General features: G+C 62.3%; 92 protein-coding genes and 3 tRNA genes (1 of these 95 only partly in view). 56 read left to right on the top strand and 39 right to left on the bottom strand.

What is annotated here, in order from left to right; genetic code table 11:
- Positions 1-117: 117 nt before the first annotated feature.
- The 6 genes from AC1Q61_RS19805 to rpmH form a co-directional block, all read right to left on the bottom strand.
- Complete coding sequence (locus AC1Q61_RS19805; protein ID WP_042453666.1) at positions 118-993, bottom strand: GNAT family N-acetyltransferase; 876 nt, start codon at positions 991-993, stop codon at positions 118-120.
- Positions 994-1,227: 234 nt separating this feature from the next.
- Entirely contained in the window at positions 1,228-1,791 is a 564-nt protein-coding gene (locus AC1Q61_RS19810; protein WP_003942504.1) for a Jag family protein, read from the bottom strand.
- 20 nt (positions 1,792-1,811) lie between these two features.
- Complete coding sequence (gene yidC, locus AC1Q61_RS19815; RefSeq protein ID WP_003942570.1) at positions 1,812-2,918, bottom strand: membrane protein insertase YidC; 1,107 nt, start codon at positions 2,916-2,918, stop codon at positions 1,812-1,814.
- A 4-nt stretch (positions 2,919-2,922) separates the two neighbouring features.
- A complete protein-coding gene (gene yidD / locus AC1Q61_RS19820; protein ID WP_007729147.1) occupies positions 2,923-3,303 on the bottom strand; it encodes a membrane protein insertion efficiency factor YidD in 381 nt (126 codons plus the stop codon).
- Positions 3,300-3,680: a ribonuclease P protein component gene (gene rnpA, locus AC1Q61_RS19825; RefSeq protein ID WP_003942450.1), complete on the bottom strand. Its 381-nt coding sequence runs from the start codon at positions 3,678-3,680 to the stop codon at positions 3,300-3,302. The genes yidD and rnpA overlap by 4 nt, the downstream gene beginning before the upstream one ends.
- Before the next feature lie 26 nt (positions 3,681-3,706).
- Positions 3,707-3,850: a 50S ribosomal protein L34 gene (gene rpmH, locus AC1Q61_RS19830; protein ID WP_003942540.1), complete on the bottom strand. Its 144-nt coding sequence runs from the start codon at positions 3,848-3,850 to the stop codon at positions 3,707-3,709.
- A 780-nt stretch (positions 3,851-4,630) separates the two neighbouring features.
- Between rpmH and dnaA the strand changes: the two genes are divergently transcribed.
- The 16 genes from dnaA to AC1Q61_RS19910 all read left to right on the top strand — a co-directional run bounded on the left by dnaA (position 4,631) and on the right by AC1Q61_RS19910 (position 24,965).
- The gene (dnaA, locus tag AC1Q61_RS19835) at positions 4,631-6,193 is read left to right on the top strand and encodes a chromosomal replication initiator protein DnaA (protein ID WP_003942491.1); all 1,563 of its coding nucleotides are present in this window, start codon (positions 4,631-4,633) and stop codon (positions 6,191-6,193) included.
- Between the two features lie 584 nt (positions 6,194-6,777).
- Positions 6,778-7,962: a DNA polymerase III subunit beta gene (gene dnaN / locus AC1Q61_RS19840; protein ID WP_007729165.1), complete on the top strand. Its 1,185-nt coding sequence runs from the start codon at positions 6,778-6,780 to the stop codon at positions 7,960-7,962.
- A 44-nt stretch (positions 7,963-8,006) separates the two neighbouring features.
- Positions 8,007-8,915, top strand: coding sequence for a phosphogluconate dehydrogenase (NAD(+)-dependent, decarboxylating) (gnd, locus tag AC1Q61_RS19845; protein ID WP_042920749.1), 909 nt, complete (start codon positions 8,007-8,009; stop codon positions 8,913-8,915).
- Positions 8,916-10,145: a DNA replication/repair protein RecF gene (recF, locus tag AC1Q61_RS19850; protein ID WP_030536718.1), complete on the top strand. Its 1,230-nt coding sequence runs from the start codon at positions 8,916-8,918 to the stop codon at positions 10,143-10,145.
- Entirely contained in the window at positions 10,138-10,683 is a 546-nt protein-coding gene (locus AC1Q61_RS19855) for a DUF721 family protein (RefSeq protein ID WP_003942471.1), read from the top strand. Before recF ends, AC1Q61_RS19855 begins: the two co-directional genes overlap by 8 nt.
- 124 nt (positions 10,684-10,807) lie before the next feature.
- The gene (locus AC1Q61_RS19860; RefSeq protein ID WP_042920746.1) at positions 10,808-11,719 is read left to right on the top strand and encodes a metal-dependent hydrolase; all 912 of its coding nucleotides are present in this window, start codon (positions 10,808-10,810) and stop codon (positions 11,717-11,719) included.
- The gene (locus tag AC1Q61_RS19865) at positions 11,719-12,840 is read left to right on the top strand and encodes a PDR/VanB family oxidoreductase (protein WP_042920803.1); all 1,122 of its coding nucleotides are present in this window, start codon (positions 11,719-11,721) and stop codon (positions 12,838-12,840) included. Before AC1Q61_RS19860 ends, AC1Q61_RS19865 begins: the two co-directional genes overlap by 1 nt.
- 28 nt (positions 12,841-12,868) lie before the next feature.
- Complete coding sequence (locus AC1Q61_RS19870; RefSeq protein WP_007729179.1) at positions 12,869-13,792, top strand: alpha/beta fold hydrolase; 924 nt, start codon at positions 12,869-12,871, stop codon at positions 13,790-13,792.
- A 197-nt stretch (positions 13,793-13,989) separates the two neighbouring features.
- Positions 13,990-16,026: a DNA topoisomerase (ATP-hydrolyzing) subunit B gene (gyrB, locus tag AC1Q61_RS19875; RefSeq protein WP_003942515.1), complete on the top strand. Its 2,037-nt coding sequence runs from the start codon at positions 13,990-13,992 to the stop codon at positions 16,024-16,026.
- Between the two features lie 86 nt (positions 16,027-16,112).
- Positions 16,113-18,644, top strand: coding sequence for a DNA gyrase subunit A (gene gyrA / locus AC1Q61_RS19880; protein ID WP_047272672.1), 2,532 nt, complete (start codon positions 16,113-16,115; stop codon positions 18,642-18,644).
- Entirely contained in the window at positions 18,644-20,038 is a 1,395-nt protein-coding gene (locus AC1Q61_RS19885; protein ID WP_215516220.1) for a DUF3566 domain-containing protein, read from the top strand. Before gyrA ends, AC1Q61_RS19885 begins: the two co-directional genes overlap by 1 nt.
- A gap of 75 nt (positions 20,039-20,113) precedes the next feature.
- A tRNA-Ile gene (locus AC1Q61_RS19890) sits at positions 20,114-20,187 on the top strand.
- Between the two features lie 176 nt (positions 20,188-20,363).
- Positions 20,364-20,436: transfer RNA gene (locus tag AC1Q61_RS19895), tRNA-Ala, on the top strand.
- A gap of 287 nt (positions 20,437-20,723) precedes the next feature.
- The gene (locus AC1Q61_RS19900) at positions 20,724-21,833 is read left to right on the top strand and encodes a baeRF11 domain-containing protein (protein ID WP_054828211.1); all 1,110 of its coding nucleotides are present in this window, start codon (positions 20,724-20,726) and stop codon (positions 21,831-21,833) included.
- 62 nt (positions 21,834-21,895) lie between these two features.
- Positions 21,896-23,560, top strand: a complete 1,665-nt coding sequence (locus AC1Q61_RS19905; protein ID WP_007729186.1) for an alpha/beta hydrolase — start codon at positions 21,896-21,898, stop codon at positions 23,558-23,560.
- A 127-nt stretch (positions 23,561-23,687) separates the two neighbouring features.
- The gene (locus AC1Q61_RS19910) at positions 23,688-24,965 is read left to right on the top strand and encodes a lipase family protein (protein WP_215516221.1); all 1,278 of its coding nucleotides are present in this window, start codon (positions 23,688-23,690) and stop codon (positions 24,963-24,965) included.
- Between the two features lie 57 nt (positions 24,966-25,022).
- Here the strand turns inward: AC1Q61_RS19910 and AC1Q61_RS19915 are convergent, their stop codons facing one another.
- Complete coding sequence (locus AC1Q61_RS19915; protein WP_019746221.1) at positions 25,023-25,475, bottom strand: hypothetical protein; 453 nt, start codon at positions 25,473-25,475, stop codon at positions 25,023-25,025.
- A 90-nt stretch (positions 25,476-25,565) separates the two neighbouring features.
- Between AC1Q61_RS19915 and AC1Q61_RS19920 the strand changes: the two genes are divergently transcribed.
- Entirely contained in the window at positions 25,566-26,093 is a 528-nt protein-coding gene (locus AC1Q61_RS19920; protein ID WP_007729190.1) for a peptidylprolyl isomerase, read from the top strand.
- Positions 26,094-26,110: 17 nt separating this feature from the next.
- Positions 26,111-27,055: a rhomboid family intramembrane serine protease gene (locus AC1Q61_RS19925; protein ID WP_042453365.1), complete on the top strand. Its 945-nt coding sequence runs from the start codon at positions 26,111-26,113 to the stop codon at positions 27,053-27,055.
- Positions 27,056-27,086: 31 nt separating this feature from the next.
- Here the strand turns inward: AC1Q61_RS19925 and AC1Q61_RS19930 are convergent, their stop codons facing one another.
- Positions 27,087-27,614 (bottom strand): lipoprotein LpqH, encoded by a 528-nt coding sequence (locus AC1Q61_RS19930; RefSeq protein ID WP_042920742.1) that lies wholly within the window; start codon positions 27,612-27,614, stop codon positions 27,087-27,089.
- Positions 27,615-27,918: 304 nt separating this feature from the next.
- Between AC1Q61_RS19930 and AC1Q61_RS19935 the strand changes: the two genes are divergently transcribed.
- Entirely contained in the window at positions 27,919-29,262 is a 1,344-nt protein-coding gene (locus AC1Q61_RS19935) for an MFS transporter (protein WP_042920739.1), read from the top strand.
- Here AC1Q61_RS19935 and AC1Q61_RS19940 read toward each other — a convergent pair.
- A complete protein-coding gene (locus AC1Q61_RS19940; RefSeq protein WP_050656770.1) occupies positions 29,253-31,118 on the bottom strand; it encodes a helix-turn-helix domain-containing protein in 1,866 nt (621 codons plus the stop codon). The two genes, AC1Q61_RS19935 and AC1Q61_RS19940, sit on opposite strands and share 10 nt — an antisense overlap.
- 126 nt (positions 31,119-31,244) lie before the next feature.
- Here AC1Q61_RS19940 and AC1Q61_RS19945 point away from each other — a divergent pair, with 126 nt between their 5' ends.
- Entirely contained in the window at positions 31,245-32,612 is a 1,368-nt protein-coding gene (locus AC1Q61_RS19945) for an FAD-binding oxidoreductase (RefSeq protein ID WP_252194697.1), read from the top strand.
- A gap of 106 nt (positions 32,613-32,718) precedes the next feature.
- Positions 32,719-33,567, top strand: coding sequence for a TauD/TfdA family dioxygenase (locus AC1Q61_RS19950; RefSeq protein ID WP_042920736.1), 849 nt, complete (start codon positions 32,719-32,721; stop codon positions 33,565-33,567).
- Positions 33,568-33,575: 8 nt separating this feature from the next.
- Here AC1Q61_RS19950 and AC1Q61_RS19955 read toward each other — a convergent pair whose 3' ends face one another.
- Both AC1Q61_RS19955 and crgA read right to left on the bottom strand, forming a co-directional pair.
- Complete coding sequence (locus AC1Q61_RS19955; RefSeq protein ID WP_051649510.1) at positions 33,576-34,067, bottom strand: PH domain-containing protein; 492 nt, start codon at positions 34,065-34,067, stop codon at positions 33,576-33,578.
- Between the two features lie 107 nt (positions 34,068-34,174).
- Positions 34,175-34,438 (bottom strand): cell division protein CrgA, encoded by a 264-nt coding sequence (crgA, locus tag AC1Q61_RS19960; RefSeq protein ID WP_003942576.1) that lies wholly within the window; start codon positions 34,436-34,438, stop codon positions 34,175-34,177.
- 102 nt (positions 34,439-34,540) lie between these two features.
- Here crgA and AC1Q61_RS19965 point away from each other — a divergent pair, with 102 nt between their 5' ends.
- Positions 34,541-35,254, top strand: coding sequence for a DUF881 domain-containing protein (locus AC1Q61_RS19965; RefSeq protein WP_003942461.1), 714 nt, complete (start codon positions 34,541-34,543; stop codon positions 35,252-35,254).
- A gap of 22 nt (positions 35,255-35,276) precedes the next feature.
- Complete coding sequence (locus AC1Q61_RS19970) at positions 35,277-35,942, top strand: aminodeoxychorismate/anthranilate synthase component II (protein ID WP_003942537.1); 666 nt, start codon at positions 35,277-35,279, stop codon at positions 35,940-35,942.
- A 57-nt stretch (positions 35,943-35,999) separates the two neighbouring features.
- On the opposite strand, the gene pknB is transcribed toward AC1Q61_RS19970, so the two are convergent.
- The 7 genes from pknB to AC1Q61_RS20005 form a co-directional block, all read right to left on the bottom strand.
- A complete protein-coding gene (gene pknB, locus AC1Q61_RS19975) occupies positions 36,000-37,925 on the bottom strand; it encodes a Stk1 family PASTA domain-containing Ser/Thr kinase (protein ID WP_404650083.1) in 1,926 nt (641 codons plus the stop codon).
- Entirely contained in the window at positions 37,922-39,280 is a 1,359-nt protein-coding gene (locus tag AC1Q61_RS19980) for a protein kinase domain-containing protein (protein ID WP_283551461.1), read from the bottom strand. The genes pknB and AC1Q61_RS19980 overlap by 4 nt, the downstream gene beginning before the upstream one ends.
- A gap of 3 nt (positions 39,281-39,283) precedes the next feature.
- Positions 39,284-40,750, bottom strand: coding sequence for a peptidoglycan D,D-transpeptidase FtsI family protein (locus tag AC1Q61_RS19985; RefSeq protein ID WP_007735774.1), 1,467 nt, complete (start codon positions 40,748-40,750; stop codon positions 39,284-39,286).
- Complete coding sequence (locus tag AC1Q61_RS19990; protein WP_003943414.1) at positions 40,747-42,198, bottom strand: FtsW/RodA/SpoVE family cell cycle protein; 1,452 nt, start codon at positions 42,196-42,198, stop codon at positions 40,747-40,749. The genes AC1Q61_RS19985 and AC1Q61_RS19990 overlap by 4 nt, the downstream gene beginning before the upstream one ends.
- Entirely contained in the window at positions 42,198-43,622 is a 1,425-nt protein-coding gene (locus AC1Q61_RS19995; protein WP_492651039.1) for a PP2C family protein-serine/threonine phosphatase, read from the bottom strand. The genes AC1Q61_RS19990 and AC1Q61_RS19995 overlap by 1 nt, the downstream gene beginning before the upstream one ends.
- Complete coding sequence (locus AC1Q61_RS20000) at positions 43,619-44,083, bottom strand: FHA domain-containing protein FhaB/FipA (RefSeq protein ID WP_003943418.1); 465 nt, start codon at positions 44,081-44,083, stop codon at positions 43,619-43,621. The genes AC1Q61_RS19995 and AC1Q61_RS20000 overlap by 4 nt, the downstream gene beginning before the upstream one ends.
- Before the next feature lie 186 nt (positions 44,084-44,269).
- On the bottom strand, positions 44,270-45,688 hold the full coding sequence (locus AC1Q61_RS20005) for an FHA domain-containing protein (protein ID WP_020905627.1): 1,419 nt from the start codon (positions 45,686-45,688) through the stop codon (positions 44,270-44,272).
- A 254-nt stretch (positions 45,689-45,942) separates the two neighbouring features.
- Between AC1Q61_RS20005 and AC1Q61_RS20010 the strand changes: the two genes are divergently transcribed.
- From AC1Q61_RS20010 to AC1Q61_RS20055, 10 genes are all read left to right on the top strand, one after another.
- Positions 45,943-46,028: transfer RNA gene (locus AC1Q61_RS20010), tRNA-Leu, on the top strand.
- A gap of 1,123 nt (positions 46,029-47,151) precedes the next feature.
- A complete protein-coding gene (gene grpE / locus AC1Q61_RS20015; RefSeq protein ID WP_198531527.1) occupies positions 47,152-47,715 on the top strand; it encodes a nucleotide exchange factor GrpE in 564 nt (187 codons plus the stop codon).
- Entirely contained in the window at positions 47,715-49,325 is a 1,611-nt protein-coding gene (locus tag AC1Q61_RS20020) for an Hsp70 family protein (RefSeq protein ID WP_215515542.1), read from the top strand. Before grpE ends, AC1Q61_RS20020 begins: the two co-directional genes overlap by 1 nt.
- Positions 49,322-52,018 (top strand): fibronectin type III domain-containing protein, encoded by a 2,697-nt coding sequence (locus AC1Q61_RS20025; RefSeq protein WP_042920717.1) that lies wholly within the window; start codon positions 49,322-49,324, stop codon positions 52,016-52,018. Before AC1Q61_RS20020 ends, AC1Q61_RS20025 begins: the two co-directional genes overlap by 4 nt.
- 2 nt (positions 52,019-52,020) lie before the next feature.
- Positions 52,021-53,220 carry a hypothetical protein gene (locus tag AC1Q61_RS20030; protein ID WP_042920716.1) on the top strand — a complete coding sequence of 400 codons (1,200 nt, stop codon included), beginning with the start codon at positions 52,021-52,023 and terminating at the stop codon, positions 53,218-53,220.
- A gap of 3 nt (positions 53,221-53,223) precedes the next feature.
- Positions 53,224-55,620, top strand: a complete 2,397-nt coding sequence (locus tag AC1Q61_RS20035; RefSeq protein ID WP_492651040.1) for a GAP1-N2 domain-containing protein — start codon at positions 53,224-53,226, stop codon at positions 55,618-55,620.
- A 3-nt stretch (positions 55,621-55,623) separates the two neighbouring features.
- The gene (locus AC1Q61_RS20040) at positions 55,624-57,327 is read left to right on the top strand and encodes a TRAFAC clade GTPase domain-containing protein (RefSeq protein WP_042920708.1); all 1,704 of its coding nucleotides are present in this window, start codon (positions 55,624-55,626) and stop codon (positions 57,325-57,327) included.
- A gap of 14 nt (positions 57,328-57,341) precedes the next feature.
- Positions 57,342-57,548: a hypothetical protein gene (locus AC1Q61_RS20045; RefSeq protein ID WP_042920705.1), complete on the top strand. Its 207-nt coding sequence runs from the start codon at positions 57,342-57,344 to the stop codon at positions 57,546-57,548.
- Positions 57,549-57,551: 3 nt separating this feature from the next.
- Positions 57,552-59,090, top strand: a complete 1,539-nt coding sequence (locus AC1Q61_RS20050) for an Hsp70 family protein (RefSeq protein ID WP_042920703.1) — start codon at positions 57,552-57,554, stop codon at positions 59,088-59,090.
- Positions 59,091-59,104: 14 nt separating this feature from the next.
- Positions 59,105-59,719, top strand: coding sequence for a vWA domain-containing protein (locus AC1Q61_RS20055; RefSeq protein ID WP_042920700.1), 615 nt, complete (start codon positions 59,105-59,107; stop codon positions 59,717-59,719).
- 23 nt (positions 59,720-59,742) lie between these two features.
- On the opposite strand, the gene AC1Q61_RS20060 is transcribed toward AC1Q61_RS20055, so the two are convergent.
- Both AC1Q61_RS20060 and AC1Q61_RS20065 read right to left on the bottom strand, forming a co-directional pair.
- Positions 59,743-62,190, bottom strand: a complete 2,448-nt coding sequence (locus AC1Q61_RS20060; RefSeq protein WP_215515545.1) for a tetratricopeptide repeat protein — start codon at positions 62,188-62,190, stop codon at positions 59,743-59,745.
- A gap of 2 nt (positions 62,191-62,192) precedes the next feature.
- Entirely contained in the window at positions 62,193-63,005 is an 813-nt protein-coding gene (locus AC1Q61_RS20065) for a hypothetical protein (RefSeq protein ID WP_128637863.1), read from the bottom strand.
- A 188-nt stretch (positions 63,006-63,193) separates the two neighbouring features.
- Here AC1Q61_RS20065 and AC1Q61_RS20070 point away from each other — a divergent pair, with 188 nt between their 5' ends.
- The 3 genes from AC1Q61_RS20070 to AC1Q61_RS20080 all read left to right on the top strand — a co-directional run bounded on the left by AC1Q61_RS20070 (position 63,194) and on the right by AC1Q61_RS20080 (position 67,592).
- Entirely contained in the window at positions 63,194-64,735 is a 1,542-nt protein-coding gene (locus tag AC1Q61_RS20070; protein WP_042920693.1) for a hypothetical protein, read from the top strand.
- Positions 64,732-66,171, top strand: coding sequence for a hypothetical protein (locus AC1Q61_RS20075; protein WP_492651041.1), 1,440 nt, complete (start codon positions 64,732-64,734; stop codon positions 66,169-66,171). Before AC1Q61_RS20070 ends, AC1Q61_RS20075 begins: the two co-directional genes overlap by 4 nt.
- A gap of 77 nt (positions 66,172-66,248) precedes the next feature.
- Positions 66,249-67,592, top strand: coding sequence for a CHAT domain-containing protein (locus AC1Q61_RS20080; RefSeq protein ID WP_215515546.1), 1,344 nt, complete (start codon positions 66,249-66,251; stop codon positions 67,590-67,592).
- Here the strand turns inward: AC1Q61_RS20080 and AC1Q61_RS20085 are convergent.
- From AC1Q61_RS20085 to AC1Q61_RS20100, 4 genes are all read right to left on the bottom strand, one after another.
- A complete protein-coding gene (locus tag AC1Q61_RS20085; protein ID WP_042920685.1) occupies positions 67,584-67,973 on the bottom strand; it encodes a hypothetical protein in 390 nt (129 codons plus the stop codon). The two genes, AC1Q61_RS20080 and AC1Q61_RS20085, sit on opposite strands and share 9 nt — an antisense overlap.
- 118 nt (positions 67,974-68,091) lie before the next feature.
- The gene (locus AC1Q61_RS20090; protein ID WP_051649509.1) at positions 68,092-68,370 is read right to left on the bottom strand and encodes a LuxR C-terminal-related transcriptional regulator; all 279 of its coding nucleotides are present in this window, start codon (positions 68,368-68,370) and stop codon (positions 68,092-68,094) included.
- Positions 68,371-68,583: 213 nt separating this feature from the next.
- Complete coding sequence (locus AC1Q61_RS20095; protein ID WP_308251802.1) at positions 68,584-69,636, bottom strand: ThiF family adenylyltransferase; 1,053 nt, start codon at positions 69,634-69,636, stop codon at positions 68,584-68,586.
- A 50-nt stretch (positions 69,637-69,686) separates the two neighbouring features.
- Positions 69,687-71,129, bottom strand: a complete 1,443-nt coding sequence (locus AC1Q61_RS20100; RefSeq protein WP_215515547.1) for a phenylacetate--CoA ligase family protein — start codon at positions 71,127-71,129, stop codon at positions 69,687-69,689.
- Positions 71,130-71,490: 361 nt separating this feature from the next.
- Here AC1Q61_RS20100 and AC1Q61_RS20105 point away from each other — a divergent pair, with 361 nt between their 5' ends.
- Both AC1Q61_RS20105 and AC1Q61_RS20110 read left to right on the top strand, forming a co-directional pair.
- On the top strand, positions 71,491-71,973 hold the full coding sequence (locus AC1Q61_RS20105; protein WP_051649508.1) for a hypothetical protein: 483 nt from the start codon (positions 71,491-71,493) through the stop codon (positions 71,971-71,973).
- Positions 71,974-72,107: 134 nt separating this feature from the next.
- Positions 72,108-73,811, top strand: coding sequence for a TerD family protein (locus tag AC1Q61_RS20110; RefSeq protein WP_215515548.1), 1,704 nt, complete (start codon positions 72,108-72,110; stop codon positions 73,809-73,811).
- Here AC1Q61_RS20110 and AC1Q61_RS20115 read toward each other — a convergent pair.
- Positions 73,790-75,235 (bottom strand): phytoene desaturase family protein, encoded by a 1,446-nt coding sequence (locus tag AC1Q61_RS20115; protein ID WP_042920677.1) that lies wholly within the window; start codon positions 75,233-75,235, stop codon positions 73,790-73,792. The genes AC1Q61_RS20110 and AC1Q61_RS20115 overlap by 22 nt on opposite strands.
- Before the next feature lie 556 nt (positions 75,236-75,791).
- Here AC1Q61_RS20115 and gltB point away from each other — a divergent pair.
- From gltB to AC1Q61_RS20130, 3 genes are all read left to right on the top strand, one after another.
- A complete protein-coding gene (gene gltB, locus AC1Q61_RS20120) occupies positions 75,792-80,390 on the top strand; it encodes a glutamate synthase large subunit (RefSeq protein WP_215515549.1) in 4,599 nt (1,532 codons plus the stop codon).
- Positions 80,383-81,834, top strand: coding sequence for a glutamate synthase subunit beta (locus tag AC1Q61_RS20125; RefSeq protein WP_215515550.1), 1,452 nt, complete (start codon positions 80,383-80,385; stop codon positions 81,832-81,834). Before gltB ends, AC1Q61_RS20125 begins: the two co-directional genes overlap by 8 nt.
- Before the next feature lie 184 nt (positions 81,835-82,018).
- Complete coding sequence (locus AC1Q61_RS20130; RefSeq protein WP_007735797.1) at positions 82,019-82,915, top strand: cutinase family protein; 897 nt, start codon at positions 82,019-82,021, stop codon at positions 82,913-82,915.
- Here the strand turns inward: AC1Q61_RS20130 and AC1Q61_RS20135 are convergent, their stop codons facing one another.
- Positions 82,916-83,467: a DUF732 domain-containing protein gene (locus AC1Q61_RS20135; protein WP_042920675.1), complete on the bottom strand. Its 552-nt coding sequence runs from the start codon at positions 83,465-83,467 to the stop codon at positions 82,916-82,918.
- Between the two features lie 213 nt (positions 83,468-83,680).
- On the opposite strand from AC1Q61_RS20135, the gene AC1Q61_RS20140 reads away from it, so the two are divergent.
- Positions 83,681-84,553: a hypothetical protein gene (locus AC1Q61_RS20140; protein WP_215515551.1), complete on the top strand. Its 873-nt coding sequence runs from the start codon at positions 83,681-83,683 to the stop codon at positions 84,551-84,553.
- Positions 84,554-84,703: 150 nt separating this feature from the next.
- Complete coding sequence (locus AC1Q61_RS20145) at positions 84,704-85,429, top strand: single stranded DNA-binding domain-containing protein (RefSeq protein ID WP_042920673.1); 726 nt, start codon at positions 84,704-84,706, stop codon at positions 85,427-85,429.
- A 1-nt stretch (position 85,430) separates the two neighbouring features.
- Here AC1Q61_RS20145 and AC1Q61_RS20150 read toward each other — a convergent pair whose 3' ends face one another.
- Positions 85,431-86,333 carry an SDR family NAD(P)-dependent oxidoreductase gene (locus AC1Q61_RS20150; RefSeq protein ID WP_003943614.1) on the bottom strand — a complete coding sequence of 301 codons (903 nt, stop codon included), beginning with the start codon at positions 86,331-86,333 and terminating at the stop codon, positions 85,431-85,433.
- Between the two features lie 71 nt (positions 86,334-86,404).
- Here AC1Q61_RS20150 and AC1Q61_RS20155 point away from each other — a divergent pair, with 71 nt between their 5' ends.
- Together AC1Q61_RS20155 and AC1Q61_RS20160 are read left to right on the top strand one after the other, a co-directional pair.
- The gene (locus AC1Q61_RS20155; RefSeq protein ID WP_003943546.1) at positions 86,405-86,695 is read left to right on the top strand and encodes a putative quinol monooxygenase; all 291 of its coding nucleotides are present in this window, start codon (positions 86,405-86,407) and stop codon (positions 86,693-86,695) included.
- Between the two features lie 174 nt (positions 86,696-86,869).
- Complete coding sequence (locus tag AC1Q61_RS20160; protein ID WP_215515552.1) at positions 86,870-88,489, top strand: ABC transporter substrate-binding protein; 1,620 nt, start codon at positions 86,870-86,872, stop codon at positions 88,487-88,489.
- Between the two features lie 74 nt (positions 88,490-88,563).
- On the opposite strand, the gene AC1Q61_RS20165 is transcribed toward AC1Q61_RS20160, so the two are convergent.
- On the bottom strand, positions 88,564-90,876 hold the full coding sequence (locus tag AC1Q61_RS20165) for a thiamine pyrophosphate-binding protein (protein WP_215515553.1): 2,313 nt from the start codon (positions 90,874-90,876) through the stop codon (positions 88,564-88,566).
- A gap of 292 nt (positions 90,877-91,168) precedes the next feature.
- Positions 91,169-91,489: a UBP-type zinc finger domain-containing protein gene (locus tag AC1Q61_RS20170; RefSeq protein ID WP_003943615.1), complete on the bottom strand. Its 321-nt coding sequence runs from the start codon at positions 91,487-91,489 to the stop codon at positions 91,169-91,171.
- 26 nt (positions 91,490-91,515) lie between these two features.
- On the opposite strand from AC1Q61_RS20170, the gene AC1Q61_RS20175 reads away from it, so the two are divergent.
- From AC1Q61_RS20175 to AC1Q61_RS20200, 6 genes are all read left to right on the top strand, one after another.
- Positions 91,516-93,111, top strand: a complete 1,596-nt coding sequence (locus tag AC1Q61_RS20175; RefSeq protein WP_215515554.1) for a Na+/H+ antiporter — start codon at positions 91,516-91,518, stop codon at positions 93,109-93,111.
- 182 nt (positions 93,112-93,293) lie between these two features.
- Positions 93,294-94,913 carry an ABC transporter substrate-binding protein gene (locus AC1Q61_RS20180; protein ID WP_003943605.1) on the top strand — a complete coding sequence of 540 codons (1,620 nt, stop codon included), beginning with the start codon at positions 93,294-93,296 and terminating at the stop codon, positions 94,911-94,913.
- 127 nt (positions 94,914-95,040) lie between these two features.
- Positions 95,041-95,997, top strand: coding sequence for an ABC transporter permease (locus AC1Q61_RS20185; protein WP_003943571.1), 957 nt, complete (start codon positions 95,041-95,043; stop codon positions 95,995-95,997).
- Positions 95,990-97,084, top strand: a complete 1,095-nt coding sequence (locus AC1Q61_RS20190) for an ABC transporter permease (protein ID WP_007735813.1) — start codon at positions 95,990-95,992, stop codon at positions 97,082-97,084. The genes AC1Q61_RS20185 and AC1Q61_RS20190 overlap by 8 nt, the downstream gene beginning before the upstream one ends.
- Positions 97,081-98,178: an ABC transporter ATP-binding protein gene (locus AC1Q61_RS20195; RefSeq protein WP_042920669.1), complete on the top strand. Its 1,098-nt coding sequence runs from the start codon at positions 97,081-97,083 to the stop codon at positions 98,176-98,178. Before AC1Q61_RS20190 ends, AC1Q61_RS20195 begins: the two co-directional genes overlap by 4 nt.
- On the top strand, positions 98,178-99,167 hold the full coding sequence (locus tag AC1Q61_RS20200) for an ABC transporter ATP-binding protein (RefSeq protein WP_042920668.1): 990 nt from the start codon (positions 98,178-98,180) through the stop codon (positions 99,165-99,167). Before AC1Q61_RS20195 ends, AC1Q61_RS20200 begins: the two co-directional genes overlap by 1 nt.
- Here the strand turns inward: AC1Q61_RS20200 and AC1Q61_RS20205 are convergent, their stop codons facing one another.
- The 4 genes from AC1Q61_RS20205 to lysX all read right to left on the bottom strand — a co-directional run bounded on the left by AC1Q61_RS20205 (position 99,168) and on the right by lysX (position 105,521).
- Positions 99,168-99,767 (bottom strand): histidine phosphatase family protein, encoded by a 600-nt coding sequence (locus tag AC1Q61_RS20205; RefSeq protein WP_003943544.1) that lies wholly within the window; start codon positions 99,765-99,767, stop codon positions 99,168-99,170.
- 5 nt (positions 99,768-99,772) lie between these two features.
- Positions 99,773-101,182, bottom strand: coding sequence for a GGDEF domain-containing protein (locus AC1Q61_RS20210; RefSeq protein ID WP_042920666.1), 1,410 nt, complete (start codon positions 101,180-101,182; stop codon positions 99,773-99,775).
- 78 nt (positions 101,183-101,260) lie between these two features.
- Entirely contained in the window at positions 101,261-102,151 is an 891-nt protein-coding gene (locus AC1Q61_RS20215; RefSeq protein ID WP_007735816.1) for an alpha/beta fold hydrolase, read from the bottom strand.
- Positions 102,152-102,164: 13 nt separating this feature from the next.
- Entirely contained in the window at positions 102,165-105,521 is a 3,357-nt protein-coding gene (gene lysX, locus AC1Q61_RS20220; RefSeq protein WP_042453336.1) for a bifunctional lysylphosphatidylglycerol synthetase/lysine--tRNA ligase LysX, read from the bottom strand.
- 88 nt (positions 105,522-105,609) lie between these two features.
- On the opposite strand from lysX, the gene AC1Q61_RS20225 reads away from it, so the two are divergent.
- Positions 105,610-105,837: an RNA-binding S4 domain-containing protein gene (locus AC1Q61_RS20225; RefSeq protein WP_003943569.1), complete on the top strand. Its 228-nt coding sequence runs from the start codon at positions 105,610-105,612 to the stop codon at positions 105,835-105,837.
- A 15-nt stretch (positions 105,838-105,852) separates the two neighbouring features.
- On the opposite strand, the gene rraA is transcribed toward AC1Q61_RS20225, so the two are convergent.
- Positions 105,853-106,329 (bottom strand): ribonuclease E activity regulator RraA, encoded by a 477-nt coding sequence (gene rraA / locus AC1Q61_RS20230; RefSeq protein ID WP_003943552.1) that lies wholly within the window; start codon positions 106,327-106,329, stop codon positions 105,853-105,855.
- A 150-nt stretch (positions 106,330-106,479) separates the two neighbouring features.
- On the opposite strand from rraA, the gene AC1Q61_RS20235 reads away from it, so the two are divergent.
- On the top strand, positions 106,480-107,466 hold the full coding sequence (locus tag AC1Q61_RS20235; protein ID WP_165638684.1) for a DUF2332 domain-containing protein: 987 nt from the start codon (positions 106,480-106,482) through the stop codon (positions 107,464-107,466).
- Here AC1Q61_RS20235 and AC1Q61_RS20240 read toward each other — a convergent pair.
- Positions 107,463-108,083 carry a TetR/AcrR family transcriptional regulator gene (locus AC1Q61_RS20240; protein ID WP_042920665.1) on the bottom strand — a complete coding sequence of 207 codons (621 nt, stop codon included), beginning with the start codon at positions 108,081-108,083 and terminating at the stop codon, positions 107,463-107,465. The two genes, AC1Q61_RS20235 and AC1Q61_RS20240, sit on opposite strands and share 4 nt — an antisense overlap.
- Positions 108,084-108,207: 124 nt before the next feature.
- On the opposite strand from AC1Q61_RS20240, the gene AC1Q61_RS20245 reads away from it, so the two are divergent.
- Genes AC1Q61_RS20245 through AC1Q61_RS20255 form a run of 3 tightly spaced genes read left to right on the top strand, consistent with a single transcriptional unit; the run spans position 108,208 to position 111,572 of the window.
- Positions 108,208-109,416, top strand: coding sequence for a phosphotransferase family protein (locus AC1Q61_RS20245; protein ID WP_215515555.1), 1,209 nt, complete (start codon positions 108,208-108,210; stop codon positions 109,414-109,416).
- Positions 109,413-110,576, top strand: coding sequence for an Rv3169 family protein (locus AC1Q61_RS20250; protein ID WP_215515556.1), 1,164 nt, complete (start codon positions 109,413-109,415; stop codon positions 110,574-110,576). Before AC1Q61_RS20245 ends, AC1Q61_RS20250 begins: the two co-directional genes overlap by 4 nt.
- Positions 110,577-110,627: 51 nt before the next feature.
- Positions 110,628-111,572, top strand: a complete 945-nt coding sequence (locus tag AC1Q61_RS20255) for a tyrosine-protein phosphatase (RefSeq protein ID WP_051649506.1) — start codon at positions 110,628-110,630, stop codon at positions 111,570-111,572.
- Positions 111,573-111,582: 10 nt separating this feature from the next.
- Here AC1Q61_RS20255 and AC1Q61_RS20260 read toward each other — a convergent pair whose 3' ends face one another.
- The 4 genes from AC1Q61_RS20260 to AC1Q61_RS20275 all read right to left on the bottom strand — a co-directional run.
- A complete protein-coding gene (locus AC1Q61_RS20260) occupies positions 111,583-112,158 on the bottom strand; it encodes a hypothetical protein (protein WP_042920663.1) in 576 nt (191 codons plus the stop codon).
- An 82-nt stretch (positions 112,159-112,240) separates the two neighbouring features.
- A complete protein-coding gene (locus tag AC1Q61_RS20265) occupies positions 112,241-113,917 on the bottom strand; it encodes a restriction system modified-DNA reader domain-containing protein (protein ID WP_187781779.1) in 1,677 nt (558 codons plus the stop codon).
- The gene (locus AC1Q61_RS20270; protein ID WP_050656389.1) at positions 113,914-114,564 is read right to left on the bottom strand and encodes a uracil-DNA glycosylase; all 651 of its coding nucleotides are present in this window, start codon (positions 114,562-114,564) and stop codon (positions 113,914-113,916) included. Before AC1Q61_RS20270 ends, AC1Q61_RS20265 begins: the two co-directional genes overlap by 4 nt.
- Before the next feature lie 324 nt (positions 114,565-114,888).
- Positions 114,889-115,343, bottom strand: the 3' portion of a protein-coding gene (locus AC1Q61_RS20275) for a DUF8548 family protein (protein WP_042920659.1). The gene runs 250 nt beyond the window's last position; the window shows 455 of its 705 coding nt (coding positions 251-705); the start codon falls outside the window, past its right edge; its stop codon occupies positions 114,889-114,891.

The following is a 115,343-nucleotide window of genomic DNA, read 5'->3' on the forward strand; positions in this document are numbered from 1 at the left end:
GCCACCTTTACCCCCTGGTACACGGCGGTCTCCGCGTCACCCCGTACACCGTCGGACAAGCTGGACAGAAAGGCCCGCGCCGGCACGACGGCAGCGAACCTCCGGTTGAGGCCCGGATCAGCCCGCCGGGGCCTCGAACACCATCCTGACCTCGGTCACTTGGTAGTTCGCCCGCTTGAACGCCGCGGCCATGGGTGTGTTGGGTACGTCCGTGGTCGCGGTGATGCGATTGGCGCCATCGGCTGCGTGAAAGCGGGTGATCTCGCAGAGGATGTCGTCCACGTAGCGGCACCCGCGTAGCTCGGGCACTACTCCGAGGTATCCGACGTTGCGGTGGTAGGGCGTCGCGGACGGGATCGCGAAGCCGACCAGCGTCCCGTCCATGGTCTCCGCCAGCCGCCACCACGATCGTTCGCCGGGGCACGACCGGTAGAACTCGAGATCGTCCCGGGCCTGGCTGACGATGTCCGTAGCCGCGATGCCTCGTTGCGTGGCGACGTCCAGGCTGCCGACAGCGACCCGCTGGAACACCGCGAGGAACTCCTCATCGGTGGCGGGACGGAAAGTCAGACGCTCGGAGGGGGCGGGCACACCGGCCGCAGGCGTCCACTCGAAACGCAGCCGCTCGATGATCTCGGTCAGTCCGGCCGCCTGGGCCGCCTCACGACGCCAGGACACGGCGTCTGCGACGGCGGAATTCGCGTCCTGCCCGGCGGTCGGCACGACCAGCACATACTCAGGTTTCGCATGGAACTCGGTGTGCGCCCGCGACATGAGTTCGGCGGCAAGCGCAGCACGATCCGGCACGTCAGCCAGCACGTGCAGGAAATCAAGGGCGAGCGGACGCTCACTGTCCTCACGCCCCCACCACAGGGCACGCGCGACGATCCTGGAGCCGTCAACGGCGAACCAACTCCATTCCGGACGAAGCCGTCCGGCCGCCACCTCTTCCCGGAGCGAGTCAGTGTCGACGAACTCGACCGGATCGTTCATCGCGAACCCCACGGGCTCTTCCAGCTCGGCCCGTGTCGCGGGTCGTATCAGCAAGATTGCTTCCCTTCACGACGCTTCATTGACGACAGGTTCCGAAATAGAGATAGGCCGTGTCGACAACGATAGGCACCTGACCTTCACCGTGCCGCCGGATTCGGTTTCACGTGAAACACTCTCGGACACAAAAGCGGGCCCCGGAAAATCCGGGGCCCGCATTCGATCAAGGGGGGAGTGTCAGTCCTTGAGGACAACTACTCGGCGAGACGGCTCAGCGCCTTCGCTCTCGCTGGAAACACCGGCGACCTTGGCGACGGCGTCGTGCACGATCTTGCGTTCGAACGGCGTCATCGGAGCAAGCTCTTCGCGTTCGCCGGTCTCGAGAACACGCTGTGCAGCTTCCGCACCGAGAGCACTGAGTGCCTCGCGGCGGCCCGCCCGCCATCCGGCGATGTCGAGCATCAAGCGGCTGCGCTCGCCGGTCGACTGTTGAACAGCCAGACGAGTCAGCTCTTGGAGAGCATCCAGAACCTCACCCTTACGTCCCACAAGCTTGGTCAGGTCGTCGCCGCCGTCGATGCTGACGATCGCCCGATCGCCCTCGACGTCAAGGTCGATGTCTCCGTCGAAATCGAGAACGTCGAGCAACTGCTCGAGGTAGTCGCCGGCGATCTCGCCCTCTTCGATCAGGTCGTCATCGGAATCGTCGATGTCTACATCCACATCGGTAACCGGCGCAGTGGTCTCGGTGCTCACGTCTGCGTTCTCTCCATCCACAACGATGTCAGCTTCACTGGACATTGGTCGTTCTCTTTCCTGGATCAGCGCCGTTTATTGCGCTTGGGGGAGTTGCCGCGGTTGCTCTGTGGCCGGTTCTGTTTCGGTTTCGACGTGGAACCACCACTGGAACCCGAGGGCTTCGGCTGTGGCTTCTTGAGCGAAACTTCCGGGGCGTCACCGTCGTCGTCGGCTGAATCCGCGGTCTTCAGCGCAGCCGGAGATCCCTTCTTCTTGCTGGGATCGGGACGGGCACCGGGCTTGGGCGCATTGTCGTTGCGGCGAGTGATCGCTTCCTGCTTCTTGGCTTCTTCTTCCGCGTCGATCTTGCGGAAGACGAGGTGCTGCTGACCGTAGGTCCAGATGTTGTTCGACACCCAGTACAGGAGGATCGCGATCGGAAGGAACGGTCCACCGACCAGAACACCGAGCGGGAAGACGTACAGGGCGAGCTTGTTCATGATCGCGGACTGCGGGTTCGCGGCAGCTGCTTCGCTCTGACGGGCAACAGAAGCGCGTGAGTTGAAGTGCGTCGCGATGCTGGCGATGATCATCAGCGGAGCGGCCACGAGAATGATGTTCAGCCGTGACGGAAGCTCGGGAACGTTCTCGGTGACGTAGGCCTGAAGCTGCGCAACCGGCGTCGTGATCGCGGCCGAGATGGGCGCGCCGAACAGACGAGCATCCAGGAACGACTGGACGTCAGTGGCCGAGAAGACGTAGTTCGGGGTGTTGAGGTTGTCTTCGGCGCTCATGCCCAGCTGGCCCATGCCGGTGCCGGTGCGGTTGAACGAGCGCAGGACGTGGAACAGACCGATGAACACCGGAGCCTGAGCCAAGACCGGGAGACAGCCCATGATCGGGTTGAATCCGTGCTCCTTCTGGAGCTTCTGCATCTCGACGGCCTGGCGCTGACGGTCGCCCGAATACTTCTTCTGCAATGCCTTGATCTGTGGCTGCAGTTCCTGCATCTGACGCGTCGTGCGGACCTGCTTCACGAACGGCTTGTACAGAACCGCACGCAAGGTGAACACCAGGAACACCACGGAAAGCGCCCAGGCTATTCCGTTGTCCGGGCCGAGAATGAACCCGAAGACCTTGTGCCAGACCCACAGAATCGCGGATACCGGATAGTAGATGAAATTGAGCACGGCTCTAAGTACTCCTCTGTTCGTCCGTCGGACTGTGACACGCTGCGCGTGCTTCCGGACAGCTATGGCGGCTACCCGCATCACGGTCACGACGGGCAGGGACAGGGTCCCACCCTCCAGAATGCCAGGGGGCACACTTCGCCAACCGCACCACAGTCAAGAAAAGGCCTTTGATCGCCCCGTGAGTGCGCAGCGCTTCGACTGCGTATTCACTGCAGGTGGGGGTGAACCGGCAGGTCGGCATCCTCAAGGGCGACACATACGTCCGGTACAACTCGATACAGAAGATGAGAACAGTGGCGGGAGCGCGACGCACAGCCTTCAACACCGTGATGACACGGGAGGCTCTGGGAGTCTCGATCTGCTCAGAGAGCGGAGTACTCATGGCTCTTCACTTACCGACACCAATAGGTTCATTTTGGTCAGGCCCCCGCGCAACTGCTTGGCCAGTTCGGCTGAACTGGCGGTAGCTGCACCCGGAAGTGCGCGGATAACCACGTCTGTCTCCGGTGAAACCTGTCCGACGAAATCTGCACAGATATGACGAAGCCGGCGTGCGACTCGATGTCGAATCACCGCCGGCCCGACAGCCTTGCTCACGATCAGCCCGAACCGGGGACCGTGATTTGTTACTACCAGCGCCTCTACTTGCTCGCGATCGAACGCGTGCACGACAAGGTCGCGTCTTCCCATACGACGTCCACGTCGCACCGCCACGGAGAAATCCGCGTGGCGACGCAACCGGAACGGCTCAGGCAACACCCCGAGCTCCTGAACTCGAAATCAGATCAGGCGGTGAGGGAATCGCGGCCCTTACGGCGACGCGCCGAAACGATTGCACGACCCGCACGGGTACGCATACGAAGACGGAAGCCGTGAACACGCGCGCGGCGGCGATTATTCGGCTGGAACGTCCGCTTGCCCTTGGCCACGGTCAACACTCCTCGAAGTTCATTGACGCCTCCCGGCGTCATTCAGTGATCGACGCCTTACGGCGCCTTTGGATACAACAGGTACAGAACAATCAGCTTCACTCGTTGTGGCTTGGAAGACCGTTCCGACCTGACATATGTAGCCAGCACGAAGCGATCACCACCAGCGGGTGACCGTTCGAGGTTACTTACCACCGTTGCCAAGGTCAAACCAGCCCGATTCAGGGCCCTCCCGCGGCAACTGCGGCGACACGCCGACACTTCCATTATTCCGAAGATTCCGTTCGCGGTGTGCATACGGCCGTGACCTCGAGCGGGCCGGCAAGTGTGACCTTGGCAACAGTTCCGCTACGGAACGCAGGTGACCCGAAGGCAACCCGGACAGTTCCACCCGCGCACGCTCTCGACAAGGCCTCATCAGCACATACGGGCACGAGCACCGGACGCGACCCCGAATCCCGAGTTTCCACATTCATCCACAGGGCTGTGAGTGTTGACGCATCCCCGACACCAAGTGGCGAACGCCTCGAGTTCCGACAAAGTTGCAGGTAGATCAATTTCTCGATCACTTTGACGAATTTGGTTGACGAAAAAACCGACTCAGTGCAGGTTTGTCCACATCTGTGGATAATTGTGTGGAAACACAGCCCAGGTGGCATATTCGTAGCCTGTTACGGGGTTCTCACCCCGGGTGGTAATCCACCGAATCATTCGACGCCGCAGCCATACGCTCGGCAGCTGCAGCACACCCACTGTCGGCGAAACACGGGAAGGAACCACGTGAACGACGATCCCAACGCGCTCGCACGGGTCTGGGTCGACGTGGTTGCAGAACTCACGAGTGATGACCCCGGAAGTAATCTTCCGGCTTTGAGCAGCAAGCAGAAGGCATTTGTCCGTCTGGTGAGGCCTCTCACACTTGCTCAGGGTTTTGCACTCCTCTCGGTTCCATCGCCATTTGCTCAAGAGACGATCGAGCGCGATCTACGCGAGCCGATCCTGCAGGCACTCGGACGCCACCTCGGCGGCCAGGTCGAGGGACTCGGTGTCCGCATCGCACTCGAAGACGATGCCGACGCACCCGCCGAACCGGTCGAGGAGCGCACGGGCAGCCGTCAGTTCGAGTCGGTCAACTCATCGGGCGCATACCGTCGGCGCAGATTCACCGAAGGCGACGGCGAACCTTCGGACTCCGAGACTGCCGAGACCGAAGAAGTCGACGACGACCGCGAAGCACTCGCGAGCGTTCACGAATCGTGGCCGTCGTACTTCACGAAGCCGCCCGCTACTCCTTCTGCTTCGGGGTCCGGCGCCAACAGCCTCAACGCGAAGTACACCTTCGACACTTTTGTGATCGGATCGTCCAACCGATTCGCTCATGCCGCTGCCGTCGCGATCGCGGAGGCGCCGGCGCGTGCCTACAACCCCTTGTTCATCTGGGGAGCTTCGGGCCTGGGCAAGACGCACCTTCTTCACGCCGCCGGCCACTACGCACAGCGACTGTTCCCCGGCATGCGGGTCAAGTACGTCTCGACCGAAGAATTCACCAACGACTTCATCAACAGTCTTCGTGACGACCGCAAGGTCGCGTTCAAGCGTCGCTACCGGGAAACGGATGTCCTGCTGGTCGACGACATCCAGTTCATCGAAGGCAAGGAAGGTATTCAGGAGGAGTTCTTCCATACCTTCAACACCTTGCACAACGCGAACAAGCAGATCGTCGTTTCCTCGGACCGTCCGCCCAAACAGTTGGCAACCCTCGAGGAGCGTCTGCGGACGCGCTTCGAATGGGGCCTGATCACCGACGTTCAGCCGCCTGAGCTCGAGACGCGTATCGCGATTCTGAGCAAGAAGGCGAGGATGGATCGCCTCGAGGTCCCGCACGACGTCCTCGAGTTGATCGCCAGCCGCATCGAGCGCAACATTCGTGAACTCGAGGGCGCGTTGATCCGCGTCACCGCTTTTGCCTCGCTCAACCGCCAGCCGTTGGATCTGACGTTGGCCGAGGTGGTCCTGCGCGATCTGATGCCCGATTCGTCGAGCCTCGAGATCAACGCGGCGACGATCATGGCGGTGACGGCCGAATACTTCAACATGTCGATCGACGACCTGTGTGGGCCGGGTAAGGCCCGGCCACTCGCTCAGGCCCGCCAGATCTCGATGTATTTGTGCCGTGAGCTCACTGATTTGTCCTTGCCGAAGATCGGTCAGACGTTCGGCCGTGACCACACGACGGTCATGTACGCCGACAAGAAGATCCGTAAGGAAATGACGGAACGCCGCAAGGTGTACGACCAGGTTCAGGAGTTGACCGCAAGGATCAAGCAGCGCTCCAAGCGTTGACCTGCACTTATTTCGATCGATGCCGCTCGAGGCAGAGGTTCCCTCGAGCGGCATCGGTGTATTCGAAGGGTTCCACGTGCGGTCCCCTCGAGGGCGGTTGTCCACCTCGAGGGACGACACGCCGGAGTCAGACACGCCGATGAGAACAAACTCTTCGTTTCTTGTGAAAAGTATTCACATCTGTGGATAAGTGTGTTGATAACTCCGAAAGTCTGTGGAGTTCTCGAGGAGGAATCCGAAAACTTTCAGAGAGTGCACAGAGGGGGTCGATTGGTCCTCGAGTCTGTCCTCGAGAAGTGCACAGGCCCTCGAGGGGACCTACCAGCGTCGACAACCGTTGCTCCACAGATTGCACAGGACTTATTACTACTACTGAGAATTTCCTAGGAAAAGCTCTTTGAAAATAGTTCTGGGGACAACTCCTGTTGAGAACCTCGCCTCAGGCTGCGCTCGCCGCGGCTTCGGCTTTCCACTTGCGCCCTCGAGGGCATACGGTGGGCATCGCTTGGTCTGTGTCAGACTTCAAGTGAGCTGATGCAGATCCGCAGCAGACGAACATGCCTACCGAGAGGAATAACCCGGCGATGGAGCTTGGAAGCCTGAAGTTTCGCGTTTCCCGGGAAGAGTTCGCTGATTCAGTAGCGTGGGTTGCTCGTAGCCTGCCCTCGAGGCCGCCCGTGCCGGTTCTCGGCGGAGTTCTTCTCGACGCAACCGAAGCCGGCCTCACCGTTTCCGGGTTCGACTACGAGGTATCCGCGCAGGTCCGCGTCTCGGCAGATGTCACAACTGCAGGTCAGGCACTCGTCTCCGGTCGCCTCCTCGCAGATATCACCAAGTCGCTTCCCAACAAGCCGGTCGATGTGACCCTCGAGGGCACTCGCGTGCTCATCTCGTGCGGAAGCGCCAAGTTCTCCCTGCCCACGATGCCGGTCGAGGACTACCCCCAGCTTCCGACGCTTCCGCAGCAGTCCGGGTCCATTCCCGTCGACCTGTTCTCCGAAGCCATCAGCCAGGTAGCTGTTGCAGCCGGCAAGGACGACACCCTTCCGATGCTCACGGGTATCCGTGTCGAGATCGAACAGAATTCGATCGTCCTCGCCGCTACCGACCGCTTCCGTCTCGCCGTACGTGAACTCGAGTGGACTCCGGCCAATCCCGACGTCCAGGCTGCTGTTCTCATCCCGGCCAAGACTTTGTCCGAGTCCGCGAAAACGCTTGCCGGCAATGCAAATTCGCCGGTCGAGTTGGCTCTCGGCTCCGGTACGACCATCGGAAACGACGGACTCCTCGGCATCGTCAACGACGGACGCCGCACCACGACGCGCCTCCTCGACGCCGAGTTCCCGAAGTTCCGTCAGTTGCTGCCTGCTCAGCACACCGCGATGGCAACGGTCGAGGTCACGCCTCTCATCGAAGCCATCAAGCGTGTAGCACTCGTCGCCGAGCGTGGCGCACAGGTTCGCATGCAGTTCTCCGCTGACGGCCTGCTCCTCTCTGCGGGTGGCGACGACGCCGGCCGCGCGGAAGAGACGCTCAACGCGTCGTTCCAGGGCGAAGCACTCACCATTGCGTTCAACCCCGGTTACCTGATCGACGGGTTGAACTCGCTTCACAGCGAAAACGTTCTGTTCGGCTTCACCACTCCCAGCCGTCCGGCTGTTCTTCGCCCCGCGGCCGAGGAAGAGCCCACGGCAGACGAGTCCGGTAACTTCGCTGCGCCCTCGAGCGAGTACACGTACCTGCTGATGCCGGTTCGCCTTCCGGGCTGAGTGGAACCCCGCACTTCAGTTCGCGCCTGACCAGGGAGAACAGTATGAAGATCGGACTCGTAGGTCTCGGCAAGATGGGCTTCAACATGCGTGAGCGCTTGCGCGCGCATGGCCTCGAGGTGATCGGATACGACCCTCGACCGGAAGTCACCGATGTCGGGTCACTTGCCGAACTCGCTGCTTCCCTCGAGGGACCTCGAGTCGTCTGGGTGATGGTTCCGGCCGGTGACATCACCCAGAGCACCATTGCCGAGCTGGCGGATGCCCTCGAGGGTGGCGATCTGGTCATCGACGGTGGGAACTCGCGTTACACCGACGATGCTGTCCATGCCGAGCTTCTGGGCGCCCGTGGGATCGGTTTCCTCGACTGCGGTGTCTCCGGTGGCATCTGGGGCCGTGAGAACGGCTACGGCCTGATGGTGGGCGGATCCGAGCCCGACGTGGCGAAGGCAATGCCGATCTTCGACGCCCTTCGCCCCGACGGCGACGCTGCAGACGGCTTTGTCCACGCCGGCCCCGTCGGTGCTGGTCATTACGCGAAGATGGTCCACAACGGCATCGAATACGGCCTGATGCAGGCGTATGCCGAGGGGTACGAGCTCCTCGAGGCGGAAAGCCTGATCGCGGACGTTCCGGGCGTGCTCCGAGCTTGGTCGAAGGGAACCGTCGTACGTTCGTGGTTGCTCGATCTGCTTGTCGACGCCCTCGAGGAGGATCCGGAGCTTGCGCAGATCACGGGCTATACCGAGGATTCCGGCGAGGGCCGCTGGACGGTCGAGGAAGCCATCAAGCACGCTGTCCCCGCTCCCGTCATCTCCGCTGCTCTGTTCGCGAGATTTGCTTCACGACAGGATGATTCACCGGCCATGAAGGCGGTGTCGGCCTTGCGCAATCAGTTCGGTGGTCACGCCGTCAAGAGCGCCTCGCCCAAGAATTCGGCTTCTGGAAGCTAAGTGTTCGTTCGTAGATTTTCGCTGCGTGACTTCCGATCCTGGGATTCGCTGACGCTTGACCTCACGCCGGGAACAACCGTGTTCCTCGGTTCCAACGGGCACGGTAAAACCAACGTGCTCGAGTCGCTCGGGTATCTGTCGACGCTGTCGTCACATCGAGTGTCCGCGGATGCACCGATGATCCGCAGCGGTTCCGCCAGTGCCTTTGCCGGTGCAACGGTGGTCAACAATGGGCGCGAACTGACCATCGATGTCGAACTGATCGAGGGAAAGTCCAACCGCGCCAGGATAAATCAGTCTCCGACGCGTCGTCCGCGGGAAGTGCTGGGGATTCTGCAGTCGGTGATGTTCGCGCCGGAAGATCTGTCGTTGGTTCGCGGAGATCCTGGTGATCGTCGACGCTATCTCGACGAGTTGTTGACGTCCCGGATACCCCGAATGGCTGCTGTCCGTGCGGATTACGACAAAGTTCTGCGTCAGCGCTCAGCCCTACTCAAAACTGCCGGTGCGGCTTTGCGTCGCGGTTCTCGTGGTGGCGAGTCCGACAACGTCCTCTCCACCCTCGAGGTGTGGGACGGGCATCTGGCCGCTCACGGCGCACAATTGTTGGCCGGGCGCCTCGAGTTGGTCCATGATCTGGCGCCGCATCTGGCGGAGTCGTATCGTTCCATCGCACCCGAATCCCGGCCGGCGTCGATTCGATACAAGAGCAGTCTGGGGTCCTCGTTGGATCCCGAATTCACCGATCCTGCAAGGATTTCCGGTATCGACGACGTTGCGTACCTCGAGGAGAGATTCCACCTCGAGTTGGCGCAGATGAGGTCGAAGGAAATCGATCGCGGAGTGTGTCTGGTCGGTCCGCATCGGGACGATCTGGAGCTGATTCTCGGTGACAGCCCGGCGAAAGGCTTTGCAAGCCATGGTGAATCGTGGTCTTTCGCGCTTTCGCTGCGGCTGGCAGGTTTTGCCCTGTTGCGCGCCGACGGCAGCGACCCGGTCCTGATGCTCGACGATGTCTTCGCGGAATTGGACCGTCGTCGGCGTCGTGCGCTCGCCACCGTTGCAGCCACCGCCGAACAGGTGCTGATCACGGCCGCCGTTCCCGAGGACGTACCGGACGAACTCGAGGCGGCCAAGTTCGGCGTCGAAGCCTCCGATACCGGAGACGGTCGGATATCCCGGATAGTGCCCGTAGGCTCGACAGATCAGGAGGTCGAGTTCGATGACTGAAGACAGCAGCGCGGCTCCGGAGCCCGAGCTCAAAGGGATCGATCTGGCGCGCCGTGCCCTCGAGGAGGCACGCGCGACGGCAAAGGCCAACGGCAAGGCCGTCGGGCAGGGGCGATCGTCGCCCAAATACGGAAGTGGCCGACCGCGTCGACGCAGCGGTTGGTCCGGCCCCGGCCCGGATGCGCGGGACCCTCAGCCGTTCGGCGCTCTCACCAGCGCTATCTCCAAATCGCGTGGGTGGTCCCCCAAGGTGTCCGAGGGCACGGTCCTCGGTCGGTGGCCGCAGGTCGTCGGAGAAGACATCTCCGCGCACGCCGAGCCGATCTCTCTGAAAGAAGGTGTTCTCAGCATCTCCGCCGAGTCGACGGCGTGGGCTACCCAGTTGCGCATGATGCAGTCCCAGATTCTGGCCAAGATCGCTGCTGCCGTCGGTGACGGCGTCGTGAAGACACTGCGGATCACCGGTCCGAGTGCGCCTAGCTGGCGCAAGGGAGAAAGGCATGTGAAAGGCCGCGGACCTCGCGATACGTACGGCTGAGGAAAACTCAACCAGGCCCTGGTTCTACCTATTACTTCGTGTTACAGTTAAAACTCGCTAGTGAGTGAACTGTGTCACAAGGCTGTCGTTCCCCACCGATCGGCAGGCATGAAGGAGTAGCTAGATGTCGCAGAAGATATCGACACCCGCTTCGTCGTTCGCCGAGCCGGATCACATCCTGTTGCAGGCTCGCAATGTCGAGTTCGACTGGTCCGATCTGCCCATGCACTGGATTCCGGGCGATCCGTTCAGCACACACGTTCTCAACGTGCTTCACCTTCTCCTCCCCGCCGGTGAGGAATGGTTTGTCGAGACCTTCAAGGAAGCTCTTCCTCTGATCGAGGACGAGAAACTCCGTGAGGACGTCGTCGGATTCATCGGCCAAGAGGCGATGCACTCCAACGCGCACTCGGGTGTCCTCGTCCATCTCAAGGAAAACGGCCTCGATCCGACGCCGTACACCCAGCAGATGGAGTGGGCATTCTCGAAGCTGCTCGGACCGCGTCCGATGACGGGTCTGCGTGCCGAGAATCACCTGGTGGAGCGCTTGGCGATCATCGCGGCCATCGAACACATCACTGCTTTCCTCGGCGACTGGGTGCTCAACGCCAAGGGACTGGACAAAGCCGGCATGCACCCGACCATGCTTGATCTCCTTCGCTGGCACGGCGCCGAAGAAGTCGAACACCGAGCCGTCGCGTACGACGTCATGCGCTACTTCGACAAGCGTGAGACCCGCCGGATCCGTACCCAGATCCTCGTCACGCCCGCAATCGTGTGGCTGTGGATTCGCGGTACCCGGTTCTTGATGCGCAACGATCCCGAGCTTGCCGCTCAGGCTCCCAGCCGTCGACGCCCCCACCTGTCCGATTTCATCGCGGCCGGAAAGCGTGGCACAGTTCCCACGTCGTTCGAGCTGGTCAAGCGGATGTCGACGTACTTCAGCAAGTCGTACCACCCCAGCAAAGAGGGCTCGACCGCCCAGGCGGTGCAGTACCTCGCGTCATCACCCGCAGCACAGGCGGCTGCACGGTGATTTCACTCTCGAGGGTCAAGGACGTCATTTCCGGTCACGACGGGTTGCCACGGTTTCCGGCGCCACCCGATCTGTCCGGTAAGAACCGCCCCGACCGCGCCATGCGCATCACGGAGTTGTTGGCGGACAAGTACCTTCGGGTGTTGACGGCCTACGACTACAACCCCGAGATCGCGGGCCACAACCCCGACACGGCCATGAACATGGTGGTCAGCACACGTGAGGTGGTGGCGACTGACGAGAACGTCGTTCGCCTGCGCTTCGAATCCGCGGACGGCTCACCGATTCCGCCGTGGCATCCGGGTTCGCACCTGGACTTCCATCTACCTTCGGGTCTGCGGCGTCAGTATTCGCTGTGCGGCGACCCTGCCGATCGCACGGGGTACAGCGTCGCGGTGCGCCGGATCCCCGACGGCGGTGGCGGTTCCATCGAGATGCACGCTCTCCAGCCCGGTGAGCACGTCACGGTACGCGGACCACGCAACGGCTTCCCGTTTGTCGGAGAAGGCAGCGCGTTGTTCGTCGCCGGCGGCATCGGTATCACGCCGATCATCGCAATGGTCCGTGCGGCAAGAGAATTGGGGATGGACTGGTACTTCATGTACTCGGGCCGCTCCCGTGAATCCATGCCGTTCCTCGACGAGATCGCAACCTGGGATCCCGAGCGTGTCTTCGTGCGCCCGGACGACGAGTTCGGATTGCCCACCACCACAGACCTTCTCGGACGAGCGCCGGTCGGCGGCGCCGTGTACTGCTGTGGCCCGACGCCGATGCTCGATGCCGTCCGCCGCGGTTTCCGCGATACACCCTCCACCGCTTTGCATTTCGAGCGGTTCGGGGCTCCGCCGGTGATCGACGGCAAGGAATTCGAAGTGCAGCTTGTCAATTCGGGACAGGTGCTCACCGTGCCCGCCGACGAGTCCGCGCTCGACGTCATCAAGAAGACATTGCCCGGTGTCGGGTACTCGTGTCAGCAGGGTTTCTGCGGAACCTGTCGTGTGAAGGTGCTCGCGGGTAAACCCGATCACCGCGAAAGGCGTCTGACCGACACCGAACAGGAAACGGAGATGCTCATCTGCGTATCCCGTTCCGACGGTGGACGTCTCGTTCTCGATCTCTAGATATTTCCCGACTCCGAAGGGTTCGACAATGTCGAAGCACTCTCCTGTCCATGCCGTGACCGCGCGTCGCGTGACCAACGGTTCCGTCAGCCTGGCCGTGTTCGAGCAGGGCAAGGCAGACGGCGAGACCATCGTCCTGGTGCATGGTTGGCCCGACACCCATGAATTGTGGAACCGCATCGTGCCTTTGCTGGCAGACGACTTCCGCGTCGTCAGCTACGACAGCCGCGGGGCCGGTGAGAGCACGATCCCCTCGAGGGTGCAGGACTACCAACTGAGCGCACTGGCCGGCGATCTTTTTGCCGTCATCGACGCGGTCAGCCCGGGCAAGCCGGTGCACGTCCTCGCGCACGACTGGGGATCCGTCGAAACGTGGGAAGCGGTCTGCGAGCCGGGTGCCGAAGAGAAGATCGCGTCGTTCTCATCCATCTCGGGTCCGAATCTCGATCATCTCGGCAAGTGGATCCGGGCGAGCGCGTCCAAGCGTCGTTTCCTCGGCCCGGCGGCGCAGGGAATTGCGTCGGCCTACACCGTTCTGTTCCAGATTCCCGGCCTGTGCACCCTTCCGTTGCGTCTGTGGTTCTCCAAGCACTGGCCGGCGTTTCTGGGCTTCTTCGACGGTCTGGACCCCCGTGTGGTCAACACCGCGCCCACCATCGCCGACGACATGGTGAACGGACTCAAGCTTTATCGCGCGAACATCCGGCCGTCTCTCGGCAAGCCGCGGGATCGGTACACGGACGTGCCTGTTCAGCTCATTCTGAACAAGTACGACAAAGCCGTTCGTCCGGTGGGATACGAAGACACCGAAAAATGGGTCTCCGACCTGCAGCGACGTGAAATTGCCGCGGGACACTGGTCGCCGTTTTCACATCCGGGCGAGGTTGCCGAACATGCGCGGGCATTTATCGCGAGCCTGAGAGAGCGTCGCTCGGAGAAGCAAAGTTCCTAGCGTTTCACCTTCCGGGGATCGTAAAAATTCGTCTGCGGCGCAGCCAGGGGTGTCATTGGCCGCTTCTAGTCGGTGCTTACCAGTAAGATGGTCAACGGTAACTAGCGGCAACATTCTCGAACCCGCTCCGACGACACCCGCAAGGGCTTGCTGACGGCTGCGCTCGAGTATTGACGGAGAAGGAGAGCTACCCACCCGTGGCTGCCCAGAAGTCAGATACAAGCACTTCCAGCAAGGACTACAACGCGTCGTCCATCACCGTCCTCGAAGGACTCGAGGCGGTACGTAAGCGTCCAGGCATGTACATCGGTTCCACCGGTGAACGCGGTCTGCACCACCTCATTTGGGAGGTCGTCGACAACTCGGTCGACGAGGCGATGGCCGGACACGCCACCAAGGTCGAGGTCACCCTCCTCGAAGACGGCGGAATCCGCGTCATCGACGACGGCCGTGGCATCCCGGTCGGCATGCACGCCTCCGGAGTTCCCACCGTCGAGGTCGTGCTTACCCAGCTGCACGCCGGCGGCAAGTTCGACTCCGACTCCTACGCCGTCTCCGGTGGTCTGCACGGCGTCGGCATCTCGGTGGTCAACGCGCTCTCCACCAGGCTCGACGTCGACATCAAGGTCGACGGCTACCGGTGGCAGCAGACGTACACCGATTCCAAGCCGGGAGAGCTCGTACAGGGCGACCCGACGAAGGAGACCGGCACCACCGTCAGTTTCTGGGCCGATCCCGAGATCTTCGAGACCACCCGCTACAACTTCGAGACCGTTGCGCGTCGTCTGCAGGAAATGGCCTTCCTCAACAAGGGCCTGACCATCACGCTGACCGACGAGCGCGCCGAGGTCATCGACGACGAAGCCGCCGAGGTGGCCGAGGCTCCCAAGTCTGCTGCCGAAGAAGCCGAAGAAGCTGCTCAGGCAGCGCCGCGTAAGTCCAAGACCCGTATCTACCACTACCCCGGTGGACTCGAGGACTACGTCCGGCACATCAACAAGAGCAAGACCCCGATCCACAACTCGGTCGTCGGATTCACCGCCAAGGGCACCGGCCACGAGCTCGAGGTCGCAATGCAGTGGAACTCCGGCTACTCGGAGTCCGTGCACACCTTCGCCAACACGATCAACACCCACGAGGGTGGTACCCACGAAGAGGGCTTCCGCGCCGCACTGACCGCAACGGTCAACAAGTACGCGCTCGAAAAGAAGCTGCTCAAGGACAAAGATCCCAAGCTCACCGGTGACGACATCCGTGAAGGACTCGCGGCCATCATCTCGGTGAAGGTCGGTGAACCCCAGTTCGAGGGTCAGACCAAGACCAAGCTCGGCAATACCGAGGTCAAGTCCTTCGTGCAGAAGGCGTGCAACGAGCACCTCGCGCACTGGTTCGAGGCGAACCCCGCCGACGCGAAAACCATTGTGAACAAGGCTGTTTCGTCGGCGCAGGCCCGCGTCGCCGCACGTAAGGCGCGTGAGCTGGTCCGTCGTAAGAGTGCGACCGACCTCGGTGGCCTGCCAGGCAAGCTCGCCGATTGCCGCTCCAACGATCCGGAGAAGTCCGAGATCTACATCGTGGAGGGCGACTCCGCAGGCGGCTCGGCCAAGTCCGGCCGAGACTCGATGTACCAGGCGATCCTCCCGCTTCGCGGAAAGATCATCAACGTCGAGAAGGCGCGTATCGATCGCGTCCTCAAGAACACCGAAGTCCAGTCGATCATCACCGCGTTCGGCACGGGCATCCACGACGAGTTCGACATCGCCAAGCTGCGCTATCACAAGATCGTGCTCATGGCCGACGCCGACGTCGACGGTCAGCACATCGCAACGCTGCTGCTCACGCTGCTGTTCCGCTTCATGCGGCCGCTCGTCGAGCACGGCAAGGTCTACCTCGCGCAGCCGCCGCTGTACAAGCTCAAGTGGCAGAAGGGTGCGCAGCCGGAATTCGCGTACTCCGACCGCGAGCGCGACGCGATGGTCAAGGCCGGCCTCGAGTCCGGCAAGAAGATCAACAAGGACGACGGCATCCAGCGCTACAAAGGCCTCGGCGAGATGAACGCCAAGGAGCTGTGGGAAACCACGATGGACCCGACGGTGCGCGTTCTGCGTCTCGTCACGCTCGACGACGCGGCTGCTGCCGACGAGCTGTTCAGCGTGCTGATGGGCGAAGACGTCGAAGCACGACGCAGCTTCATCACCCGCAATGCCCGGGACGTTCGTTTCCTCGACGTGTAGGCCTGCGGCCCTGTGAGCGGTTGAGGAGTCCCCGGACTCCTTTTCCGCGCACAGGGGCTTGCCCCCTCTTTTAAGAAAGTGAGCTCATGACCGACACCACGTTGCCACCGGACGGTCCGCAACACGACCGGATCGAACCGGTCGACATCCAGCAGGAAATGCAGAACAGCTACATCGACTACGCCATGAGCGTCATCGTCGGTCGCGCTCTGCCGGATGTCCGCGACGGACTCAAGCCGGTGCACCGCCGCGTGCTCTACGCGATGTACGACAACGGATATCGCCCCGACCGCGGATACGTGAAGTCTGCCCGACCGGTCGCCGAGACCATGGGTAACTACCACCCCCACGGCGACTCCTCGATCTACGACACGTTGGTTCGTATGGCCCAGCCGTGGTCGCTGCGTTACCCGCTAGTCGACGGTCAGGGAAACTTCGGCTCCCGCGGCAACGACGGCGCAGCCGCCATGCGTTACACCGAGTGCAGGCTCACGCCGCTCGCGATGGAAATGCTGCGCGAAATCGACCACGAGACAGTCGATTTCACCCCGAACTACGACGGCAAGACGCAGGAACCGACGGTTCTGCCCAGCCGTATCCCGAACCTGCTGATCAACGGTTCCAACGGCATCGCCGTCGGTATGGCCACCAACATTCCGCCGCACAACCTGCGTGAAGTTGCCGAGGCCATCTACTGGGCGCTCGACAACTTCGAAGCGGACGAGGAAGCCACCCTCGCGGCCGTCATGGAGCGCATCAAGGGACCCGACTTCCCCACGCACGGGCTCATCGTCGGTGGACAGGGCATCCAGGACGCCTACACCACCGGCCGTGGCTCCGTTCGTATGCGCGGCGTCGTCGAGATCGAAGAAGATGCCAAGGGCCGCACCACAATCGTCATCACCGAGCTGCCCTACCAGGTCAACCCGGACAACCTGATCACCTCCATCGCGGAGCAGGTTCGTGACGCCAAGATCGGTGGCATCTCCGACATCCACGACGAGTCCTCGGACCGCGTCGGCATGCGCATCGTCGTCACCGTCAAGCGTGACGCCGTTGCCAAGGTCGTGCTGAACAACCTTTACAAGCACACCCAGCTGCAGACCAGCTTCGGCTGCAACATGCTCTCCATCGTCGACGGAGTGCCGCGCACGCTGCGCCTCGACCAGATGATCCGTCTGTACACGGCGCATCAGCTCGAGGTCATCGTTCGTCGTACCAGGTACCTGCTTCGCAAGGCACAGGAGCGCGCCCACATCCTGCGCGGTCTGGTCAAGGCCCTCGACGCTCTGGACGAGGTCATCGCCTTGATCCGTGCGTCGCAGACCGTCGACATCGCTCGCGCCGGATTGATGGAACTCCTCGACGTCGACGAGATCCAGGCCGACGCCATCCTCGGCATGCAGCTGCGTCGTCTGGCCGCCCTCGAGCGTCAGAAGATCGTCGACGAGTTGGCCGAGATCGAACTCGAAATCGCGGACCTCGAAGACATTCTGGCTCGCCCGGAGCGTCAGCGCGCGATCGTTCGTGACGAGCTCAAGGAAATCGTCGACAAGTACGGCGACGACCGTCGTACCCGCATCATCGCCGCCGACGGAGACGTCAACGACGAGGATCTGATCGCCCGCGAAGACGTCGTCGTCACGATCACCGAGACCGGTTACGCCAAGCGCACCAAAACCGACCTGTACCGCTCGCAGAAGCGCGGCGGCAAGGGTGTTCAGGGTGCCGGCCTCAAGCAGGACGACATCGTCTCGCACTTCTTCGTCACGTCGACGCACGACTGGCTGCTGTTCTTCACCACGAAGGGCCGCGTCTACCGCGCCAAGGCTTACGAACTGCCCGAGGCGAGCCGTACCGCTCGCGGTCAGCACGTTGCCAACCTGCTGGCCTTCCAGCCGGACGAGCGCATTCAGTCCGTCATCCAGATCAAGACGTACGAAGACGCGCCCTACCTGGTGCTCGCCACTCGCAACGGTCTGGTCAAGAAGTCCAAGCTCACCGACTTCGACTCCAACCGCAGCGGTGGCATCGTCGCCATCAACCTGCGCGGTGAAGACGAACTGGTCGGCGCTGTCCTCTGCTCCGCCGAAGACGACCTCCTTCTCGTCTCGGCACAGGGCCAGTCGATCCGCTTCTCGGCCACCGACGAGGCACTGCGTCCGATGGGCCGCGCCACTTCCGGTGTCCAGGGCATGCGTTTCAACGGTGACGACGAGCTGCTCTCGCTCAACGTCGTTCGTGAAGGAACGTTCCTCCTGGTCGCCACGTCGGGCGGTTACTCCAAGCGAACTGGCATGGAGGACTACCCGGTGCAGGGTCGCGGCGGCAAGGGCGTGCTCACGATTCAGTACGACAAGAAACGTGGCACTCTGGTCGGTGCGCTCATCGTCGACGACGACGACGAGCTGTACGCGATCACCTCGGGCGGCGGCGTCATCAGGACGGCTGCCAAGCAGGTTCGTAAGGCGGGACGCCAGACCAAGGGCGTGCGTCTGATGAACCTCGGCGAAGGCGACACACTGCTCGCGATTGCGCGCAACGCCGACGAGCCCGAAGAGCTCGCTGCAGAGACCACCGACAACGCAGACAATGCCGATGGAGCTAAGGAGTCCTAGTGAGCACTCCCAACCAGCCGGGCAGTGACCAGAAGAGCGAAAGCACTTCAGGTTCGACGCCACCGAAGCCGGAGCAGGCAACTGCTCCGGCGGGGCCGCAGACCTCGAAACCTGCAGCTCCAGCGGACGGCGGACCCAAAGCTTCCGAGGCAGCTCCGGCGCCCAAGGCACCGGAGCCGCCTCGCGGCCCGTCGGCTCAGAAGCCGGCGGGTGGGGCTTCCGACGCCGCGGGTGCGGCCAAGGGTCAAGCTCCTTCCGCTCCTTCTGTGGCTCCGGCTGCGCCGGTAACTCCGGCAAAGGGTGACGGTCAGGCTCCGCCGCAACCGGTTGCCAATCAGGCTCGTGGCAGCCAGGCGCCGCCGTGGCAACGCGGACCCCAGCCGTCGGGTCAGCCGCAGGGGCAGCCAGCTCAGAACCCCGCTGCTCAGAACCCGGCGTCCAAAGCCCCGGCGTCGAAGACTCAGCCACCGCAGAATCAGGCTCCGCAAAGTCAGCCGCAGACCAACATCACGCGCCCAGCCGGCGCTGGTGCTCCTGCGGGTCGACCGGCAGCTCCTGCCGGGGGTAAGCCGCCTGCGGGTCCGCAGCGTCCTGCAGCGGCAGGCCCTGCGCAGGGTGGTCCGGTGCAGGGTGGTCCGGCCAAAAACCCCGCGCAGGGTGGTGCGCCGAAGGGACAGCCACAGGCGGGTCGCCCCGCTGCCGGTGCACAGACGGGTCGTCCTGCCGGCAACGCGTCGGCACGTCCCGTCGTGACGGGAACGGCGGCTGCCGCAGCTACCGGTGGCGTCGCCGGCGCGGCAGCAGCCAAGGCTGTTACACCCTCGGGCACAAATCCCAAGGCTGCAAACGCCACGGTCGCCAATCCCACGGTCGCTAATCCGAAAGCAAAAGCCGCCGCGATCGACGGGCCGACTCGGCACATCGATCGCAAGGATCTACCCAAGGACATGCCTGACCTCTCCGAGGCCAAGCATCCGTTGCCTGCTGCGGTGAAGGGTGAGAAAACTCACGCCGTATCGGCTTCGGTCGTGGACGGTGCGCCGCTGCGCGCAACGGTCCAGATCCGTCGTATCGACCCGTGGTCCACGCTCAAGATCACATCCGTGATCTCGGTGTCGCTGTTCTTCGTGTGGATGGTGGCCGTCGGACTGCTCTACGTGGTTCTCGACGGCATGGGCGTCTGGGATCGCCTGAACAACGCGTTCACCGACATCGTTGCCGACGGCGGCTCCGACGGTCTGGTGACGGCCGGCCAGGTGTTCGGCTACGCCGCGCTGATCGGCATCGCGAACATGGTGCTTTTCACGGCACTCGTCACGATCGGATCGTTCATCTACAACCTCTGCAGCGACCTGGTTGGCGGCGTAGAGGTAACTCTCGCCGACCGCGACTGACCTGCGAAAACATTGCTCCGCCGGGCCCGTTTTGGTGTCAGCGGCCCGGTGGGGTAATCTTTGGAATCGGTTCAGGGGCCTATAGCTCAGGTGGTTAGAGCGCTTTACTGATAATGAAGAGGTCGGAGGTTCAAGTCCTCCTAGGCCCACTCCCATGTGCCGAAGAAGGGTTGCTGGAATGAAGGTTTTCCTGCTTGTCGGGGCCGGAATTCTGGTAGCTCTCGGGGTCACCAAGCTGATCAAAAGTCAGCGCGGAGACAAGGTTTGGCACGATTTGGAAACAGGATAGAACCTAGGTACTCTGACTCCGGTCAGAAAACCGAACGGGGCCTTAGCTCAGTTGGTAGAGCGCTGCCTTTGCAAGGCAGATGTCAGGAGTTCGAATCTCCTAGGCTCCACAGTAAGAAAACACCCTCCCGGGATCCGGGAGGGTGTTTTTGTATGCCGATGTACCCGATCTCTGCTCGCCCCGGCCGGTGCCCGACTTGTGTGGTTCCACCCCACCCCTTCTTGAGCGAACGGCACTTTCGGCGCACTGAAGGCGATGAACATGCCGTTCGCTCGGAGTGGGGTGGCCAGAACCGCGCCCACTTTATGGACCGTTCGTCCCGAATTCTCCGGAAAGTCTAGTGGTCATAACCAGCCGGGCGTAGCGTGAGGAGAACCCAATTTCAGGAGGTTCGTAGTGCTTCACAACGACATTCCCAGCCACGGTGAAATTGCCGCACTCGCGGAGGTGGAGGGGCCCACCTGCATCACCATCGTGACTCCGACTGAAGATGCGCCGCAGGATTACGACAAAGCGCGCATAGCCTTCAAGGACCAGGTCCGCTCGGCACTCGCATCGGTGGAGGATCCGGCCGAGCGCAAGCAGTTCGAGGCCGAATACGCAGAGCTCGACGACGACGACGATTTCTGGCGCTTCCAGTCGCGCTCATTGGTCACGTACGCGACGCCGGACCGTCTGGTGACCTTCCGCCTCCCCAACCGTCTGCAGGCGCTCGAAACGGTCAGCGATCGGTTTCATCTCAAGCCACTACTCCGTTCGGTGACCTTCCCCCAGACGGCGTTTGTTCTCGCTCTCGCCGAAGGTTCGGTGCGATTGATCGAGATCGCCGCCGATCAACCGGCCGACGAGGTTCGTGTTCAGGGAATGCCGAAGAACGCTGCGGATCACGCGGGCAAGTCGTCGATCAACAGTCGCACCGAGGCGGGTCGGCTCTCGGGTTCGGACAGCCGAAAGCTGCGCGTCAATCAGTACGCCCGCGCAGTCGATCACGAGGTCCGCGGTGTGCTCGCCGGCCGTGACGTCCCCTTGATTCTGGCCGCTGCGGAACCCATCGCGTCGGTGTATCGCTCCGTGAATTCGTACCGCCACCTGGTCGACAAAACCGTCGAGGGAAACCCCGAAGCCTTGTCGACGCAGGAAGTGGCGGACGGTTCGCGTCCGGCGCTCGACGACTTCCATGCCGAGCAGCTGGCGGCGGTGCGGGACACCTTCAATGTGCGCACGGAACAAGGTCGCACTCAAACCGACGTCGCCGACGTGGCAACAGCCGCGACGTACGGACAGGTCGACACCGTTTTCATCGACATCGATTCCGTCGTACCCGGAAGTCTCGATCCCCAGACGGGCGCTCTCACGACCGGCGAGTCGACCAACGGAAGCACCTACGGGGTCGTCGACGAGATCGCTCGTCGTGCGCTCCTGACGGGTGCGCGGGTGCTCGCTGTTCGCGCGGAGGACATTCCGGGCGGCGGCGCAGTTGCCGCGATTTTGCGCTTCGCCCCGTAAACAGACTGGACGCGTGTGCGCTCCGTGACCTGATTCGGGCACGGGGCGCATACGATTCCGGCATGAAACGTGTGTGGGAACGGCTGCGCCTCTATTGCAAGACGCTGCACCCGGTCGGGCTTGCCTTTGCTCTGGTCTTCTTCACCTGGTCGATGAGTCCGTCCCTGTTGCCGCGCGCGTGGTACTTGCAGGGCGTTGCGACGGGCATCTCGCTCGCGATGGGATACGGCGTCGGCGTGACGGTTGCCTGGATGATCCGCAAGTGCGGCGTCGAACCGCAGTGGTCGGATCGCACCAAGAAGATCGGCTGGCGAATCCTGTTGGTCGCGGCCGTCATTCTGGTGCCGACGTTCTTGGTCCTCGGTTCGTGGTGGCAGCAGATCGTTCGCGATCTCGTGGAAGCTCCACGCACCAATCAAGCGAATTATCTTCTGGTGCTGATGATTTCGCTCGGAATCTGGTTCATCCTGCTCGAGGCAGGCCGTGGTCTTCGGTTCACCACCAACAAGCTCACCGCCGTCGCACTACGGTTCGTTCCCCTCGAGGCGGCGAAGGTCGGCAGCTTGATCGTCATCTTCGCCCTCGGCATCTTCATCGTGAACGGTGCGCTGTACAACGGGCTGATCGCCTTCGCGAACTGGAGTTTCTCCGGTGCGGATCATGAAACACCGGACGGCATCGAACAGCCCATGATTGCAGAGCGCAGCGGTTCGCCGATGTCCGCCGAGGCTTGGGATTCTCTCGGCCAGGAGGGGCGCACCTTCATGGGTAGCGGTCCCACTGCAGCCGAGATCTCTGCATTGACCGGACGTGAAGCGAAGCAACCGATCCGGGTGTATGCCGGACGTGAATCCTCGGACTCGATCAACGGTGTCGCACAGCGGGTCGTCGACGAGTTGGAGCGCACCGGCGGATTCGACCGCGGAACCCTCGCAGTTGTCACGACCACCGGCCGCGGTTGGGTGAACGAGGACGTCGCGTCGGCGTTCGAGTACGTCGAGGGCGGGGACACGGCGATCGCGTCGATGCAGTACTCGTTCCTTCCGAGTCCGTTGGCCTTCATCGCCGACCGTGAGACGCCGATGATCGCCGGCCGCGCGCTGTTCAACGCGGTCTACGCCAAGTGGATCGACTTGCCCGTTGAGACGCGACCCGAACTGGTTGTCTTCGGTGAGAGCCTCGGCTCCTACGGTGGCCAGGCGGCATTTGCCGGCGCTCAGGACATGATGACGCGCGTCGACGGCGCACTGTGGGTCGGAACCCCCAACTTCACTGCTCAGTGGCAGGAAATCACGGACAGTCGTGACTCGGGCTCACCGGAGATCCTGCCGGTGATCGACGGCGGCCAGGCAATTCGGTTTGCCGGTGATCCGGAAGATCTGGAGCTGAAGTCGGACTGGGACGACGATCGCATCGTGTACTGGCAGCACGCCAGCGACCCGATCACGTGGTGGTCCTTCGACCTGCTGCTCAACAAGCCGGATTGGCTCAAGGAACCGCTGGGGCGCGACGTGGATCCGGGAATGACATGGGTGCCTCTCGTGACCTTCTGGCAGGTCACCCTCGACATGGTCTTCTCGGCTGACGTCCCGTCCGGGCACGGTCACAATTACGGCGAGGATGCAGCGGACATGTGGGCCAAGATCCTGCACCCCGAGGCCTGGACCTCTGCCGATACCGACAAGCTTCGTGCGCTACTGACCACCAATCTGGAGCCCACGAAGTAGTCGTAAACGGTTGTAATTCAGCCTGTTAAGGCGAAAACCTCACGAAAAAGTGTTACGTGAGGTATGTGTTACTCTGCGTTCGCTGTGTGCCAAGCCACAGCGCAGGCGAACGTGGGGAGATCGAAACGTGAAGAGCAGAGCATGGTGGGCGGCCGGGGTCTCCGTCGCGGCACTGGTCATGGGTGCTGTGACGGCCCCTGCCGCAACGGCGGAGCCGGCGGATTTCTACACGCCGCCGTCGGAGCTTCCGGCAGGTGCCAACGGAGATCTCATCAAGAGTGAGCCGTCACCACTGCTGCTGAGCGTGCCCGGATCGAACGGTGCGTGGCCGGCAACCGCCACCAAGATCATGTATCGAAGCGAGGACGCCAAGGGCGCCCCCGTTGCCGTGACGGGCACCTATCTCGAACCGTCGAACCCGTGGACCGGGCAGGGGGCGCGTCCACTGGTTGCCGCAGCGGTAGGAACGCATGGGCAGGGCGATCAATGCGCACCGTCCAAGCTGTTCAACACCGGTATCGAGTACCAGTTCCCGACGGACGTCATGGTCGGCTACGAGTCCATCTGGGTGAACACGTTGCTGCTCAACGGCATTGCCGTCGTTGTCACCGATTACGAGGGTCTCGGAACTCCGGGCGATCACACCTACGTCAACCGTGAAGCCGAAGCGCACGCGGTTCTGGACTCGGTGCGAGCCGCTCAGCAACTCCCGAACGCGAGCATTCCCGCCGACGGCCCCGTCGGACTGTGGGGTTACTCGCAAGGTGGTGGAGCTGCCGCTGCCGCAACGGAATTGAAGCCGTCGTATGCTCCTGAGCTTGATCTCAAGGGCACGTACGCAGGTGCACCGCCCGCCGATCTGGCGGCGACGCTGCAGCAGGTCGACGGCACGTTCCTCACCGGAGTGATCGGATACGCGCTCAACGGGATCCTTGCGCAGTACCCCGAGGTTCAGCCGCTGCTCGACGCCGAGATCAACGATCGCGGCCGACAGATGTTGGCCGCCACCAAGAACCAGTGTGTCGCCGAAAGTGGATTGCAGTTCGGCTTCCAGCAGTCGTCGAGCTTCACCAATTCCGGTGAATCACTCTCCGCAGTTCTGGCGCGTCTGCCCATGGCGCAGGCAATCCTCGACGAGCAGAAGATCGGCAAGCTGACGCCGGAGTCGCCCGTGCTCATTCAGCATGGCCGCTCCGACGACATCGTTCCGTTCGGCCAGGGACAGCAACTGGCGCGAGACTGGTGCGGCAAGGGCGCGACGGTGCAGTTCTCCGTCAACGAACTGCCCCCGATCATTCCGGGACTGGCAATCAATCACGCGACGCCGTACCTGGTGGGTACCCCGGAATCCGTCGGATACATGATCGATCGCTTCAACAACGTCCCGGCACCGTCCAACTGCTGAACGTGAACATCGAAAAGCCCCGGAACACAATCTGTTCCGGGGCTTTTCGTATCTCGACTAAGCGGTCTTCTCGGCCGAGTTCTCCTCGAGGCGAGGGGGTGCGGAAGCGACCGGCGGATGCTCGCGTCGGCGGCTCTTGAAGAACACCGCGCCACCGATCACCGCAACACCGGCGATGACGAACACGGCGACGCGCTTGCGGCCGCGAGGCTTCTCGGTGCGTTCCGCGGACTTCGTGGGGATAGCCTTTGCGCGCTCTACGCCCTTCTTGGCGAGGACTTTGCCCTGACGACCCAGGAACAACCCGACCTGCCCGGCGCCGCGAGCGACCGATGTGGCGACCACCGCAGCGATGCGGCGAGCGTTGTCGGCTGCCTCGGACTCCTTGATGCGAGCCGCTGTCTCTTCGAGGTAGGCGGCAGTCTCGTCGAAGGTGTCCTCGACGCGGGCGCGCGCGTGATCGAAGGTGTCGGGCAACTGCGTGCTGAGGGACTCGGTCACTCGTGTCATGACTTCACTGTGCCATAACAGTGGGGCGAGGACAGGGAGACTTTTGCGGGGCGACATCCACGAGAACGCCGGCAATGGCACGATGGTGGTGTGACTTCAACTCATCAGACCGCAACCGCAACGCTGCACACGAACCGCGGCGACATCAAGATCGCTCTGTTCGGCAACCATGCGCCGAAGACCGTCGAAAACTTCGTCGGCCTCGCCGACGGCTCGAAGGAGTACACCACCGCAAACGCCGCCGGCACCAAGACCGGCCCGTTCTACGACGGTGCCATCTTCCACCGCGTCATCGACGGCTTCATGATCCAGGGTGGCGACCCCACCGGAACCGGCACCGGCGGCCCGGGCTACAAGTTCGGTGACGAGTTCCACCCGGAACTGCAGTTCGACCGTTCCTACCTGCTGGCCATGGCCAACGCAGGCCCGGGAACCAACGGCTCGCAGTTCTTCATCACCACCGGCCCGACGCCGCACCTGAACCGTCGCCACACCATCTTCGGTGAGGTTCTCGACGACGATTCCAAGAAGGTTGTCGACGCTATCTCCTCCACCGCCGTCGATCGTGGCGATCGTCCGGTCGAGCCCGTCGTGATCAACAGCATCACCATCTCCTGAACAGGTAAAACAAGCAGATGACGAACCCCGGTTGGGGCGGCGGTGCGAGTGAGGGCATCCCGCCCCAACCGCGGTGCGTCCGCCATCCAGATCGACCTACCGCACTTTCCTGCAATCGTTGTGGACGACCGGCGTGCCCGGACTGCCTCCGCGAGGCGGCGGTGGGATACCAATGTGTTGACTGTGTAGCTGCCGGTCAGCGTGATGTCCGTCCCGTTCGGGGCGTCGCCGGAAACACCGTGAGCCCCACCCGTGCGGTCCCGGTCGTGACGTACACCTTGATGGGGCTCAACGTCCTGGCGTTCCTCGCCACCTTCGCACAGTCGCGAAGCATCATGAACAATCAGGTCGGCTCGTCGATCTTCGCGAACTGGGCACTCAATCCGGGGCTCGTCGCCAGCGGTGACTGGTTCCGGCTCATCGGCTCCGGGTTCCTGCACTTCGGCATCTTGCACCTCGCGGTCAACATGTACGCCCTCTACATCCTCGGACGCGACACCGAAATCGTGATGGGCCGCTCGAGGTACATCGGCATCTACCTGGTTTCGCTTCTCGGCGGTTCCGCCTCGGTGATGGCATTCCAGCCGGTGTTCTCTTCGCTCACGGCCCTGTCCTGGACTGCTGGGGCGTCGGGAGCGATCTTCGGCATCATGGGCGCACAGGCAGTCCTTCTATTGCGTTTGCGTCGAAGCCCGGTCCCGATCATCTCGGTGATCGCGATCAATGTGATCATCAGCATTTCGCTGCCCGGGATCTCGTTCTGGGGTCACGCGGGAGGTCTGGTGGCAGGTGCCGCAACGGCCGCTGCATTCCTGTACGCCCCGCAGTGGTTGGGCGCCGGTGAGAACCGCGTGAAAGCAGTGCGGATCGGCTGGATCGCTTTTGGTGCCGTCACAGTGGTGACAATCGGAGTCATCGTGCTCCGCGTCGTTCAACTGCGCGAACAGCTGGGAATCAGCTAGCAAGAATCCTAGGGCCCAGCCGTTCTATGGCTCAGCCGCCGATGATGGACTCACAGGCGAACGTGATCTCGAAGCTCGACGTCGCCGTCGGGTTGCCCTTGTCCCGGGCGCCGATTCCCTCGCCCGTCACCACGAAGGTATCGCCGTCCTGCTTGGCACTGGCAGATCCGCCGGGCAGTCCCGGTGCGAATCCGGCGGTGTACGGCAGACCGTTCGATCCACCCTCGCTTCCGGCGATTCCGGCAGTCTGAACCGTGCCGGATTCATCGACGATGGCCGAGACGGTCAACATGCCGTAGGTGGGATTTTCCGCGTCGAGCAGTGTCATAACTGTCGTGCCGCCGTCCTTTGCGCACTTCGTCTCGAATTTGGCGTCGAGCGTCTTCCCGCCGACGGTGGCCGAGGATGTAGCGGACGAGGCGCCGGCAGCGCTCTTGTCGGAGTTGGTCTTGTCGGAGTCGCTGCCGCAGGCGGAGGCGAATATAGCGACCGCCGCGAGGGTGGCAGCGACTGCGGTGGAGGACCGGCGGGTCATCGTGGTCCGAACCAACTTCGTCATGTTCTGTCCTTCAAGTCACGCGGTGCGTCCGCACTTGCTCTGGCTGTTTCGCCGACAACACTAGCCAGTGACTCGGTGCTCGTAGCTCTAAACCCCCAGCTCAGACGGGTTTGTCGCCTTCGACTGTTCAGGGACGTTCGTCGGGCTGCCCGGGATCATCTGCCGGATCTTTGGGAGCAATCGCACATGCAGAGACGGCTTCTGTAGAGATTGTCCACATAGGTTGGGCTCGGTCGTGCTTCTACTGTGGCTTGAGTCACTTCGTAGATAGCAACGCTGACCTTTTCCGAGGAGTACCCCTGCCATGACCTCCACCGATAGCACCACCACTGACGGTGGGGTTGCGCCGAGCGAGATCGAATCTCGCGTGGTGAAGAAGGTAGCGCGCCGGCTGATTCCCTTCCTGATCCTGCTCTATTTCGTGAACTATCTGGATCGTACGAACATCGCTTTCGCCAAGCTCACCATGAGCGCCGACCTCGGTATGACCGAGACGATGTTCGGGCTCGCATCCGGTCTCTTCTTCGTCGGCTATCTGCTGTTCGAGGTGCCGAGCAACCTGGCCCTGCACCGCTTCGGCGCTCGGCTGTGGATCGCGCGGATCATGCTCACCTGGGGCATCCTCGCCGCTGCGCTGGCATTCGTGCCGAATGTCGGCAGCCTCTATTTCCTCCGCATACTGCTGGGCATCGCCGAGGCCGGCTTCTTCCCCGGAGTTCTTCTCTACCTGACCTTCTGGTTCCCGAAGAAGTACCGCGTGCGCCTGATGGGTCTGTTCCTGCTGACGCTTCCGCTCTCGTCGGCGCTCGGTGCCCCGCTTTCGGCGGCCATCATCCAGTACGGCGACGGACTGTTCGGCCTCGCCGGATGGCGCGTGATGTACCTGATCGAGGGTCTGCCCGCCGTGATCTTGGCGTTTGTCGTCTGGTTCTACCTCACCGATCGTCCCGCCGACGCAAAGTGGTTGACCCTCGAGGAGCGCACCTGGCTGATGAAGTCCATGGCCGACGAGGAGAAAGAACTCGGCGACGCCGGTCACCAGTCCGCCGGCAAGACCCTGCGCGATCCCCGCGTCATCGGTTTCGGTCTGGTCTACTTCGGAATCACGTACGGCCTTTACGCTTTGAGCTTCTTCCTGCCCAGCATCGTCGCGGGATTCAAGCAGACGTTCGACACCGATTTCTCGCTCGTCGAGACAGGCCTGATCGTGGCCGTCCCCTACGCGATCGGCGCTGTCGCGATGGTGCTGTGGAGCCGCCATTCCGACAAGACCGGTGAACGAATGTGGCACGTTGCAGCCCCGACGCTCCTGGGCGCGGTATCAATTCCGATTGCGCTGTACCTGGATTCACCGTTCACCGTCATGATCGCGGTCTCGCTCACCGCCGTCGGCGTGCTGTGTGCACTCCCCGTATTCTGGTACCTTCCCACCACGTTCCTGACGGGTGCCAGCGCGGCCGCGGGCATCGCCATGATCAACTCGATCGGCAACGCGTCGGGCTTCGGTGCTCCGTACATCACCGGCTGGCTCACCGATGTGACCGGAAATGCCAAGGCAGGACTGTGGGTGGTGGGCGCCGTGATGCTCTGTGCCGCAATCCTTGTGGTGGCACTGGCAAAGCGATCGAGCAAGCCCGCTCAGATCTGACCGAGTTTCCCGGCACTGGCACGCAGCCGGATCAGGAGCGCAAGATCGAGCGCCTGGTCCGGCTGACGCCACTGTGTACCGATCAACCTGTCGATCGACTCGAGCCGTTGGTACAGAGTGTTGGCGTGAATCGCGAGCGCGGCGGCGGTCGCGGAGTGCTTGCAATTGTGTGACAGGTACGACGCGAGGGTGTCCAATAGCGGAACGCCGCGTCGTTGCTCCTCCTCGAGGAGAGGACCGAGGGAACGCTCTGTCAGGGCTTCCAGTTCTTCGCGGCCGGTGCGGCTGAGGAGAATTCGGTAGATGCCGAGTGAACTTGCCGGTTCCACGTGGGAGGCCCGCCCGAGAGTCTCGAGGACGTCGACGGTGTGCTGCGCCTCGACATACGCTCGCGCCAGACCTTCCGCTCCCACCGCCGGATCGGCGATTCCGACGGTCGGGTTCTCCGCCGGCTGCACCCACGCCGCCGCAACTGCTGCCGGTGACATTCCGGGAATCAGTGTGATGACTCGTGAACCATGTTCGGCAACAACGGTTCCTGACGGGAATGCAATTTCCTCGATACTGCGACGCGTACGGTCGACGGCGTCGGCCGGGCGGGCCACCACGACGGTGTACGAGCGGTCAGGATTGAGCCCGGCCAGGCGGAACTGACCGGTGACCTCGGCTGGCGTCGGCGCAGGCCTGGTGATCAGATCGACCAGAAATGCGTCGCGTGCCCGACGGGTAGCTTCCCTGGCCGCCCGTTCGCCGACCAGTGCCAGCGCAATGGCGGGAGCTGACCTTTCGAGTGCCAATCTCATGGCGGCGGTGGGTTCCTGGCGCGAGAGTAGGAACAGAACTCCGAGTTGGTCACCGGCACTGCGTACTTCGGTGGCGAACAGGAACTGCTCACCGACGATCAGCGTCACCTCCTGCTCGCGTCGGTCGGCGGCAAAGATGTCGAAGACCCGATGCACGCTCTCGCTCACCCGTTGCAGTCCCGGTGGAATCTCGGATGTTCCGGTCACGAAGAACACCGGCGAACCCGTCGACGCCGAGGTTTCCTCCACGAGTTCACGGACTCCACCGCCGCGCAGGACAACTTGTGTGAGCGAACGATCCCAAGTCAGTGTCTGTTCGAGAAGTGCTGTGCGCTTAGCAAGTTCGGTGTTCGCTGCATTCACTTCTGCAACCGTCGCGCGATAGCGTTCGAGAGAGCGGGCATTCTCGATCGCCACCGAGGCATGAGCTGCGAGGGCGGACAGCAACGCAACTTCCTCGTTGCCGAATCGGCGCTCCTGACGTTTGCACGCGCACAGCGCACCCAGGATCTTGCCGTTCAAGGTCAGCGGCACGGCCAACAGGCCGCGCATGTTCTCCGCTCGCGCTGCGTCGTCGGCGGGCCCGATGTGTGCAAACGAGGGGTCGTTTCGATAGTCGGAAGACCAAGCGGGAGAAGAGTTCTCGACTACGCGACCGATCAGACCTTCGCGGAACGGAACCGTGAGGCCGAGCAGTTGGGAGGTGTACGCACCGCTCGTGACTTCGATGATCAAGATGTCGTCGTGAATGAGAGCAAGGTACGAAAGGTCCACGCCGAGTAGTCGTTTGGCCTGATCCACGATCTCCTGCAGGAGGGCGTGGTGATCGTGCATCGTGGTCAGCAGCGACGCGATGTCGTTGAGTGCCCCGAGTTCGGTGGCGCGCTGTCGGCGCTGAGCCAGGAGACTTCGTAGTTGAAGTGCCGATCGGGCTTCTCGCTCGATTTCGGCGGCGACTTCGGGGCCTGACCCAGCGGCCAACTGATCGCGGTGTTCGATCAGTTCCTCGGTGGATGCCTCGGCCAGGAGAAGCTGTAGCCAGTTCTCGTGCATCCGCGCTCCCTTGTCAGACCAACTCGTCAGACCAATGATGAGTATGGAGAAAATGTCCATACAGTTTCCGGTTTCTCGGAGTAAATCTACATGGGGTGGTGTAGCGGCCGTCACTATCGTGGAGACATGACACTCCTCGAGGCGCTCGGCTCGCAAATCGATGCGGATCGACTGATCACCGACCCCGACATCATGGCGAGCTACATCCACGACGACGCCGAGTGGGCTCCCTACGAGATGCCGGTCGCGGTGGTCCGTCCGCGCACAGCCGAGCAGGTACAGACAGTTGTGCAGGCGTGCATCGCCCACGGTGCGCCCGTCGTCACGCGCGGCGCCGGCACCGGTCTGTCGGGTGGAGCCAACGCAGTCGCCGGCGGCGTCGTGATCGCCTTCGACGCGATGAACGCCATCAAGGAGATCAACACCCTCGAGCGTTTGGCCGTGGTCGAACCCGGAGTGGTCAACGATCACCTCCGCGACGCCTGCGCCGAGCACGGCCTCTGGTATCCACCCGATCCGGCGAGCGCACCCTGGTCGACGATCGGCGGCAACGTCGCGACCAATGCCGGCGGCCTGTGCTGCGTCAAGTACGGCGTCACCAAGGACTACGTGCTGGGCATGCAGGTGGTTACGGGAACCGGTGAGCTGGTTCGGCTCGGGCGTCGAACTGCCAAGGGAGTGGCTGGGTTTGATCTCTCGGCACTCATGGTCGGCTCCGAAGGCACTCTCGGGGTGATCACCGAGGTGACCGTCAAGCTTCGTCCTCAGCGCGATCCCGAACGCACCATCGTCGGATACTTCGACTCCATCGTTGCTGCGGGCAAGGCCGTCGAGGCCGTCGCCGCAGACGGGCTCACGCCGTCGGCCCTCGAGCTGATCGATCGGCAGTGTCTCCTTGCCGTCGACGCCTGGAAGAACATGGGCCTCTCGGCTGACGCCGAGGTGGTCCTGCTCGGCCGAATCGACACACCGGGCGAGATCGGCGACGCCGAAGCCGAGCGAATGTTGGCCTGTTTCAACCGTTCCAGGGCTACCTGGAGCGCGAGATCCACCGACCAGGAGGAAGCCGACGCCCTGTTCTCCGCCCGGCGTCTGGCGTACCCCGCCCTCGAGCGGCTCGGCCCGGTGCTCACCGAGGACATTTGCGTCCCAAAGGCGGCGGTCCCGGAGATGTTGGCACGGATCGAGGCCATTTCGGCCCGGCACGACACGCACATCGCGAACATCGCGCACGCGGGTGACGGCAACCTGCACCCGCTGCTGATCACGCCACACGACGACGAAGCGGCGCGGAGGCGCGCTCAGGCCGCTTTTGCCGAGATCATCGACAACGCCCTCGAGTTGGGCGGAACCGTCACCGGTGAGCACGGCGTCGGCCTACTGAAGATGGGTGGCCTGGCACAGGAACTGTCACCGGCCGTCGTCGCGATGCATCATGCAATCAAGGGCGCACTCGACCCTCACGGAATCATGAACCCGGGCAAGGTGATCTGAAAGGCTGGCTCCGTAACCGAATCGGTTTCCGGAGTTACGCCGTCGAAATGACGAGTTCCTACGCTCGAGTTGAACCGTTTGGCCAACTCGACGTATGGAGTCATGAATGTTCTCTTCCGATTTGACGCTGGCAAGTGTTGTTCCGCGGCGCGTGGAGACGGTCGAGGCCGTCCGGGCGGCAATCGCTCTCGACGGCGCCGCGGTCTTCGGTGGCCTGCACACCGAGGAAGATGCCATTGCCTTCGCGTCGAAGTTGCTCGGTGAGAAGTGCATTCGCGTCGGCCGCCAGTTCGAGGCGAGTGCCAAGAGTCAGGATGCCGAAGCCGCTGTCGTCGACACGCAACCGGTGGACGAACGCGGCCGCAAGCGCTCGTTCGGTATCTCCGGCGAGCGGATGACTGCCCACAACGACGGTTTTGCGTTCGGTGACTACGCGCCCGACTATCTGTTTCTGTGGTGCAAGCGTCCGGCGTATCCGAGTGGCGGCGACTCGTTTCTCATCGATGCGCTCAAACTGACGCGGTTGCTCGCCTTCGATCCCGCAACCGCTGAATTGGCCGAATTCTGTTGGAGCACAGACATCGACCATTCGGAACCGAACTTCCCGCAGAACACATTTGCGCCGATCGCCAGGACGGTGCCGAGTGGACGCAACCAGGTTCGCTATCACCCGTACCTCGCGCCGATCGCCGGTGAATCGGAAGTAGCGCAGTGGCCGCTGGTGAAGCAGTGGAGTGAGGCCGTGATTTACGTGCGAGACAGCGGGCCGATGTTCCGCGCCGAAGCAGGCGAGATGATCTGCATCGACAACTACCGGGTGCTTCACGGCCGCGACGGATACACCGACCCCGGCCGTGAGCTGTACTCGATCTGGGGATGGTCGAGCGACGCCGTCGCGGTGCCGCAGCAGGCTCTAGACATCGTGCAGCCGGACCTCGCGGCACTGGCCATGTAAACCCGCGCCTACTTCTCGGGCGGCACCAAGCCGTGAACGGCGAGCACGTCCAGGACGTCCTCCGGCGTCGTACCGAGATCCCAGCGTCCGAAGATCAACAGCTTCTCCGTGTCGGTGGGACGGTCGACGATGTCGATCTCGAGCATCGGGACGCGTCGACCCAGACGCGGGTAGCGGACAAGCCGCACGCGGTCGATCTGTTCGTGAGTGAACTCGTGCCGGGCGCGCAGTCGCTGCACCGCGATCGACTTGGTTCCCCCGTCTTCGATCACAGCCAGGCGGGGACGCTGACGCAGGGCGAGTCCGCCCATCACGAACAGCCCGATCACCGCGAGGGCGAGCAGGAAGCGGCCGGCCGGCTCCGTGGGCGCGATTATCGAGGCGATCGCGAGGGCAATTCCGCCGCCGAACATCGCGTAGACAACACCCATCGGAGTGGCCCACGAGATCACCTCCGTGACGTTGTCACGAGGCTGTGGATGAAATTCATCCTCGAGCATGTGGATAACTTCCTAGGTTGTCCACAGGAGTTATCCACAATGGGGATGAATGACACCCATGTAATTGAATGACGGTCACGATCCGGGTCGAATCAGATACTCGCTGTTCAGCGCCATCTCATGGTCATGACAAGGCCGACAACCATGAAACCGAAGCCGACGAGGAAGTTATAGTTTCCCAAGTCGTTCATCCACGTGATCGAATCCGCGGCCAAGTAGTACACAATCAGCCATGCCAGGCCGACAAGCATGAATCCGAGCATCACCGAGACGTACAACGTGCTCGACGGACCCATCTTCACCTTCACCGGAGTGCGGTTTGCCGGGTTGACTGTGTAGTCGTTCTTCTTACGGACCTTCGACTTGGGCATGACGTCCTCGCTCTACGGTGTGACCTGCATGTGTTACCTACACGCTAACGTAGCTGTGTCCAGTTGGTCACCGGCCGACCTGCACAATCCGGGAGGAGCCACGTGTCTTCGGGTGAATCTTCACGAACCGTCTGGCACATCGGTGTACTTGCCGTCTGCCTGGTAGCCGGTCTGATGGTCGCCACGGCGCAACGATCCGCCGAGGAGAACCAGCTCCAGGTCACCGAAAGCACCAGGCTCTCCGATCTGGTTCGCAGCGCCCAGGCCAATGCCGAAAAAGTCTCGGCCGACCGGGACGAACTTGCCGCCCAGCTCGATTCGCTGCAGCAAGACGCCGCTCGGTCCGACGCCGGAGTGGCCGCCGCGCTCGGTGACATCAAGAACATCTCCGCCGACGCGGGACTGACGGAGATGACCGGCCCGGGTGTTGTCGTCACGATGACGGACGCTCCGCGCAACGCCGACGGCAAGTATCCGGTCGACGCCACCCCGGACGACCTCGTCGTGCATCAGCAGGACGTTCAGAGCGTCCTGAACGCACTGTGGGCGGGCGGTGCCGAAGCGGTGGGCATGCAGGACCAACGGATCATCAGTACGTCGGCGCCGCGGTGCATCGGAAACACTCTTCTTCTGCACGGTCGCACCTACAGTCCGCCCTACGTGATGAGTGCCATCGGCGACGTCGCGCGCCTCGAGGCGGCACTCGCTGCCGAACCGGGCATTCGGATCTACAAGCAGTACGCGACCCGCTTCGGCCTCGGGTACACGCAGGCAACGCCGTCGCAGATCACGGTCCCCGCCTATACCGGCGGATAGCACGGGCGTTTACCCTGCTCTCATGAGGATTCTCGTCGTCGACAACTACGACAGCTTTGTGTTCAACCTGGTGCAGTACCTCGGCCAGCTCGGAACCGAAGCCGTGGTCTGGCGCAACGACGATCCACAACTGACGGCAGACCTCGAAGGTGCAGTAGCGCAGTTCGACGGCATTCTCCTGAGCCCGGGCCCCGGAACTCCGCAGCGCGCGGGAGCGACGATGGATCTGGTGAAGGTCTGCGCCGACACCAAGACTCCGCTGCTCGGCGTCTGCCTCGGACACCAGGCGATCGGTGCGGCTTTCGGCGGAACCGTCGACCGCGCGCCCGAACTGCTTCACGGCAAGACGAGTCTGGTTCACCATAAGGACGTCGGCGTCCTGGCCGGACTGCCCGATCCGTTCACCGCTACCCGCTACCACTCGCTGACGGTTCTCGAGGACACCATTCCCGAGGAACTCGAGGTGACCGCCCACACCGAGAGCGGCGTCGTGATGGCGATGCGTCACCGCGAACTGCCGATTCACGGCGTCCAGTTCCACCCGGAGTCCGTCCTCACTCAGGGTGGACACCGGATGCTCGCGAACTGGCTCGCAGTCTGCGGTGAGGCGCCTCCGGAAGGACTCGTCGCAGCTCTCGAGGCCGAGGTCGCGTCGGCGCTCGGCGGCGCATTGCCCGCAATTCTCTGACACCTGTCCACAAAAAAGTGCCTCCCGGAAATCTCCGGGAGGCACTTTTTCACTTTGCTAGCGGCCGGGGATTCCGAGCGCTCCGACGCTGACGGTGATGACCGCGTCCTTGGAGATCTCCGAGCCCGGAGGCTGCGTCTGCGAGACGATCTTGCCCACCATTTCCGGGGTGAGCGTCGTGCTCTGGTTCTGCACCAGCTGCGAAGCGGTTCCGGCCCAACCGGCTGCGCGAAGCGTGCTCAACGCCTCCGACACCGTCTTGTTGGTCAGATCAGGCATCGCGACCTGGTTGCCGTTGGACACTCGTAGCGTCACGGTCGAACCCTTGGTGGCCGACGTACCGCCGGTCGGGTCGGTCGAAACAACCTGTCCCTTCGGCAGTCCCGAATCGATCTCCGTGATCTGGACGACGAACCCGGCACCTTCGATGTTGGGCCTCGCCACCTCTTCACGCTGACCGGTGACGTCCGGGACACGAACCTGCTCCGGTCCGGTGCCGACGGTGATCGAGACCGCGGAATCGAGAACAACCGACACTCCGACGGCAGGATCCTGATTGACGATCTTGTCGACCTCGGCGACGGTCGATGCCGCCTTGCCGATGGTCGGATCAAGTCGGAGTCCGACGGAGTTGAGCTTCTTCTCCGCGTCGTCCTGGCTCAGCCCGGTCAGGCGTGGGATCGCGACCTGCTCGGGTCCGGTGGACACGTCGATGGTGACGGTGCTGCCCTTCTCGATACGCACCCCGGCAACCGGACGCGTCGTGATGACGTTTCCGGCGGCGATCACCTTGTCCGTCTTCTGCTGACGCTCCACCTGGAATCCGGCGTTGGTCAGCGTCGCCTCGGCGACGTCGGCGGGCTGGTTGGTCAGGTCACCCGGAACGGTCACCATCTCGACCTTCGGCGAGTTCACCCGAATGAGGAAGAACGTCACCAGACCGATCACCAGAAGCGCCGCGATGCCCATCAGGGCGTAGCGTCCGCCCTTCTTCTTGGCAGGCGGCTCGGCAGCGCGAGTTGTCCGTGCAGGAACCGGCTCGACCGGATCAGGAGCAGTGCGGTAGTTCCCGGTGTCGGAGCCGACGGCGCCGAGGATGGTGGTGCGGTCCTCGTCGTTCATCACCATCGGCGCACTCGGACGCTGACCGCCCAGAACGCGTACCAAGTCGCTGCGCATGTCGCCGGCGCTCTGGTAGCGGTTGGCCGGGTTCTTGCTCATCGCCTTGAGAATGATCGAATCCAGCTCGCGCGGAATGTCGGGATTGATCTCCGACGGCGTCTGCGGATCCTCACGAACATGCTGGTACGCCACGGCGACCGGTGAATCACCTTTGAACGGCGGCTCGCCCGTCAGAATCTCGAACAGCACACAACCGAGCGAGTAGACGTCCGAACGTGCGTCCACCTGCTCACCTCGCGCCTGCTCCGGCGAGAGGTACTGAGCGGTGCCGATCACGGCGGCCGTCTGCGTCATCGGGCTCGACGCGTCGGAAATGGCACGGGCGATACCGAAGTCCATCACCTTCACGGCGCCGGCACGGTTGATCATGATGTTGGCGGGCTTGACGTCGCGGTGCACGATGCCGTTGCGGTGGCTGAAGTCCAAAGCGGCGCACACGTCCGCGATCACTTCCATCGCCTTGCGCGGAGTCATCGGCCCGGTGCTGCGCACGATGTCACGCAACGTGTCGCCGTCGACGTACTCCATGACGATGTACGGCAGCGGCCCGGCGTCGGTCTCGGCTTCACCGGTGTCGTAGACGGCCACGATCGCCGGATGGTTCAGCGCGGCAGCGTTCTGCGCCTCACGACGGAACCGCAAGTAGAACGTGGGATCGCGCGCGAGGTCTGCACGCAGCACCTTGATCGCGACGTCGCGGCTGAGTCGGAGGTCGCGCGCCAGGTGAACCTCGGACATTCCGCCGAAGCCGAGAATCTCACCCAGCTCGTAGCGGGAGGAGAGATTGCGGGGTGTCGTCATTGGTCTTGTCCTAGCGGTTCTTCAGCGTCTCCGGGATCCGCCAACGGCTCAGTGGTCGTTGTGGTCGTCGTTGTCGTCGTGGTGGTGGTTGTGGTCGTCGGAGTTGTTGTTGTCGTGGTCGGAGTTGTCGTGGTGGTTGTCGGCTCGGTGGTCGTTGTCGTCGGCCGAGTCGTCGTGGTGGTCGGCTCGGTGGTGGTCGTCGTCGGCCGAGTCGTCGTGGTGGTGGGCTTGGTCGTCGTCGTGGTCGGCAACGTCGTGGACGTGACGACGGGCGGCGTCGGGTCGCTCGGACCGTCGGTCGCGATCCAGACTCCGCCGATGATCAACGCCAACAAGATCAATCCGCCGCCGGCCCATGCCACGGCCTTCTGCCCACTGGTCATTCCGCCGGCTGCCGCGTCGTCCGTTGCAGCTGCGCCCGTCACCGGGCCCGCGTACGTCGGCGGCATGACCTGCGTGGCACCCGTTGCCGGCAACGCGCTCGCGGCACCGGTGGCGAGCAGACCGGGCGGCGGTGGACGCCTTCCTGCCCGAACGGCTGCAACGGCGTCGGCGAACTCGCCGCCACTGGCGTAGCGGCCGGCCGGATCCTTGGTCAACGTGATGTCGATGAGCTCGCGGATGTTCGGCGGCAGGTCGGCCGGCATCGGCGCCGGGGTTTCCTGCACGTGCTTCATCGCGACGGTCAGCGCGCCGTCACCGGTGAACGGGCGTCGACCCGAAAGTGCTTCGTATCCGACGATTCCCAGCGAGTACACGTCGCTCGCCGCGGTCGCGTCCTGACCGAGGGCCTGCTCGGGCGCGATGTACTGGGCGGTGCCCATCACCATTCCCGTGCGCGTGACAGGAGAGTTCTCGACGGCCTTGGCGATGCCGAAGTCCGTGATCTTCACCTGGCCAGTAGGCGTGATGAGGATATTGCCCGGCTTCACGTCGCGGTGCACGACACCGGCGTCGTGTGCGACCTGCAGGGCGCGGCCGGTCTGCTCGAGCATGTCGAGGGCATGCGGAACCGCCAGGCGGCCGACGCGTGCCAGGACGGCGTTGAGCGGTTCACCGTTGACGAGTTCCATCACCAGGTACGCCGTGGAATCACCCGAGCTGTCACGGGTCTCGCCGTAGTCGTAGATTCCGGCGATACCGGGATGGTTGAGCTGCGCGGTGGTGCGGGCCTCGAAGCGGAAGCGCTCCAAGAACTCCGGATCGGAAGAGAACTCGGACTTGAGTACCTTGACGGCGACGCGACGGTTGAGCCGGGAGTCGGTGGCTTCCCACACCTGACCCATCCCACCGGTGGCGATGAGACGGATCAATCGGTAACGATCGGCGATCAAAGCGCCGTTGTTCAACGCCACGGTTCAGCCCCCTTGGATTCCGGCTGCGATGACTGCACGACCGATCGGCGCAGCAACCGAGCCACCGGTAGCGGCAAGTCCGCGGTCACCACCGTTCTCGACGATGACGGCCACGGCGACCGTCGGATTCTGCGCCGGTGCAAAAGCGATGTACCAGGCGTGCGGCGGAGTTTCCCGCGGATTCACGCCGTGCTCGGCGGTACCGGTCTTGGACGCGATCTGAACGCCGGGGATCTTGCCGTCGCCGCCGGTGAAGTTCTCCGAGCCGATCATCAGATCGGTCAGCGTGGCCGCAACTGCCGGCGAGATCGCCTGACCCATCGACACCGGTGACGGCGTACTGAGATCGGTCAGATCGGGTGCCTGCAACTGGGAGATCAGGTTGGGCTGCATCCGCACACCACCGTTGGCGACGGTAGCGGCGATCACTGCGTTCTCGAGCGGGGTCACCGCGACGTCGCGCTGGCCGATGCTGGTCTGGCCGAGGGCCGCGTCGTCGGAGATGTCGCCGACGGTGCTGTCTGCGACCGGCAGCGGGATCGCGGGAGTGTTGGGCCCGATGCCGAAAGCGCTGGCCTCGTCCTTGATGGCGTCGGCGCCGTCCTTGATGCCCAGTTCGACGAAAGCGGTGTTGCACGAGCGCGCGAAAGCGTCGCGCAACGACGCCGTCGGGTTGGGGCCGCACGTGCTGCCGTTGTAGTTCTCGAGGGTCGTGCTGGTGCCGGGCAGCGTGATCTGCGGCGCCGCGGTCAGCTGGTCGTCCGGCGTCGCACCGTTGCCAAGAGCTGCAGCCGTGGTGAGCACCTTGAACGTCGAACCGGGCGGGTAGGTCTGCGAGATAGCGCGGTTGACCAACGGATCGTTGGGATCGGCATTGAGCTCGTCCCACGCCTTGGTGGTTTCGGCGCCGTCGTGGCTGGCAAGCAGATTCGGGTCGTAGCTCGGGGTGCTGACCATCGTCAGGATGCGTCCGGTGCTCGGCTCGATGGCGACGACGGAACCGGTGTAACCCTTGCTGGTCAGCTGGTCGTACGCCACCTGCTGCATGGCCGGATTGAGCGTCGTGACGACGTTGCCGCCGCGCGGATCGCGTCCGGACACCAGGTCGAAGAAGCGCTGACTGAACAACCGGTTGTCCGAGCCGTTGAGAATCGGATCCTCGGTGCGCTCGAGGCCGGCGCTGCCGTACTGCATCGAGTAGAAGCCCGTGACCGGTGCGTACGGGTACGGATTCGGATACTCGCGCAGGTACTTGTACCGGTCGTCGGTGGCGCGGGAGGCGGCAAGCACCTGACCGGAAGCCGAGATCTGACCTCGCTGGCGTGAGTACTCGTCGAGCAGCACCCGCGAGTTGCGCGGGTCGGCTCGCAGGTCGTCAGCTTTGATGACCTGTACGTACGTGGCGTTGGCGAGGAGCGCGACAACCATCACCATGACGGCCATCGCGACGCGGCGCAGTGGAGTGTTCATACGCGCGGCATCATCTCGGTATTGGCGTCAGCGATTGGGGGCGGACCTTTCTTCTTCGTCACTACCGGCGCACGAGCCGCGTCCGAGATCCGGACGAGGATGGCCAGCAGTAGGTAATTCGCGAGCAGCGACGAGCCGCCGTACGACATGAACGGTGTAGTCAGACCCGTCAGCGGGATCAGCTTGGTGACGCCGCCGACGACGACGAAGATCTGGATCGCGATGGTGAACGACAGACCGGCGGCGAGCAGTTTGCCGAAGCTGTCGCGCACTGCCAACGCCGTACGCAGGCCGCGGACGATGAGAAGCAAGAACAGCATCAGCACAGCGGCCAGGCCGATCAAGCCGAGCTCTTCGCCGATGGTCGCGATGATGAAGTCCGTCTTCGCGAACGGCACCTGGTTGGGTCGACCACTGCCCAGACCTGTTCCGGCGATACCGCCGGTGGCCAGGCCGAACAGCGATTGCGAGATCTGATACCCGGTATTGGCGTAGTCGCCGAGCGGGTCCAGCCAGGTGTCGACGCGCACGCGCACGTGTCCGAACATCTTGTAGGCGAAGAAGAATCCGATGGCGAGCAGTCCGCCGCCGATCACCAGCCAGCCCACACGCTCGGTCGCGATGTAGAGCATCACCAGCACGGTGCTGAAGAGCAGCAACGACGTACCGAGGTCTGTTTCGAAGACGAGAACGCCCACCGAGACGATCCAGGCGAGCAGGATCGGCCCGAGGTCGCGGGCACGCGGAAAGTCCATGCCCAGGAAGTGTTTACCGGCCGAGGTGAACAGGTCGCGCTTCGCGACGAGCACCGACGCGAAGAAGATGATGAGCAGGATCTTCGCGAACTCACCTGGCTGAATGCTGAATCCGGGCAGGCGAATCCAGATCTTCGCGCCGTTCACGCTCGAGAACTTCGCCGGCAGGATCGCAGGAATCGCCAGGAACACCAGACCTGCGAGGCCGAGCGTGTAGCTGAACCGCGCCATCAGGCGGTAGTCCTTCAAGAACACGAGCAGCAACACGAAACCGGTGATCGCCAATGCAGTCCACATGACCTGCTGGTTCGCATCCGGAGACGGTGCCTCGACGCCGTTGTAGAGCGCTGTTTGTTCGTCGGCGAGGTCGAGTCGGTGGATGAGCACCAACCCAAGGCCGTTGAGCAGGGCGACGATCGGCAGCAACAGCGGATCGGCGTACGGCGCATACCGCCGAATTGCCAAGTGCGCGATCAGGAACAAGCCCGTGTACGCGAGCGCGTACTTGGCCAGATCGAGAGTGATCTTCTGTTCCTGGCTCGCCTCGACGAGCAGAAGCGAGACCGTCGTGATGATGACGGCAAAGCCCAGGAGCAGCAGCTCCACGTTTCGGCGGGTCGACTGGACCGGCGCCGGGGCAAAACCTCCGGGCGGACTCGGAAAAGCCGTCCCCGCAGCTGCGTTGGACGACATCAGTTGACCGTCCTGCAAGTCTGACCGGGAACTTCGGTCGGCGTCGGCGTAGTCGTGGGTGCCGCCGTCGTCGGCGTGGCCGGCTCCGCGGGCGGTGCGGGGGTCGGCGTGGTCTCTGGTGCCGGCGGGGGAGTGGGCGTGGCCGTCGTCGTCGGAATCGGCTCACAACGAGGCAGCAGATCGCCGCCGATGAGACGGATCATCTGGCTCTGCGCATCCTCACGCTTGCCGGACGGCAACCCGGCGCGCACCTGCTCCTGCGCCGACGGCTGCAGATCCGTCACTTCGAGGATGTTGCAGTTGCTGGGAATCGCGTCGGGGGAGACGAGGGTCAGGACGTCGTCGTCGCCGACGCAACCCACCAGATCCGCGTCTTGCAGCGAGTAGCCGAGCACCGAACCGGGGATTCCGCGCAGCACCGTCACGCGGCCGTTGTCTTCGCCGACGTAGTAGTTGTTGCGGATGACGGCGCGGCCGATCACGGCGCCGACGCCGACCAGCGCGATCAGCACCACGGCGAGGACCACCCACCACAACCGGTTCCGCTTCTTCTTCGGTTCCGGTTCGGGTTGGGAGACAACTCGCTTGGGCGTCGCGCGCGGCGGACGCATGGCAGCGGCGCGGCCGGCAGCGGTGTTGGGGGGAGGGGCGTCCTCTTCCTCTTCCGTCGACGCGGCGCCCGCGACGATGGGATGCGACTGGCCGTAGTCGAGGTCGATGACATCGGCGACGACGACGGTGACGTTGTCGGGACCGCCGCTGCGCAGCGCCAATTCGATGAGACGGTCGGCGCACTGCTCCTGCGAGCCCTCGCGCATCGTGTTCTCGATGGTCTCGTCGCTGACCACGTCGGAGAGGCCGTCGGAGCAGAGCAGGTAACGATCCCCGGCGCGAGCTTCGCGCACGGTGAGCGTCGGCTCGATCTCGTTGCCGGTCAACGCCCGCATGATCAGGGATCGCTGCGGGTGCGTGTGTGCCTGTTCGGCGGTGATCCTGCCCTCGTCGACCAGCGACTGAACGAACGTGTCGTCGCGGGTGATCTGCGTCAGGTGATCGTCGCGCAGCAGGTAGGCGCGCGAGTCGCCGATGTGCACGAGACCGAGCTTGCTACCGGAGAAGAGGATCGCGGTGAGCGTGGTGCCCATGCCGTCGAGTTCGGGCTCTTCCTCAACGTGATCGGCGATGGAATCGTTGCCCTCGCGGGTGGCTGCCTCGAGCTTGCCGAGCAGATCCTCGCCGGGCTCGTCGTCGTCGAGATGCGCCAGGGCGGCAATCATCAACTGCGACGCGACCTCACCGGCCGCGTGTCCGCCCATGCCGTCGGCCAAAGCCAACAGGCGTGCACCGGCGTACACGGAATCTTCGTTGTTGGAGCGCACGAGACCGCGGTCGCTGCGCGCCGCGTAGCGGAGAACAAGGGTCACGGGCGTAGCTCGATTACCGTCTTGCCGACGCGAACCGGGGTGCCCAGCGGGACGCGCACCGCAGTGGTGACCTTGGCGCGGTCCAGATAGGTGCCGTTGGTCGAACCGAGATCCTCGACGTACCAGTCAGCGCCGCGCTGCGAGAGCCTCGCATGGCGCGTCGACGCGTAATCGTCGGTGAGAACGAGCGTCGAATCATCGGCGCGGCCGATCATGACGGGCTGAGAACCCAGGGTGATGCGGGTACCGGCGAGGGCGCCCTGCGTGACCACCAGGTACCGAGGCACCTTCGCCTTGCCCAGCGAGGGCAGGACCTTTCCGGCACGGGTGTACCGCGGCGGAACCCTGACCCCGGAGCCGGCATAGATGTCGGAGCGGAGAGTGCGGAGGACTGCCCAGACGAACAGCCACAGTAGGAGCAGGAAGCCCGCCCGTGTGAGTTGCAGAATCAGGCCCTGCACGGCTGTCCACCTCCTTCTATGGCTCGAGCCCCGCCGCAGCGGGGTTCGAGCATTGTCGACTGGCAGCATCATAGGGGGCTCTGGGCCCCGAAGATCACGATACTGACAGCCGCGTGACGGCGGCGCGCCGACGGACCGCCGAATGTTCGATTGTTATCGGAAAAATCCTGGCGTCCGTTTCTCAGCTCAGAGAATGCGAACCAGAATCTCCGAGTGACCTGCGCGAATGATGTCGCCGTCTGCCAGCTGCCAGTCCTGGACCGGTGCTCCGTTGACGGTGGTGCCGTTCGTGGATCCCAAATCGGACAGCATCGCGGTGCGGCCGTCCCAACGGATGTCGATGTGGCGACGTGAGACGCCGGTGTCCGGGAGGCGGAACTGAGCTTCCTGGCCGCGGCCGATGACATTGCTGCCGTCGCGAAGCTGGAAGTGGCGTCCGCTGCCGTCTTCGAGCTGCAAGGTTGCCGTCAGGCTCTGGGCCGTCGGTGCGTAACCGCCCTGCGGCTGGGCATAGCCCTGCTGCGGGTAGGCCTGCGTCTGCTCGAAGTTGCCGCCCTGCTCGTAGCCGGCCTGCTCGTACGGCTGCTGTGTGTACGCCTGCTGGTCGTAGCCGCCCTGCTGGTAGCTCTGCTGGTCGTAGCCCGGCTGATCGTAGGACTGGCCGTTGTAGGGCTGCTGGTAACCCTGCTGGTCGTAGCCACCCTGCTGGTAACCCTGCTGGTCGTACCCACCCTGGTACGCCTGCTGGCCGTAGCCCTGCTGGTCGTACGGCTGCTGCTGGTAACCCTGCTGGTCGTAGCCGCCGCCCTGCTGGTCATAGCCCTGCTGGTCGTAACCGGCCTGCTCGTACGGCTGCTGCTGGTTCGGGTACGCCTGCTGGTCGTAGCCACCCTGCTGCTGGTTGTAGCCCTGCTGGTCGTCGCCCGTGCGGTAACCGTCGCCGCGGTCGTAACCGTTCTGGTACGGCGCTTCCTGGCCCTGCGGAGCGGCATAACCGCCGTCGTCGTGGGAGTACCCGTTCCGTGCCGGCTGCTGCGGTTCGGGCTGGCGACCCGCCGGTTCGCGGCTTGGTTCGTAGCCTGAGTTCTGCGTCATGGGGCCGGCTCCTGGTTGTGACGGGACTGGATTGGAAACAGGGGGAACAATCGGTGCGGGTCGCTGAGGCGGCCGTTGTGGAGGCCGCGACGAAACCTGCGGAACATGCGACGGCGGCGATGCCTGCTCGGCGTCACCATCCGGGTCGACGGTTCCGCGGGTGCGGAACTGACCGGTGTGGAGCGTAGGCGAAGGCTCGAAAGTGACCGAGATGTCGCCGTACGTCTGCCAACCCTGATCGCGGATGAAATCCTGCAGGTGTCGGCTGAAAGCTTTGGTCGTCAGTTCGCGATCAGCTGCCAGCTCTTCGTGATCGGAGTTGTTGATGGTGATCACGTAGTTGTTGGGGGCGAGAAGGATTCCGCCGCCGAGGTGCTCGACGCGGTCACGTGCCTCCTGCTGGAGCGCCGCCTCTACTTCCTGCGGCACAACGCCACCACCGAAGACCCGCGCGAATGCGTCGCCGACAGCTCCTTGGAGCTTTCGTTCGAAACGCTGCACGATGCCCATCGGGCCCTCCTCTCGCCTCGCATCTACGACAGCAAAATGCTCGGCAAGTAGCGCCGGCACCGCCTTGTCGCGTGTCGTCCAAACTGCTGTACAGGTTCCACGGTACTGTCAAATGACGCTTCGGCAGTACCTGGCCGCTGTTTCAGCATGGTATCGGTTCTGGGCTTTCGGGTGCTCGGTGTTCATCGATTCGTGCCCTGAGCTGCACGAATAGAACTTTCAAAGTTTGTCGTGATAATGTTTCGGCGTTGCTCGGGCGAGTGGCGGAATGGCAGACGCGCTGGCTTCAGGTGCCAGTGTCCTTCGGGACGTGGGGGTTCAAGTCCCCCTTCGCCCACCAAACAAAGGTCGCGGATCCTCACGGGTCTGCGGCCTTTGTGTTTAGCTGAGGCATGGAAGATGCCTCCCACTCGGTTCCTTGAACACTTGGCCAACTTCTATCGCTTCTTGGCGCCGAATGTTTTGAAAGGTTGGCGTACGCGTTCGACTGGGTCCGCGCCCTTGGAACTAGCCTAGGTGGCTAGAACGATGGCGAAGCCGTCGAGCGCTGCCTGTAGAAGCGTCTGTGCCCGCGACTCCGGTGCTGGTGAACACGCGCATGGTGTGCTTGCCTCGATGCTCATCCTCGTCGCTGCGTGGTCGAAGCAATCGAATTCGTGTGCGCCGGCAAGGTTTGGGTCTTACAAACCGGATATTCGAGCTTCGTAAGCGGCGCGGTCGCCTACCGTGAACAGTACGACGCCAACGACTTTCGCCGGGACCTCCCGATCGAGCACGCCCGTAACTGGGTCGGTCGGATTGCCACAATTACGCGGCCACGCATCTGTACTTGCCAGGCGAGGATCTGGCTGCGATCGACAGTCGTGGGCGCTAGGGAACGCCATACATAATCCAGTATCGGTGGTTTCGGCTCAGAGACGCGTCGACTAAGCACGTAAGAATAGCTGAACGATATTCTTGTTCGACTTGTCATCCGTTTGAATGACAGCGCGGTTTGCGTGGTGTCCTTCATTCGAACGACAGACAAAGTGGACATGGTTTAATATGCTCGAACCGGCTCTATTCTGGCCTGGGGGCGAAATGTTTGGATGTATCCGAAGGTGAGACGGTTCTGATGGGGATATTGATTGCTAATTGAGATCTGCGAAAAATAAGGTATGGGTAGAGGCGATAGTCGAGTATTCAAACGTTCCGTTTGGCTGCTTCTTACTGAGACAACTCTCATTTCGATTTTGCTTCGGCTGTCGCGCCTGCCCCCGCCGCGCCACTCGTATACGTGCGCGAAATTCTCTGACGAGTAACTAACTGTTGGTTGGTACACCAAACGAAAGGCAAACGGCGACGTGAGTGAGGAACCGCTAGTCAGTGGGGTTTCGGGAAACGAGGAGGATTCGCGAAACAGAACTGCGGACGAGGAACCGAAACTTGTCGACGTCGACTCTCGAGACGTTGACAACTCCACCGTGGGATTCTTTGATTTAGGCGAGATCGGTGAAAAGTTGGGCGCCATGGGAGCCCAACTCGAAATGTTCCATGCTCGCTCTGAACAGTACGAGTCGATTATTCGGCGGATGCAGTCCAAGATCGAGGATCTGCAAAGTGACCAGGTGCGAACGCTGCTGAAGCCGGTGATCAACCGGCTCGCTGTGCTGTACACCGAAGCTGTCTCAGCTGCGCAACGAGCTGCGGACCGTGGTGATCTGAAGTCGCAGAAGGACTTCGGCTATTTCGCGGACGAGGTCGAAGAAGGGCTCGGCATGTTGGATATCGAGTCACTTGATACACAGGTAGATGACGAGTTCGATGCTGCCCGACATGCGGCACGGGGTACCGCCGTCACCGGCGATCAGAGCTTGGACCGCAAGGTGGCCAGCGTAGTTCGACAGGGATTCACGTACGTGGGTGCCGAGCGTGTTTTCCTGCCTGCCTTGGTCAAGGTCTATCGTTTCGATCCCAATTCTGCTGTGCCGCAGGATATGCAGCCACCAAACAACGAGCCTTTCGCAGAATCAGAAGGAGTGAATTAGTGTCCGGTGATGTTTTCGGTATCGACCTGGGAACCACGTACTCGGCGGTCGCCAAGATCAATGACCTCGACCAGGCCGAGGTTCTGAAGAACGCGAGCGGGTCGGACACCACGCCGTCGGTGCTCTTCTTCGAGCCGGGCGGCAATGTGATCGTCGGAGCGGAAGCCAAGTCCGAGATTATCGCGAGCCCGGACGACGGTTGCTCGTTGATCAAGCGGCACGTCGGCACGACGCATCCACTCGAGTACTTCGGGACCACGTATACGCCGGAGTCGTTGTCGGCGTTGATCCTCAAGGAGATGGTGAACGCGGCCAACGCCGAGGGTGCCACGAACATCGCCAAGGCCGTCATCACGGTGCCCGCGTATTTCGGTGTGCGAGAGAAGGAAGCGACAAAGCAGGCCGGCGAAATTGCGGGGCTCGAGGTTGTGGGCATCATCGCAGAGCCGATCGCAGCCGCTCTGTCGGTGGGTGTACGTGGCGAGAAAAAAGAAACACTGCTGGTGTACGACCTCGGCGGTGGAACCTTTGATACGACGGTCATGATTGCCGAGCCCGGCAATGTGGAAGTTGTTGCTGTTGACGGAAACCGGGTGCTCGGTGGCGCTGACTGGGACAGTGAGCTTGCGCAGCTTGTCGTGAAGCGTTTCGTGGAGCAGGCCGGGATCACGGACGCTGACCCTGCCGAGGACCCGGACTTCATGACCGAACTCTTGCAACTCGTCGAAGACAAGAAGATCTCGCTGACCAAGCGGAGTGAGACGACGGTCCGCTGCAGGTTCGAAGACTACGACGAGAAGATCGTCATCACGGTCGCTGATTTCGAGGCAGTGACTGCGCATTTGATCAGCCAGACGGTCGACATTGCCGAACGGACGGTGGCCACTGCTCAGCAGATCAAGCCGGGACTTCAGATCGACCGGGTAATTCTGGTTGGTGGATCGTCGCGTATGCCGATGGTCGATCGCGCTCTGCGGGCCAAGGGCTGGGATCCGGTACCGACCGAGTTCGACCTTGCGGTGGCCAAGGGTGCTGCGATCTACGGACAGGCTCTGCTGAGCGGTGCTGTTCCGTTCGACGCTTCGGGTGAAGCTGGCTCTTCAGATTCTGTGGGCGATGTGCCGGTCAATGCCGAGCCGAAGTACTTCCTCGGTGGCGCTTCGACATTGAACATCAAGAATGTGCTCTCGCGCGGTATCGGCGTCAAGTTCGTCAAGCAAGACGCTGCACAAACCCCGTACATCGGGTTCATGGTTCACGCGAATGACGCCCTCCCCATCGTCGACGAGGTGTTGCAGGCAGGCACTGTTGTCGACAATCAGTCACAGGTGAATGTGGCCCTCTTCGAGCAGGGTGGCGAGGTCGAATCCGAGGAGATCGAGGCCAATACCTTGCTCAAGGACGCCGATATCACTGGTCTTCCGCCGTTGCCAAGGGGATCGACTATCGAATTGGTGCTGAATGTGAACAACGAGGGACTGATCCGGCTTTCCGCGCGTGAACCGCAGTCCGGTAAAGAACTCGAGATCGAGGCGAGAATTTCGGTGCTCGAGGAGAAGGAAGTCGAGCTGGCGAAGGAAATCGTGTCAGGCCTGATGACCCGGTCATGACTTTCGACAAGAACGCCTATATCGCCGACGTTCTGAAGAAGCGGCTCCGCGCGCAGAAGGGAGAATTGGCGCGCGCGCTCCGCGATCTTCGGGAGACCGGTGACCTCACGGCCCTCGGGGTGGTGGACATCGCCGAAATGTTTGCGGTGACGCCCGGGATGTCGGATATTCGGCAGCACTTGGCGGTGCTGCGGCAGAGTGTTTTCAACAAACGCACATCGGACGGCGGCGTGGTGCTGCTGTCCAGCCTGCTGGATGTCCTGGAGGAGCAGGGCCGAGATCTTGGTGATCCGGCCTTCTGGGCGGCGATTCGGTCGGCAAAGAGTGAGGCGCTCGCGAAGCGGATCACGGAATTTGGCAAGGCTATTTCGCTGGAGCATCAGGCACTCAAGCTTGTCACCGAGAAGGAGCTCGCCGAACGCGCGCAGTCGTTGCCGGATGCGAATATTTCGGATCTGTGCAAGGCGGTGGAGGCGAATGGTGTTGCCGTGCGGCCGGCGATCGTGCCTCCGGCCGGCGCAGTACCCAACGTGGTTCAGCAGGCGCTCAAGCATCCGGAGTTCCGCAGCGTGGTCGACGTTCTCCTGCTTGGAGAGGCGAGTTCGCCACAGGACGTCAAAGTCGTCGACGGATTCAGCTATGGCGGTGGCAAAAGCGTCGGTTCGGCGCAGGTCGATGCGTCGCAGCGAAAAGCGACGACCGCCAAGGACTCCGACGCGATGCAGGTCGCGCAGAAGGTACTGACGCTGGTGAGGTCGGACTTTGCCGATCCGACAGCGTTGCACGAGATGGTTTTTGCGGCAGCGCTCTACCAAGCCAAAGCGATTCTCGGTGAGAAGTTGCCGTCCGCGACGGTTGTCGAGCGGCTCGCCGAAACGGGTTTGGATCGGGTCGAGGCAGCTAGAATCGTCGCCCATCTTTCGGTGGACAACCATTCCGGTCGGGGTCTCGACGAGGTAGCCGATCTGGTTGCCAGCGGTGCCCTCGCTGATGCTCGCCGGATGCTCGACGCGATAGGCAATCCTGAGCTGCACGATGCTGCAGAACTGGCCCGTATCACGTCGGTTGTCGAAGCTGCGGAGCACAAGAAGCAGGTGCTGGTTGCGTCGTACGAAGATGCTCGTGTGCGGCAGGATTTCGGTGCGGCCGAGGTCGCGCTCCGCGAAGCGGTCCGGGTCGACACGACGGACGAGCGATTGGTCGGCTTGCTCGGTAAGCTCCCGCCGCCTACGCCCACTCCGGTGACAGCGAAGCTGAATGCAGCCGGGGATGTCGAGCTGACCTGGCGATTCGAGGGTGCTGACGGCTGTAGTTTTGCCGTCGTTCGAGGTGACGGACATGTGCCGGCGAATCCTGGTGACGGCACTCGTATCGCGACTGTCAAAGTACAGTCACACGTCGACAAGGGCGCACCGATTGGCCGCACTCTCCAATATGCGGTGTTCGCGCTCCGCGAATCGGCCTATTCCCTTCCCGGCACGGCGAGCATCGTCGCGGTACCGCCCCCGACCGAGTTGACGGCGACGGCAGGTCTGACCGAGATCACCGCATCGTGGCGGGTTCCGGCCGATGCCATCGGCGTTCGATGCGCCGTGATCGACACGGCGGGCACCAGCGTTCCGGTTGATACCGGTGGGGCATCGCACGTGACGTTGTCCGGGTTGGTGACCGGGCAGCGCTATCGCATTGTTCTGGAGGCAGTTTACGTACTGGCCGACGGGTCGAAAGTCTTGTCGAACAAGATTTCGGTCGACGCGACGCCGCGCGGGACCATCGCTGCGGTACAAGATCTCCAGATCTACGAGACCACCCTGAAGAACGGGCGCGAGGGATTTCGCGCAGCTTGGGCCCGGGTCGACGGTGTCCCTGTCGAGCTGTGGGCGTTGCCGGTCGACGAGAAGGTTCCGCCGGTCGGAACGGTGATGGATATCGAAGCTCTCGACGGCATAGGTGGCCGAAAGGTCAGCGGAATCATCGGCAACGCCGGTGGATCCACGACTCTCGAGTTCGCGGGTTTTTCGGATATTCGAATCCTTGTTGCCGTCACCGTCGATTCCGGCCACCGGGGTGTCATCGGCGCATCGCACATCGCGGGATCTGCGCCATCTCCGAAAGATGCACGTGCAGACCGCTTCGGTGACGAACTGGTTGTGTCCTGGGTGTGGCCGCACGGCGACTATGCGAGTCGGTTGACGTTGCAGGGTGCGGGTGGAGCGCAGGTCACGGTAGTTACCCGGGCCGAGTACCGGCAGAGCGGCGGAGTTCGGTTGCCGTCGGCGGGGTCGATCCGGGCGCTGGAGGTTGCGACAATTGCGTTCGGAAACGGGCGCGAATGGACTTCGGCTCCGGTGTCGATCCCGGTGGACGTGCCGACGCCGGTCGTCAGCTACCAATTGCATATTCCGGGGAGTCGATTCGGCAAGCGCAAGCCCGTCGAAGTCACTGCGATGTCGCAGTCCCATTCCGGACCGGTGTCGCTGGTTGCGGTAGTGCGGGCGGGAAAGATCATGCCGACGCGCGTCGAAATCGACGACGTCACAGTGCCTCTGCGCCTTGACTTTTCGTCGGGATCGACGACTACGGGACAGTTCGACCTTCCCAAGATGCCGAGTCCATTCTGGGTGCGGCTGTTCGCCGCCGACGGCAGCGACTTCAAAGTTCAAGATCCTCCGACTGCAATGTTGAAAGGTTGACTGTGGGAATCTTCCAGCGGACAACGGCATGCCCTTACTGTTACGACCAGATCAACCCGAACGCGTTGGCGGTGCGCTGCTCGGGCAAGGCGGCGCCCGGCAAGCAGGCCTGCGGTGAAGCCACCGATCAGAATCGGGTGAAGTACTTCGGTGACGCGACTCCTGTTCGTCCGACCATCGTTGATGCCACGGGTGCCCAGAAGCTGAGTCGCAACGAGGCGACGTGCGGTCTCTGTGGTTCTGAAAGTGCAATTCGAGTGTGTCCGCATTGCCACTCCCGACTGCCGCGCAACTTCGACAGCGACTCGCCGATGTTCGGTCTGGTCGGGGTCCGCGGATCCGGCAAGACGGTCATGCTGGCGGTCCTGCAGCGCGATCTCTACACCACTATTGCGCAGCGATTCCAGGCGTCGATCGATTCCCCCGGTGGCAAGGCGGGACTCTCCTCAGATCTGGAACTCCTGCTCAAGGGCATGGAGAACCAGGGTGGCTCGCTTCCGGAGCAGACTGCTCAGAAGTCGACGGGGATGAGTATCCCGGCAGTATTCGAGTGGCGCTATGCGAAGAAGGGCTTCGGCAATCGGGACCGCCAGGTGTCGACCATATTCTCGTTCTACGACTCCGCGGGTGAGGATCTGGCAACCGAGGATCGAGCTCTCGGTCAGCACTATCTCGGGGCGACCGACGGTGTGATCATCTTGCTCGATCCGTTCGGATTCTCAGGCAATCGCGATCTTGCCGTCAGCAAAGGGGTGGATCCGGAGAGCCTCGAGACCGAGCCGGAGACGGTTCTGCGAGCGATCACCACGGTCCTCCAGACTGCGGAGCGGACGAAGAAGAACAAGCGGATCAAGCAGCCGGTGGCCGTAGTGGTGTCGAAGATCGACGCCTTCTTCGACGACATTCCGCCGGATCATCCGGTGCGTCGGCCGGCCCAGCGTCTGCCGTATTTCGACGACGCGGAATCTCGGGATATTCATGACCATGTGGCGGCGATGATCGATCAGTGGGGCGGTGGGCAGCTGCTGCGGTTGTTGGAGGCTAACTACGAGAATTACCGCCTGTTCGGTGCGTCGGCCCTCGGGGCGGAGCCGGAGTACCAGCAGTTGAAGGTCAACGCCCGTGGACTCCTTCCGCACCGAGTCGCCGATCCACTGTTGTGGTTGATGGCGGACCGTGGGTTCCTCGCGAAGGAGGGCTGAGCGGTGTTCGACGTCTCGATCTACACCGACAGCACCGGGGCGGAATCTTTGGACGGGGTCGACGGGTTCAACTTCCAGGGTGCGTCCGAAGGTTTCACACCGGTGGATCGTCGTGCGGTGCAGGAGTATCTGCTGCATCAGGTGGTGACGGGTTGGTCGATCGACAACGATCCGCTGGCTCACCCGCCGTCGTGTCGTTATCGACCGGTCGGGGAGCGGTTTTATCTGGCCCGCGGGCGCTCGACGGGTAAGACCAACAACGGTCGGCCGGGAAATCAGCTGACTCAGTCGGTCGTGACTGGGGATATCGCGGACTTCGCACCCTATCGTCCCGCTCAGTTGTTCGGTGCGCGGCGATGGTGTCTCGAGAAGGCAGAGCGAAACCTCGAGTCCTGGGTGACTCCGCTGGAGATCGATCCCGAGTTCGAGGCGTCCGAGTTGAAGGACGGGCTGCTCGACGATTCGTGGGCAATCGAGATGTTTCCGGCATTCCTCACGATGATCGAGGAGTCGGTCGCGGAGCGGTCGAAGAAATTGGTCATCGTCCACGACGACCTCGAGGTGGTCATGAAGTGGATTGCGCTGGGCACGCTGTTTCTCGATCTCGAACTGGCTGTTTCCGTCAAATTCGCTGCGCTGGTCAAGAACCCGCTAGCGGTGGACGCGGCGATTGTCGGTACCAGTTCGGTGTTCGATCCGCCGCCGCTTGGTGTCGGTGGCGGAGCCTACAACGTTTTCGACGTACTCAATCGCCAATCGACGCCGGTGGAGGCGTCTCGGTCTGCTCGTGATCAGGCCGAGTGGTTCACCGAGTTGGATGCCGAGGACGCTCTGGCTGCTGTCGAGTTGGCGCGTACCTGGGAGCCGGCGATGGGGGCCGACGATGCGACTCGGGTGGCGCGCTTGGTCCAACTCGGCGGTTCCGGTCTGGTCGACGGTGACGGTGACGCCGCCGTGCGGGCGGTCATCAGTTTGGTCGAGTCGGGACAAGCCGACGATCTGGCCATGTATGCGGACGAGCTTTCTTCAGCCACTCAGCAGGCACATTTCGACACCGAGGACGATGTGAGAACTGCTGCGCGGGCATTGTGGTCGGCGCGGCGGGTTGGTGCTGACGAGTTCGGTTTCCGTATTGCGGCCCAGACACTTCGAGCTGTGTCGAACCACTCCGCGTTGGTCATCGCCTGGGCGCAAGAGATGAATGAATTGTCGACTCAGTCCCCGGCTGATCCGGCGTTGGGAATGTATATACGCCAGTACCAAAACAGCTGGGTCGAAGCCGTCAACGGTGCTCCGGCCGAGGCGATGTCGGATCTGATGGTGGTTGCGAATGCCTTTGCGCTCGAGGCTCATCCGGATGCTGTCCGTGATGGCCTCGCACGCTTCGAGGAGTTCTGGGCAAGGAATCCGGGGCTGTCGGACGATCGGATGCACCGAATGTATCGGCAGGAAACCACGGTGGGAACCGTGCAGCGCGTAGTTGGTCTACTTGAACAGGGGGACCGGGAAGTAACCGCAGATCTCATTGGTGGGCAATGGGATTGGGTCTCCGCGGAAATGCGTACGCCGCTCGACGGGTGGATCGCCGCGGCTCGCATTGCGGTGGTGCCGCCGAAAAAACGCGCAGCTCTGCTCGGTGACGAGCGCCGTTCCGCGTCGATACCCCCGGGCGCATGGCGGGTGGTCTTGGCGGGTGTCGAATTGGCTGCAGACGCGCGTCTGATCGGACAATGGATCGATCGCACTCGAATTGTATCGCCGTCATTGGGTCGGTGGCTTGCCGAGGAAATCGATCGCATCCGGGAGCAGGTCGGCAGTGAAGGGGCGGCCGTACGACCGGTTCTGAAGGCGCTGCTCGGCAGAGGGGTTCGGATCGAGAGTCGTGATCTCGACCCGATACTCGACGAAATGCGTTTCTTGTCAAGAGCTTACGCTGCGGCAAATCAATCTATCGACTTCCCCGAGAATCGCGCACTCGATGAGTTTGCCACCCGGATCGGATCCTGTCGATCGTTCTTCATGATCGAGATCGGCACCTTGCTCATCGATGCGCGTGATACGCGGGCACTGCGAAGGCTTGTCCGTGAGGCCGGCGATGTCTGCGGTACTGCGATGACAGAGGAACTGAGACGACGGTTCGAGCGGGACCCGGTCGTGACGCTTGAAGTCGCGCTGTTCCACAGCGTCGAGGGGCTCGGGGTCCAGGCGGACAGTGCCACGGAATTCCTCACGGAATTGGCTGACAGCCGGGAAAGCCGGATGCAGGTCGAGGACCTCAAGCACGATCTTCCTGACGAGTGGGCCGGCGCGTGGGACGAGCTGCTGGGGGAGAGCAAGAAGGGCCGCATGGCTCGAAATCTTGTCCGCGGGGGTAAGCGGTTATTCGGAAAGGAGGGCTGATCCGTGGATGATCTGGGCTCACTCATATTTGTGGGTATCGCGATTGCTGCAGCAGTCTTCGTCGCGTGGGTGGTTCTTGCACTCTTCATGAGAATGCTGGCGCTCTTTGTTTTCTATTGGATAGTTTCCTTCTCGGTCGGACTGATCGCCGGACTGATCGCCGGCCTCTTGATACCGCTGCGGGTGCTGAGCGGCAAAGCGTCCGTCAAGCCTGCGATCGCAACTCCGGACAAAGTTGTCGACAACAAGGTAATGAGGATTCCGCCGAGGGGAATGCAGAAGCACTTCGGTTGGGACCGGGCATGGCCCGTGTACAACCCGTACCAGGCTCGTTTGGACGCTCTCGCGGTGACCGCCGAGACAAGGCTGCTCCTTCGCGCCGTCTGGACCCGGACTCGGCCGGCGAATCTTGCGTCGGCAATGAAGGTTGGAAAATCCAAGGGCTCGGCCCCATCCGGTTCGAAGGGTGTGGCGTCTGCAGCGACGACGACTATTCCAGGTCTTCTCTGGATACTCTTCGCTGCGGTACCCACTGCAGGATTCTTCGTGGCCACGTGGGTGTCCATCGCGTTCTGGTTGATCGCGATGCTGGTCTTCGGTGGTGCCGTGTACCTGATCCAGGTGGTGTGGGTGACGCTGTATCGGTGGAGCGAGAAGCTCGGACGCCGACGCGCGAAGGCGTCTCTCAAGTGCCATGTCTGCTACCGGGAAACGGATACGCCCAGTTTCAAGTGCAAGAATCCAATCTGTGAGGTCATTCATCGTGATATCTCACCGGGCCCGCTGGGCATGATTCGTCGACGCTGCGCGTGCCGAACGAGCCTGCCGACGACAGTCGGCAAGGCGGCCAAAGTGCTTGATGCCGTCTGCCCGTTTTGTGACAGCGCCCTTGCGGAGGGAGCAGGTACGCGGTACACAATTCAGATCCCGACGATCGGCAGTGTCGGTGCGGGTAAGACCAGACTGTTCGCGGCCAGTACCGCGGCTCTCGCCGCGCACGTGAAAACTCGGGGTGGGGAGATCGTTCCACTGTCGCCCGCGTCGACAGACTTCTTGGCGGCCGCGAAAGATGTTGTGAAGACATCACAGAAGACGGCCAAGACTCCGGTCCGGGCGCAGCCGGAGGGCCTCCCGTATCGACTCGATGTCAATGGTCGAACCATCGAGATTCAGATGATGGACGCGGCCGGAGAGTCGTTCACCAATATGGATATGACGCAAAGTCTCCACTACATGGACAGTGCCGGAGTTCTGCTTGTGGTGTTGGATCCGCTCGCTTTCGAGAACATCCGCGAGGAGGTCCAGCGGAGCGGAGGCGCACGCCGCGTCGAGATTGCGGTCGGTGATCAGGAGGACGCTTACGCCAGCGTTGTCGACCGACTACGAGCCGAGAATGTCGATTTGCGTCGAAGGAATCTGGCTGTCGTTCTTACCAAAATCGATGTCCTGCAGAGCCTTACTGCCGGTCGTGAACTAACACCGGGAAACTCCGCAGGAATTCGCCAGTGGCTGAACGGTCATGGTGAGGACGGTCTGGTCCGGCGTATCGAAGACGACTTCGAGAAGGTGACCTATTTTGCGGTGGACTCCATGAGTTCGCTCGCTCTCGACGATCCGCGGAACCCCGTCGCGGTACTGCAGTGGGTGCTCGACGTGTCGAACACCAAGATCTCTCTCCTCGCGACGCCTGTCGCGAGTCCGAGTTAGGTAGGTGTATTTAGTTGCGAAACGGAATCCCGGCAATCTACTGGACCTTCCGCTATGCGTGGAGCGCGGTACACATTGTCCTGCTGATCATTCTGGCGTGGCTGTTGACGGCGTATCTGCTCGAGGACGGGCGTGGCCAGGAGTTGTTCGATCAGTGGTACGCGTGGGCGCAGAACATCCGTGTGCAGCTTTCGAGCCTGATCCCGTTCCCCTGGGATTGATCGATGGTTGCCATTGGGATAGATCTCGGAACCACGTACTCGTGCGTGTATGCAGCCGATCGCACCGGCCGAATCGAACTGGTCCGAACCCCCGACGATCGGGAACTCACACCGTCGGTGGTGCATTTTTCCGGCTCGAAAGTGTCGGTGGGCTTTGATGCCAAAGAGATGATGGGTGAGGACCCCGACAATGTGGTGGTCGGAATCAAACGCTCCATGGGAAAGGACCACCGTCAGGAGTTCGGCGGTGTCGCGTACACGCCGGAAGCAATTTCCGGAATGATTCTCCGACGACTTGCCGAGGACGCCGCGTTGGTTCTCGGAGTCGGGATTTCCGAGATCCAGGCGGTGATCACAGTACCGGCGTATTTCGGTGTTGCGGAAAAGGAAGCGACGTTTGCGGCAGCCAGAATTGCGGGCCTGAACTGTCTCGAGTTGCTCGCTGAACCGGCCGCAGCGGCTTATGCCTACGACGCTGCGGACCCTGCCGCCGGTTCGTCTCTGGTATTCGATTTGGGCGGAGGGACTTTCGACGTGGCGGTTGTGGCTGCAACGCTGTCCGGACCGCCGCGGATCTGGGCCGTCGACGGGGAGTCCGCTCTTGGTGGCCTCGATTGGGATCAGCGGATGGTCGAGCTGCTGTGGAACAAGATCGAGGCTGTCGTCGAGGACGTCGACGATTGCCGGTACGACGACGAATTTGTTGCTGTGGTCGGGGCCGAGGCAGAACGGCTGAAGCGCGAGCTCAGTGTGCGTGAAAGTGCCAGCGGCCGGTTTCGTTTCGGTAAGGCGCGGTTCGGTATTACCGTGACCAAGGGCGAGTTCGAGGCGGTGTGCCGAGACCTGGTTCTGCAATGTCATGCGTCCGTGGAACGTGTTCGACGGGCAGCGGCGTCCCTCGGTGCGCCGCCGGTAGCCCGGATCCTCATGGTGGGTGGTTCGACCCGACTCCCGATGATCCGGGATGAACTGAACCGAATGTTCGACGTCCCGATATTGATCGGTGATCCGGACAAAGTTGTGGCGCAGGGCGCTGCTCGGCTGGCGGGTCGGTTGGCGGGGTCTTCGGCTGTGCACGCGTTGTCGGGCGGTGATCGAATCAACTCGGTTTTGCCCCGTTCGATTGGGCTGCTCATCCATTCGAGTGCGCATCCGTGGCGAGAGCAGCCGTATGTCCGGCACATCCTCAAGGCAAACACGCCGTTGCCCGTGACTAAGGCCGCGACCGCGGTCTCGACCATCTTCGATAATCAGGACAAGGTTCGTATCCGCCTGTACGAACAGGCCGGTGCGGTCGAAAGCGAAGATCCCGCTGACAACCGGATCATTTTCGACTGTGAAGTCTCCGGTCTGGAGAAGGCGCCGGCAGGAACGGAAATCAAGGTACTGATCTCGGTCGCCGTCGACGGTCGACTGTCCGTGGAGATGACCGACGGCCGAAATCGACCACTGTCGATGGAGGCGTTCATGGAAGGAACCCTCGACGAAGGCGAAATCGTCGAGCAGCGGCAGGCTGTTGCAGGCCTGATGTTATCCACCTAGCGAAGGTCTGTGGAATGGCAACTTGGACGAAGAAGAGGTTCGGCGGGCACCCGGTCACCGAATCGCCTCCCGGTGAGAACCTGGAACTCTTGCAGGCGAGCTTGAGTGGCTCGGTGATTCTTGCGCTCGATGTCAGTGGGTCGATGTACGGAGAGCGGCTCGCGGAGGCAAAGACGGGCTGCGCTCGATTTATCGACGAGGCGGTCGAGGACGGGTACTCCGTGGGCATGCTGCTCTGGGACCATGACGTGGTAGGGCGCTCGCCGTTGGAGCGGTCGCCGCGCTCGGCACGCGAGCTTCTCGATTCTGCACAGGTCCGCGGCAACAATGACATAGTTCCGTGCCTGGCGGAGGCGCACAAGATGCTGATGGAACGCCCTGCCGGTGACCGAGTCCTTGCAATCTTCGGTGACGGTGACCTGGGGCCGGTCGACGCGGCAAAGAGAGCGGCTTCGCTTCTGACCGTGGACGGAATCCGAATCATCACTTGTGGTTTGGGGATGGCCAGTGCCGAGATGCTTGCCGTGATCTCCGACGAGCGGGATTCCAAGGCGAGAGTGGCGGACTCCGGAGGAATCGCGGACGCGATCGCCGGAATGACGTCGGGCCTGATTCGTAGGGTGCGGTGACGGACGTTCGGTGACGGTCGGCCTCAGGCCACCGTCACCATCGCAGACGCTGCGATGCTGCCGTATCGCGTGGTCATCGAGTGGAGGTAACATTCAAGTGCAATGTGTCCGTTAGGCATTCGCAGTAGTGGTGGAGGGAGCATCGGGAGTACCGCACCGGCAACCAGCAGACCGGCTCCGCCCATGATCGAGTCGGCAGCGTCGGCTAGCATCCCCGGCGATGTCGATTCGACGTCCACCAGCATTGTGACGGGATGCGCCGAGACTGCTGCTACGTGTGTTCCGGAGTTGATAGTCGATTCGATGAGTTCGCTCATCAACGACTGATCGCCCAATTGATCGGCCCATCGAAATATTTCGGCCATCCATTGCGCAACGGTTGCCTCCCAGGCCATTCGCATACCGGCAAGCGAGAATTGGAACCGTTGTGCGTTGAGGTAGCGAACGGCAGGAAGCGCAAGTTCGAGGGCCTCCCGCAGACGCTCACCGCCGGAGGTCTGGTCGATGGACGCAGCGGCCAGGAAATCGCATTTTGCAACGTCGATCATGGTCTCGAGGTCTTCGAACTGCTTCCGAGCAGTCCCGAGGTGGACCAAGGCCCGGTCATGATTTCCCTCCATGATCTCGGCGCACGCGAGGTTGCGTTCGCACCAGCCGACATTTCGTCGATAGGCCGGTTCTGATCCGAAGTCTTCCAATGCTGCCGCCAACAGCTTCTTGGACCGACCGAAATCTGATTTCATAAAGGCGACGGCCCCGATGTTGCAGCGGCACACAGCAGCTCGACCGCGTTGGCCGAGCCTGTCGAACAGTGTTGCGGCCCGGGTAAATGCCTCTTCGGCCGCGTCGAAGTTCTTTCTCGCGATATGCAAACCCCCGGTGTTCTGCTCGACCATCGCAACTCGGTCGACCAAGCCGAGTTCCATGAAGGTCGCATGAGCCCGGGAGAATGCCGACTCTGCCTCCGTGAGTCTTCCGGTTTCGAGATAGACCTGACTCACGTGTGAGTCGCTGGTTGCTATTCCGTATTCGATTCCGTTGTCGAAGAATACTTTTCGGGACTCGAGCAGTGCACGTTCGGCATCGTTGTACCGTCCAAGCGAGAGCAGACATACGCCGATGGTTTGAAGGCATTGGGCCGACTTCTCGAAGATGCCCAAGTCGGCGAATGCTGTTTGAACAGATTCAAGTTTCTCGATTGCCGATTCGTATTCGGCGTTCTGCATCAGCAGTACTGCCAGATCTTGTCTACAATCCGACTCCAACTCGGGCTCGTCCAAGTTTGATATCAGCCCGAGCGACTGGTTCAAAAGTCTTTCTGAGGCGGAAAATTGGAACTTCTCGCGCGATAGTACCGCGCAATACCGCAGGCACGTCGCACGCAACACGGGTTGCTCTGACGCGTCGAATTCCGACAGTGCCTTGGCCAACAGGTGCTCGGCAGAGATCAGATCGCCCGACGTCATTCGGACAGTCCCCAGGTGCATGGTGCACGTTGCCGCACCGATGGTGTCACCGAGATCTGTATATGCTTGCCGCGCGAGGCTATAGGCGGAAATTGCGTCGGGGTACCGAGCCAGATCCTCGTAGATCATTCCGAGTCCGATATCGATACCGATTGCCTCGTCCGGATGCTCTTCGGCCAGAAGTTCGCGGGCAGACGACAAGGAACTGATCGCGTCGAGGGGGGAGCGGAGATGTACTTGCAGGAGTCCCAACTGTTTGTAGCAGTGTGCGCTGCTACTCGTCTGTCCGGTGCTCGTGTGCAGTGGGATCGCGGCACTATACGACGACACCGCGTCCGCAATGCGCCCGGTGTCGAAGTAGAGGTCTCCGAGTTGCTCCCAGCAGTCGCCTTCGGCGTCTCGGTGCTCGGTCAATGCGAAGTACTCGATTGCCGAGCGCAGCTCGAACTCGGCATCGGCAAGCCCCGAGACCGTCGAGGTGAGCCCGATGAAGTACTGGCAACGAGCAACGTCCAAGGGCCCGCCGTTCTCGTCGTAAAGAGCACGCGCCGTGATGAACTCGACTCTGGCGGAATCGGCGTCCTCCATCTCGATGAGGCATGATCCGGCGCGTTCACGGCAGTCCGCCGAATCCGGCAGGTTCCCGATGGCGAAGAATCCGACTGCGGCTCGACGAAACGCCTCGACTGCGTCGTCGAATCTGCCGACCTGTTCGTAGACCTCCCCGAGCAAGCCCGAGCAGTCGGCCGTCAGTTCGGGGTCGTCTACATGGGCCGACATGTCCAATGCGTGGCCTAACGTCTCGATCGAAGTTTCGGCCAGTCCGATTTCGTGTTGTGCAATCCCGATCCATCGCAGACATTGCGCGATCTGGTGTAATTCTCCGGTCTCGATGCAGACGTCGAGAGCCAGTTGCAGAGGGCCGAGTGCATCGCCGGCGCGGCCATCGGCGACGAGCGCCGTTCCGTCCAGATACAGCTGACTTGGCCAGAGTTGGTCGTCCATAGTTATCGGACGCGTCCGGGCAGGAGTTTTCCGATAGTCAATCGGCCGAGGCCGAATATCACGGCAAAGGCGACGAACATTGTCACAGATCCCACGGAATCAACCTCGTCGCAACTAGTGGTTATCCCGGATGCTGAGGTAAGCAGCACGATAAGGCCTAACGCAGTGCCTACTACCAGGAGACCCAACTCCGGTTTCGCTCCGATGATACCTCCCAGAACAACGGCGGCGACCAGACCGAGAATCAGCGGCGCCGTGCCTGATACCACTCCGACCGGTGAGGTCAATGCCAGCACGATATCGATAGCCCCGAACCAGGCGAGACCAACGACGGTCAGTTCGCTGATTTTTGCGCCTCCGAGAAAGAAGCCTGCAGTTCCGCTCAGCGACCCGATTACGACGAACAATGCGACAGCGGCGATCCGTACGGGAACATTCGAATCGATGCCACAAATATTCGGTGCGGTGAGTTCCGACAATGCCGGTACCAGAGCAATAAGGCCGATGACGGAATAGAGCAGGTCGGTCCCGAGGGAGACTCCGGGAATCCCTCTGAAAAGGCCGACTGCCAGGGAAAACAATGCGACTGCTATGCCTGTCTGAACGGGCGAGTCGTAGGTCGAACCCGAGGATGGAGCAAGCTCGACGAGTGCGCTCAGAACTATGAATCCTGCCAGGAAACATCGGCCGAACCGGTTCTCGCCACTGTCGGACTTCTGGCGGAGGGACATCCCACCCGCGCGGCCGGTTTGCCCACCGAGGACGAAGTACGTCACCATCATCATGAACGCGAGAACGATGACGATTGCGCTCATGATGCGATTTCGGTAGACACTGTCGACTCTGCCTCCTGTCTGATTCGATAGTCGCAAGGTTTCGAACAAGAAGGACGATTACCTGTCGATCGAGTTAATGATGAACGAGTTCACCCTCGACCGAAAGTCATTCAATGAGACTAATCTGCGAAGTTCAGTTCTGATTTCTATTACGGGGAGTAGGTGACATGTTGCCGAACAGTGAATTGACCACCAGTGGATGGTGGATCGGCCGTGAACTCAGCGACGGCCGGCGGGCAGAAGCATCCCTTACGAGAAACGAACTGATCGAGCTGTGGGTCAAGGCGTCACCGTCACCGAAGCCGAACGTCAAGCACTTCGCCGAGGATCTGGCGAAGTGGACCAGTGAACTCGGAACGAGAGCATGGGTCGAGGAACTGACCGTCCCGGAGGCTGCACGGCGGATGCGGCAGGGTACCAATCAAACGGCCATCGGCGTGGAAATCTGGGACATGGTGTGCGACATTGCCGCTGCGTACGGTGATCCGTTTGCGCGATGCTCGGCAGACGTCGTTCAGAATGTGAGGAAGGAGCGGCCGCGGAACTTGCCTCGGGCCATGGCGTCGGCAATACGGAAGTACGAGGACGGACCTCCGCGCACGGCAGCCCGCAATGCGATGATCGGTTCGGAAGCGTGTGGCGCGGTCGTTTCCAGTCGCGGCCACGCTGATCGTTTTGTCGCTGACGCCGAACCATTCAAGAACGCGATAGTAGCTTCGGCCGTGCGCGCGTACAGCGGCAGGCTGGTTGACTATCTCGATCGAATCGCCGATGTGTCCGAGCAGGAGGATCTCGAAATTCTCAGTGCTGCAATCGAAAGAATGACTGATGAGTACGGTGAACCCGACATCGCGGACCGCCTCCCCACAGTCGAGGAAATTGAATTCGCCGATGCCAGACTGCACTGGTATCTCGATCAGACAGGTATCGCGGTTACGGACTCGGAAATGCCCCTGGTGCAGGGGAGCAACCTGTATACGATCTCAGACGTTGTCGGTGAAGCATGGCGTCGTGCACGCCGAAATCTTGTGCGGCTTCACATCGACGAGGTGGAGCTCACTGATGACCTCGTAGTGCGCGTCTACAAGTCGAACCTCAATCGTGCGACGCAGGATTTGCAGCGCAAGGTCTTCAAATCGGCAAGGCAGTCGACAAGCCCTGAGGCACAACAAGAGAGTGACCATGCTTCGTCGTCTGTACACCCGATCGGCGTTGCACTCGGCTATCGGGGTGTACTGATGAGACTCCTGTTCGATCGCGCGCATGCGTACGTCTCGAAAAGTCCGATCGAATCGAATCATCCGTGGGGCGGCGCGTTCGACGGGCCGTGGCCGTGTTGGGAACGCGAGATCGTTCTCGACCTCTTGGCATCGGACGCCCAGGCACTTTCCGATGGTTCTGTTTCTGAAATCGCTGAGTTCGTCGATCGCGGTGCGGCTCGGGCGATGGTACGTCACTTGTTCGACATTCATAAGCCTACGAACACACTCGCCCCAACCCCCGACAAATCGATCACGCTCGTTCTGCAACTCCTGCAGGGTTCCCTGGCGATGGCTATCTGCGACGACGATGTTTTCGGTAGCGACGGTATCGAAATCGTCGGGCACAAAGCCGCCGAGCAAACCTGGGCACAGAAATCCGCAGCAGTCCTGCAGGACCTTCGAAAGCATCGCAACGGATGGACCGAGTTGACGGAGACGAACAGATGAGTGAATCGATGACTCTGCAACCGATCCAAGTTGATGGCGGTGATCTTTACTGGGACGGCGACGTTGCTCCTTCCGTCGCAGAAGTGGTTGTTCCGATTGCTGCCGGAATCGATGTGGTAGTAGATGCGGCAGATACATCGACGGTAGTACGCTGGCGCGTTGCGGAGGGAAGTGACGCCCAGGCACTGTCAGGAGCATGCGCCGAAACCGATTTCCACGAGCGTCTCGCAGGCGCTTCAAATGGGCGCGAAATATATTGTGCTGCCGTACATTTAAATCCTTTGTGGACTCGTCGTGCGTTGACTGCAGCAATTGCTCGCTGGTCGGTGGCGCCGATCGACGAGGGTGTTCTAATGCTCGATGACGCTACTTCGCGACACCTGCTCGGAGATAGGGTCGAGTCATACGGGCGCTTTGCGCTCGCATCTCCGACGCTGGAGATTCTTGGCGACGAATGTCTCGGGGGTGAGTTGTCCAGCAGTGCAGCAAATGAACTGGCAATCGTTTCTCTCGCAGCGGCTGACGTTCTATCGGAGACCGCGTGGGGCCACGTCATGATCGGTATCGCTGCGCAAGTACAGGCAATCACCACATTCGACGACGAAACGCTGCGACGGTGGATCGAGGAGTTGGTGGACGCTGCGTCGCATGGTCTCGTCGACACCGATATGGCAGGCGGTGTTCGAACACTCCGGCCCACTGTGTCGAGCGGGTACTCCGATCCGCATGTTCTTCCTCTACGAATTCTCGCCTGGAGAGGCGCAGGCACGCCGGATCTCGAGGCGACACTCTTGGCAGGAACTGAATCCGGGAGTGTGATCCTGTCGGCGCAGTTGGCACCCGGTGTCGATTCGAACTGTCGTGAAGCGTGTGAGATGTCGGCCTATGCGGCGGATCGCAGATCGGGGACATTGCTGTCGACCGCTCCTATGACGTGGAACGGGCACAACCTGGTCGGGATGCTGGATTTGAGCGAGGACGCCTTCGCCGACGCATGTTTCGGAGTCTTCCACGCATCTACCGATCTACATGATCTTCGCGTGGGCGATCCCCTTACTGCGCTGGTTGAAGTAGACAGGTTCATGGTCGAATCATGGCGCTCGAGACGCGCCGCAGTTGCTGCACGGTATGCCGTTGATTCGTCTTCGGATTCCGCTACGCGGCGAGCGGCGATGTCCGCAGTTCGCGGGTTCATCCGGGAATCTTTGGAGGCCGCCGAATTTGCGGTCGAGACACTGATGAATATGGTAAGCGAATTAGGTGACGGCAGTGCAGTATTGAGTGTTCTGTTGACCAAGCGAATCGAGGCGATCAAGAGCTATGTGCGAGCTGTGGAGTCCGGCAACGATGTCCAAGCGGGGGGACATCCCCTCCTGTGTGAATTGTTGATCGCGCGTAGAGAATCCGACGATGCTGTAGGGGGAGCGCGGTGGTAGCGGTGGCTCACGGAGACGCCCAGGTTGTCCTCGTCAGGGCAGCCGATGCCGGTCCCACGTATCTGTCGTGGACGTGGATGGACTTGCCCAACGTGCCGCATGCCGTCCGTCTTGACAGCGAAACCCTTTTCGCAGCAGTGTCTTTACTTGACAATGCCTTGACTGCGCCGCTGTTGTCGGAAGATTCGAGTACTGGGATCGAGTCCAAGGAGTCGGCAGCTACACGCGCGCTATGCAGCGGCGCGTTCGCTACTCTCGAAGGCGAGCGACGGTTGGCTGCTCTGCTCGCCGAGGCCGTGCTCCCCGAAGCGTTGCGTCGACAACTCGGTGAGCGGTTCGATGCACAGGGCATTATCCACGTCAGGATCACCCCTAGTCCTCGAATTGCGCGGGTGCCGTGGGAACTACTATTCGTAGACACCCGTCGGCGACTGCTCGACATTGCCGTGGTGACCTTCGATCCGCCGGCGACAGTTCACGCTCATCGAAGCGTCCTGCCTCCGCACTGGGACGACGTGCACCACCTCCCGCCGCTTCACATTGTAGACCCGCTTCTGCCTGCATCGGCTCTCGATCACGGCTTTCGGCAGACGCTTGCCGGGCTCTCGAAAAATGCATTGCTTGACGGTATTTCAGATGAAATCGCCGCGACCGGTGGCACCGATGTCAGCACTGAGGTGCCACGAAAATTTGACCGGGTGGCATTGTCAGAAGCTCTGAAAACAGGACGATCCAGGATGTTGTACTTTGGGCATGTGTCCGCGAGGCCGGACGAGCCGGGATCTGCCTCCATCCACCTCTTTGATACAGCGGGAGGCCGCACATCAGGTAATGGCATGTGGGGAATGGCTGCGGTCGTGCGCCCCCCGATGGCCTCTGGTGAAATGGTACCAATTCGGGAGGGCTACCATTTGCCGCTGTGCGCACTGGATTTCCTGCTGGGAACTCAGCAATGTTCGGACGAAAAAGTCTGGCGCCGTTACGGATCGAATCGGCGGAACTACGGGCACGAGATATGGCCCATTCCCTGCCGGGTCGCCCTCATCGCGTGCGAGGGTGGTGTGGACTTCCGGTCTGCCGAAACCTTTGGGTTGGTAGTCGCTCTGTTGGATTCCGGTGCCTCTCTGGTGACCACTACCCGTTGGACACTTCCGACCGACGATGCATTCCACAGAATCGGAGGGGTAAGACGATCGGTGCTTCCCACGGCTGACCTGGCGCTCAGCGTTGACCGCGCACACAATCAAGCTAATCCGGTTGAGGCTGTAGCCAAGTGGCAACGAAGCCGGTTGCGGGAGTGGGAATCCAGCTCGGGTGAACTCGCCTATTCCCCAATCGTCTGGGCATCGCTGACCCACACAGTTGCAGACGCCCGCCCCGCCGAACCTATTGCAAAGTCGGCGCATTCGAGTTCAATCTAGGTCGAAGTTTCCGCAGTCGACCAGGGCTGCGAGTCTCCGGGGAACCACGTGGGTTAGGTAGGTGCACAGCTTGTCGTTGACAGCGATCCCTGCAGCACCCTTGGTGCTCAGGTATGCGGCCAGTTTCTGATGGTCGAAATCGGGATTGGCACGAAGCAGGCACAAAGCTTCCCACGTGATGTCCCGCCGCCCGATCGACAACTCGCGCAGGCATTGCCATGATGCAGATACGACTGCATGTAGCAGACGGTCACCGTCGATGCTCGCTTGTCGAGATCGACAGTGACGCAGAACTTCATCTCGCACTTCGGTGTATTCGGGGATCTTGGCCACCATGTAGATCGACCATCGCGGATCAGCCGTATCACCGTAGTCGCCCATCGAAGACCGCTCCCTGTGAGGCAGCAGACCTAGGGTTGTACGCTGCGCGCTCAACCCTAGGTCTCGACGATCGTGGTGTGTATCCACTGATGGACCGACGCGAGACCCCTGCGAATCGTCAGAGTTCGTCGATCGCGATCAACCCGTCCTGCAATGCGCGTACCAGTAACGCACTCTTTGTAGATGCCGTTCTGCCGACTTCATCGTATTTACAACGAATCCGAGTCAGGTGAGTGTTGACTGTTCCCGGCGCGATGAACAATCGTCGTGAGACGACCGACTTGGAAGCGCACTGAATCCAGGCGAGTAGTACCTCTTTCTCGCGTGAGCTCAAACCCGGATCATTTGTATGGGAGATGGGAGTGCTCAATGCGCGTCCTTTCGATCGGGGGGGCATGGTGGCCAAGCCAGCATTCGAGATTCAATGAGAATGGAGAACCGTCGCGGGGTCACTCCACGTGGTGGCTGCGAATGAACTCCCGAGATAGCGGATACTCTCAAAAATTGACGATATGGGGTGTTGGCTCGGTCGAGGGCAGAACTCGATCCCGTGGCGAGTTTCATCAGTGGACTGCTTCTATATGGTCCGCCCAGATGTCGATTCCCGTGATCAGCGATTCTCCATGAGGGATGTGAACGAGTATTCGTCGAGTTCGTTCCAGCGACTAGTCGAGTTGGCAGCATCGCCGAGTAGAATCTTGTCAAGATCGACGCGGTATCGACGTGAGGGTAGGTCCGCACCGCACACCAGCAGGCGCGCGGCCAGCCCTGCTACGGATCCGGCCGCTGTGGCGGCAGTACCGAGTTGCGGCCAGGAGGGCAAAGTCCGTCCGACTTCGGTGAGCGAGAAACGAGTTCGCGGGGTGACGTGGCATCCGACGATCGCATTGGCGATCCGAGCGCGGTTCGCGGGGTCGTTGAGTTCTTGGTCATTCAATCCGGCCAGTTCGCCGGCCTTACCGTGGAACAGAGGATAGTCAGCATCGAGATCGAAGCGTTCGACGTCGAGAATGACGTTGTCGCCGTTGTCAGTCGCCATGATGACGGGTATGCGCTTTTCCCGCGCCTGCTTGCGAATGGCGATCTTCATCGCCAGGTCGTCCATCTCTTCCACCAATACCGATAGACGCTCGGTATCTTCACCGCCCAAAAACTTGTCCGAAGCGGATTCGGAATACCCGTCAGGGACGGAATCTACCTGGGTATAGGGATCGACTTCGAGTAGACGTCTTTGCGAAAGAGTCACCTTCGGCTCGCCCAAGTCGCAGACGGACGCAGCTAGGCGATTGAGATTGCTTGGCCCCAATGTGTCAGGATCTGCGATGCGAAAACGACGCGCGCCCGTCAAGGAACACACGGAGACGACCGAGGATCCAACGCTGAGTCCGGCAACCCCGATAAGTGCCCCGCCCCATGTGTGTTGCTCGTCGTCGTCGAGCAAGTAGCGGTTTCGAGCGGTGCGAAGTCGGTAGAAGTTTTCTGCGTCAGGCAACCGGACCAGCGTTGATCGCCATGGGTACAGGATGTAGCGACTCGCGCACTCGACGACGCGGTCATCGTCCCAGTCGCGTCGGTCCGCGTCGCCGAATGAATCGATGGCGGAAAGTTCGGAGCGTGCAGTACTCCACGCATCGACGAACCGGAGGCCCGAATCCGCAGCCATCAGTGTCCTGATACGTGCGGAATCTTCTGTTGGATGCAGTATTTCGATCATTATGCGCTCACCTTTTCCACCTGGGTCTGTTTGATCTCGTATTGAAAGTCAGTGCTGCCAAATAGATGAAAACTCACACGGGGCAATGCCCGTTCTCCGAGAATTTGCAGTAGTTCGCGGTATTCGCTGCTGGACGATGAGAGAGCTTCGACCACCTTTCGGCAAATCAGTTGCTCGTTCTCTGTCGTAGCTCGCTCTTGTGCAGCCGTGTCGTGGCGCAACTCGACCCTCAGCTCGAGCACATCGCGAAGGTCGATGCCGGATCGTCGAGCGAGAATGAACTTTCCCGTGATCGTGTCGCCTAACTGTGGGTGAGATAGGGCTACACGAACCGGTTCGGGATAGATATTGACTGCGTAGAACGACACCGCTACATCGGCGCGACGTTGGAGAACAATGAAACCTGCTTCGTCGGAGGATGTTCGAAGATCCATGCGGTGCCCGAGTTCGGACAGTTTCACGCCGAGGGTGTGTGGACTCAAGATCCGGCCCACATCGTTGATCCTGTATCGGACCAATGGAATCGAATTGTCGACTGTGAACAGCAGACGACCGTCGGCATCGATTTCCGTGTAGCGAAAGGCGGGGTCGTACTCGACGAGAGTCGATGACGCGGCGGCACCACCGAACAGAGCCTCGTCGACATCGCGGTGTTCGAGGGCGAGACGGCGCAAGGAAATCGACGTCGGCGTTTCGTGCCCCATCATCCCCGCGTCGGCCGTCCCGTAGACAAGGCACACGTCCTCTGTCCGCCCCCACTTTCCGATCAGATCCAGAATTCCGTCTCGCCATGATTCCCCGATGCTCTCGCCGGCGAGCAGCAGCTTCAGATCCTGGCCCAAGACCGCCGCATCTGCGCCGTCCAGAACATCGCGCACAAACGGTGGATAACCGGCAATGACAACCTGCTCATAGTGTTTGCCCAGAGTGGCGACGTTTTGGCGAACAGTCTCGACATCCACACCCGGAGCGACAACGGACAGTGGGAACCCTCTCTGGTTCAGTTCCTCGGCCGCGCGCAACGTATAAGTTCCTCCGATCCAATTACCCATCGCGAAGCACACGACGAGCAGCGTCGATCGCTTGTCCGCACCGAATTGCCGCATGATGCGTGCGTGAAGCTGAACACTGTGGGTCAGAGACACATCGGAGCGAGCCCAATACGTCGGCTGACCCGACGATCCGGAGCTTGACGACCAGATTCGTGCTCCGGTGACGTCTCCACGACGCATGAGTTCGTTCAGGTCGTAAGCTGCGACGTAGTTCCCTTTTGTTGTTGCCGGAACATTGGCAAAGTCTTCGACCGAACGCACCGACTCGGGATCGAAATCTTGTGCCGACAAGAATTTCGTATAGGCGGGCACGTTCTCGACGGCGTGCCGGAAGGTAGCCAGAGCATGTTCGGAGCCGGGTGAAGTTGCTGATGGCCTGGTCGAATACATGGACATATTCCTCTCGTGTGGCGAGATGTGTTGTCGCCGTGCACCGAGAAGACCGAACCCCCGGAGCATCTCGGAGGGTTGTTTTGCGGCCTGTCGTTCAAACGGACTATATGAGCGAGACGTCCGAGTCATGCATGGTTGTGAACGCCACTTCAAAGGAAAGGAACTCGACATGGCGAATTGTAGGAAGTGCCAGCGACCAGTTCATGACTGCTCGTCGTGCAATGGAGGACGAGCGAGCGGCATGTTTGGAAAGCTCACGTGCAGCAAGTGCAACAACACCGGCTCCACGTGCAATGAGCACGGTGGGTACTGGAAGTAGCCTGCCAGGGCCGTCGCGCATTAGGTGAGAGGAAGTTCGATGCAGATCTTTCTGCTGATTGTGATCGTTTTGGTAGCAGGATTTTTCGGGACAATTGCAATAGGTGGGGCAGCGGTCTTCTGGTTTCTCCTCGTGTTCATCGTGGGTCTCGTGATCTTGAGCTTCGTTCTCGGTGCCTACGCCAAACAGCAAATAGACGTTGTGCATTCCGCTGACCCCCCTACAGTTCAACAGATAATCGAAAACCACTTCAGTGGGGTTGGATGGAAGAACGTCCAGGGCGAGGGTTTGATGAACTTCCAATCGCGAGGGTTCGGGCTCAGTTCGTGGAACTCGGAGAACCCTGTGGTATCAATCAGCCTTTCGCCCACTGCTGACGGCGGCACTGAGGTGTCAATCTGGATGTCGAAGTGGACAACTCGTTCGGGGATCGTATCTTCCTGTGACCGCGTTGTAACGAAACGATGGACGTTGTTGAGGAAACTCGCAGCACTCGAAGGAGAGTCCGAGGCTCGGTTGTAGCAGGATCAGAAGGGCTGTACATCATGGGACTGTTCTCTCGAACGAAGGCGCCGACCATCGATTGGGCTACGGAACGAATAGCGGCCGTTCCGAACTGGGCGACCCATCAAAGCCTGCGACCGGGATTGTCAGACGTGGCACAGGCATTGGCCGACAGCTATGCGGGAAGTTCCAATGACATCGATATCGACAAGGTTGTCCAGGCCATTGTCAACATTGTGGAATCGCTCGCCGTAAAGCATCTTCCGGAAAGTGCGGAAGCGATCAGGGCGATCATGTCTCGTCCCGGGCCCGAACGTGACGAGATCTGGAACTACTTTACTCATTGCGCCGCCAAAGGTGTTGCGGTGTCGGAACATATCGGTGGTATCCTGGTCGGACCGCAAATGGCCGAGACTTTCGAGGCGATGGCACGAGAAGGGCGCTTTTCGAAATCCGGGAATGCCACTCCTGACGGCCTACCGATTATGTCTCCGGACTCGAGCGATACGGCTGGGTTGAGTGACCCGGGCCTCGGCGAGAATGACCCGATACAGATGGCGTTCGGGCTTATGTCAAACGTAGGTCTGAGCCTTGTCGTCTACGGTTCGTCAGATCTGGCCAGTTGCTTCACAGCCGTTGCCGGAGTTATTCCCGCTTTCCGCAGTTCGGCGACAGATGGTGGATGGCTCGGGTCCTTCCCGAGCATCGAGAACGTGTTGTGGTTCGGGATCGAGAGTGCAGACAGTTCCGCGATCATCGTTACGGTTCTGCCGGATGCCGATTCTGGTCGGGTGCTCCGCGAATTCGTTAATCCCCTTGACGCTCTGGGGGCACCTTGGTTCACGGCGTTGGCACAGAAAACGCTGGTGCCCAGCACCTTTGCTGAAATCTTCGCCCGATCGGTTCACCGTCGTATTTGGCATCTTCCAGGTCTTCAACATCTCAGACCTCACGACCACGGACCGTTCGAGCTTTCGTGGGCTTTCAAGCGTGAGTTGTCGGAGAACGGGTGGGATTCTGTCGACGGTGACAACTACAAGAAGGACGTGCCATCCCCGGCGGGTATTTCGAATGTGTATTTTGCGCCGTGGAGAGATAAACACTCCATCTTTCTCGTGCTCGGACCGTCGGAGAACGGGCAGATTCCGGAGAGCTTGCGTGGTATTGATCTGGGTGATTGCCTGATCGGTGTCGAATACGAACACATCATCTTGATCAAACCGCTGTGTTCGCCTCCGTCATTGGCGGACGTACAGGCTGCGACGGAGCGCGTCCTCGACCGAGGGAGGTTCCTGTACTCAGGCGAGACATCCATTGTTCCAAACGTCTTGACGTTGACCAAAGGTTCGAACACTCCAGTCGGGACGATGCAGATTCGTGTCTCGCTTGCGTGGCACGGCAATCCTGTCGAAGCCAATGTGGACACGTCGGCCCTACTTCTCGGCGCGAACGAGAGAGTGCAATCGGATGCTGATTTTGTCTTCTACAACCAGTCGGTACATCCCACCGGCGCTGTTAGCTACGAGTGCCGCCAGGTGGAGAACGGCAATGCCGGTCGTGATTCCATCCGGATTGATCTACCCCGAGCGGAGAGTTATACCGAGAAGATAGTGATTGTCGGATCGGTCGATCATGGGCAGTTCTCGAGTCTTCATGGCCTCCATGCGACCGTGGTCGATCTTGACACTGGTCGGACGGTGATCAACTTTCCGATCGACGGACTTACGACTGAAACTGCGTTGCTCGTCGGGGAGTTGTATCGACGCGCCGGGGTATGGAAGTTTCGAGCAGTGGGGCAAGGCTACGCATCTGGTTTGAGGGGTGTCGCAACTGATTATGGGATCAGCGTGGATTGAAGCGCCGCCCGCGCAGCATTGAACCCACCCATCCCGTGGACGCCGCCGCCAGGGGGAGTTGCGGACGAGCAGAGGTACACGCCCGGGGCCCCGGTGGCATAGGGGTTGAGCCCGAACCGGGGGCGCGCGATGATCTGCCGCGCCGTGTTCGCCCCCGCGGAGATGTCGCCGCCCACGTAGTTGGGGTTGTACGCCTGCATCTGCGGCACATTGCGCACGTGGACGCCCACGATCCGGTCCCGAAACCCCGGCGCAAAGCGCTCGATCTGACGCGTGACCACATCGGTCGCGTCGCCCGGATAGCCATGCGGCACATGCGCATACGCCCACACGGGATGGATGTCTCCGACGGAACGGGAAGGGTCGGCCAAGAATTGCTGGCCCAACAGAATGAAGGGCTTGTCCGGCATCTGACCCCGCACGGTCTGGCGTTCGACAGCAGCAGTTTGCGAAATCGTCCCGGACAGATGCAGGGTGCCAGCCTTGCGGGCATGCGGATTCGTCCACGGCACGACGCTCCCGTCGGAATCACCGCGCACGGCGTAGTCGACCTTGTAGGCGGCGGTGCCGTAGCGGAATTTGCGGTAGGCCCGTGCAATGCGGTCGGGCTGCCGGCCGTCGAGCAGACGACCGGCAGCGTCTGGTGCGATGTCGAGCATCACGATGTCGTAACCGGCGATCTGGGAGTAGTTGGTGACCCAGTTCCGGGTTTCGATGGTGCCACCGAGGCTGCGCAGAATCGAGGCGAGCGCCGCAGCAATTGACCCCGAACCACCTTGTGCCACAGGCCAACCGTGAGCATGGGCTCCAGCAGTGAGCATCGAGCCGACAGCGCTGGACAGAGGAAGGGTGAGCGTCCCGAACATGTGCGCCGCGACGCCGCCGAACAGCGCCCGCGCTTGTGGGGTCTTGAACATCCGCGCGAAACCCGTCGCGGGAAGCAGAGCGCCCGTCCCGAAACGCGCGAGCATCAGCGGGTGCTTCGGGACGTGGACGATCGGCTGGAAGACGTCCTGCACCAACTCGTCGAAGTTCTCGGATAGGTATCCGAAGACGTCGAGCCAGCGCTTACCGTCGGCACCCAGCCCTTCAGCGGTCCGGTTGATGTCGCGCCAGAGAACCCCGGCGGTGCCGTCGTCGAGTGGATGGACCAGATCGATCTCGGGCCACAGCCACGTCAGGCCGTGCTTGGCGAGCCCGAATTCGCGGTCGAGGGCCTTGAAGTATGGAGAAGCCAAAGCTGTGGGATGGAAGGCGGAGCAATCGTCGTGGACGAGTCCGTCGACTATGTATTCGCTGCTGCGGGTACCGCCGCCGATCTGGTCCGCACCTTCGATGACATGGACGTCGATTCCGGCGCGGGCGAGTTCGATCGCCGCCGCGAGGCCGTTGGGGCCACTGCCCACCACTGCTGCTGTTGTCATTTGCTCTTCGCCACCCGTCTTCTCAAGGGTGAGCCTACGGAAATTACAGCGATGGCATTCTGCGAGCAAACAATTCAGGCCTAGACCTTGGTTGATCGATCAACTTTTGTTACAGTTCGAGGCGCACTGGCCGCAGCTGATTCTTATCGCTGCGGCCAGTTGTTGCATTTATCGCCCATCGCGCCTGTTTCCTGCGGATTCGGTATCCTGTGAATCGGAACTTCTCTGCACAGACGCAGCTCCGGAATCTGTCGAGGGGCCTTCTGGCTCCCTGCATCGCCGCAGTTCAGAGCAATTATAGGGCTACCTTAGTTGCGCCCGTGCCGGGGTTCTGAATTATCGTTTTCGTTACACGGTTGACTCACAAAAGTTTCAACTGACCGAAGACTCACGTCGCCGGGTGCCAGAACGCACACCATCGCGTCTGCGCAGGGCGGCTACTTCGGTGGTACCGAACACATCGTCGTGTCGGTGCTTTGAAGGACTTGCATTGCAAGTTGATGGCCATCAGCGCTGCTGGTCGTCGGTGCATCTTTATGGCATACGAAGGCTGGGTATGAAGCAACTTCCAGGCCCCCAGGGCCTCTATCACCCGTCCAATGAGCACGACTCCTGTGGAGTCGCATTTGTTGTCGACATGCATGGTCGCCGCAGCAGGGACATCGTCGAAAAGGCGATCACCGCTCTGGTCAACCTCGAGCATCGCGGCGCTGCCGGATCAGAACCCAACACGGGTGACGGTGCGGGCATTCTGCTGCAGGTTCCCGACAAGTTCTTCCGAGCTGTCGTGGACTTCGCGCTGCCCGCCGAAGGCGCGTACGCAACCGGTATCGCATTCCTCCCGCAGGGCGATGCCGATGCACACGAGGCTGCTGCTGCAGTCGAGAAGATCGTCGTCGAAGAGGGCCTGAAGGTTCTCGGCTGGCGCGAGGTCGGAACCGACGACTCCTCGCTGGGCGCACTGGCGCGCGACGCGATGCCGACGTTCCGTCAGATCTTCATCGGCTCCGAGGGTGACAAGTACACCGGCATGGATCTCGAGCGTCGTGCATACGTGGTGCGTAAGCGCACCGAGCACGAACTCGGCTCCGAAGGCGCCGGCAAGGGTGGCCCGGGTAGCGAGACCGTGTACTTCCCCAGCCTGTCCGGCCAGACGTTCGTCTACAAGGGCATGCTCACCACCCCGCAGCTCAAGGGTTTCTACCTCGACCTGCAGGACGATCGTGTCGAGAGCGCACTGGGCCTGGTCCACTCGCGCTTCTCCACCAACACGTTCCCGTCGTGGCCGCTGGCGCACCCGTTCCGCCGGGTCGCTCACAACGGTGAGATCAACACCGTCACGGGCAACGAGAACTGGATGCGCGCTCGCGAGTCCCTCATCGACAGCGACGTCTTCGGTGGCCGCGAGAACCTGGACAAGATCTTCCCGATCTGCACCCAGGGTGCCAGTGACACCGCTCGTTTCGACGAGGTGCTCGAGATGCTGCACCTGGCTGGCCGCAGCCTGCCGCACGCAGTTCTCATGATGATCCCGGAAGCCTGGGAGAAGCACGAGAGCATGGACCCCGCTCGTCGGGCGTTCTACGAGTACCACTCGGCTCTCATGGAGCCCTGGGACGGACCGGCGTCGGTGTGCTTCACCGACGGCACCGTCATCGGCGCCGTGCTGGACCGCAACGGTCTGCGTCCGTCGCGTCTGTGGATCACCGAAGACGGCCTCGTCGTCATGGCGTCGGAGGTCGGCGTTCTGCCGATCGATCCGTCCACCGTGGTCCGCAAGGTCCGCCTCCAGCCCGGCCGCATGTTCCTCGTGGACACCGCGCAGGGCCGGGTCATCAGCGACGAGGAACTGAAGAACGAACTCGCTGCCGAGCACCCGTACCAGCAGTGGATCGACGAAGGTCTGATCCACATGGACGACCTGCCGGACCGTCCGTACACGTACATGTCGCACGAGCGCGTCGTGCTGCGTCAGCAGCTCTTCGGTTTCACCAACGAAGAGGTCAACCTGCTGGTCAAGCCGATGGCTCTCTCCGGTGCCGAGGCACTGGGCTCGATGGGTACCGACACTCCGATCGCCGTGCTCTCGTCACGTCCCCGGATGCTGTTCGACTACTTCTCGCAGCTCTTCGCTCAGGTCACCAACCCGCCTCTCGACGCGATCCGTGAAGAGGTTGTCACCAGCCTCGGCGCGACCATCGGCCCCGAGGGTGACCTGCTGCACCCGAATGCGGACTCCTGCAAGCAGATTGCGCTCCCGCAGCCGATCCTGCACAACGACGACCTGTCGAAGCTCGTTCACGTCAACGACGACGGCGAATTCCCGGGCTTCCGCAGCGTCGTGATCCGTGGCCTGTACCCCGTCAAGGAAGGCGGCGACGGCATCCGTCGTGCGCTCGAGGGCATCAAGTACCAGGTCTCGCAGGCAATCGAGGGTGGCGCACGCATCGTCGTGCTCTCGGACCGTGAGTCCACCGAGGACTACGCACCGATCCCGTCGCTGCTCCTCACCTCGGCTGTGCACCACCACCTGGTTCGTGAGAAGTCGCGCACCAAGGTCGGCCTCATCGTCGAGGCCGGCGACGCCCGCGAGGTGCACCACATGGCGCTCCTCATCGGCTTCGGTGCCGCAGCGGTCAACCCGTACATGGCTTTCGAGACCATCGACGAGTTCCTGCAGAACGGCGAGCTCGAGGGTCTGACCCTCGAGAAGGGCATCGCGAACTACATCAAGGCAGCCGGCAAGGGTGTCCTGAAGGTGATGTCCAAGATGGGCATCTCGACGCTCGCGTCGTACACCGGTGCTCAGCTGTTCCAGGTCATCGGCCTCTCGCAGGAGTTGACGGACGAGTACTTCACCGGTCTGCAGTCGCAGCTCGGTGGCATCGGCCTCGACCAGATCGCAGCCGACGTCGAAGCACGTCACCGCATCGCGTACCTCGATCGTCCCGAAGAGCGCGCTCACCGCGAGCTCGAGGTCGGCGGCGAGTACCAGTGGCGTCGTGAAGGCGAGTACCACCTGTTCAACCCGGACACGGTCTTCAAGCTCCAGCACGCAACTCGCACAGGTCAGTACGAGGTGTTCAAGGAGTACACGACCATGGTCAACGACCAGTCGGAGCGCCTTGCCGCTCTGCGTGGTCTGTTCGACTTCAACATCGGCAAGCGGCCGTCGATCTCGATCGACGAGGTCGAGCCGGCCAGCGAGATCGTCAAGCGTTTCTCGACGGGTGCGATGAGCTACGGCTCCATCTCCGCCGAGGCTCACGAGACTCTCGCCATCGCGATGAACCGTCTGGGCGCCCGCTCCAATTCCGGTGAGGGCGGCGAACATCCGTCGCGCTTCACGCCGGACGAGAACGGCGATCTGCGTCGCAGTGCCATCAAGCAGGTCGCGTCGGGCCGCTTCGGTGTCACCTCGCACTACCTGAGCAACTGCACCGACATCCAGATCAAGATGGCGCAAGGAGCCAAGCCCGGTGAGGGCGGCCAGCTTCCGGCGCACAAGGTGTACCCGTGGGTGGCCGAGGTTCGGCACTCCACGCCTGGCGTCGGGCTGATTTCGCCGCCGCCGCACCACGACATCTACTCGATCGAGGATCTCGCTCAGCTGATCCACGACCTGAAGAACGCCAACCCGCAGGCCCGCATCCACGTGAAGCTGGTCTCCGAGGTCGGCGTCGGAACGGTCGCGGCCGGTGTCTCCAAGGCACATGCCGACGTCGTTCTGATCTCCGGTCACGACGGTGGCACCGGTGCCACCCCGCTGACCTCCGTCAAGCATGCGGGCGCACCCTGGGAACTCGGCCTCGCCGAGACCCAGCAGACGTTGCTGCTCAACGGTCTCCGTGACCGCATCGTCGTGCAGGTCGACGGCCAGCTCAAGACGGGTCGCGACGTCGTCGTCGCTGCCCTGCTCGGCGGCGAGGAGTTCGGTTTCGCCACCGCACCGCTGGTGGTCTCGGGCTGCATCATGATGCGCGTCTGCCACCTCGACACCTGCCCCGTCGGTGTCGCGACGCAGAACCCGTTGCTGCGTCAGCGTTTCAGCGGCAAGCCGGAATTCGTCGAGAACTTCTTCATGTTCATCGCCGAAGAGGTTCGCGAGCTTCTCGCGGAACTCGGCTTCCGCACGCTGCTCGAAGCCGTCGGCCAGGTCGACATGCTGGACACCACGCGCGCTCTCGATCACTGGAAGGGAAGCAAGGCAGGCAATCTCGATCTGTCGCCGATCCTGACCCAGGTCGAGTCCGCGTTCATGGACCAGGACGTCCACTGCACCGGCACGCAGGATCACGGTCTCGACAAGGCGCTCGATCAGCAGTTGATCGTTTCGGCCCGCAACGCACTCGACAAGGGTGAGGCGGTCTCTTTCGAGTCCGCGATCACCAACGTCAACCGCACGGTCGGCACCATGCTCGGCCACGAGGTCACCAAGGCGTTCGGTGGAGAGGGCTTGCCCGACGGCACCATCGACATCACGTTCACCGGTTCCGCCGGTAACAGCTTCGGTGCTTTCGTGCCCAGCGGTATGACCTTGCGCCTGCACGGCGACGCCAACGACTTCGTCGGCAAAGGCCTCTCGGGTGGACGCATCGTCGTACGCCCGCCGCTCGATGCAGCGGAAGGCTTTGTCGCCGAAGACAACATCATCGGTGGCAACGTCATCCTGTTCGGCGCCACCAGCGGCGAGGCTCTGCTTCGCGGTGTCGTCGGCGAACGCTTCGCAGTCCGTAACTCCGGCGCCACTGCCGTCGTCGAGGGTGTGGGCGATCATGGTTGCGAGTACATGACGGGTGGAAAGGTGGTCATCCTCGGAGCCACCGGACGTAACTTCGGCGCCGGCATGTCCGGTGGCGTCGCGTACATCTACAACCCCGACAAGGCATTCGAGAAGAACCTCAACACCGAACTGGTGGACCTCGAGGATCTTTCGGGCGACGACTTCACCTGGTTGAAGGGCGCCATCGAACGTCATCGCGACGAAACCGGCTCCGAGGTTGCCACGCGCATCCTCGCTGACTGGTCGCAGCAGGTGGGTCACTTCGCAAAGGTGATGCCCCGCGACTACAAGAAGGTTCTTTTGGCCATCGCGGCCGCAGAGAAGGATGGCAAGAACGTGGACGAGGCAGTTATGGAGGCAGCTCGTGGGTGATCCAAGCGGCTTCCTGAAGCACACGTCGCGCGAACTTCCGGTTCGCCGGCCGGTGCCGTTGCGCCTGCTCGACTGGAAAGAGGTCTACGAGGAGTTCCCGAAGGAAACCCTCAAGACCCAGGCCAGCCGTTGCATGGACTGCGGAATTCCTTTCTGCCACAACGGTTGCCCTCTCGGAAACTTGATTCCCGAGTGGAACGACCTGGTCTACAAGGACCACTGGCACGACGCCATCGAGCGTCTGCACGCGACCAACAACTTCCCGGAGTTCACCGGTCGACTGTGCCCCGCACCCTGTGAGGCGTCCTGTGTCCTGGGCATCAACCAGGATCCGGTCACCATCAAGCAGGTCGAGGTCGAGATCATCGACAAGGCCTTCGACGAAGGGTGGGTCAAGCCGGTTCGCGCCGCGCACGCCACCAACAAGAAGGTTGCGGTTGTCGGCAGTGGTCCGGCCGGTCTGGCTGCAGCGCAGCAGCTGACCCGCGCCGGTCACGCAGTGACGGTCTTCGAGCGGGCAGACCGCATCGGCGGCCTGCTGCGCTACGGCATCCCCGAGTTCAAGATGGAGAAGCGGCACATCGACCGCCGTCTCGAGCAGATGGAAGCCGAAGGCACCGTCTTCAAGACCAACGTCAATGTCGGCGTGGACATCACCGCGGACGAGCTGCGTGAGCAGTTCGACGCAGTGGTTCTGGCCGGCGGCGCCACCGCAGCTCGCGATCTTCCGATCCCGGGCCGCGAACTGGACGGCATCCACCAGGCGATGGAGTTCCTGCCGATCGCCAACCGCGTGCAGTTGGGTGACCTCGACGCTCCCACCATCACCGCTGAGGGCAAGAAGGTTGTCATCATCGGCGGCGGCGACACCGGAGCGGACTGCCTCGGCACCTCGCACCGTCAGGGTGCGGCCAGCGTCCACCAGTTCGAGATCATGCCGCGTCCGCCGGAGACTCGCGCCGAGCAGACTCCGTGGCCGACGTACCCGCTCATGTTCCGCGTGGCTTCGGCTCACGAGGAGGGCGGCGAGCGTCTGTTCTCCGTCAACACCGAGAACTTCGTCGGTGAAAACGGCAAGGTCACCGGTCTCAAGGCTCACGAGGTCGAGATGAAGTCGGGTCGCTTCGAGAGGGTCGAGGGCTCGGACTTCGAGCTCGAAGCCGATCTCGTGCTCCTGGCCATGGGCTTCGTCGGTCCCGAGAAGCCGGGTCTGCTCACCGATCTCGGTGTCGACTTGAACGAGCGTGGCAACGTCGCCCGCACGTCGAAGTGGAACACCAACGTCGACGGCGTGTTCGTGGCCGGCGACATGGGCCGCGGCCAGTCCCTGATCGTCTGGGCCATCGCCGAGGGACGTTCCGCAGCAGCCGCTGTGGACACCTACCTCGAGGGTGTCACGGCCCTTCCGTCACCGATCCACCCGACAGCGGCTCCGCAGCGCTAGAGGCTCTCACAAAGCCGCACCCCACCGCATTCGGTGGGGTGCGGCTTTGTTTCTGCAAGCAATTCGCACGATCTGTAACAAACCTTCATCAATCGTGCATCGGACAGACACAACGCCCAGACAGTATGATTCCGGAGCACCGATAGTGGTGTATGGGTTGCTGAAGGTAAAACAGGGGAGTTTCATGCGTGCGAGGCGTCTCGTTGCGGTGTTGTCGGCACTTGCTGCGGCAGTAGTGGTACCGGTTGTCAGTGCTCCCGTGGCGTCGGCTGATCCCTGCCCCAGCCTGTACGTCGTGGCCATCCCGGGAACCTGGGAGCCCTCGGGCACCAGGCCCGGCGCCGGCATGCTCGCCCCGGTGACCAACGGGCTTCCGGGCTCCGTTCGCACCGATTACGTCACCTACTCGGCGACGGCCTTCCCGTGGGAGTCCAACGTCTACGCCAAGTCGAAGCAGCAGGCTGTCGACAATGCCCGCGGCATGATCGGCGCCATGGCCGCCTCGTGCGGTGACACTCGCTTCGCCATCGTCGGATACAGCCAGGGCGCCGACGCGGCAGGCGATCTCGCCGCCGAGATCGGAACCGGCATCGGCGTGGTCCCCCCGACTCGCGTCGAGGGCGTCGGCTTGCTGTCAGATCCCCGTCGTTCCGAGTCCGACGTCCTGATCGGCCCCGCTGTCGGCGGTAACGGTGCCAGCGGCCCTCGCATCGGTGGATTCGGTTGGCTGTCAGGCAAAACGGTGACGCTCTGCGCGGTCGGTGACCTGTACTGCTCGACGCCGAAGGACGATTTCGTGATGCGTCTGGCCGGATTCATGGCTCAGGCGTCCGATCCCACTCCGGCCAGTGCGCTCGCGCTGCGCGACGAGGCCGCCGTGATCGTCAATGATCTGATCACCGCAGGCGGTCTCCCCGCTTTGATGGCCCAGCTCGATCCGGGCGCGAACTCGCGGCGCATCGATCAACTGGTCGACTTCTACGGCTCGCAGGTCCACACCGACTACACGCGTTACGTCGTTGACGGCGCGGGCAATTCGGCTACATCTTGGCTGCACGGCTGGTTGGCCGGCAAGGCCTGATCAGCAGTACGTCTGCTCCGCCGTGTCGACGTAGATCTCGGCGATACGCTGCGAGGACATCGGCGTGATCTGTGAGTACACCTCGCCGACGGAGTTGAACTCCGCCAGCACCTCGGACCGAGGCATGCCGTCGGCAAGAGCCTTGCAGGTGCCGTCGGCGTAGAGGATCTCCGCGGAATCCATTCCGGCGGGCGGGATCCCGGCCAGACGCAGGGCGGCGATGTACCGCTGCCCCTTCTCGCCGGCGTTCGCGACGATCTCTTCCGGTGACCGGGCGTCGATCGGCGCATTGGCCGCTGGCGCTACCGGCAGCGAGACCGGCGGGGGCGTCGATTCGACGACGCTCGGCGCGGCTTCCGGAGTTGTTGCGGCGAGCGGGCTGGTCGGCAGCTCGGAAAGCGTACTGGGGGCAGTCGAACTCGACGTTGCCGCCACTGTGGTGCTGGTGGCAGCAGTAGTGGATTCCGCTGCGTCGCTGTCGGATTGGCTGCTGCAGCCGCTGAGGAGTAGGCCCGCTGCCGCGACGCAGAGGACCAGTCTATTCGTGTTCATCACCCGTGAGTGTTACACACCGTACCGCTTATTTTGTCCGTTTTAAGGAAACTCCCTTTTGCCCTGTTTTTAAGTCGAAGTCCTGTGATATACATCTGTTCAGTTGTTACTTGTGAGTAGGAGCACACCGCAAAGACCTTGTCGGCGGCGGTCGAAACACAAGCAATGACTGCGAGTTTCGTCCCCCATCACATAAACGGCAGGGAGAAATCAGTGCAGAAATCTCACAAGAACGGCAACAGACGTCTCGGCACGCGCGTGGCCGTCATTGCAGGTACCGCAGGTGCGGTCCTCGCGTTCGCGGCGCCGATGGCCTCGGCTCAGGATCCGGTCGACAATTCGATACCCGGTGCCGCAGTGTGTCCGGCTACTGCCGAATCCTGTGTGTCGGTTGTGGTTCAGAGCGGAACCTTCGACAACAACGGCTTCAACCTCCCGATCGGAAAAGGCGACATGATCATCGCCGCCGAGGCCGGCTCCGGTGAAGGTGAGTCCACCGTTCTTCTCCCGCGCGACGACGGACACAACGGTGTCTACTCCAAGCCGTTGACCGTTCCGGGTGGAGTCCTGGGAATCGATCTTCCGTTCGGCAATCTCTTCGGCCTGGCCGCAGTAACGGCCGAAGTGGAGGCAACGGCTGCGCCGACCCTCAACGGAATCATCACCGACATGGATCTGAGCATCCCGGTGCGGATGAAGATCAACAACGCGTTCCTCGGTGACAACTGCTACCTGGGTTCCGCGGCGGCGCCGGTGAATCTTCGTCTCGCGCCTGACCCGTCGGTGGTACCGACCTACACGGTGCTGCCGTCGACTGCGCTGAAGGTGAGCCCGGTCGGGAACGAGGCAACCGGCTTCGCGCTGCCCGCCGCCAGTGGTTGCGGACCGTTCGGAGTGCTGAACCCGATCGTCAACTGGCGAGCAAAGGTACCGGCCACGTCCGGAACCTCGCTCAGCACGATCTCCGACGCCTACCTGTACCCGGGCGGCCTCACCGGTAGCGATCCTCTCGACGATCTCGGCGGCGGAACAGGATCCAGCGGTTCCAGTGGCTCGAGCGGTTCGTCCGGAAGCTCCGGTTCCTGAAAAATCGGAAGCCTAGACGCAGCGGTGGTGACGGAATGTCACCACCGCTGCGGCGTCCGACCTGTAATAACCTGTGCCTCAGGGTGGGCGAAGGCGGCACTCCATCAGGAGCACCTGCGCGGCCACGAAATCACAGGGGAGTCCTCAAACATGTTTCGAGACAGCGTTCTTGCCGGTCCGGTCCTGCGCCGGGGTGTGACGGCACTGGCAGTTGCGGCCGCAGCCACCATGTTTGTCGGTACTGCAGCGACGGCGGAGCCGGCAGCAGTTGTCGGTGAGGTGTCCGCGGACTCCATCGCGGCAGCCCGTGCGCAGGCCATCGGAACGACGGTCACCGTCGTGGGAACCGCGACTACGCCGTCCGGAGTGTTCGAATCCAGCTTCTACGACAAGGGCTTTGGTCTCCAGAGTGGCAATTCGGGCATTTACATCAGCGATCCGAACAATTCCGGGGTTGTTCTCGGCGATCGGGTTCAGGTCACCGGAGTCCTCGCGGATCAGGAAGGCCTGCTCGTCGTTCGCCCGACTGCCGTCGAGGTAATCGGCACGACTACCCAGATCAGCCCGGCGCGACTGCCCCTCAATGCAATCGGTGAGGGCAGTGAAGGTCGTCTCGTGACGGTGTCCGGAATCGTGAGCGGACCCGTCGTCGACGATCTGCCGTACGGCCACAAGATCCTGGTCTCGGGCGCCGAGGGAAACACCGTCATCTTCGTCAACACCCAGACCGGAATCGACCTCGATGCCGTCGCCGTCGGACGCCCGATCACCGTCACCGGTTTCAGTGGCCAGTACGCCAGCACCTACGAGGTTCTTCCCCGTTCGGAAGCCGATGTGCAGCAGGGTTTCACGGGCAGCCTGAGTTTCGGAAGCTGACCTAGATCTCGAACCGAGCTCCGACGCGCATCGACCCGGGAGACAACCGGCTGATCGTGCGTCCGAGCTTGGCTTCGACGGTCACGGGTACGACGGCCTTGTTCGTGCGAACCGCTTTCACGATGGCACTGGCGACTCGGTCAGGCGTGAAGTTGCGCTTGCGGTAGAAGTTGTCGACCTTGGTCTGGTTCTCGAGCTGCTCCTCGGCGGTGGTCCCGGCGAACTCGGTGGTCTTGAGGATGTTCGTGTGAACGAGGCCGGGGCAGATGGTGCTGACGCCGATGCCGTGTGGAAGCAGCTCTGCCCGTAGGCAATCCGAGAGCATGAATACCGCTGCTTTGCTTGTCGAATACGCGGTGAGGGCCTTCTGTGGTGTGTACGCGGCGGCCGAGGACAGGTTGACGACGTGCCCTCCTGTTCCCCGGTCGATCATCATTGGGGTAAATGCCCGGCAGCCGTAGACAACTCCCCAGAAGTTGATGTCCATGACGCGCTCGAACTGGCGCTGCTCGGTGTCGGCGAATGTCCCGGAGAACCCGATTCCGGCGTTGTTGACGACGATGTCCGGTACGCCGTGATGTGCCGCGACGGTCTCCGCGAACCGAATCACGGCCTGTTCGTCGGACACGTCCACCTGATAGGCGTGGGCACCGCCACCGAACACTGCTTCGGCGCCGCCGGCTTGCGAAGGGATGTTTACAAGTGCCGCAGTGTCCTGCGCGCTTTCGAGATTGATGTCGGAGACTACGACGATAGCTCCCTGGGCGGCGAAGGCGAGGGCCGTTTCACGCCCGATGCCGCTGCCCGCACCGGTGATCACCACCAGCGTGCCGGTGAGATCGCGCAGTCGACGCTGCAACTTCGTTCCGCGTCGCCAGCCGGTGACGTCCTTGAGTAGCCCCATTGGTTGCCCTTTTCGTGTGTACGTTTGTGGCGTGTGTCTCTAGCTGACTTCCCCTCTGCGAAAGGTATCCGATGAGCGAGCTTCGTGTAGTTGCAACCATCCCGGCCAAGTCCGGTTCCGAGGACGACGTCCGATCGGCTCTGACAACTCTCGCGGAGGCGAGTCGGTCCGAGGACGGCTGTGTGTCGTACGAGTTGTTCGAGTCAGCGGCTGCGCCCGGCACGTTCGTCACGATCGAAACTTGGCGCGGGCAGGAGGAGTTGGACGCTCACATGCAGTCCCCGCATCTGCAGGCCGCGCTGGCCGCTGCCGGACCACTTCTCGACGGCGCTCCGGCGATTCATCCGTTGAAAGGCGCCTGAATCAGAATGAATTCCTGACCTTCGCTAAGGGTCTGACCTGCGAATGTCGCTCGAAAACTGACCAATCGTCGCGCTTCATTCCACTGAGCGGGACCTGCGACTAATACCTGTGCCTTAAGTCACAAACTGTCTCGACAATGCTTCACATCACAGTTTCTGACCTGGAGGTTTTGAATGAGTCGCAGTTCTCGGCGCGGTCACCGCAAGGTTGCCGCCGTCGCGCTGGCAGTCTCCGCCGGCCTGTTCGTCTCGTCGTGCGCTGACAGCGGGAACGGGGGTGGGAGCGGCGACGCACCGGACTCCGGTTCGGGATTGTCCATCGGCCCGGTCAACGAGCAGTCCGGCGAGGGCGATCCGGTCAAGGGCGGCACCCTCACGTTCAGCGGGTACTCCGCCGTCACCAATCTCGATCCGGCGAAGACTCAGATCGCCGGTTCGGTCGCCGGTTCGGAGTTGGGCGCGATCTACGACACGCTCCTGCGGTACGACCCGGCGTCCAAGGAATTCGTTCCGAAGCTCGCAGAGTCGATGGAGCCGAGTTCCGACTTCAAGACGTGGACCCTCGAACTGCGTGACGGTGTGAAGTTCAGCGACGGGACGCCGGTGGATTCGGCGGCCGTCTCGGCGAGCCTCAATCGCTACGTCACCAACAAGGGACCGCAGTCGAGTCTGTACGCGTCGAAGGTCGCGTCGGTCGACACCCCGGACGCGTCGACGGTCGTCTTCAATCTTGTCGACCCGTGGACCGGTATCGAGTCACTGCTCTCGACGGGCCCCGGCATGATTGTCGCGCCGAGCGCCCAGCAAGGTGATCAGTTCACCCCGATCGGCGCGGGTGCCTTCACCCTCGAGAAGTTCGCTCCCAACGAGGAATTGATCCTCGACGCTCGGGAGGACTACTTCGACGGTGCCCCGAACGTGGACAAGCTGCGGTTGATCAGCATTGTCGGTTCGCAGTCCACCACCGAATCGCTCAAGAGCGGCGGCACGGACGTCGCATACATGCGTTCGCTACCGAACGTGCTGGATCTGATCGACTCCGGCTACCCGGGCTTCGTCGACATTCCGTCGCTGTCGTACCTGTCGCTGGTCAACACGGCACCCGGCCGTCCCGGTGCCGACGTGCGCATCCGTCAGGCATTGGCGCTCGCAACCGATCCCGTCGCACTCGACAACCGACTCAACGAGGGCAAGGGTCTGCCCGGACAGGTCATCTTCCAGGACACCTCCCGCTGGCATAACGACGTCGCTCCGATCGGCGTCGACACCGCCAAGGCGAAGCAGCTTCTCGACGAGGCCAAGGCTGACGGTTACGACGGCAAGATCACATACCTGACGCTGCAGGAGAATTCGGCGCAGGCGATGGCTCTCGCACTGCAGTCGATGGCCAACGCCGTCGGTTTCGATTTCCAGATCGAGTACGTCAACTCGGTTGCCGACGTCGTCAAGCGTTTGTACGCCGACCGCGACTTCGACATGGCAACAGGTTCCGCCAACCTCGCGGAAGCCGATCCGTTCGAGCGTCTGTACTCGAATCTCAAGTCGGGTGGACGAAACAACGCCACGAGCTTCTCCGACCCCGAGATCGATTCGCTTCTCGACCAGTTGGGTGTCGCGACGTCGACCGACGCGAAGATCGAGGTGCTCGCCAAGATTCAGGAGCGCGCCAACGAGGTTGTGCCGTGGCAGGTTTACGGCAACACCCCGTGGCTCGGTGTGTGGGGACAGAACGTCCACGGCATTCAGCAGAGCCTGGACGGAATCATGTTCTTCGACAAGGCCTGGAAGAACTAGACAGCTGAAGAACTGACTGGACCCGAGAAGCGTCCCTGCGGGGGACGCTTCTCGGCATCAGAGAGTGTGATCGATCAAGAAGTGAGATCGAGGGCGGCGCGGACGATGCTGTCGGAGTCGAGGCCGTGGTACCGGTAGACGTCCTCGAGTGAACCGACCTGACCGAACCGGCTCACTCCGAGCGCAGCACCCGGAACGTTGTTGATTCCCGTCAGGAACGCGAGGGTGTGCGGGTGTCCGTCGAGAACAGTCACCATCGGCGCGGACCGGCTACTCGGAAAGACCTGATCCAGGATCCACGACGGGCCGTCCGCGAGGCCGCGCCGCGATTGGAGCGCTTCGAAGAGCAAGCCGGGGCTGGTCACGCACACGACGTCGGCGGAAATGCCCTGCTCGCCCAGTCTTTCGGCTGCGACCAGTGTTTCGGTGACAGTGGCACCCATGCCGACCAGGGTGACGGCCGGATCAGGGTTGTGCCGCAGTGTGTATGCCCCGGCCACCACCTGACGTCGACGGCGTTCTCGCGCAGCCGGATCGGTCGGTACCGCGGCCAGGGCCTGATCGACCGGACGGGTCGACAGGCGCAGGTACGACGAGCTGCCGTCTGGTCGGCCCAGGCGTCCGATGCTGTCGAGGAGCGTCCACTCCACGTCGACGGCGAATGCCGGTTCGAAACTGGTGCAACCCGGCTGTTCCAGTCCGATGGACGGGGTCTTGATCGACTGGTGCGCACCACCTTCGGCGGCCAAGGTGACGCCCGACGGAGTGCCGACCATGATCGACTGTCCACCGGCGTAGATGCCGTACGACCACGGTTCGAGAGCCCGCTCGATGAAGGGGTCGTACATCACGCCGATAGGGAAGAGTGGCTGGCCCCAACGACTCCAGGTTGCACCGAGTTCGCCCATCAGTCCGACCAGGTTGGTCTCGGCGATACCGAGTTCCATGTGCTGACCGGTGGGCTTCTCACGCCAGTGCATGATCGTTTCGGCGTCGTCGGCAAACCAGTTGTGCCGCTCGTCGGGGGACCAGACCCCGACCTTGTTCAGCCAGCCTGCGAGGTTGGTGGTGGAACTGACGTCCGGGCTCAGTGTGACAACACGTTTCGCGGCGTCCGGCGCTTCGCGGCTGAGGTCGAGTAGTACCCGGCCGAGAGCTGCCTGAGTGGTGGACGTGCCGGAGGGCGTACGGCCGATGTCTTTCGGAACTGCCGGGGGCACCAGATGCTCCACCTTCGGGCGAGCCAGGCGCCCAGCGGTTTCGGCGCAGATGCGGCCGGACGGGCTGTCGGTCTCGAACCGTTCCCAGGGATTCGACGGATCCATGCCGAGTTCCGACGCCAGGTGCTCGAACTGCTCGGTGGTGAGCAGCGACGAGTGGTTCTGCGGATGACCCTGCGTCGGCAGACCCCGACCCTTGATCGTGTACGCGATGATCACGGTGGGACGGGTGTCGTCGATCTGTGCGTACGCCTCTCGCAGAGCGTCGAGGTCGTGGCCACCGAGATTGCGGATGGCTTCGAGCACCGTGGCGTCGTCGAGGTCGTTGATCAGCGCCGTGATCGCGTCGGCGTCCGCCGCGTCGCCGGGCAGTCTCAGACGTACCTCGTCGGCCGTGCATCGCAGCAGACGCTGATACTCCGGATTCGGCATGTCCAGGATTCGTTCGCGCAACGCGGTGCCGCCCGGCCGGGTGAACAGTGATTCGAGCAGCGCACCGAACTTCACGGTGATGACCTGCCAGCCGGCACCCGAGAACATGCGCTCCAGGCGGGTTGCCGCGATGTTCGGCACCACCCGGTCGAGTGATTGGCGGTTGAGGTCGACTATCCACACGATCTCACCCAGTTCGGCAACCGAATGATCGAGAACTGCTTCCCACACCGCGCCCTCGTCGAGTTCGGCGTCACCGACCAGGGAGTACTGACGCCCGGTTCCGGCGCCGCAGAGGGAGGCGTCGACGTATCGGCGAGCGATGGCGCCCCAGATGGGAGCCGTCGCGCCGATGCCCACCGAACCGGTCGAATAATCCACCGGATCAGGATCTTTCGATCGACTCGGGTAGCTCTGCAGGCCCCCGAATTCGCGCAGAGTCGTCAGGTAGGACTCGTCGAGTTCACCGAGCAGATAGTTGATGCCGTGGAGCACCGGCGCCGCATGCGGCTTGACGGAAACCCGGTCGCCGGAACGAAGTTGGCCGAACCACAGGGACGTCATGATCGAGACCATCGACGCGCACGAGGCCTGATGGCCGCCGACCTTGAGCCCGCTGGGATTCGGACGGACACGGTTGGCATGATGGATCATCGCGGTCGACAACCACAGAACGCGCTTCTCGATCTCCGCCAGTGACTCGGGAGCGTTCTGGTCGATGTTGGGGCTGTTCACGGCCGGTCCTGCCTTCAGTAGTGGACATCGATCACCGCACCGCCTGTACCCCAGATCGTGGGGCCGACGATGTGGTTGTGATGTTTGGCAGGACTTCCTGAGGCCGAACCGTTCGGTGCGGCAAAGTCCAGCCGCACCTGTCGATCTGTTGTGCAGATTCTGCGTCGAAGTCCATCATCGGCATACAGATTGGGCAATAGCTACCCGGTGGATTGAGCAATGTGCGCAACACCGAGGGCTGTGCGCCGTGACAGGTGGGCACTATGCGCAGTGCACCGCCAGTCGCGCGCGGTCAGTCCATCAGGTCGTGGACGTAGCACCAGCGCCAGGATTCGCCGGGCTCGTGTGAGCGCATGACCGGGTGCCCGGTTTCGCGGTAGTGGTTGGTGGCGTGCTGATGAGGGCTGGAATCGCAGCATCCGACGTGGCCGCAGGACAGGCACATGCGCAGGTGAGACCAGTTATCCTCGCCCAACTCGGCGCACTCCTGGCAGACGCCGGGCGTCAGCGCCGCAGGGTCCGTTTCGGGCGCATTGGTTAGTTCCTCGCAACCGGTGGGAGCGGGTGCGGGCTGCTGTGTGCGAGCTGCTGCTCGCTTCAGGATTTTCTTCATCGCCTTCCATACTGCATGCTGCCAGGGTGAACGGCATATTACTGGGGGTTGTAGTAGCGGCGTTGCTGGTGGCGGCGGGCGCGCGAAGGTTCGGGCTGTCTTCGCCGCTGATCCTCGTCCTGGTCGGTTTGATCGCCTGTCAGATACCGGGTGTTCCGGAATTGGAACTCGATCCCGACCTCGTCCTGTTCGTCGTGTTGCCTCCACTTCTGTACTCGGCAGCACTGGACAGTTCATACCTGGCTTTGCGCTCGAATCTGCGTCCGATCGGATTTCTCGCGGTGGGGCTTCCCCTGGCGACGACGGCTGCGGTGGGCTTTGTCGCCTACCTGATCGTGCCGGAGTTCTCGATAGCGGCTGCTCTGGTTCTCGGCGCGATCGTGGCGCCGCCGGACGCGGTGTCCGCGAGCGCAATCGGACGCAAGCTCGGCCTGCCGCGCCGGATCATGACCCTGCTGGGCGGGGAGAGCCTGCTCAACGACGCCACCGCTCTGACGGCGTACAAGGTCGCTCTCGCGGCTGCCGTCGGTACGGGTGCGACGCTGATCGGCGGCTTCGAGACCTTCCTCGTCGCGGCGGTCGGTGGAACGGTGATCGGCCTCGCGGTGGGGTTCGTCATCTCGAAGGTTCGCGGCAAGCTCCAGGATCCGGTGATGGAGAGCGGAATCGGATTGGTGGTGCCGTTCTTCACCTACCTGGCTGCGGAAGAGGTCCACGCGTCGGGCGTCATCGCGGTCGTCGTAGCCGGATTGTTCCTCGGCCAGCGCTCCACCCGTGCGAGTTATGCGACGCGTTTGCAGGACACGGCAGTGTGGAGGGCCGTCGACCTGATTCTGGAGTCGTTCGTCTTCCTGTTGATCGGTCTCCAATTGCCCAGCGTCGTCAACGGATTGCAGGGGTACAGCACTTCGATCGTCGTCTGGGCGTCGGTTGCGGTTCTCGTGACCGTCGTGGTGGTGAGGATCGCCTGGGTGTTCCCGTTCACGTACGTACCGCGCTGGCTGTCGCCGCGTATTCGAGCGAGGGAGCCGGAGATTTCGGCGCGGGCGGTGTTCGTCGTGTCGTGGGCCGGTATGCGAGGGGTCGTGTCGCTGGCAGCTGCCTTCGCCATTCCGCTGACGGTCAACAGTGGGGAGGACTTCCCGGGGCGGTCGCTGATCCTCTTCCTGACGTTTGTCGTCGTGGTCGGCACGCTGTTGCTGCACGGCCTGACGTTGCCGTGGGTGATCCGTGTCCTCGGCGTGCAGGGGGACGAAGAGCAGTCCGACGCCCGCGCCGAGGCGGCAGCCCAGGACAAGGCTGCACGGGCCGCTGCGGCGCGGCTGGACGAATTGGTCGGAGCCGACGCCGACGACGTCCCTCAGGTCCGCAATCGTGCCGCGGATATCTTGCGAAGCTGGAACACCCACCGCGCGAACTCGGCGTGGGAGCGACTGGGACGCAGCGACGAGGATCTGGGGGAGAGCCCGTCGAACGCCTTCCGCTCGCTGCGCCTCGAGATGATCGATGCCGAGCGAGGCGTCTTCATCGCCGAACGCGATGCCGGCCGGATCGACGACGAGGTCCTCCGGAAGGTACTTCGCGAGCTCGATCTCGAGGAAGCGACGCTCGACCGGGACTAGACCGGCTGGTCTGCTGTCCACGAAGGTAACCGCTGGCCAGGGTCGGTTTACCTGACTGTTGAGGCCTGCAACTTAACCGATTCCACTGAGCGAGACTCGATCCAATTTTCTGTGCCTCCCATCACAGACTGTTTCGTGTTCAACATCACGTCACGGTCTTACCCCGCCTTGGAGGCATTCGAATGAGTCGTAGTTCCCGCCGCGGAAGTCGCAGATTGGCTGCGGCTGCGCTGGCGATCACCGCAAGTATGTTCCTGGCGTCGTGCGCCGACAACGGCTCGAGCAATGGCGGCGGCGAATCCGCTGATTCCGGTTCCTCGCTGAAGATCGGCATGGTCAACGAGCAGGCCGATCCCGGCACTCCCACCAAGGGCGGCACGCTGACGTTCAGCGGCTACTCGGCGGTCACGACTCTCGATCCCGCGAAGGCTCAGGTTGCCGGCGCCACCGGTGGCAGCGAGCTCAGCGCCATCTACGACGTGCTCATGCGTTACGACCCCATCGGGCAGAAGTTCGAGCCCAAGCTCGCTCAGTCGCTCGAAGCGAGTTCGGACAGCAAGACCTGGACGCTGAAGCTCCGCGACGGTGTGAAGTTCAGCGATGGTACAGCTCTCGACTCGAAGGCCGTCGCCGACAGCATCAACCGCTACGTCACCAACAAGGGACCTCAGTCGAGCCTGTGGGCTTCCAAGGTTGCCTCGATCGACACCCCCGACGCGACGACCGTAGTCTTCAACCTCGTTGATCCGTGGACAGGCATCCAGTCGATGCTCGCCACCGGACCCGGCATGATCGTCGCCCCGAGCGCCCAGCAGGGTGACCAGTTCACCCCGATCGGCGCCGGCGCCTTCACCCTCGAGAAGTTCGCTCCCAACGAGGAACTGCTGTTGGCTGCTCGCCCCGACTACTACGACGGCGCACCGAACATCGACAAGCTCAAGCTGATCAGCATCGTCGGCGCTCAGCCCACCGCCGAAGCACTCAAGACGGGCGGCATCGACGCCGCGTACATGCGTACGCTCACCCCGATCCTGGATCTGATCGAGTCGGGTTACCCCGGCTTCGTCGACATCCCGTCGCTCGGTTACATCGCCAACGTGAACATGGCCCCGGGCCGCCCGGGCTCGGATGTCCGTGTCCGCCAGGCGATGGCGCTGGCCGTCGATCCGGAGACGCTCAACACCCGCGTCAACAACGGCAAGGGACTGCCCGGCCAGGAGATCTTCCAGGACACCTCGCGCTGGCACAACGACGTCGCACCGATCGGCGTCGATCCCGCCAAGGCGAAGGAACTGCTCGATCAGGCCAAGGCCGACGGCTACGACGGAAAGATCACCTTCCTCTCCATCCAGGAACCGTCCGCACAGGCGACGGCTCTGGCCATCCAGGCGATGCTCAACGCAGTCGGCTTCGACGCTCAGATCGAATACGTCACCGGTGCAGGTGATCTGGTCAAGCGGATGTACGCCGATCACGACTACGACATGAGCACCGCAGCACTGAGCCTCGCCGAGGCCGATCCCTACGAGCGTCTGTACACGGGCATCAAGTCCGGTGGCCGTAACAACGCGACCGGCTACTCCGACGCCGAAATGGATGCTCTCCTGGACAAGTTGGGCGTCGCAACCACCGACGAGGACAAGAAGGCAGTCCTGGCCCAGATCCAGGAACGCGCCAACGAAACCGTCCCGTGGCAGGTGTGGGGCAACGTCGCCGCACTCGACGTGTGGAACCAGAACGTTCACGGACTCGAGCAGAGCCTCGACGGAATCGTGCTCTTCGACGGAGCTTGGAAGTCCTAGAGAGCCTGAAGTTCACAGCCGGCCCCGCGCCCGTATTGCAGCGGATCGGGGCCGGCTGCGAACGAAGAAATGAAATCAGAGGAACTGCTGTGTATTGCGAGCTCGCTGTCCGAAGGAGACGAAATCGATGAACATCGGCGCAATAGGTAAGAAATTGGGCCAGCTCGTCATTGTGATCCTGATCGTCAGCTTCGGAACCTTCGTGCTGGCATCACTGATCCCCGGCGATCCCGCTGTCTCCGTTCTCGGTGAAGGCCGAACGCCTGCCGAGTACGAGGAAGTTCGGCAGCAGCTCGGACTCAACGATCCACTCCTGGTTCGCTATTGGGACTGGCTGACCAGCGCTCTCCAGGGCGACCTCGGCAACTCGCTCGTTCCCCCGCAGCAGGACGTCCTCACCGCGATCAGTTCCGCTCTCCCCGTCAGCGTTCAGTTGGCAGTGATGGGTCTGGTCATCGCACTCGTCGTCGCAGTTCCGCTCGCACTCTGGTCGGCGCACCACGAAGGCGGCGTCATCGACCGCGTCATCAGCGCCGCGACGTTCGGTGTTCTTTCCGTCCCGAGCTTCCTCGCCGGTCTGTTGCTGATCATGGTCACCGTCAACTGGCTCGGCTGGTTCCCGCGATCACAGTGGGTGCGCATCGGCGACAGCCTCTCCGGAAACCTCTCACACGCAATACTTCCCGCGATCACCATCAGCCTCCTCGAGATGGCGATGTTCACTCGCGTTCTCCGATCCGACCTGGTGACGACGCTCCGTGAGGATTACATCCTCGCGTCGAAGGCCAAGGGAATGCCCACGCTGCGAGTGCTTTTCAGTGACGCGCTCCGCCCGTCGTCGTTCTCGCTCATCACGATGATGGGTCTGGCTCTCGGCGGCATGATCGGCAGCACCGTGATCGTCGAGACGCTGTTCTCGCTGCCCGGAATGGGCACGCTCATCGTCCGCGCAGCGCAGCAGGGTGATTCGCCGATGCTGCTCGGCGCGGTGGTCGTGATCGCGGTCATCTACGTCCTCGTCAACAGTGCGATCGATGTTCTGTACACCTATCTTGACCCGAGGAGTCGTCGTGTCCATGTCTGAAGTGACGCCAGACGGAGCGGCCCCGTCGCCGGCCCCGTCCGAGGTGATGACATACCGGCAGCAGACAGTCCTGCTGGCTCCCGGTCCCGTCGAGACGCTGGAACAGCCCAAGAATCTGGTCCTGATCGGATCGATTCTCACAGTGGTCGGCGTTGCGCTGCTCGGCACCGCACTCTTCGGTTCAGCGATCATGATGACCGTCCGCATCGTGCTCGCGCTCGTTGCCCTGGTTTTCCTCTTCAAGGGGCTCGGCAAACTCGGTACGTCCAAGTGGGGCAGTCAGTTCGATCTCTCGTACTGGTTGGCGTGCATCTGGCTGGTCGCGCTGATCCTGGCCGCGATCTTCGCGCCGCTGCTGCCGCTCGGTGAGTACAAGGACACGGTCAAGACCTTGGCCGAGCCGGGCTTCGCATCGCCGAGCCTGCTCTCCGATCATCCGTTGGGTACCAACAACTTCGGTCTCGACCTGCTCGCCCGCGCCCTGTTCGGTGCGCGCGCTTCCTTGACTGTCGCCATCTGCGCCGTGCTGATCGGCATGATCATCGGTGGCACCATCGGCGTCATGGCCGGCTATTTCCGTGGCAAGGTCGACGCCGTGGTCGGAATCCTGACCAACTCGCTGCTGGCCATTCCTTCTCTGGTGCTGCTCATCGCACTGGCCGCGGTGCTCACGTCGAACCTGCGCAACATCACCCTCGCACTGTCGATTCTCTGCATTCCCAGCATGGTTCGAATCGCCAGGGCAAACACCATCGTCGTCGCCCAACGGGAGTTCGTGCTTGCCGCGAGAGCCATGGGCGCCACCAAATGGCGCGTCATCTGGCGCGAGTTGGTTCCCAACGTCCTCGTTCCCGTCGCCGCGCTCGGCCTGGTGGCCGTCTCCGGCCTGATCGTCGCGGAAGCATCACTGAGCTTCCTCGGACTCGGTATCGCACAACCTGATCCGACCTGGGGCAACATGATTGCGGAAGGTCAGGGCGGGATCGTGGAGAAGCATCCGTTCATCGTCCTGGTACCAGGCGTCTTCCTCTTCCTGACGGTGTTCTCCTTCAACCTCATCGGCGAGAAGTATCGGAGTAAGCTGTGACCACTTCAGCTCAGAACGGCGTTCCGCTGCTGCAGGCGGACAACATCAGAACCGTATTCGCCACTCCCCGTGGCCAGTTGCGAGCAGTCGACGGTGTCTCGATCCACGTCTCCGCCGGCGAGACTCTCGGCATCGTGGGTGAATCCGGTTCCGGCAAGTCGGTTCTCGGGCGCACCATCATGGGACTGCTCCAGAAGGGTCCGGCTCTCGACATCAGCGGGACGGTGACGTTTGCCGGCCGCGACATGTCGACGATGAAGAAGTCGGAGATGAAGCACTTCTGGGGACCCGAGATCGCCATGGTCTTCCAGGATCCGATGACCTCGCTCAATCCGTTCAAGCGCATCGGTACCCACATCACCGAATCCTTGAAGTTCCACCTGGGTCTGAAGAAGGACGCGGCCCGCGATCGCGCAGCGGAACTCCTGTCGATGGTGGGTATCCCCGAGCCCAAGCGTCGGCTCGACCAGTACCCCCACGAACTTTCGGGCGGTATGCGACAGCGCGTGGTCATCGCGATGGCCCTGGCCTGCGAGCCGAAACTGCTGATCGCGGACGAGCCGACCACCGCTCTCGACGTGACGGTGCAGAAGCAGATTCTCGATCTGCTCGCCTCACTCAACGACAAGCTCAATATGGCCGTCATCCTGATCAGCCACGACCTCGGTGTGGTCTCGGGCCGATCCGATCGTGTCGCCGTCATGTACGCCGGTTCCGTCGTGGAAACGTCGGCGACCGAAGAGTTGTTCACTCGTCCTCGCCACCCGTACACCGAAGCGCTGATGGCCGCGATTCCGCGACTCGAATCACCGACGCACACAGTGCTGCAAACAATTCCGGGTGGGCTCCCGGACATGACGAAGCCGATCACCGGTTGCCGCTTCGCGGCTCGCTGCCGGTACGCCCAGGACGACTGCCTGACCGGCGAACCGGCTCTGGCTCCCGGCGGCCCGGGGGACACTACAACCGAAAGCCACACGTTCGCGTGCCACTACCCGGTGGACACCCCTGAAGGCACAACGGCATTGGTCGCCAACGAGAAGGCCGGCACTACCGCAGCGGGCCTGACGCTCGCGGTGAAGGAGATGGTCTGATGACTGCAGCAACCGATACCAGGCAGTCCGAGACGGTGGACGCGGCCTTGACGGTCGAGGACTTGGTTGTCGAATTCAACGTCGGCAAGGGGCAGACCGTTCACGCCGTGTCCGGAATCAGTTTCACCGTCGCGCCGGGCGAAACCTTGGGCGTGGTCGGTGAATCCGGCTGCGGCAAGTCCACGGCGGGCCGGGCGATCATGCAGTTGCCCTCACCGACGTCGGGCTCGATCCGCCTCGGAGAGACGGAAATGACGGCACTGGGCGCGGAAGAATTGCGTCGCAGCCGCACTCAGTTGCAGATGATCTTCCAGGACCCGATCTCCTCGCTGAACCCACGACGCAAGGTCAAGGCTCTCATCACCGAGGGTCCGTCGATCTGGGGCGGAAAAGACAAGGCCGCCATCGAAGCTCGGGCGCGCGAGGTTCTTGCCGAGGTCGGGCTGGACCCGGACATGGTGTGGGACCGAACCCCACGCGAACTCTCGGGTGGTCAGTGCCAGCGCGTGTGCATCGCCCGCGCATTGATGCTCGACCCCAAGGTCCTGATCTGTGACGAGCCGGTCTCGAGTCTCGACGTCTCCGTGCAGGCGCAGATTCTGAACCTGCTCGAGGACGCGAAGAAGCGTCACGGGCTGTCGCTGCTGTTCATTGCGCACAATATGGCCGTCGTGAAGAACATCAGTGACCGCGTGATGATCATGTACTTGGGCCGCGTCTGCGAAATCGTTCCCGCAGAAGACATGCAGAACCGCGCGCTGCACCCGTACACGCAGCTACTGCTGGCGTCGATTCCCGATCCCGACGCCACCGTCACCGCGGCGCAGAACGTCGAGCAGAAGGTCATCGAACTGCCGTCGCCGCTCAATCCGCCCAGTGGCTGCCGCTTCCGCACGCGGTGCCCGCTGGCTACTGATCTCTGCGCCGAGGAAGTTCCCGAGCTGCGTCTCGTCGAGGGCGGCCATCAGGTGGCGTGCCACCACGTGTGACTACACGCGAAGCATGTTGCGTACGTGACCGGTTTCGTTGATCGACCCGACCCTGCGGCTTCCGTTTCGCGACACGAGAATGCGCGTGACGGACACGTACTCGATCGGGAAGGTCAACGGGCGCTCCAGTCCGAGCAGTTCCTGCAGAACGATGTTGACGACGCCGCCGTGGCAGAAGATCGCCACGGTGGCGTCGTTGTCCGTTGCCGCGACTATCTCGTCGATCGCACCGAGGACTCGCGCACGAAAGGCGTCGCCGTCCACCGACTCGGGGAGCCAGCCCGCTTTGATGCGCGCATAGGTTTCCGGCGCCCGCTCCAGGACCTCGTGCATCGGGATGTAGTGCGGCTGCTCGTAGTCGTATTCCGCCAGACCCTCGCGCTGGGTGACCGGAAGGCCCAATATCTGCGCTACCGGGGCTGCGGTCTCGAGTGCGCGCTTTTGCGGGCTGCTGAAGAGTCCGGTGATCCGGTACGGCGCCAGTGCTGCGGGCAGCCGTAGTGCCTGGGCACGACCTTCGTCGGTCAGCGAGGGATCTGCGCGGCCTTCGGTGACCTCGGCCAGTTCGGGGAGCGCGTGTCGGATCAGGAGTAGTTGCACCTACGTCACCTTGCCATGTAGAGATCGAACGCCACCACGAGGTTTCGGCCGTCGCGTTTTGCCTGGTACATCGCGTTGTCGGCGATATCGAGCAGAGTCTCCATGCCCGGCATCGCGCGATCGGCCCAGGCGACGCCGATACTGACCGTTCCCGCGAAACCGCGAATGGATCGCGCGTGGGCCTCTTGCGCCTCTCTGATGCGCTCCGCGAGCTGGATGGCTTCTTCGAAGGTGCAGTCGGCGGCGGCGACGGCAAATTCTTCACCACCCAGTCGGCCGGAGAGTCCCAGCCCTTCGGTAGCGGCGAGGAGGGTGTTTCCGAACTGTTCGAGGACGGAATCGCCGGTGAGGTGGCCGAGGTTGTCGTTGATCGATTTGAAGTGGTCGAGATCGAGCATCATGACGGCGATTGGTCGTTGCGCCGCGTGCTGGGCGTCGAGGAGTTCCTGCGATTGGGTCCAGAACGCGTGGCGACTCAGCGTTCCGGTGAGGGCGTCGCATTCGGCGATGCGTTGGAGTTCTCGCTCAGCGCGCCGCTGTGCGCCAGTGGCGACGGCTACGGCGATGGGGGAGAGTGCCATCAAGATGACGGAGATCCGGGTGGTCACCCCCTCACTGAGTAGGTGCACCGGATCTGCCAGTGCCAGACGTCCCTTACCCGCCATGACCAGTGCCCACGCGCTCCATCCGGCTGCCAGGAGCGAAGTGCTGAACAGTGAGACACGCATTGCGCACCACAGGAGCGCCGGCATCGGCAGCAGCAGCGCAAGGGCTCCCTGGACCTCCAGGGCGAGTGGCAGACAGGCCAGGAGAGCGGCCAGAGGTGCCAGGATCTGTGCGAGCCGCCTCAAGTGCAGACTCTGCCGCACGGACGGCCCGCAGGTTCTTCGAATGTGTTCGAGCGTCGGTGCCGACAGAACGATCGGCAGCACGATCAGATACGTACACAGGTCGGCGAAGAACCACCCCACCAATTCCGTTGCCGCACCGCTTCCTTCGTGGAGTTGAGTGCGTAGTGCGCTGGCGGACCCGGCCGTGAACGACGCCAGAACCGAGATGAGGAAGATTCTGGCCGTGTACTTCGTCTCGGAGATTCGCCGTGGAAAGCAGCCGAGCAAGTTCGCGGCGATCAATCCTGTCGTGACGCCGACCAGATTGATCGCATTCAGTTCGAAGGCCCTCTGCACGGGGCTTCCGGTCGCAAGATCCGCCGTCAGCAGCGCTGCGCCGCCGACAGCGAGTCCGATCGGCGCAAACGAGCGCGGGTTACGGAGGAGAATGCCCAGAAGGATCGCGTTGGCGGGCCAGAAGGTCGACAGAAAACCGGGCGGACGGGCGGCGATGCCCGCCAGGGCGACAACGAGGATCGCCACGAAAATCAGGCACGAGCGCACCCGACGTGTCGAACGGTCCATGGTCAGCCTGTCGTAGAAAGCAGAAGCTGTCCGAGACTAGCAATGATCCGGCTACTGTCCGAGTTGTAACTTTAAGTGTCATCCCCGACGGTTCGGCTGCGTGAGGCGCCGAATCAAGTTCGCCAACTCCTCGGGTTGGTCGATCATCGCGTGGTGATGCGCCGGGCGCAGGACGTGAAAACTCCCACCGAGGTAGGTGGCGAGTTTCTGCTGCTTTGCCATCCAGGCGATGGACCAGGGAGTGGTGTGGCCAGTGTGTGCGGCTACGACGCTGAGGTCGATGTCGGGCAGTGGATGCTTGCTCGAGCGTCGTAAAGCGGTGAGCTCCAGCGCCATATCGGTGTACGCGACGTATTCGATCATCGCCGCTTCCAGATAATGAGGCTCGCGGTAGATCTTCCGGACCCATTCGAGAGTGGCTTCGGACGACCCACTCGGCGGCACGGACTGGTTGAGGATCTTGCGCGTCGTCGTACCGAGGAGTCGTTGGAGCCCGGTGGTGCTGAACGAAGCCGCGGCGGCTCGGGAGGCGATCAGCAGCAGGTCGCGGGGGAAAAGACGTTTCGGCTCCTTCTCGGCACTGGAATCGAGGAGGAGCATCCCCGCCGCCCGATCGGGGAACAGGCGCGCGAAGCCTTCGACGTAGAAGCCGGCGATGGAGTGGCCGACCACCACGGCCGGACCACTCAGTCCCAGAGTGTCGAGCACGTCGCGGATCCGCTGAGCTTCGCCGCGGACGGTCGGAACTTCGGAAGTAGGCTCGCTGAGCCCGAAGCCCGGGCGATCGAAGCGGACGACGGTGTGGTCCGACTGAAGATGACGCGCGCAGTCATCCCAGTCGAACCAATTGCCCGCCAGCCCACCGCACAGGACGACGACGGGGCCGTCGCCCTCGGCAAGAACATGCAGTCGGCTCTCGCCGACCTGCAAGATCTCGCCCGGTGGTTTCACGTGGAACAATTCCGGCACGCGAGAATCCGGACTACTGACGCGGTTTCGCGAGGGGGAAGGCCAGCGTCTCGCGGATGCTGCCACCCGTGATCAGCATGACGATTCGGTCGACGCCCATCCCGAGACCACCCGTCGGCGGCATCGCGTGTTCGAGGGCTTGGAGGAAGTCTTCGTCCAATTCCATCGCTTCCGGGTCGCCGCCGGCCGCGAGCATCGACTGCTCGGTGAGCCGGTTGCGCTGATCCACAGGGTCGGTCAGCTCGCTGTATGCGGTTCCGAGTTCGACGCCCCACGCCACCAGGTCCCACTTCTCGGCGACGCCGGGGATGCTGCGGTGCGGCCGGGTGAGCGGCGACATCGAGGTGGGGAAGTTGGTGTAGAACGTCGGAAACTCCGTGTAGTCCTCGACCAGATGCTCGTACATTTCCTGCGCGATGGCGCCGGTATCCCAGCTGGACTGGTACGGGATCTCATTGGCGTCGCACAACTTCTGCAGGTCTTCGAGACTTGTCTCGGGGGAGACGTCGACACCAAGTTTTTCGGCGACGGCGCCGTGCATCGTCTTCACCGGCCACTCACCGGAGATGTCGACCTCGACCAGTTCGCCGTCCGGGCCGGGACGCATGATGATCTCGCGACCGAATGCTGCGACGGCCGCCGCCTGGATCAGCTCGCGGCACATCCGCATCATGCCCTCGTAGTCGCTGTGGGCTTCGTAGGCCTCGAGGATCGTGAACTCGGGATTGTGTTTGAAGTCGACGCCCTCGTTGCGGAACACGCGGCCGATCTCGAACACCTTCTCCATACCGGCGACGCACAACCGCTTCAGGTACAGCTCGGGTGCGATGCGGAGATAGAGGTCGAGGTTGTACGCGTTGATGTGTGTCAGGAACGGAGCGGCATTCGCGCCGCCATGCACCTGCTGCAGAATCGGGGTCTCGACTTCGAGGTATCCGCGACCACCGAGTGAATCGCGCAGCGACTTCACGACGGCGCTTCGAGCCTCGAGCAGTTCGCGGGCCTTCGGGTTGAGGGCGATGTCGAGGTACCGCTGGCGGACGCGGGTCTCGGGATCCGAGAGGCCCTTCCACTTGTCCGGCAGCGGGTGCAGGCACTTGCCGTTCATGCGCCACTCGACGGCGATGAGCGACAGCTCGCCCTTGCGGCTGCGCCCGATGGTTCCGCTGACTTCGATCAGGTCACCGAGATCGAACTCGGCAGCGAACTCCGCCAACTTCTCGCGGCCGACGTTGTCCTGGTCGACCAGAACCTGGATGTCGCCGGACCAGTCGCGCACGTCCGTGAACACCACTCCGCCGTAGTCGCGGACCCGCAGGAGGCGTCCCGCGATTCGCACGCGGGTGCCCTCCGGTGACTTCGCTGCGGCGGCAATCGTGTGGGTCGGCGGATAGGCGACGGGGTACGCGGCGATCCCTTCGTCGGCCAGTTGCGCGAGCTTGTTCATGCGCACGCGGACCTGCTCGGGTCGACGCGGACCGTTGGTCGTGACCGTCGGCGCCGAGTCCGGCGGGCTGCCGTCGGCATGCAGTCCTTCGGACGTCACCAGAGCTGCCGGCACCGCCGCATGCGTACCGGTGTGCTTGACGACCTGGCTGGACTTGCGCCCGAAACTGGGCAGCACCACAAAGCCTTCGGCGATGGCCGACGCGAATCCGACGCGCGGCAGTTCGCGGTTGTCCTCGAAGCAGAGGAAGCGCGGCGCCCAATCCGGCTGGTATTTCACGTTCGAGCGGTACAGCGCTTCGAGCTGCCACCAGCGGGAGAAGAAGACGAGCACCGAGCGCCAGATGCGGAGGATCGGGCCCGCGCCGATGCGCGAACCTTCCTCGAACACCGAGCGGAACACGGCGAAGTTGAGCGAAACTCGCACGACGCCGATCTCGTCCGAACGTGTGGCCAACTCCGAGACCATCAATTCGACGACACCGTTGGGCGCCGTCGGCTTACGGCGCATCAGGTCGAGCGAAACACCGTTCGGTCCCCACGGCACGAGCGAGAGCATGCCGACGACGCTTTCGTCCTCGGTGCCTTCACCCATGACGGCTTCGACGAGGAGGCAATCGCCGTCGAGGTGATCGCCCAGTCGGCCGAGCGCCATGGAGAAGCCGCGCTCGGTGTCGGTGTCGCGCCAGTCGTCGGCGCGGATGATGACGGCTGCCATGTCCTCGGGCGGGATGTCGCGATGGCGTCGCATCCGCACGGTGACGCCGTGACGCCTCACGCGGGTGACCGCCTGGCGCACCGGGCGCATGTCGCGTCCGTTGAGATTGAACTCGCGGGTGCGCAGGATCGCTTCGTCGCCGAGCTGCAGGACGCTCAGGCCCGCCTTCTTGTATGCCGTCGCCCCGGTTTCGCTGGCGCCCATGACGGCCGTCGCCCAGCCGTACTGCGACGCGAGCCCCTGCCACGCTTCGATGGCGTGCGGCCACGCTTCAGGATCACCGATGGGATCACCACTGGCGAGGCAGACGCCGATCTCGACGCGGTACGTGATCGCGGCCTTGCCGCTCGGCGCGAAGATGACCGCCTTGTCGCGGCGGGTGGCGAAGTAAGCGAGAGAGTCGTCGGCACCGAAGTTCTGGATCAACCCGCGGATCGCGGACTCGTCATTTCCGGTGAGGGCGTTGTTGGAGCGTTGCGCGCGGAAGAGCGTCATGACGGCGGCGAGTAGCGCGATGGCACCGAGGAGACCGAGGACCGTGTTGACGAAGACACGCGGGTGGCCGTCGAACACCTCGTTGTCGACCGAAGCCGCCGCGGTGACGCGGTTCAAGGCCCAGAGGAATCGCTGGTTCTGCGGTAGGTCGCCCGGGAAGAGTTCGACAAGGCCCCAACCGATCACGGTCGCGACAGCCATGCCGCCGATCAGCACGCCGAGTGCTTTCCAGCCGGCGCCGCGGCGTACGCGTGTGTAGAACTCGGGCCTCGCCGCGATGAGGATTCCGATCACGACAAGCAAAACGACAACTGCCACGGCGTTGTTCGGGTTCTTGTCGACGATCGCGGAGGCGATGTTGGTGAGGGTGATCAGTGACAGGTAGATCGTCAACAGCCACCAGGCGATGCGCTTGCGGCTCGCGAGGGCGGCGGCGAGCAGGGCGACGACGAGCGCCCACGACAGGCTCGTATCCGGTGCGTCGAAGTAGTAGCTGTCGATGTATTCGCGTGGGACGCGGAGGATGTGCCGCAGTACCGGCGAGATGCTCCACAGGAACACCAGTACGGAGAAGACTCCGAGGATCAGTCCCGAGATATGGGGAACCTGGCTGAACCGCCCTTTGCGGAATCGACGCGCCTGGCGCGGATTTTCGGGTGGCGATTCCACCAACTCTGCAGTGGTGTCCGATACCTCGGTCAATGGTGCCATCGAGCTTCCTCTCCTACCGGTCGATCAGATCCTCACGCTAAGTGTGGTCTGTCGTGTCCAGTTTTGTGGGAGGAGGAAGATGATTGACATGACCGACAACATTCCAGCAGTACCCATCCGCGACGAAATGATTCGGCTCGGTCAGTTTCTCAAGCTCGCGAACCTCATCGAATCGGGCGCGGAGGCGAAGGAAGTGATCGCCGACGGCATGGTTTCGGTCAACGGTGAGGTCGAAGATCGTCGGGGCCGCCAGCTTCGTGACGGCGATGTCGTCGAGATCGGCGGGATGGCCGCCAAAGTGGAAGCCCCCGCCTGATCCCGCGACTTCTGACTAGCTCTCGCGAACGACGACGCCGTCCTGGTCGCTGTAGACGATCTCGCCGGGGTTGAAGGTGACTCCGCCGATTTCGATCGGCACGTTCTTCTCGCCCGAACCGGTTTGCGTGCTCTTGCGCGGGTTGGTGCCCAAAGCCTTGACGCCGATGTCGAGGGTGCGCAGGATCGCGGAGTCGCGGACGGCTCCGTTGACGATGACGCCGGCCCAGCCGTTGTCGACGCCGCGGCCGGCAATGATGTCGCCGACCAGAGCGGTGTGGATGCTCGCGTCACCGTCGACGACGAGGACTCCGCCGTTGCCGGGTTCGCTGAGGGTCTGCTTCACGAGCAGGTTGTCCTGGAAGCACTTGATGGTGGTGATGGGGCCGGCAAAGACTTCACGTCCACCGAATTGGGTGAACTGCGTGTCGCAGCTACGGATGTCGGGTCCGATCTCGTCGGCAAGGTCAGCGGTCGCTACAGGCTCGGTCATGCCCCACAGGATAGTCGGCGGGGCTCGGGCCTAGTGGGCCTCGGGGAGGGTTCTCAGGCGAGTACGCCTGACGTGGGGGACGTCTGCGAGTTACGCGACGGCCTGATCGAAAACCTTTCAGCACCACGCGCCATCCGGTAAACATCGACGGTGGACACTTCGCGTTGGTACCGATCATTCGCGGAAGTGGAGGCTCGAGGGAACTCCGCGATCTACGAGGAATGGGGCACCGGCGTATCGGAGGATCCAGCAGTCCTCGCTCTGATAGATCGGCTTCCAGAACCCCGCAGGCAACCCAACCTGATATTCGGGGCGTGCCGTCACCTCGGTGCCCCGGTCGCGCCGTATGCGTTGTTTCGCCGGTGGCTGAGCGACAACTGGTCCGAGGTGGAACAACTCGCGCAGACCAGGACTACACAGACGAATGAAGCTGGCCGCTCTGCCGTGTTGCTTCCCGTCCTCGGGTTGTTGAAGGGCCCGCTCTCCCTCATCGAAGTCGGTGCTTCGGCGGGCCTGTGCCTTTACCCTGACCGCTACAGCTTTCTCTACGACGGCACAAAGTATCTGCATCCAGTCGATGGTCCGTCCACCGTTCTGCTGGAGTGTGCGACGACTGGCAGTCCGCCGATTCCGGAGAGAGTCCCAGACGTGGTGTACCGGGCGGGCATCGACCTGAACCCACTCGATGTAGGCGACACCGACGACATGAGATGGTTGGAGAGTCTTGTGTGGCCGGAACAGGACCACCGCCGGCGGCGATTGCGCGACGCAGCGGCACTCGCTCGTGTGGATCCGCCTCATCTGGTTCGCGGAGATCTCACGTCGGCTGTTGCCGATCTCGTCGAACGTGCGCCACGGGAAACAACGATCGTGGTCTTTCACAGTGCGGTACTCAACTATCTGATCCCGACTGCCAGAGATGAATTCGCAGAAGCTGTTCACGCTTTGCCATGTCGCTGGATAGCGAACGAAGGTCTCGGGGTTTTGCCCGAAGTCGATGCCAAGTTGACGGCATCACCCGAGGTGCGCCGTGGGAAGTTTGTTGTTTCTCTTGACGGCACACCTCACGGGCTGGCCGGTGGACATGGGCAGTTCCTCGACTGGATAGACCAAACCTGCACGGCGACAGCAGGTTAGGTGCTGGGAAGTATGCCGTTCAGCACTATGTCGGCAAGAGAATCGGCAAACGGTCCCGGGTCCGAGACGTCGCGAACCGACATCGCAAAGATGGCCGCGCCAGCCATGATGTCGAGAAGAGCGTCGGCGTCGACGCCGCTTCGGATGTCGCCGCGCTCTCTCGCCGCCTCGAGTCGACGGTTCAGCTCGACGCGGACTCCGGCCAGTTGCCGCACCACGAGAACGTCGCGTAATTCCGCGTTTGTTCGCACTTCGCTCATCAATCCGGGAGCAGCGGCTCGCGTGGCGGGAGCTGCGAACAGAGCAACCGCGCCGTGCACCAGCGCGCGGATCTGATCCGTGATCGTGCCCTCGGTGCCGAGTTCGGTGTCGATGTCCGCGCCCTGTTCGACGTCGAGTACGGGATAGATCGCGTCGTTGACGATGTGTGCCTTCGACGGCCACCGACGGTAGATGGCTGGACGTCCTACTCCCGCACGCGTGGCTATGGCGTCGATGGACGTGCCCGCGTACCCCTTTTCTTCCAACAGTTGCCTGGTCGCGTCCAGTACTGCGTCGTCGATTGCAGGGTTTCGCTGCGGGCCCAGGCGGTGCTGAGTTTCGGAATCTTTGGACATTTTGGGCAAATCCCTTGCGGTATCGCTGTGATGGCCGTTACATTCTGTCACGGCTTTAGTCGTTACATATTGTATCGACAATCGGCACGTGTGCATCGGCGCCACCGAACCACGAGGAGTGGTGATGAACCTTCGAACCGAAACCGAAAACTCCGGCGAAGATCCCGACTACGCCGAATTTGCCAGGCCCGGCGAATCCCGCAACGACCCGGCGGAGATGCGGCGCAGCCTCGAAGGCTGGCTCGCGACCGTGCTGTGGCGAGGCTCGAAACCTTCCGTGACTTCGGTCGAGGTGCCGGCCGCGAACGGCATGTCCAACGAGACTGTGCTTTTCGATGCGACGTGGATCGAGGACGGGATTCGAGGCGAGCATCGCCTGGTCGCCCGTATCGCCCCGCGGGACAGTGCGGTACCGATCTTTCCGTCTTACAACCTGGACCAGCAGTTTCGGGTCATGAGCGCCGTCGCCGCTCACACGTCGGTGCCGATCCCGCGGGTGTACTGGTCCGAGAGCAACCCGGACGCGCTCGGCGGCGAGTTCTTCGTGATGGAACGGCGCGAGGGCGAAATCCCGCCCGATGTCATGCCGTACACGTTCGGATCCTGGCTCTCGGAAGCTTCGGCCGACGACTGTTCTCGACTCCAGCAGTCATCGGTCCGGGTGCTCGCCGAGCTACACGCCATGGCCGATCCGCACCTCGCACTCCCCGAGTTGTGCCGCGAGGGTGCCGAACCGACTGGGGCAGAAGCACTTCGCGCGCACCTTGAGGACCAGCGACGCTATTACGAGTGGGCAACAGCCGACGGACCAGGATCTCCTTTGATCGAGCGCGGTTTCGACTGGATCGAAGCGAACTTTCCCGTCGATGCCGGTTCCGCAGTGCTCTGCTGGGGTGACTCGCGGATCGGAAATGTCATCTACCGCGACTTCGAGCCGGCGGCGGTCCTCGATTGGGAGATGGCCACACTGGGGCCGCGTGAGCTGGACCTCGGCTGGATGATCTTCCAGCACAGGTTCTTCGAGGATCTCGCTGCCATGGCCGGACTCCCCGGAATGCCGGACTTCCTTCGTCGCGAGGACGTGGCAGATGCCTACGGCTCGCTTTCCGGCCACCAGGTTGCGGATCTAGATTTCTACATCCTTTACGCCGCGCTGCGGCACGCGGTGATCATGTTCCGAGTCCAAAGCCGCGCAGTGGCTTTCGGTCAGGCCGAATTCCCCGACAACCCGGACGAGATGATCCTGCACCACAAGACACTCGAAGCCATGCTCGACGGCACCTATTGGGAGTCGCTCGCAACATCCCCGCTCACAACAGGAGATGCACGATGACACTGTCCCCGCTCGACGACTACCCGGTACATCAGATCGCCGAGACCATCCGCCACGTGGGCTCCTCGGATCGAAACTTCTACGACCGCTACTACTTCAACTGCCATGCCGGCGTCGACGGCGACACCGAGCCACTGTTTCTCATCATCGGTCTCGGTCAGTACCCCAATCTTGGTGTATGCGACGGCTTTGCGGTTCTTCGGCGCGGCGATGACCACATAGTCTTCCGGGCATCTCGCGCCTTGGGCGACGATCGTATGGACCTGTCAGTAGGCCCGTTGAGGATCGAGATCATCGAGGGCCTGCACCGCCTACGTGTGGTGTTGGACCCGAGTCCCGAAGCGCCGGACCTGAGCTTCGACCTCACCTTCGAGTCCGACGGCCCCGCCAATCTCGAGGCCAGACATTTCCATCGCCAGCTCGAACGAGTCACCTTCGACACGCAACGATTCGTGCAGACCGGAACATGGTCCGGATCCTTGACCGTCGACGGCGACGTCATCCCGGTCACCCCGGAGACGTGGCGGGGTAATCGCGATCGGTCCTGGGGTGTGCGACCGGTCGGCGAAGCGGAACCGCCTGGACGCAAGGCAGATCCGGCGATAGCCGGCAGTCAGAACTTCTTCTGGATTTACTCGATCATGCAATTCGGCGACTTCACCATCGTCACGATCGTCCAAGAAGATCAGCATGGACGCCGAATCCTCGAAGATGCGACTCGCGTCTGGGCGGACCGCTCGCGCGAGCCGGAGTGGTTGGGTCGACCGGACCACCAGCTCACGTTCATTTCCGGTACTCGCGAGGTGAAGAGCGGAACTCTGTACTTCCGGCGCCCCGGTGCACCAGGCGAATCCGACCACATCCTGGAGATAACCTGCGAACCGATTCTGCCCAACTACATCGGTGTCGGTACGGGCTACGGACTCGCGCAGGATTGGCGCCACGGGATGTGGCAGGGAGAACTGGTGGTTCAGGGCCTGCGAGAGAAGGTTTCGGACATCGAACCGTGGAAGAAGATGCTGTGCCCGGTCGACAACTTGGCTCGGTTCACCCTCGTCGAGGACGGCGTAACCCGCACCGGGACAGGCCTGTTCGAGGTAGCAGTCATCGGACCTCACCAGCGATACGGATTTACCGGCATCGGTGACGTCGCTCCGTAACTCCAGATCACCACACCACAAATCCCAAACTACAGAGAAAGGCACTGCCACATGTCCACACGCACACGAATGTTGTTCGCTCGCACTGCGAAGGCCGCCGCACTGGTTGTTACAGGTGGTCTGATGTTTGCTGCTCCCGCCACGGCAATCCCGCTCGACCTGGGCTCTCTCAACACAGGCTCGCTTGGAGCGGTCGATCTCGGCTCGCTCGATCCTGTCCTCGCGCCGACACCGAATTTGGCCTCCGTGGCCAACTTTCGCGACGTTGCCGGCAACGACGGTAGGGGATACGCCACCGTCGACGGCTCACACCTCAAGCGCGGCGTCATCTACCGGTCCAATGCGCTGACCGCGACCACCGACGCAGACAAGACGACACTCACCGGCCTCGGACTTGCCGACGCCTATGACCTGCGCGGCGCAACCGAGATCTCCAACCCGTTCATCGGTGGCGCGGACAAGCTCCCGGACGGTGTGACGTACACGAACATCCCCATCGAGTTCAAGGATCTCACTCAGCTCGCCACAACTATCAAGTCGCCGGAAGAGGCCAAGCAGTTCTTGGTCGACACCAACCGCAGTTTTGTCACCGATCCCGTTCGCCGTGCCGGCTTCAAGCAGGTCCTCTCGGACATCGCTGCGAGTGACGGGGTGCAGTTGTTCCATTGCACCTCAGGCAAGGACCGCACGGGTTGGACCGCGATGTTGCTGCAGTCCATCGCCGGTGTCCCCGCCCAGACGATCATGGACGACTATCTGTTGAGCAACACCTACCTTCAGGCGACCAACGAGAAGATCCTTGCGCAGATCTCTCAGGCCCTGAGCCCGCAGGTAGCGACCAATCTCGAGCCAGCCCTCGGTGTCGATGCGTCATACCTGGAAGCTGGACTCGCGCAGATAGCCAGCGATTACGGAACCGTCGACGGTTATCTCACCGAAGGTCTCGGACTCACTCCGGACACGATCGCGCTTCTGAAGGCCAAGCTCGTCGACTAGTTGCGCGCCGCTAAAACACTTGAACGAACGAGTACCAGTCGCCGTCGAACTCCTGGTATCCGATCTCGCCGTCGCGGCGGGGCTTGCCGAGATATGGTGCGCCGTCGGGTAAGTACGCCAATCCGATCGAATCGATCAGACCGCCCTCGATGTGGAAGCGGCACCCGTTGCCGACGGGCCAGACCTGCAGGACCCGGTAGACGCCAATTGTTCGGTTTTCCAACGACTTCTGGCAATCCGCGGCCACTGCTTCGAGCGAATGTTTCGACAATGCAAACGCAGCACGCGAAGGGACGGACAAGGTCACGAGCGCACCGGTGACGAGCACGATCACCGGCGCGATCGTGCTCAAACGCAGAGTTTTGTACTTCATCCAGCCAATCAGGCTGAGTATCAACCACACTCCGCCCAAACCGAGCAGTACTGAGGCTGCGAGCGCAAAGAACGGAAAGTACACAACCGGCGGCATGAAGGACCACACGATGACGCCGCATGTGAGAGTGACAAGCACTGCGGTGACAATCGCTGTCACCTTCCACCAGGATGCCGGACCTCCGCGCTTAGTTACCGGATCACCGTCAGTCATCGGACAACCCTTGCACAAGGCAGTAGCCGCGGAGTGGCAAGTGGAATTGTTCCCGCTGACGCACCGAGGAAGCCAGTGGCGCTTACCAGGCCATTTCGGTGCGGCCCTCGCGTCGCAGTTGGGAAAGCTGTCGTCCGTCGGCGAGCTGCCAGTCTCTCCAGCCGTGCCTCTGTTGCCCCATGAGTTCTGTCAGTGGCGCTGACGGGGAACCGTAGCGTTTTCCGTTTACCTCGAGCGCTCCGTCCCGTGTGACCGTCGCGGTGAAGTTCAGCCCGCGCCCGATGTCGTGGTAGCTCAGCTGCTGGTCGACCTGCAGATACCCGAATAGCATGAGCTGCAGAATGTCGTCGTCGTAGGTGACTTCAGGATCGACGACTGCGTTGGAAGCTGGTTGTTCCGGCGGAGGTGTGTGCGTGGCGCCCGGGGCTCCGGCGACATGCTGGGCGGTGGAGATATCGCTGGTGGCACGTAGGTCGATCTTCTCGGGTTGCGGCTGCTGCGATCCGACCAGATTCCCAATTCCACGCCCCAATCGCCCGAATCCGGCACCGACCCCTGACACACCGGAGCCGATCGCCCTTCCTGCCGCACTGCCGGCGGCGACAGCTCTACTTCCCACCTCTGCGAGTGCGTCGATAACACTAGGACTCTCGTGCTCGGTCCACCCCATGACTTGACTGCCGCGTGCCTGCGCAAAATCGTCGAGATCGCTTTTGAGCGTGACAATATCGTGGGTGAGGTTGTGGGCGGCGCCCCAACGAAATCCATCGAGTCGGCGCATCTGCGCAAAGTTCGACAGCTCCGAGCGAGCATGGAGTAGGAGTTGGCCGTCGCGTTCGAAATGCTCAGCCAGCAGGGCGCGCGAATCGTCGAGCACCGTCTGCAGATGCTGCGGTTCGGTTGCCTGAACGCGGGCGATCCGCAGTCGTTGCCACAGATACAGCGACTGCTCGCTGACCACCAACAGGTGCAAGGATTCTCCGAGCCGATTTTCTTCGATTGCGCGGCGTAGGTAGTCAGCCCGATCCTGTACCGGGCGCGTGGGATCGAACCCGGCGAGGGTGCGCTTGACGTGTTCGCGGAGGCGTTCGATGGTCACGCTCAGGGCCGGACGGAGTGCGGCAACCGATTCCCAGTCCGCAGTCGGAAGCGCGTCGTGGTCGTCGAGAGTGGCCACGAGTCGTTCGAGGGTGGAGAAGTGCCCGACTACGTCTCCGACGCGGGTCGCTTGAGCAAGGACGAGTAGCTGTTCGACTTTGCCGTCGACGCGGGCGATCGACTCGTTCACCGACGCGATCGCGGCCGAGAGTGCGACCTGCACGGCGAGTAGTTGCAGGGACAGCGCCTGCGTGGGACCGAGAGGCACCTTCTGCCATTGCAGTTGATTCCGGAATTTCCCGCTCTGATCGACAACGGTCATTCGGAAGAAACCGTTGTCCCCAGGGAGGACCCGGTGAGTTTTCAAGGCTTGAACGCTTTCCGGGGACAGTCGCACGAACTGACCGGCCTGGGCGAGAACGGACTGCACGCCGAACACAGCGGCCGCAGCACCGGCCATCGATGACTTGCTGACTCCGGACACGTCCAGGGCTTCGCCGGCGAGATCGGTCATTCGTGCGAGATACCCGGCAACGACCTCTGGGTCTCCGGCGACAAGAATGCCTTCGGGCTCAACGGATATAGCGAGTTCGGTTCCTGGACCACTGCCATCGGCAACGGCAGGGGAAAGGGAGTTCTCTACGGCCGGTGTGTCATTCATCGGGGCATGCATCCTGTCGGTGTCGTGTTTCTGGGGGCGAGTCTGTGGGCGACCGCGGAGACCGCGGTTTCGAATCGCTCTCGTCCTCCGGGTGAGTTCAAGCCCCGGTCAGAGCAGTGTGGAACCTTTCCCGGGATGATGTACAGGTCCCGTTCGATTCCTGCACGGTTCCATCCATCTCGGGCTGCGACGCCCAGCAGCAGCACGATCTCCAGGTTTGGGCACAACCCCACGAATTCGGTAGTCCATTGGGTCCCGCGGGCGCGTTCGGCGGGCGTCGAACCACCGTTCTTGACGCCGGAAACGGGGAAGGGGACGACATTCCAATGCACGACGTCTGAGGACGAGATGCCGGCACGTGAGCCCGCTTCGCGGCAGTTACGTGCAGTGCGGTCGTTGTTGTCGAGGCTGAGTAGGCCAGATCCCGTGCCGGCTTCGGCTTTCGTGGACGGATTATCGAGCAGGACAAGGACCCGTGCATCGATTCCGCCCTGGTCTGGATCTACGTAGGGCACGTATCCATGAGGAAGGCCTTCAGCGTCGGCTATCCGATTCGCAAGCGCGTTCAACGGCGCTACATGGGGATCGTGGATGCGGCGCTTCTTTTCGGCGACAGCGGCCGGGTCGGCGTTGCGTCCGTTACTCATAGCGGTGACCATGCATTGATGTCAGTACTCCTTGGAACGGCGGAGGTCGGTATTTTGTGCAACGAATGACGATCAGGAGCATGCGGCGACGATCCCGCCGATGACAATCGCCAGGACGATGAGAAAACTGATGAATTCCACCACCCCTTCAGCGGATGAATTCTTTTTCGTGGCACTCATCTGTTCTCCACTCCAGGTCTATTCTGCGCAGCGCACTGCCAAATGCCGTAACCGCCATCAGATTGAGACTTCTTATTCGAACCGTGTGTCGCTGGTCAACTTTCCCGTCCTTCGAGGAGTTCTCGATCGAACCCTCGCTTGTGCTCAGTGCTGCTGGTTCACGGGTCGGCCGGATTCGAATCGCCAGATCGCATGATCAAGATGTGTGACATTGCGGCCCGACTTCTCGGCCACCGCTTTCACCAGGGTCGCGGCATCAGTGGGACTGACATTCTCGGGCGCAGATCCGATCGCATCCGCCACAAAGCGGATGACCATGCGGTCAGCTTTCACACCCCCAATACCCGCGAGCATCAAGAAGTAGTTCCAGGTGATCCCGGAGCGCTGTCCCGGCACACTGATCCACGCCTTCTTTGCCTCCTCAATTTTGCTTGGGGCGGCGTTGAAGAGGTCATAGGTACTGTTGATTCCCTGCTCACGCAGCTGAACAGCAGCCTCGTGAATAGCCGCAGCCTTGAGCGGAGCACCCTTGCTCGTCGAGGTTGGTTTGCGATTGTTCGTCATCTCAGCCCATTGCTGTGGACCGCCAAGTTCTGTGA

The organism is Rhodococcus sp. MPR-R1B, from assembly GCF_058793255.1.

Coding starts and splice junctions, on each gene's coding strand:
- AC1Q61_RS19805 (WP_042453666.1), bottom strand. CDS start 993: ATGAACGATCCGGTCGAGTTCGTCGACACTGACTCGCTCCGGGAAGAG.
- AC1Q61_RS19810 (WP_003942504.1), bottom strand. CDS start 1,791: ATGTCCAGTGAAGCTGACATCGTTGTGGATGGAGAGAACGCAGACGTG.
- yidD (WP_007729147.1), bottom strand. CDS start 3,303: ATGAGTACTCCGCTCTCTGAGCAGATCGAGACTCCCAGAGCCTCCCGT.
- dnaN (WP_007729165.1), top strand. CDS start 6,778: ATGGAGCTTGGAAGCCTGAAGTTTCGCGTTTCCCGGGAAGAGTTCGCT.
- gnd (WP_042920749.1), top strand. CDS start 8,007: ATGAAGATCGGACTCGTAGGTCTCGGCAAGATGGGCTTCAACATGCGT.
- AC1Q61_RS19855 (WP_003942471.1), top strand. CDS start 10,138: ATGACTGAAGACAGCAGCGCGGCTCCGGAGCCCGAGCTCAAAGGGATC.
- AC1Q61_RS19860 (WP_042920746.1), top strand. CDS start 10,808: ATGTCGCAGAAGATATCGACACCCGCTTCGTCGTTCGCCGAGCCGGAT.
- AC1Q61_RS19870 (WP_007729179.1), top strand. CDS start 12,869: ATGTCGAAGCACTCTCCTGTCCATGCCGTGACCGCGCGTCGCGTGACC.
- gyrA (WP_047272672.1), top strand. CDS start 16,113: ATGACCGACACCACGTTGCCACCGGACGGTCCGCAACACGACCGGATC.
- AC1Q61_RS19905 (WP_007729186.1), top strand. CDS start 21,896: ATGAAACGTGTGTGGGAACGGCTGCGCCTCTATTGCAAGACGCTGCAC.
- AC1Q61_RS19915 (WP_019746221.1), bottom strand. CDS start 25,475: ATGACACGAGTGACCGAGTCCCTCAGCACGCAGTTGCCCGACACCTTC.
- AC1Q61_RS19925 (WP_042453365.1), top strand. CDS start 26,111: ATGACGAACCCCGGTTGGGGCGGCGGTGCGAGTGAGGGCATCCCGCCC.
- AC1Q61_RS19930 (WP_042920742.1), bottom strand. CDS start 27,614: ATGACGAAGTTGGTTCGGACCACGATGACCCGCCGGTCCTCCACCGCA.
- AC1Q61_RS19935 (WP_042920739.1), top strand. CDS start 27,919: ATGACCTCCACCGATAGCACCACCACTGACGGTGGGGTTGCGCCGAGC.
- AC1Q61_RS19940 (WP_050656770.1), bottom strand. CDS start 31,118: ATGCACGAGAACTGGCTACAGCTTCTCCTGGCCGAGGCATCCACCGAG.
- AC1Q61_RS19945 (WP_252194697.1), top strand. CDS start 31,245: ATGACACTCCTCGAGGCGCTCGGCTCGCAAATCGATGCGGATCGACTG.
- AC1Q61_RS19950 (WP_042920736.1), top strand. CDS start 32,719: ATGTTCTCTTCCGATTTGACGCTGGCAAGTGTTGTTCCGCGGCGCGTG.
- AC1Q61_RS19955 (WP_051649510.1), bottom strand. CDS start 34,067: ATGCTCGAGGATGAATTTCATCCACAGCCTCGTGACAACGTCACGGAG.
- crgA (WP_003942576.1), bottom strand. CDS start 34,438: ATGCCCAAGTCGAAGGTCCGTAAGAAGAACGACTACACAGTCAACCCG.
- AC1Q61_RS19970 (WP_003942537.1), top strand. CDS start 35,277: ATGAGGATTCTCGTCGTCGACAACTACGACAGCTTTGTGTTCAACCTG.
- pknB (WP_404650083.1), bottom strand. CDS start 37,925: ATGACGACACCCCGCAATCTCTCCTCCCGCTACGAGCTGGGTGAGATT.
- AC1Q61_RS19985 (WP_007735774.1), bottom strand. CDS start 40,750: ATGAACACTCCACTGCGCCGCGTCGCGATGGCCGTCATGGTGATGGTT.
- AC1Q61_RS19990 (WP_003943414.1), bottom strand. CDS start 42,198: ATGTCGTCCAACGCAGCTGCGGGGACGGCTTTTCCGAGTCCGCCCGGA.
- AC1Q61_RS20005 (WP_020905627.1), bottom strand. CDS start 45,688: ATGGGCATCGTGCAGCGTTTCGAACGAAAGCTCCAAGGAGCTGTCGGC.
- AC1Q61_RS20025 (WP_042920717.1), top strand. CDS start 49,322: ATGACTTTCGACAAGAACGCCTATATCGCCGACGTTCTGAAGAAGCGG.
- AC1Q61_RS20050 (WP_042920703.1), top strand. CDS start 57,552: ATGGTTGCCATTGGGATAGATCTCGGAACCACGTACTCGTGCGTGTAT.
- AC1Q61_RS20055 (WP_042920700.1), top strand. CDS start 59,105: ATGGCAACTTGGACGAAGAAGAGGTTCGGCGGGCACCCGGTCACCGAA.
- AC1Q61_RS20060 (WP_215515545.1), bottom strand. CDS start 62,190: ATGGACGACCAACTCTGGCCAAGTCAGCTGTATCTGGACGGAACGGCG.
- AC1Q61_RS20065 (WP_128637863.1), bottom strand. CDS start 63,005: ATGAGCGCAATCGTCATCGTTCTCGCGTTCATGATGATGGTGACGTAC.
- AC1Q61_RS20070 (WP_042920693.1), top strand. CDS start 63,194: ATGTTGCCGAACAGTGAATTGACCACCAGTGGATGGTGGATCGGCCGT.
- AC1Q61_RS20075 (WP_492651041.1), top strand. CDS start 64,732: ATGAGTGAATCGATGACTCTGCAACCGATCCAAGTTGATGGCGGTGAT.
- AC1Q61_RS20080 (WP_215515546.1), top strand. CDS start 66,249: ATGGACTTGCCCAACGTGCCGCATGCCGTCCGTCTTGACAGCGAAACC.
- AC1Q61_RS20085 (WP_042920685.1), bottom strand. CDS start 67,973: ATGGGCGACTACGGTGATACGGCTGATCCGCGATGGTCGATCTACATG.
- AC1Q61_RS20090 (WP_051649509.1), bottom strand. CDS start 68,370: ATGCCCCCCCGATCGAAAGGACGCGCATTGAGCACTCCCATCTCCCAT.
- AC1Q61_RS20095 (WP_308251802.1), bottom strand. CDS start 69,636: ATGGCTGCGGATTCGGGCCTCCGGTTCGTCGATGCGTGGAGTACTGCA.
- AC1Q61_RS20100 (WP_215515547.1), bottom strand. CDS start 71,129: ATGTATTCGACCAGGCCATCAGCAACTTCACCCGGCTCCGAACATGCT.
- AC1Q61_RS20105 (WP_051649508.1), top strand. CDS start 71,491: ATGCAGATCTTTCTGCTGATTGTGATCGTTTTGGTAGCAGGATTTTTC.
- AC1Q61_RS20115 (WP_042920677.1), bottom strand. CDS start 75,235: ATGACAACAGCAGCAGTGGTGGGCAGTGGCCCCAACGGCCTCGCGGCG.
- gltB (WP_215515549.1), top strand. CDS start 75,792: ATGAAGCAACTTCCAGGCCCCCAGGGCCTCTATCACCCGTCCAATGAG.
- AC1Q61_RS20130 (WP_007735797.1), top strand. CDS start 82,019: ATGCGTGCGAGGCGTCTCGTTGCGGTGTTGTCGGCACTTGCTGCGGCA.
- AC1Q61_RS20135 (WP_042920675.1), bottom strand. CDS start 83,467: ATGAACACGAATAGACTGGTCCTCTGCGTCGCGGCAGCGGGCCTACTC.
- AC1Q61_RS20145 (WP_042920673.1), top strand. CDS start 84,704: ATGTTTCGAGACAGCGTTCTTGCCGGTCCGGTCCTGCGCCGGGGTGTG.
- AC1Q61_RS20150 (WP_003943614.1), bottom strand. CDS start 86,333: ATGGGGCTACTCAAGGACGTCACCGGCTGGCGACGCGGAACGAAGTTG.
- AC1Q61_RS20155 (WP_003943546.1), top strand. CDS start 86,405: ATGAGCGAGCTTCGTGTAGTTGCAACCATCCCGGCCAAGTCCGGTTCC.
- AC1Q61_RS20160 (WP_215515552.1), top strand. CDS start 86,870: ATGAGTCGCAGTTCTCGGCGCGGTCACCGCAAGGTTGCCGCCGTCGCG.
- AC1Q61_RS20170 (WP_003943615.1), bottom strand. CDS start 91,489: ATGAAGAAAATCCTGAAGCGAGCAGCAGCTCGCACACAGCAGCCCGCA.
- AC1Q61_RS20180 (WP_003943605.1), top strand. CDS start 93,294: ATGAGTCGTAGTTCCCGCCGCGGAAGTCGCAGATTGGCTGCGGCTGCG.
- AC1Q61_RS20185 (WP_003943571.1), top strand. CDS start 95,041: ATGAACATCGGCGCAATAGGTAAGAAATTGGGCCAGCTCGTCATTGTG.
- AC1Q61_RS20190 (WP_007735813.1), top strand. CDS start 95,990: ATGTCTGAAGTGACGCCAGACGGAGCGGCCCCGTCGCCGGCCCCGTCC.
- AC1Q61_RS20200 (WP_042920668.1), top strand. CDS start 98,178: ATGACTGCAGCAACCGATACCAGGCAGTCCGAGACGGTGGACGCGGCC.
- AC1Q61_RS20210 (WP_042920666.1), bottom strand. CDS start 101,182: ATGGACCGTTCGACACGTCGGGTGCGCTCGTGCCTGATTTTCGTGGCG.
- lysX (WP_042453336.1), bottom strand. CDS start 105,521: ATGGCACCATTGACCGAGGTATCGGACACCACTGCAGAGTTGGTGGAA.
- AC1Q61_RS20225 (WP_003943569.1), top strand. CDS start 105,610: ATGACCGACAACATTCCAGCAGTACCCATCCGCGACGAAATGATTCGG.
- rraA (WP_003943552.1), bottom strand. CDS start 106,329: ATGACCGAGCCTGTAGCGACCGCTGACCTTGCCGACGAGATCGGACCC.
- AC1Q61_RS20240 (WP_042920665.1), bottom strand. CDS start 108,083: ATGTCCAAAGATTCCGAAACTCAGCACCGCCTGGGCCCGCAGCGAAAC.
- AC1Q61_RS20245 (WP_215515555.1), top strand. CDS start 108,208: ATGAACCTTCGAACCGAAACCGAAAACTCCGGCGAAGATCCCGACTAC.
- AC1Q61_RS20250 (WP_215515556.1), top strand. CDS start 109,413: ATGACACTGTCCCCGCTCGACGACTACCCGGTACATCAGATCGCCGAG.
- AC1Q61_RS20255 (WP_051649506.1), top strand. CDS start 110,628: ATGTCCACACGCACACGAATGTTGTTCGCTCGCACTGCGAAGGCCGCC.
- AC1Q61_RS20260 (WP_042920663.1), bottom strand. CDS start 112,158: ATGACTGACGGTGATCCGGTAACTAAGCGCGGAGGTCCGGCATCCTGG.
- AC1Q61_RS20265 (WP_187781779.1), bottom strand. CDS start 113,917: ATGAATGACACACCGGCCGTAGAGAACTCCCTTTCCCCTGCCGTTGCC.
- AC1Q61_RS20270 (WP_050656389.1), bottom strand. CDS start 114,564: ATGAGTAACGGACGCAACGCCGACCCGGCCGCTGTCGCCGAAAAGAAG.